The sequence below is a fragment of the Mycobacterium toneyamaense genome, from assembly GCF_055384815.1.
In genome coordinates, this window is the sequence record NZ_AP040333.1 from 5,032,036 (window position 1) to 5,145,134 (window position 113,099).

The window sequence follows — 113,099 nt, forward strand, 5'->3', positions numbered from 1 at the left end:
CCGTACTCATCGAAGAACTCGATCTGCGTTTCGGGCGCCGGTAAGCCACCCGCGATCAGCGCTAACCGCAGCCGGGTTTCCTGAGGCGACTCAGCTCCGCCGTCAGTCAGATTCAGCGCCTTCGTCAGCTGACGGATGCCGCGCATACCCGTTCGGTTGAGCGCGAGCCTCTCTACCTCGATGATGTCCAGCTTGGTCGCGTTCAGCAGCGCATCCAGAATCGGCACAGAGCGGGCCTCGGGCAACAGCCTGCCGATGTCGAACGCCGTCCGAGCCGGCGTGGTGACGCGCATGCCGCGCCTGATGCAGATGTCGTCCGAGGCCAACTGGTACGAGTGAATCGTCAGCCCGGGCGGGCCGTGTTTCTCCTGACGCACAATGACGGCCGGCGCATCGACATCCAGCCATTTGGTGCCGTGGACCGCCGCTGCCGACACCCCTGCCAACACCGCGTCGGGCCCAGCGAACAGCCAGGCCGCGCGAGCCTTGAGCTCCGCGGTCACCGCGACGTCATTGGGCACGTAGACGTTACGGAAGATCGCACGGTTCCGAGTGAGCAGTTGATGCTTGGTGAGCTCACCCGCCCGGACCGCCGCACGGCCTAAAAATGGTTCGGTCATGATTCGAGCGTTGGCGCGACCACCGACAAGCCAGGCCACGAAACCGAGGGTTATCCACAGGCCAGTGCTACCCAAATCGCACCGAAAGTGGGCAAAATGACTGCTAAATCGCCGATCGTGCGGTCATTTCGCCCGCTTTCGGCGCTGAACCCCTACTCCGGCCGCAGGTGCTCGAACGCCTTGAGGTTCTTCAGCGACTCCCCGCGGGACAGCCGCCACTTCCACTCTTTCTCGATCGACGAGCGGAACCCCAGCTCGAGCAGGGTGTTGAAGTCGAAGTCGACGGCCTCGATGACCTGGCCCATCAGCCGGTCGATCTCGTCTGGGGTCACCGCATGCAGCGCCATCCGGCCCACCAAATAGATGTCGCCGATGTTGTCCAGCGTGTAGGCCATGCCGTACAGCCGCCGATTGCGGCGCAGCAGGTACTTGTAGACGCCCTCGAAGTTCTCGTCGGGCTTGCGGCAGACGAATGCCTCCAGGCGCACGCCGTGCTCGCCCACGCTGAGCAGCGTGTTGGTGGTCAGCCGGCGCTCACCGGGCAGCGCCACGACGATGCCGGGCCGGCCGTGCACTCCCCCGTCGTGGTGGGAGAAGTCGAGTTCGTGTGCGCGCAGGGTCTCTTCGATCAACTGGGTGACGGTGGCGGCAGTCGTCATGCGCGCACGCCCCGACGAATCAGGAACCGGCGGCTGCGGCGGGCCGCCGAATCACGCCGGGGGCGACGGCCGCGGTAGTCGGCGATGGCCCGCGTGTAACCGGCCAGCAGCGCGTCCACGGTGTGGGCCCACGAGAACGTCGCAGCGTGCTGTAAAGCGCCGTCGCGCAGGGATTCCGGACCCATTTCCAGCGTCCGCCCGATGGCGTTGGCCCAGTCGACCGGATCGTGGCCTTGCACCAGCACGCCGCTCACGCCGTCGCGCACCGCGACAGGTAGCCCGCCGACAGCGGCGGCCACCACTGGCGTCCCGCAGGCCTGCGCCTCGACCGCGACGAGGCCGAACGACTCCGAATAGCTCGGCACCGCAACGAGATCCGCGGCACGGTAGACATTGACCAGCTGGTCACGGGACTGCGGCGGCAGGAATGTCACACGGTCGGTGATACCCAGCTCGTCGGCGAGGGAAACCAGGCCGTCGGGTACGGCCAGGCCACTGCCCGACGGACCGCCGGCGACCACGACGCGCACGTCGGGCAGCTTGGCCGCCGCGCGCAACAGCACGTCGGGCGCCTTCAGCGGCTGGATGCGGCCGACGAAGGCGACCACCTGTTCGTGGGGCGAAAGCCCCAGTGCCGCACGGGCTTCGGCCTTGTCGCCGGGCGTGAAGGTCGTCAGGTCGACACCCGGATAGGCCACGTCGATGCGGGCCGGGTCCGCGTGGTGCAGCGAAACCAGTTGCTGCGCTTCGTCTTCGGTGTTGACGATGAGCCGGTCGGCGGCGTCGACCACCTGCTGCTCACCGACCGCGCGCAGCGCCGGCTCCGGGGTATCGCCTTCCGCCAGCGACAGGTTCTTCACCGCGGCCCACGTGTGCGCGGTGTGCACCAAGGGCACGGCCCAGCGGTCCGAGGCCAGCCAGCCCACCTGCCCCGACAGCCAGTAGTGCGAATGCACGATGTCGTAGTAGCCCGGCTCATGGTTGGCCTCGACGCGCAGCACACCCGCCGTGAAAGCGCACAGCTGCGTCGGCAGGTCGTACTTGTCCAGGCCTTCGAACGGGCCGGCGACGATGTTGCGCACCAGGACGCCGGGGGCCACCCGGACGACCGGGGCGTCGGTCGACGACGTGGCGCGGGTGAAGATTTCCACCTCGACGCCGCGGCGCGCCAACTCGAGGGCGCTTTGCAGGACGTAGACGTTCATGCCGCCGGCATCGCCGGTGCCCGGTTGGGCCAGCGGCGAGGTATGGACCGACAGGACGGCGACACGCACGCCCTCCATCCTTACACCGTCGCTTCGGGCGCCCGCCGTCCGGTGGTCCGAGCTGGGCATTTTGGGGACGCTCGACGCCCGCGAGCGGCCGTGGAATGCACGCCTGACACGGAGTGTCGGCGTGCAGACACGGCCGCTCGCGGGAAGTACCCCAGGCCGGGACGGTGGGCACCTAGAGCATGTTGGTGGCGGTGCGGCGGGCGACGGCCATGACGGTGATCATGGGGTTCACGCCGGAACAGGTCGGCATGGCGCTGGCGTCGGCGATCCACACGCCGGGGGTGTCGTGCAGCTCGCCGGACGGCTTGGCGACCGAGGTCTGCGGGTCGGCACCCATCCGCGCGCTGCTCATCTGGTGGGCGCTGAACACCGGGGTGCCGCCGGGGCCGATCGGCAGCTCGTTGACCTTCGCGATGAACGCCTCCAGGTCCTCGCCGCGCTGCCACGGCGCGAACGGCTGGCCCGCCGCGTAAATCTGCTGCGCGCCCGCGGCCGCGTGCATCCGGATGGACGTCTCGATGCCCTCCCGGAAATGGCGGCGGTCGAGCTCGTCGGTGAACGGGTACCAGTGCACCGCCTCCCCGTCGGCGTCGATGGTGACGCTGCCGTTGCCGCGGTCCTTGACCAGGACGACCCAGTCGGCGCGGTTCTGGTACTGCCGGGCGAGTTCCTTGTGCTGTGCGCCCGACAGCCACGGGACGGTGGCGGTGAACAGCCCGGGCAGGTGCTGCACGCACTCGATGAGGTAGCCGTGCCCGTCGTGGACTTCGGCGAATTCGTTCATCACGCCGGCCATGGCGGGGCCCGACCACGGCTCCTGGCGGTCGTCGTAGATGCCGCTGACCAGGGTTGCCGGGTGCAACCGCAGGCCGGTGCCGACCGCGGGGCCGCCGATGCCCGAACGCAACAGCAGCGCCGGGGTCTCCAGGCTGCCCGCGGCCGCGACGACCTGCGGGGCGTTGATCAGCACGCGGTGCGCGGTGCCGGTGACCGGGTCGGTGTACGTCGCCTCGACACCCGCGGCCACTCCGTCGCGCGTGACGATCCGGTGGGCCCGGGTGTCGGGCAGCAACTGGGCGCCGGCGTCGGAGGCGTCCTGCAGGAACGTCTTCATGGTGCCCTGCTTGGCGCCTGTCTGGTCACCCATGCCGCTGTAGCCGACCAGCGCCGGGTCGAAGCGTTCCGGGTCGATGTTGAGCTGCGCGACGCCGTACGAATAGTCCAGTGCCGCAGCGCCTTCCGACAGGCGTTGGTGCGGTTCGTTCTGGACGGCGACCTTGTCGCAGCAGCCGATACGCTCGAACACCGCGGCCAGGTGCTCGTCGAACGACGGGCCGGTGACATCCGTCAGCCCGTACTCCTCGGCCCACGTCTTGCGGACCGTGGCCGGCGTCAGCAGCGAGTTGGACCAGTTGACGGTGCTGCCGCCACCGACCGTCGACCCGGCGGCGATCGAGACCATGCCGTCGGCGCTCGGGAAGAAGCCGCCGCGCAGGAACAGGTTGTGATAGGCGACGGGCTCGAGCTGCACGAAGTCCGATTCGTTGCGGTAGCCGCCGGCTTCCAGGACGATGACGCGCTTGCCCGCTGCGGCCAACACCGCAGCGGCAACGCCGCCACCCGACCCGGATCCGACGATGACGACGTCCGCGTCGAGCGTCGTATCCGCCGACGGGGTGATGACCGACAGCGTCTTCGGCGTCTGCGGCGGCTGTTGCGCGGGGCCGGGGTACCCCATGCCCGCCCACAACGGGTTTCCGTTCTCGCCGCCGGGCAGGCTGTAGGAGAACAGCACCGACAGCGTGTACAGGGCCGTCATGGCCGCGGTGGTCTCGGGCGAGATGCGCGACAGGTTGCCGACGATGACCTCGCGCACATTCAGCGGCTGGTTGTTGAGGCCGACCAGCTCGGCGGTGTCCAGCAGCTGCTGCAGGCCGGCGAACTTCTCGGCGGGCAGCTTGGCGATCAGGTACTGCTCGAGCACGGCGTCGGTGCCCAGGTCACTGCCTTTGGTGGCGAAGAATCCGGTGGGGTCGTCGTCGCGCCGCACCGCGGCGACGTAGGTGTCGACGATGGACTTCAGGGTCGCGCGCTGTTTGGTGGTGAATGCGTTGGCCATGGGAGTTGCTTTCGAAAGTTGTTGGGGAGAGGGAAGTTTCAGGGCAGCTGCAGGGACTTGGTCTCGAGGAATTCCTCCAGGCCCCACTTGCCGAATTCGCGCCCGTTGCCGGACTGGCCGTAGCCGCCGAACGGGGCGTGGATGTTGAAGGCACCGTCGTTGATCTGCACCTGGCCGGACCGCAGCCGGCGGGCCACGGCGATCGCGCGCTCCCGGTCCGCCGAGTACACGCCGGCGTTGAGCCCGTAGATGCTGTCGTTGGCGAGGCGGACGGCTTCCTCCTCGTCGTCGTAGGCCTGGATGACGAGCACGGGCCCGAAGATCTCCTCGCGCACGATGGCCATGTCGGGTGTGCAGTCCGAGAACACCGTCGGCCGGACGTAGAAACCGCGGTCGAGGCCGTCGGGCGGGGTCGGGCCGCCGGCCACCAGCCGCGCACCTTCGGCGATGCCCTGCTCGATGTAGCCGATGACGCGGTCGCGCTGTACCGCGGACACCAGCGGGCCCAGTTCGGTGGCCGGGTCGAAGGGATCGCCGACGCGCAGCGCCTCGGTGCCGGCGCGCGCAATCGCTTCCACCTCAGCGACTTTCGCGCGCGGGACGATCATGCGGGTCAGCGCGATGCACGTCTGACCGGAGTTGAGGAAGCACCGGGTCAACCCTTCCCGCACGGCCTCGAGGAGGTCGGCGTCGTCGAGCACCACCAGCGCGGACTTGCCGCCGAGTTCCAGGCCGACGCGCTTGACGGTCTGTGCGGCCACCGCGCCGATGCGGCGGCCCGCGGCCGTCGACCCCGTCAGCGACACCATGTCCACCTGCTCGTGCGCGACGAGCGTCTCGCCGACGCCCGGGCCGGTGCCGGTGACCAGGTTGAAGACGCCCGGCGGCAGGCCGATCGCATCGAACACCTCGGCCAGTACGTAGGCGTTGAGCGGTGCGACCTCGCTGGGTTTGAGCACGACGGTGCAGCCCGCGGCGAGCGCCGGCGCCACCTTGGCGGCGATCTGGTGCAGCGGGTAGTTCCACGGCGTGATCGCGACGACGACGCCGATCGGCTCACGGACCACCAGCGAGTTGTAGACCTGCTCCTCGAACGGAAAGCTCAGTGCCACATCGGCGATCGACACGAACGACTGCACCGGCAGCCCCGCCTGGACCACGTTGCTGTACGCGAACGGCATGCCGACTTCTTGGCTGATCAGCGTGGCGATCTCGGTCTGGCGGCGCTGCAGTTCCTCGGCGGCCAGCTTGAGGTAGCCGGCGCGCTCGGCGACCGGCGTCGCCGCCCACCCGGGAAACGCGGCGCGCGCGGCGGCCACTGCCGCCTCGGCATCGTCGGCGTCGCCCAGCGGGATGGTCGCGATGACGTCCTCGGTCGCAGCGTTGACGACCTCGAATCGCTCGGTGCCGATCGACGGCTGCCACCGGCCGTCGATGTAGTGCGAGTCGTGTTCGATCATCGGGTTGCTCCTGTCAGGGATCGTCAAAGATTTGTCACTGCGACCTATGCCATTCCCAGGGTGCGATGTGATGCCCGCCATATTCTTGGTCTGGCGGGACAACGAATCGCGCGACGTTGTTCGCGCGGACAAATGAGGAGCGAATGGATGCGGACCGATCCGGCCGTGACGGACTGGCTGGCGCAGTTCGCCGAGGCGTCGGAGCACCGGGAGACGCTCGACCACCTGGTCACCGTCGTCGATGACGAGATCACCGAGGCGTTGCCGATGTTCACGGACCCGACGCTGCGCCGCGATCTCGATGCGAGCACCCGCTCGAACTGGAAGGGTTTCCTCGCCGTCGTGACGCGCGACATCGTCGACGTGCGACCGGCACCCGAGATTTACGACCTGGCGCGGACCCTCGCCCGCCGCGGTTACGAACTGCCGGTGCTGCTGGCGGTCTACCGCATCGGGCAGCGGTCCGCGTGGCAGTTCATCACCGAGACGCGGGTCGCCGCCATCGGTGACCCGGAGCTGCGCGCCGCGGTGCTGATGCAGCTCTGGCCGCGGCTGGCGGGCTGGCTGGACACCATGGTCGAGGCGCTCATCGTCACCTTTTCCGACGAACGCGACCAGTGGCAGCGGGGCGCGCGGGCGAGGCGCGCCGAAACCGTCCGGACCATCCTCGCGGGCCAGGCCGTCGACATCGACGACGCCACCACCGCGCTGTCGTATCCACTTCGCCAGCGGCACACCGCATTTGCGGTGTGGGTCGACGAGCCGGTGGCCGACGCCGACGTGCAACGGCTACTCGACGCCACCCCGGTCACCGTCAGCGCGGCCCTCGGTGCCGACCGGCCGCTGACGATAACCAGCGGAGCCCGTACCGTGTGGTGCTGGTCGGCCACGAAAGGACCGTCGAAACCGCTGTCCGACAACGATATTGCCGCACTGCCCGAGTTCGTCCACGTCGCGCTCGGCACGTGCCATCCCGGTGTCGACGGATTCCGGCGCAGCCATGCCGAAGCGCTCGCCGCCCAGGCGGTGGCGCACCGCCACGGCGCCGGCGCAGTTCGTTATGACGACGTCGAATTGGCTTGTCTGGCAGCGGGTATCGCGGGCGAAGACGGCATGGCCACATTGGTGCGACGGGAACTGGGCGCGCTCGCGGCGGCCGACGACGGGGCGGCACGCCTGCGAGACACGCTCCGGCTGTATCTGGAGCACGCGGGTGACGCCCGGGCCGTCGGCGAAATCCTGAACCTGCACCCGAACACCGTCCGCTACCGCGTCCGGCAGGCCGAAGGGCTGCTCGGGCACTCCGTCGACCACCGCCGCGTCTACCTCGAACTGGCGCTGCACATCGTCAGCGCCTTCGGCGCTGTTTAGGCCGCGCGACGATCAAGCGGCGAGGAACGAGCCGCGATGAGGAGTGCGGCAAATCGGATCAGGCGGCGCGCAGGGCGCGGCGCATCGCACCGATCGGGTCGGCGTACAGCCCGCCGAGGGACACCACACCGGCGCCGGCTTCCTGCACCCGGTTGCCGAACGTGGTGACGCGAATGTCCCTGACGCCCAACACCGTTCGCTCCGCGAACGCCTGCTCGACGAGCGGCAGACCCTCGGGGTACTCGGAGAAGGCCTGGCCGCCGACGACCAGATCATCGGGGTTCAGCAGGTCGCGCAGCAGCGCCACCGCACCACCGAGCACGCGGGCCCGTTCGGCCAGCAGTTCGACGGCCGCGGCGTTGCCGGAGCGTGCGGCGCGCAGCACCGCGGCGATGGTCGACGACGGTCCGTCCGCCGGCACGATCCGCTGCTTGCGGGCGGCGGCCAGCACGGCCTCGTCGCTGACGGTGGACTCGAGCCGGCCGCTGCCGCCGAGCAGTTCTGACTGCGCCGGCAGGCCCGAGATGGTGCCGGGGCCGCTGGCCGGCGAGTGCACCTTGCCGCCGATCGACAGCGCGTAGCCGACGGTCTCGCGGGCGTACATGTACAGGCTGGTCATGGATTCAGACGAGGCCTCCGCGCCGATCTTGCCGCGGCGCGCGCCCAGCAGCAGTTCGGCGCCGGCCATCGCATCGACGTGTGACGCCAGCGACACCGGCAGACCCAGGGTCTGGGCCAGCACCGGGCCGACGGGCGCGTCGACCCAGCCGAGGCGCGGGTGGTCGACGTGACCGGTGGCGCTGTCCACCACACCACCGGCGGCGACGCCAACCCACAGCGGGCGGCGCCGGTGCCAGCGGCTCAGGTAACGCTGCGCGCTGCCGGCCAGCGATGCCAGCGCGGCGTTCTGGTCGCCGCGCGGCGTGGGCGTCTCGACCACGTCGAGGGTGCGGCCGAACAGGTCGGTCGCGACGATCGCGGTGGTGCGGGCGCCGACGTGCAGGCCCAGGGTGAGGAACGGTTCGTGGTTGACCTCGACCGGAATGCGCGGTCGGCCGATGGCGCCGGCGACGGCCAGGTCGGCCCGCTCACGCAGCATCCCGGCGTCCAGCAGGGCCGTGACCTGGCGGTTCACCGTGGCGATGCTCAGGCCGGTGGCCTGCGCGATCACGTCCCGGGCGATGGGGCCGCGCAGCCGGGCCGCGCTGAAGACCGAGCCGGCGGCGGCGTCGGCGACGCGGAGCGACGGGGCGACGATGTGGTGCCGGGCAAGGAGCGTGCGCTTGGCGTGGGCTTTGGACTGAACCGCAGAGCGGACGCCGGAGGGGGCAGAAACGGTGGAGACGGAAGCAGGCATTTGGGTGTCCTAGGGAAGAAGTCGGGCTGGTGGGTCCTGGGGCCACACCTGCCGACAGCTAGGACGAAGATATCCGTGTCGTGAGTCAGGCGCAGCGCGAAGCGCGACAACAACAACACGAACGCCGCACAGCGACGCCGGATGCCTGACTGATGATCACGGAAGGAACTTAGCACGCCCACTAAGGTCGGTCATATGCCAGCTGACGAACGCTCCGTACGCGTCGCGGTGGTCACCGGCGCCAGTTCCGGAATCGGCGCCGCCACCGCGAAAACCCTTGCCACCCTTGGCTTTCATGTCGTCTGTGCGGCCCGTCGCGCGGATCGGATCACCGCGCTCGCAGCCGAGATCGGCGGCACCGCCGTTGTGACGGACGTCACCGACCAGGCGTCGGTGGACGCGCTTGCGGCCCAGGTCGACGCCCTGGGACCGGTGCACGTACTGGTCAACAACGCCGGCGGCGCCAAGGGCCTGGCGCCGGTCGCGGAGGCCGATCTGGAGCACTGGGACTGGATGTGGCGGACCAACGTGCTGGGCACCCTGCGGGTGACGCGGGCGCTGCTGCCGGCCCTGATCGCGTCGGGCGACGGACTGGTCGTCACCGTCACGTCCATCGCGGCGCTGGAGACGTATGACAACGGCGCCGGGTACATCGCCGCCAAGCACGGCCAGGGCGCCCTGCACCGCACGCTGCGCGGTGAACTGTTGGGAAAACCGGTGCGGCTCACCGAGATTGCGCCCGGTGCCGTGGAGACGGAGTTCTCGCTCGTGCGATTCGACGGGGATGCCGAGCGTGCCGACGCGGTGTATCAGGGCATCACGCCGCTGGTCGCCGAGGACGTCGCCGAGGTCATCGGTTTCGTGGCGTCACGGCCGCCGCACGTCGATCTGGACCAGATCGTGATGCGGCCGCGCGACCAGGCGCCCTACAGCCGCTTCAGCCGCCGGCCGCAGTAGTCGTCGGGGCCGACGAGGTCGAAGTCGCGGTCGACGTTGTCGTCGATGTCGTCGTCGAGGTGGACGACGACGTCGACGGGCTGGTCGACGTGGTGGCCGGACCCGTCGGCGGCGGTGTCGTGGTGGTCGTCGGCGTGCCCGAATAGGTCGGCGCGTCGGTCGGGGTGGCCGGCGCGCTCTGCGGGATGGACGTCTCCGGCGGTGCGGCATTGGCCGGCGGCAACGCGGACATCGAGACCCAGGTGGCCCAGTCGACGGCCCAGTCCCAGATGTCGCCGTCGGCGTAGGACAGCTGGATCGACGTGCCCGTCACCTCGACCGGGTCGCCGTAGATGGCGGTCTGGAAGTACTGCTGCGCGTTGTCGGTCGACAGGTTGATACAGCCGTTGGTGACGTTGGTGTTGCCCTGTGCGCCCGAGCTGGCCGGGTTGGCGTGGATGAACTCACCGTTGTTGGAGATACGCACGGCCCAGCGTTCGTGGACATTCGAGTAGCCGGCGGCCGGGTTGGACATCCAGAAGTCCGCGTACTTCTCGGTGACGACGTGGATGCCGCTGCGCGTCACGTTGCGCGGCTTGTCGGCCTCGCCGTAGCTACACGGGAAGTCGAACAGCACGCCGCCGTCGGTGATCACCTGGATGCGGTGGCTGGTCGCGTCGGCCTTGACCACCTGGCGCCGGCCGATGTTGATCTCCAGCGTGCTGTCCTGCGCGCCGTAGGCGTCGTCGCCGAACGGGACGCCGTACAACTTCGCCGAGACGCTGACCTTGGTGCCCGGCGGGTAGTACTCGCGCGGCCGCCAGTGCATGCGCGCGCCCTCACGCTCGTCGGGCAGCCAGGCCCAACTGCCCTCGACCGGCGGGTCGGTGACGACCTTGACGTTGCGCTCGACCGAGGCCTTGTCGCTGATCGAGGAGTCGAACTGCAGGATGATCGGCGCCGCCACGCCGACGGTCTGCCCGTCGGCGAGCTGGAACTGGCCGTTGACCTGCTTGGTCGGGTTGACGGTCGTGAACGTCGCGGACACCGGCACGGACTTGCCGTCCCGGCCGACGACGGAACCGGTGAACGTGTACGTCGCGCCGAAGCCGAGCGGCTCGGCGGCATTGAACGACGTGCGGTCCTTGTTGAACACCGCGGCGACGACCTTGCCGTCGCCGTTGGTCAGCGTCAGCTTCTGGAACCAGCCGTCGGTGACATCGACACCGACGCTGCTGGTCGGCACCACATCGGTGGCGCCGTTGGCGGGCCGGTAGGTGATGACGGGCGCCGCGGTCTCTTTGGCAGGGGCCGAAGAACCAGATCCGTTCGATTTGTCGGAGCACGCGGCGAGCACGCCGGAAGTGCCGACGGCAATCGCGGTCAGCATCTGTCGCCGGTTCACACTCACAGGTTCGAATTTACCTACAGCGAACAGCCGATTAAGCACGGTTCCGGTGTGAGATCTATCCCGAAAGCGGCCTTGACGCCGTCCCGAACCGTCCTGGCCAGCGCTAATACGTCGGCGCTGCCAGCAAAGCCCCGGTTGGTCAGGGCCAGCGCGTGCTTGGTCGAGAGCCGGGCCGCAGCGCCGTCACCCGGGTATCCCTTGCCGAAACCGGCGTGTTCCACGAGCCAGCCGGCCGCCAGCTTGACCCCGTTCGGCGCGGGGTAATTGGGCACGGGACCGTCGGTGGCGGCCTGGATGCGTTCGAAAACGTCCTGTGCGACGACCGGGTTGGTGAAGAACGAGCCGGCGCTCCAGGTGTCGTGGTCGGCGGCGTCGGACACCATGCCCTTGCCGCGCCGCAACGCCAGCACCGCCTCGCGGACCTTGACCGCATCGACCCGGGTACCCGGCTCGGCGCCCAGGCGGGTCGCCAGTTCGCCGTACCGCAGCGGGGCGCTGAGCCCGTCCGGGTTCAGGGTGAACTCCACCTCCAGCACGACGGCGTGGTCGGAGTTCTTCAGCACGCTGTGCCGGTAGCCGAAATCCAGCGTCTCGGGGCTCACCCAGCTGTCGGTCCCCGTTTCGCGGTCGAACAACCGGACCCGGGTGATGACGTCGGCGACCTCGGCCCCGTAGGCGCCGACGTTCTGCACCGGTGTCGCCCCGGCCGAGCCCGGGATGCCGGACAGGCATTCCAGCCCGCCGAGCCCGTGTGCCAGCGAGGCCACGACGACGTCGTCCCACAGCGCGCCGGCCTCGGCGCGCACCACGTTGCCGTCGACGGTGATCTCGGTGTTCGCCAGCAGCACCACCGTCAAATCACGCAGATCGTCGGCCACCAGCACATTCGACCCGCCCGCCAGCACCAGCACCGGGCCCGGGTGATCCCGCAGCGCGGTGAGCGCGCCGACCACCTTGGCGGTGGTATCGCAGGTGATCAGGCGGGCTGCCACCGGTCCGACGCGGAACGAGGTCAGGGGTGCCAGCGGCACGTCGTAGTCGACCGCCGCGCCCCCGATATCCGAACTGACCACGGCCGCTAACGGTAGCGTGGCCGATTATGGCCCGCTCTTTCGACATGGTTGCCGAATACCTCGGCACCGTGGCGCAGGTGCACACCGCCTTCTGCAACAAGGACTACTGGCTGGACCGGCTGGCGGAGGGCAGCGCCGACGTCTCGGCGCTCGACTCGTTCGCCGAGGACGGCCGGGGCGGCACGGACATCACCACGACGCAGACCATGCGCGCGGCCGGCCTGCCCAGCATCGTCACGCAGTTCCACTTCGGTGACCTCAGCCTGGTGCGCGAAGAGCACTGGGGCCCGCTGACCGACGGCCGGGCCATCGGGACGGTGCGCAGCCGCGTCCCCGGCGCGCCGGCGACCATCACCGGCACGGGTGTCCTGACGGCCGCCGGTGACGGTGCGCGACTGGACTTCTCGGCGAACGTCGAGGTCCGCATCCCGCTCGTCGGCGGCAAGCTCGAGTCCATGCTGGGCCAGCAGCTGCGGTATCTGATCGAGCTGGAGCAGAAATTCACCGACGACTGGATCGCCGCCCGCTGGTGAGCCGCCCATAAACTCGGGCCATGAATTCGCCCGTGGGCCAGCCACGGAGTACACCTGTCGGCCAGCCGACGCGCGGCACCACGGGTTACAACCGGCTGCGCCGCAGCGACCGCTGGCTGGTCCACTCGCCACGGGTGCGGGCGCTGCTGCGCGCCGCGCCGGACCCCGTGGTCGTCGACCTCGGGTACGGCGCGCTTCCGGTGACCACCGTGGAACTGGCCTCACGGCTGCGCACGGTCCGGGCCGATGTGCGGGTCGTCGGTCTGGAGATCCACCCGGAGCGGGTACGGCTGGCCCGTGAACTGGCCGGCGACATCGTCGAATTCGGCCTCGGCGGCTTCGAATTGGCCGGGCACACACCGGTTTTGGTGCGCGCGTTCAACGTGCTGCGGCAGTACGACGTCGCCGACGTACCCGCCGCATGGGCGGAGATGACGGGGCGGCTGGCACCGGGCGGGCTGCTGGTCGACGGCACCTGCGACGAATTGGGACGACGCTGCTGCTGGGTCCTGCTCGACGCCGACGGGCCGGTGAGCCTGACGCTGTCGTGCGACCCGTTCGCCATCGAACGGCCCTCCGATCTGGCCGAGCGCCTACCGAAAGTGCTTATCCACCACAATGTTCCGGGCCAGCCGATCCACCGGCTGCTGCAGGCCGCCGACCGCGCCTGGGCCACCTCGGCCGGGCACGGGGTGTTCGGGCCGCGCGTCCGGTGGCGCGCGATGCTCGACCTGCTGGTGGCCGAGGGCCTGCCGCTCGAGCCGCCGCGGCGCCGGCTGCGCGACGGCGTGCTGACGGTGCCGTGGTCGGCCGTCGCGCCCACATCGTGACGACGAGCGCATAGGGTTCGCCGTATGTCGTCACCCCGCAGCCGACTGCAGTCGCCGGTCGTCCTGGCCTCGGCCGCGGCGGTGATCGTCGTCGCGCTGATCATCGCGGCCGTCATGAGCAAGCCGCGGCCCGCCCCCACACCGACCGAATCTCCTGCGACGTCGTCCCCGGCCGCCGCGGCGCCACCCCCGTGCCGGCTGGACACCGTCGTGACCGCGCTGACGCCGCGCCAGAAGCTGGCCCAGCTGCTGATGGTCGGGGTCAAGAACCTGGCCGACGCCCAGGCCGTCGTCCGGGAGCAGGAGGTCGGGGGCATCTTCATCACCAGCTGGACCGACTACTCGATGCTCGGCGCGCCCCTCGCCGCGCTAGCGCAGGAACCGCGGCCGCTGCCGCTGGCGGTCAGCGTCGACGAGGAGGGCGGCCGGGTGCAGCGGCTGAAAGGGCTCATCGGCAGCCAGCCGTCAGCGCGTGAGCTGGTTGCCGCCGGCAAGACCCCGGAGCAGGTTCGGGAGATCGCCCGACTGCGCGGCCAGGCGATGAAGGAACTCGGCATCACCATCGACTTCGCACCCGTCGTCGACATCACGAACGCGGCCGACGGCACCGTCATCGGCGACCGGTCGTGGGGCAACACCGCCGACGGCGTCACCGCCTACGCCGGCGCATACGCCGACGGCCTGCGTGACGCCGACGTACTGCCGGTACTCAAGCACTTCCCCGGCCACGGCCATGCCTCCGGCGATTCACATCAGGGCGGCGTCGTCACGCCGCCGCTGGAGCAGCTCCAGACGCTGGACCTCGTCCCCTACCAGACCTTGACGACGCAGCTGCCCGTCGCCGTGATGGTCGGCCACATGCAGGTGCCGGGCCTCACCGACACCGACCCGGCCAGCCTGTCCAAGGCCGCGTACGACCTGCTGCGGACCGGCGATTACGGCGGACGCCCGTTCCAGGGCGCCGTCTTCACCGACGACCTGTCCAGCATGGGCGCCATCACGCAGCGCTACAGCGTGCCGGAGGCGGTGCTCAAGGCCCTGCAGGCCGGCGCCGACACCGCGCTGTGGATCACCACCAAAGAGGTGCCGGCCGTCCTCGACCGGCTGCAGCAGGCCGTCGACGCCGGTGAACTGTCGCGCGAGCGCGTCGACGACGCCGTGCGGCACATGGCGGTGACCAAAGATCCGTCGCTGGCCTGCACCCGCTGATTACGCTGGGGCGCATGCGCATCGCACTGGCCCAGCTCGGCACGGGCACCGACCCCGAGGCCAACCTGGCACTGGTCGCCGATCACACGGCGCGCGCCGCCGACGCCGGAGCCGAACTGGTGCTGTTCCCCGAGGCGACGATGTGCCGGTTCGGTGTCCCGCTCGCGCCCGTGGCGCAACCACTCGACGGCCCGTGGGCCGACGCGGTCCGGGACCTCGCCGAACGTGCCGGCGTCACCGTGGTGGCGGGCATGTTCTGCCCGACCGCCGACGGCCGCGTCACCAACACGCTGCTCGCCACCGGCCCGGGCGTTGACGCGCACTACCACAAAATCCACCTCTACGACGCCTTCGGCTTCGACGAATCACGCACGGTCGCAAGAGGTTTCGAGCCCATCGTGATCGACGTGCCGACCGCCGACGGCGCCGTGCCCGTCGGCCTCACGACGTGCTACGACGTCCGCTTCCCGGAGCTGCACCTGGAACTCGCCGAACGCGGAGCGAAGCTGCTGACCGTCCACGCTTCGTGGGGGTCGGGCCCGGGCAAGCTCGAGCAGTGGACGCTGCTGGCCCGCGCCCGGGCGCTCGACACCGGCTGTTTCGTCGCCGCCGTCGACCAGCCGTACCCCGGTGATGAACTCGCGAAGAAGGGCCCGACCGGCAGCGGCGGCAGTCTGGTGGCCTCCCCCACAGCGGACATCGTGGTGCAGGCGGGGCTCGAGCCGGAACTGCTGGTCACCGACGTCGACCTGGCCGCGGTCGAGCGCGCCCGCGAGACCATCGCCGTGCTGCGCAACCGCACCACGATTCCGCGTAAGGCACAATCGCAAGGGTGACTGACCCCTGGGCCCGCCCCACCAATGAGGACGCTGCACCATCCGCCGAGCCTGCGCAGCAGGCCCCGGAGGCCCCGGGTGCCCAGCCCACCGAGGTGCTGACGAACGACGCACAACCGGCACCGGCAGCCGACGTCCCGCCCGCCTACGGCGCCGATACTCCGGCACCGCCCGCCTACGGCGGCGACGTCCCGCCGACCTCCTACCCGGCGCCCCAGCAGGTGCCCGCCACCGACCCGCCCAAGAAGCGCCGCGGTGTCATGGACCTGCTGCGCGACCCGATGTCGCTGATCCTGATCATCGTCATCGCGCTCGCGCTGTCGGCGGCCGGTGTGGTCGGCGGCGAGTTCTACGCGCGCAGCCGCGGCAACAGCGTCGTCTCGCAGTCCGTCCAGTGCGTCGTCCAGGACAAGGTCGACGTCCAGTTCGGCGCGACCCCGTTCCTGTGGCAGGTCGCCAACCAGCACTACGACCACATCACGGTGACCACGGCCGGCAATCAGCTGCGGTTCGCCAAGGGCATGAAGGCCCAGATCCAGATCGACGACGTCAAGCTCGAGAAGACCGCGAAGTCGGCCGGCACCATCGGTGCGCTCGACGCGACCGTCACCTGGTCGGCCGACGGCATCAAGCAGACCATCGCCGACACCGTCCCGGTGCTCGGTGGCCTGGTCTCCGACGTCACCACCGACCCGTCGTCGGGCACCATCGTGCTGGATGCGCCGATGACCCAGATCGTGGCCAAGCCGACGCTGTCGGACGGCACCATCTCGCTCAAGGTGGAGCAGCTCACCGGCTTGGGCTTCCTGCTGCCCCGCGAGTCGATTCAGCCGGCGCTGGACTTGTTCGCCTCGCAGCTGACGAAGGATTACCCGATGGGCATCAAGCCGGAAGCCCTGCAGGTGACCGGTACCGGTGTGACCGCGAAGTTCGGCACCAAGAACGCGACGATCCCGCTGGGCCAGCAGGACAGCTGCTTCTCCGGCCTCTGATCCCCCCGCTGACCCCAGGGATTTGTGCACGATTTTCCGCGGTGACCGCGGAAAATCGTGCACAAATCCCTAGTTGAGGCCGTCGAGGACGGCGCGGGTACCGGACAGGCCGAGCCGGGTGGCGCCGGCGTCCAGCAGGGCCACGGCGTCGGCGGCTTGCCGGATGCCGCCGCTGGCCTTGATACCCAGCGCCGGGACCGTCTGCGCCATGATCTCCACGGCCTGCACCGACGCACCGCCCGCCGGGTGGAATCCGGTGGAGGTCTTCACGAAATCGGCGCCGGCATCGGCGGCCGCGCGGCAGACGTCGGCCAGCGTCGGCGCACCGGCCATGGTCAGCAGTGCCGCGGACTCGACGATCACCTTCAGCACCGCCGTCGGGGCGGCCCCGCGGACCGCGGCGATGTCGGCGAACACCGCCGAGATGTCGCCGGCGATGGCGGCGCCCACGTCGATCACCATGTCGACCTCGTCGGCACCGCGCCGGCCGTCGGATCCGACGACCGACAACGCCGCCTCGCGGGCCTTGATCTGCGAGTCATGCTTGCCCGACGGGAATCCGACGACGGTCGCGATCTTGACGCGCTCGGGTACCTCGACCGCGCCGAGCATCGACGGCGACACACAGACCGCGCACACCCCCAGATCGGCGGCCTCCCAGCACAGGCTCGCCACGTCGGCGGCGGTCGCCTCGGGCTTGAGCAGCGTGTGGTCGACCAGTGCGGCCACCTGCTGGCGGGTCCAACTCATCAGAACGGCTCCTCTGTGCCACCGGGATTGCAACGTGCTCTCACCATCTGGTTGTCGTCGACCACCGGGCGCCACGGCTCGAGATTCCAGCTGGTTTTGCCGGGCGCGCCCGCCTCGGCGAAATACCAGTGGCACATGAACTGGGCGCGCATTCCCGGGGTGTCGGCGTCAGGTGCCAGGGTCAGGACCTCGGCCCAGGCCTCGTCCCCCGACTGCGTGGCGCCCAGGCCGGAGGCGCGCCGGCCGGCCGACGTCGGGTACACCCGCAGGCTCGTCGCACCGTCCCACTGCGTCCACCGGGTGTGGTCGACGTAGGGCGGCGACGGAACGGGTTGTGGAACGGGTTCGGTGGGATCAGCGGCGGACGGCGGAGCCAGCGTCAACGCCGCGGCGGCCAGCACGCCGCACAGGATCGAACGCACCGATTACCGGGATTTCCCTTGGACCTCAAGGAGTTTGGGCTTCACATCGACGAGGTAGACACCCGTGGCGCAGGCGGCGATCGCCGCGCCCACCGGCGGGCCGATGATCCAGCCCAGGACGGCACCACCGCCCAGGATCGCCAGCCACACCGGCTTGGTCAGCTTGTCGACCGCCGTGTAGGCGTCCGGCCGCTGCATGGCGGCATGCACGAACGCATAGACGGTCGTGGCCAGCACCGCGATCTGCAATGCGAAAAGGACGTAACCCACCAGGCTTCCGAGGTACACGCCCTCAGCCTATGTGGGTTACGTCCCTGACGTCGAACCTGATTACTTCTGAGTGACCTTCTTGGCCGGAGCAGCCTTCTTGGCCGGAGCCTTGGCGGCAGCCTTGGCCGGGGCGGCCTTGGTCGCAGCAGCCTTGGCCGGGGCCTTCTTGGCGGCCGGCGCCTTCTTGGCCGGGGCAGCCTTCTTGGCCGGGGCCTCTTCCTTCTCGGGCAGCTCGACGCCGACCAGCTTGGCGGCGCGCTCACCGACGGCGCGGGTCTGGCTGGCGACGTTGCCCAGGGCGTCCTGGGTCAGCTCGGTGACCTGCTCGGTGTAGTTCTCGACGCGGCCACGGACGTCCTCGACGCGCTCGCGCACGCTCTCGATCGACGACTGGGTGCGCAGGCGCTCCAGCGCGGCCTCGCCACGCTCGACCAGCTTGTTGTAGGTGGCCTGCGCGTTCTCGGCGTAGGTCTCGGCGGCCTTGCGCAGCTCTTCGGTGCTGAACTTCTCGCGCAGCTCCTCAACCTGGCCCGGCAGTTCTTCCTGCAGTTTGGTCAGGCGGGCGCGGCCCTCTTCGACACGCGCGTTGGCATCGGTGCGGGCCTCTTCGGCACGCTCACGCAGGCTCGCGACGATCTCGTTGACGGTGGCCAGGGCGAGGTCCGCGGCGCCGACGGCGGCGAACAGGGGGGCCTTCAAGTCTTCGATGGTGGGCTGGCTGGTCTCTTTGTTCTCTGCCATGTTCGTTGTTTCCTTTCTCGGGTACTGCGTTGGTCAGTTCGCTACTTGGTGAGTGTCAGTCGTCGTTGTCTGCTCCTCACTCGCGGCTTCCAATTCAGGCTGATCAGGAAGCGATTTGGACTCGGCATCGTTCTGCTGCCGGAAGGACGTGTAGATGTCGAGCAGCACCTGCTTCTGCCGCTCGGTGATCGAGAGGTCCGCGATGATGGCGTCACGCACCTCGCCGGCAGCGCTGGGCTCCAGAATTCCGGCCCGCACGTAGAGCACCTCGGCCGAAACCCTGAGCGCCTTGGCGATCTGGTTCAGCACATCGGCCGACGGCTTGCGCAGGCCACGCTCGATCTGGCTCAGGTAGGGGTTGCTGACGCCCGCCTTCTCCGCGAGTTGGCGGACCGAGACCTGCGCAGCCTCCCGCTGGGTGCGGATGAAGCTGCCGATGTCCTGGGCTGCATTCGACATGACGGCGGCGATATCTGCATCCTGCGCCATGTCGTACCCCTGTCTTCGTCGACCGCTTTTGGTTGGCGGTCCGTACCAAAACAACGGTACGAGGGGGTGCTAACTATTGCAAGCGCTAGCAAGCGCCAGCTAGCACTGTCAGACGAAAAGCTCGGCGATGGTGTAGATGACCAGGCCCGCCAGCGATCCGACGACGGTGCCGTTGATACGGATGAACTGCAGGTCACGACCCACATGGAGCTCGATTCGCCGGCTCGCCTCGTCGGCGTCCCAGCGCTCGATGGTCTCCGTGATGATGGCTGTGATCTCCGTCCCATATTGCGCCACAAGGTGTTTTGCGCCCCTGACGAGCCAGTTGTCGACCTTGTCGCGGAGCTCCGCGTCGTCCCGCAGGGACTCCCCGATGCGCACCACCGAGTCTGCAATCCGGGTGCGCAAAACTGACGACGGGTCGTCCACCGATTCGAGGATGATGCGCTTGGCGGTACTCCACGCCGTCTCCGCCGCGCGGGCCACCTCGTCGCGCGCCAGGATCTGCTCCTTGATCCGCTCCGCCCGCGCGATGGTGTCCTCGTCGTTCTGCAGATCGTCGGCGAAATCGAAGAGGAACTTGGTCGCCGACATCCGCAGCTCGTGCTCGGGGTTGCGCCGCACCTTGTCGGTGAAGTCCATCAGCTCGCGGTGGATCCGGTCGCCGACGAGGTGGTCGACCCAGCGCGGCGACCACGTCGGCGAATCCCGCTCGATGACCCGCTCGATGATCTCGCCGGCGTTGAGCGACCACTGGAACGCCCGGTCGGCCAGCAGCTGCAGCAGGGCCTCCTGCCGCCGCTCCGCCAGCAGGCTCTCCAGCACCCGGCCGACCGGCGGACCCCACTGCGGTTCGGCGATCCGCTTGACGATCATCCGGTCCAGCACATGCTGGACGTCTTCGTCGCGCAGCAGTTCCACCAGTACGCGCAGCACCGTCGACGCCTCGGCGGCCACCCGGGCCGCATGCACCGGCTCCGACAGCCACTTGCCCAGCCGGCTGGCGACCTGGGCGTCGCGCAGCTTGGTCTCCACCACTTCCTGCGACATGAAGTTCTCGCGGACGAAGGTGCCGAGCCCCTCGCCGAGCTGGTCCTTCTTGCGCGGAATGATCGCGGTGTGCGGGATCGGGATGCCCAGCGGATGCCGGAACAGCGCCGTGACGGCGAACCAGTCGGCCAGCGCGCCGACCATGCCGGCCTCCGCGGCGGCCCGCACATAGCCCACCCACGGCCCGGTCCAGCTGTACGCGCCGCCGCGGGACTGCAACCACGTGCACACCGCAAACAGCACCGTCGCACCGAGCAGGAAGCTCAGCGCGACCGCTTTCATCCGGCGCAGGTTGCGGCGTCGCTCTTCGTCGGCCGTCCGGTCCGCGCCGGCAAACGACTCCGCGAGGCTGACGTGCGGTTCGAGGGATGCCTGGTGCTTCGGATGAGCTCCAGTTCCCGGCCTGGGTCGGTGTGCCACGCTTCCATCATCCTGTATGCCAGGCATGGTCGCCCCGTATTATTAAGCGGACCTAGCGGAATGGACGTACTGCGACCGTGGCACAGCAAAACGCACCCTCGTCGGCAAAAGCCGACGGGCGTAAACGACGCTGGCACCAACACAAGGTCGATCGCCGCAACGAACTGGTAGACGGCACCCTCGAAGCCGTCCGGCGCCGTGGCAGCAACGTCAGCATGGACGAGATCGCGGCCGAGATCGGCGTGTCGAAGACCGTGCTCTACCGCTACTTCGTCGACAAGAACGATCTGACGACCGCCGTGATGATGCGGTTCGCGCAAACCACGCTGATCCCCAACATGGCGTCGGCGCTGTCGTCCAACCTCGACGGCTTCGAACTCACCCGCGAGATCATCCGGGTGTACGTCGACACCGTCGCCGCCGAGCCGGAGATCTACCCCTTCGTCTTCGCCAACAGCTCGGCGAGCAAGAGCAAGGCCATCGCCGACTCCGAGCAGATCATCGCGCGGATGCTCGCCGTCGTGCTGCGCCGGCGCATGGCGCATGCCGGCATGAACACCGGCGGCGTCGAGGCCTGGGCGTTCCACACCGTCGGCGGCGTCCAGCTGGCCACCCACTCGTGGATGTCGAATCCCCGCATGACGGCCAAGGAGCTCATCGACTACCTGACCATGCTGTCGTGGAGCGCGCTGCGCGGCATCGTCGAGGTCGGCGGGTCACTCGAGGTGTTCAACTCGCAGCCCCATCCATCCCCGACACTGCCGAGTCATCTGCTTCACTGATCGCGTGACCTCCGATCTGCCGTCGTTGTGGACCCACGAACCGCACAAGCACCTGGAGTTCAAACCCGGTCTGCGCATGAGCGACATCGATCCGGACGCGACTCCCGGATTCCGCGGCAAGAAGGCCGACGCCCCCGACCTGCAGGCCGAACGCAACGCGCGGTTCGCCGAACTGCAGGAGATGCTGTACGCCAACAGCCGCTCCGGCGACACCCGCTCGATCCTGCTGGTGTTGCAGGGCATGGACACCGCAGGCAAGGGCGGCATCGTCAAACATGTTGTGGGAGCCGGTAATCCGCAGGGAATTCGCTACTCCAGCTTCGGCAAGCCCACCGCGGAAGAGCTGTCGCACCACTACCTGTGGCGAATCCGCAACGCGCTGCCCACCGCCGGGCACATCGGGGTCTTCGACCGGTCGCACTATGAGGACGTGCTGATCGTGCGGGTGCACAACCTGGTACCGCCGCCGGTGTGGGAAGCCCGGTACGACGAGATCAACGCCTTCGAGCGCGAGCTCGTCGACGCCGGGACGACGATCATCAAGGTGGCGATGTTCGTCTCGCTCGACGAGCAGAAGAAGCGGCTGGCCGAGCGCCTCGACCGGCCCGACAAGTACTGGAAGTTCAACCCGGGCGACATCGACGAGCGGCTGCTGTGGCCCAAGTACCAGGAGGCGTACCAGGCGGTGCTGGACCGCACCTCCACCGACTACGCGCCGTGGCACGTCGTGCCCTGCAACCGCAAGTGGTACTCGCGGCTGGCCATCACCGAGCTGTTGATCGAGGCGCTCGAACAACTCGAGTTGTCTTGGCCACCAGCGGATTTCGATGTCGAGGCGGAGAAGAAGCGGCTGGCGGAGGCCTAGGGCCCGGCGCGGCCAAGAGAGAGCCGAAACGAAAGCCGCCCCCGACGGCGTCGGGGGCGGCTTTTCGGAAAAGCTACTTGACCAGCGTGAACTGACCGATGTTGGTGATGCCGCGACGGAAGAAGTCGGCGCAACCGGTCAGGTACTTCATGTAGCGGTCGTAGACCTCCTGGCCCTGCAGGGCGATGGCCTCGTCCTTGGCCGCCTCCAGGTTGGCCGCCCACATGTCCAGCGTGCGCGCGTAGTGCGGGCGCAGCAGGTGGGTGCGCTCCAGCGTGAAGCCCGAGCCCGCGGCGAGCTGCTCGATGTCCTCGACGGCCGGCAGCTGCCCGCCGGGGAAGATCTCGTCGCCGATGAACTTCATGAACTTCAGGTCGCTGATGGTCAGCTTGATGCCGTTCTCGCGGAAGAACTGCTGGGTGTGCGCAAGGATCGTGTGCAGCAGCATCCGGCCGCCGTTCTCCGGCAGGATGTTGTACGCCCGCTCGAAGAAGATCGGGTAGCGCTCCTGCTTGAAGGCCTCGAACGCGCCGATCGAGACGATGCGGTCGACGGGCTCGTCGAACTCTTCCCAACCCTGCATGCGGATTTCGATGCTGCGGTTGGTGTCGATCTTGGCGAGCCGCTCGCGGGCGTACTCGGACTGCGCCTTGCTGAGTGTGATGCCGATGACGTTCACGTCGAACTGGGTGATGGCCCGCTCCAGCGCGCCGCCCCAGCCACAGCCGATGTCGAGCAGGGTCATGCCCGGCTTCAGGTCGAGCTTGCCGAGCGCCAGGTCGAACTTGGCGTTCTGCGACTCCTCGAGAGTCATGTCCTCGCGCTCGTAGTAACCGCACGTGTAACCCATGGTCGGGCCGAGCCAGAGGGCGAAGAACTCATTCGAGATGTCGTAGATCGACTGCGACTCCTCGTAATGGGGGGTCAAATCGATGTCGGCTTGTGACATGTCGGTATCTATCCTTTGCGTTTACGTTCGCCGGGACGGGCGGCGCGACCGCATGCTGCGGCCAGCTGACATACCCGTACGTGCGCGCCCTGACGGGCCCAGCGAAAAACAACCCGCACGCAAGGTTAACGAAAATTACTGTCAGGCTCCAACCCGGCGTCTGTCAGTAGGTGTAGAAGCCCTTGCCGGACTTCTTGCCCAGCTGGCCGGCCTCGACCATGCGCAGCAGCAACGGCGGGGCCGCGTACAGCGGCTCCTTGTACTCGTCGTACATGGAATCGGCGATCAGCTTCATGGTGTCCAGGCCCACCAGGTCAGCGAGCTTCAGCGGGCCCATCGGGTGCGACAGCCCGGCGACGACGGCGGTGTCGATGTCCTCGACGGTGGCGAAGCCGGACTCGGCCATCCGGATGGCGGCCAGCAGGTAGGGAACCAGCAGGAAGTTGACAACGAAGCCCGAGCGATCCGACGCCCGCACGACCTTCTTGCCCAGCACCTCGCCGGCGAAAGTCTCGACGCGCGCGGCGGCTTCGGGGGCGGTCGTCACCGAGGAGATGAGCTCGACCAGGGGCAGCACCGGCACCGGGTTGAAGAAGTGCAGACCGAGCACCCGGCTCGGGTTCTTGGTCGCGGCGGCGATGCGCATGATCGGGATGGACGACGTGTTCGACGCCAGTACCGCGTCGGGGTCGGTGATGATCTCGTCAAGCTGAGAAAAAACCTTCGTCTTGACGTTGACGTCTTCGACGATGGCCTCGATGACGAGCTGACGGTCGGCCATGTCGGCCAGGTCGTTGGTAAAGCTCAGTCGACCCAGCGCGGCGTCGCGGTCGGCCTCGGACAGCTTGCCCTTCTTGACGGCGTTGTCCAGCGACTTGGTGATCCGCTCCCGGCCGGCGGTGGTCAGCGCCTCGGTCGGCTCGAACGCCAGGACCTGTGCGCCTGCCTTGATACAGACCTCGGCGATGCCGCCGCCCATCTGCCCGGCTCCGATGACCCCGACTCGTTCGATTGCGTTGCTCACCGCTGTCCTCTCCTCGTGATTACTTCTGAAGATATGCGACAGGCCCCGCCCAGTTTCTGAGCGGGGCCTGCCGTAAAAGCCAGAGGACTCAGTGACTCAAGCCCTCGGTTCCACTTCGCAAACTCAGTGGAACTGTCCCTCTTCGGTCGAGCCCTTCAGAGCCGCGGTCGAGGTGTTCGGGTCCACGGTGGTGGCGATCTTGTCGAAGTAACCGGCGCCGACCTCACGCTGGTGCTTGGTGGCGGTGTAGCCACGGGCCTCAGACGCGAACTCGCGCTCCTGCAGGTCGACGTAGGCGGTCATGCCCTCGCGGGCGTAGCCGTAGGCCAGGTCGAACATCGAGTAGTTGAGGGCGTGGAAGCCGGCCAGCGTGATGAACTGGAACTTGAAGCCCATGGCGCCGAGCTCACGCTGGAACTTGGCGATGGTGGCGTCGTCCAGGTGCTGCTTCCAGTTGAAGGACGGGCTGCAGTTGTAGGACAGCAGCTGGTCCGGGAAGTCGGCCTTGACGGCCTCGGCGAACTTGCGGGCGACCTCGAGGTCCGGCACGCCGGTCTCCATCCAGATCATGTCGGCGTACGGGGCGTAGGCCTTGGCACGCGCGATGCAGGGCTCGATGCCCTTCTGGACGTTGTAGAAGCCCTCGGCGGTGCGCTCACCGGTGACGAACGGCTTGTCGCGGTCGTCCACGTCCGAGGTGATCAGGGTGGCGGCCTCGGCGTCGGTACGCGCGATGACGACGGTGGGGGTGTTGGCGACGTCGGCGGCCAGGCGAGCCGAGGTCAGGGTGCGGATGTGCTGCTGGGTCGGGATCAGCACCTTGCCACCGAGGTGGCCACACTTCTTCTCCGAGGCCAGCTGGTCCTCCCAGTGGGTACCGGCGGCACCCGCGGCGATCATGGCCTTCTGCAGCTCGTAGACGTTCAGGGCGCCACCGAAGCCGGCCTCACCGTCGGCGACGATCGGGACGAGCCAGTTGTCGACGCTCTTGTCGCCCTCGACGCGGGCGATCTCGTCGGCACGCAGCAGCGCGTTGTTGATGCGACGGACGACGGCCGGCACCGAGTTGGCCGGGTAGAGGCTCTGGTCCGGGTAGGTGTGGCCCGAGAGGTTCGCGTCACCGGCGACCTGCCAACCCGAGAGGTAGATGGCCTTCAGGCCGGCGCGCACCTGCTGCACGGCCATGTTGCCGGTCAGTGCACCCAGCGCGTTGATGTAGGAGTCGTCGTCCTTGGTGACGCCTTCCCACAGGATCTCGGCGCCACGGCGGGCGAGGGTGTGCTCCTCGACGACGCTGCCCTGCAGCTCCTCAACCTGGGCTGCGGTGTAGTCGCGGGTGATGCCCTTCCAGCGGGGGTTGGTGTCCCAGTCCTGCTGAATCTCAGCGGCGGTACGTGGCTTTCCGACGTTGGACATTGTGCTCCTTCGTATTGGGCAGGTAAGCCGCGTCGCCGTGGGCGCCAGGATTCAAGCTGATTGTTAACGCTTCGGCGACTTCGCTTGTGTGCTGTTAACGACGATGACACAGCACATACCCGCAGGTCCAGCGGTTACAAGTGCCAATTTTCGCCAACACTTGTAGCGAAGTTGCGAAGATTGCGAAGTTGCTGAGGTGCTTGACCGGTTCAGAAGCTACCGGACGGTAACCGATATGCGCTGGTCAGTACGCTCGTACTGTTAAATCGGCGCACTCAGAGCGCGAACAGGCAGGCGACCGCTTTGACCTCGTCACCGACCACATATGTGAGCGTTGTAACACTGCGGTCACACAGCTCGGGACCAAATTTTTCGGTCGATCCGGCCGGGTACTCGTGCGTGATGATCTCCAGCCGGTCCCCGAGTGCCACCGCGGCGTCGTGCTCGATGGTCACCCGCAGCGGCGCCTGGAGCAGCTCGGGACGGTAGGTCTGCAGGTAGTCCTCGACCACCGACCAGTAGACGGAGTTGTTCATGTGGTCGAACAGGTCGATGTCGGTGACCCGGACCGGGAAGTCCACGATTCGGAGTGCGTCGTCGCGAGCGCCGGCCTTGAGGTAGCCCTTCCAGCGCAGCCGGTCCGTGGTCGCGGTCCGCTTCAAACCCGCCAGGAAGTCGTCCGAGATGCGGGCCGGTCCCTGGGTCTCGAGGTTCATGTTGATCCAGAAGGCCTCGGACTCCATGAGTCCGCCCTTGCGGCCGTCGATCCGCACGCGCATCTCGCACCACCGGTTCGACGTGCCCGAACACCAGCGCCGCAGCCGCAGGATGTCGCCGCGCTCGATGGGACGGATCAGATCCACCATGGTGCGCCGGACAACCCAGGCGGGATGGACGTCCTCGTAGCCCATCTGGCGCAGCTGGTCCTGGCCGATGTCCTGGATGTGGCGGCAGGCGCCGTCGAACCGGAGCCGGCCGTCGCGATCGACGTCGGCCATCCGCAGCGGCCAGCTGGTGTCGAAGACGTCGGGATGCCCCTCCGGGACCGGCGCGAGCGCCTTGGCCAGGCCCGTTACGGCCTTCGCGTCAGTCTTTTCGGCGATTTCGATCGTGCTCATGGCGTCCCTTCGACGCGGGTCCCCTCGGCTGGATCACCCATTTCACCCGCGGCCCGATCCTGCCACAGGGCATTTTTGCCAATTATGCGAAGACGGTATTCACACCATTGCTAGCCTGGTTTCATGGCGAAGACTTTCGTTGGCTCACGGGTGCGTCAGCTCCGCGGCGAACGCGGCTTCAGCCAGGCCGCGCTGGCGCAGATGCTCGACATCTCCCCCAGTTATCTCAACCAGATCGAGCACGACGTCCGGCCGCTGAGCGTCGCCGTGCTGCTGCGCATCACCGAGGTGTTCGGGGTCGACGCGACGTTCTTCGCCTCGCAGGACGACACCCGTCTGGTCGCCGAGTTGCGCGAGGCGCTGATGGATCGCGACCTGGGCGTCGACGTCGACATCCCGGAGATCGCCGACCTGGTGAGCACGCATCCGACGATGGCCCGCGCGATGGTCGACCTGCACCGCCGCTACCGGTTGTCCACCGCGCAGCTGGCCGCCGCCACGGAAGACCGGTTCTCCGACGGCAGTGGCAGCGGGGCCATCACCATGCCGCACGAGGAGGTGCGCGACTACTTCTACACGCGCCAGAACTACCTTCACGAACTCGACACCGCGGCCGAGGAATTCATCCTCCGCATGCACATGCGCCGATCCGAACTGTCCCGCGAGCTGGCCGAGCGGCTGAGCCGCGTCCATCACGTGCGCATCGTGCAGCGGCTCGAACTCGGCGACAACGTGCTGCACCGGTACGACCCCGAAACCCGGACGCTGGAGATCGGCGGCCACCTGTCGTCGGGACAGTACGTGTTCAAACTGGCCGCCGAGCTCGCCTACCTGGAATTCGGCGACCTGCTGGAAAGCCTGGTGGCCGAAGGCAATTTCACCAGCGAGGAGTCGGTGAAGCTGGCCCGCATGGGGCTGGCCAACTACTTCGCGGCGGCCGCGGTGCTGCCCTATGGCCAATTCCATGCTGTCGCCGAGGAATTCCGCTACGACGTCGAGCGGCTGTCGGCGTATCACTCGGTGAGTTACGAGACCATCGCGCACCGGCTGTCGACGCTGCAGCGGCCGTCGATGCGCGGCGTACCGCTGTCGTTCGTCCGCGTCGACCGCGCCGGAAACATGTCGAAACGCCAGTCCGCCACCGGTTTTCATTTCTCGTCGTCGGGCGGCACCTGTCCCCTGTGGAACGTCTACGAGACGTTCGCCAACCCCGGCAAGATGCTGGTGCAGATCGCCCAGATGCCCGACGGCCGCAACTACATGTGGGTGGCGCGCACCGTGGAACGACGCGCCGCGCGCTACGGCCAGCCGGGCAAGACGTTCGCCATCGGGCTGGGTTGCGAACTGCGCCATGCCAATCGGCTGGTCTACTCCGAGGGACTGGACCTGTCCGGCGGCGCCGCGACGCCCATCGGCTCGGGCTGCCGGGTGTGCGAGCGGGACAACTGTCCGCAGCGGGCATTCCCTGCACTCGGCCGCGAACTGGACCTCGACGAACACCGCAGCACCGTGACGCCGTACGTGGTGAAGCGGGCGAATCAGTGACGGGCAGCATGCAAGCGCGGGCATAGGCTTGATGCGTGGCTCTCTCGAACCTGAAGGTCGATCCCGCACGTCTGCGGTCACTCGCCGGAGAATTCAGCGAGATTGCCGTCGGGTTGAAGGCGGCGCCCTCGCCCGCCGGGTCGGGCCCATCGTGGCAACCAAGCGCTGCGGCGGTGAGTGCTGTGTCTGCCGGGATTGATCATCTCGATGGTGAATGCGCGACGGCCCTGACCGAATTCGGTGCCAACCTGACCAAGGCCGCCACAGCCTACGAAGCCGCTGACGCCGCGGGCGGCGCAGGCATATCGCGGGCGATGCCGGGTCGGTAGGAGTCTTGACCGCACCGATCTCGATGCCGACGAAGTCACAGGTCCAGTCTTGGAACACCGAGTTGCTGGACGCTGCGGCAAAGGACTGGGGCCAGCGCGCCACGAAACTGAAGGACGCCTACGACAAAGCCCAGCACGGACTCGAGAACGCCGACTGGAGCGGCACCGCGGGTGAACAGGCCAAGGCACGCATGCAGGCTGATGTAGCTAAGGTCCATTCGGTTCTGGAACGGATCGAGCACGCTCAAACGACGGCTACCAAGGGTGCCCAGACGATCGGCGCCGCGAAGCGAGACGCAGTCAAGGCGATCGACGACGCCGAGGATGAAATGTTCTCGGTCAGCGAGGACCTAACGGTCACCGATCGTCTGCCGAAGATTCTCGTCGCCCCGATGCTGCTTGTGCGCGAGCTCGCACGGCACGCATATCAGGCAGCCATCCGCGGTCGGTCGATGAAATTGGCCACCGTCGACGCAGAGGTCGCCGCGGCATTGAAGCTGATCGGCACCCAATTGACCGGATTCAAGCTGGGCCCTGGCGGCGGTCCGGGGCCTGACGGTTCGGTGCCTCCGGGCGGGGTGAAGAACCTCGGCCCCATTGCCGGCACGGGGGCGCAGCCCGGCATCCCGGGCATCGGTGCCGCCGACCTCGGGGAGATCGTCGAGCTCCCGGACGGCCGGTTAGTGGCTGTCTTCGGAGACTCGTTCAAGGGCGACAAGGTCGGCGGCCCTGACAACGAGCACTACCGCTCAGTCGCCGTGCCGATCGTCGGCTGGGACAAGGACGGCAGGCCCATCTTCGGCCAGCCGCTCAACAGCCCGGGCGGCCCCGGCACCCCAGGTGTCCTGTTCCCGCCCCCACCGGAAGCATTGGCGATCGACCCGAACACCAATCCCCTGCCTGCCGGCTCATTTCAGGCCAACGGCAAGACCTACATGATGGTCAGCGGAACCTCCGGCCTGAAGCCGACAGCTGGCTCATGGCTCGTCGAGGTCTCCAACGATCCGTCCAAAGGTTGGCAACCCGTGCCCGGCTCGTGGCGTCCCTCCGCTCCTGGCTTACCCGGAAACCCGCCTACACAGGTCAGCGGCTACCAGGGCAAGGACGGAATGGTGTACATAGCGGGAGACTCGTTCGACCGCAGCCAGGGCGTCACGATGTACCGAGTCGATCCGGCGCACGCCGCGGATCGCAATGCATGGCAGCCGTGGACCGGCAACGACTGGGGAAATCCGGGACAGGTGCCCGTGGTCGTCAGCCAACAAGGCGCGCACTACGGCGAACTGAGTTTCCGAGAAATCGACGGACGCCCGGTGCTTTCCGCTTTCAACAGCACCCCCAACGTCAATCAGGTTCAAGTCCTCGTAGGCGACTCACCGACCGACATTTTCAAGGGTGGCCCGCCGATCATTGCGGCCCAGCAGAGCTCGCCTGCAGCACCGGGCTACGTCTTCCAGCCGTACGGCGGCTACATCATGCCAGGATCATCGCTCAATGACCTGAATATCCTTGTCAGTCAATGGAATACCCAGAATGGTCCGGACGGTCAGGCTCTGGGAGCGCCCTACGACACTCAGCAGGTGCAGGTCAATGCATCCAAGTAACACAAACCGGACGGGACACGATTACCGATCAGCTGATTCTGGAAGGATCTGACATGAGAGCACTCCGCAGAGCTCCTTTCATCGTCACGGTGATGACCCTGCTCAGCATCGCCTTCGAATCCAGCGCCTGGGCAGACCCACCGTCGTTTCCCGACATGAGCCACTACACCCCGGCCAACGTCACCGACTATGAAATCGACGCGTCCACGCCAGGCATCCATGCCACCCAGGTCGTCTTCCTCACACCGGACAGCATCAGGTGCTCGTTCAACCCGCCTGTGGCGGGCTGCACAGGCAACAACTTTCCTGCGGTGCCCCCAGCGGTGAACGGCGTAAACAACATTGGAACCGACCAAGGCATCTACTCGGCGTTCGACGGAATCCCGTATCCGAGCAACATCAAAACCCTCCCGCCATTTCACACTCTCACTGTCAATGGCGTGACCTGCGGCGTCGACGACAAGCGCACCACCGCGTGCAAGGACTCCCAAGGGCACGGATTCGTCTTGTCCCCCTACGGATCTGGCTGGCTGCCGCGGGTCTGAGTCGAGGGCATCTGCCATCCGTTGGAGAAGCGACTTCCATACGGCCTTCGTCGTCCAGCCGTCACGCCGCCGGACTTTCTGACTCTTCGCCCGTCAATCGCTCGATCGCCGGCGCAGGTGCGCCCGGACGCGCGAAGAACGTGCCGTAGAAGCCGTAGGCCAGCGTCGCAAGGGCCCCGATGATCAGCAGCCCGAACATGATCGGATACTGCGCCATCCACCCGGACAGGTAGCGAACGCACAGCATCACGCCGACGATGACGGCGGTACCACCGGCAATCAGCCGTAGCCGGGCATGAGGAGTGGGCCGAATCGGCTCCCGCAGAGCCGATTCCACCGTCAGGCACAATGCCGCACCGACGACCAGGTCGACACCGTAGTGGAAGCCGAAGCCCAGCGTCGCGGCCAAAGTGCCCACCAGCCAACAAGTGCCACCGACACGCAGCCACCGCGGGCCGGACCTCGAATGGATGAACACGGCCAGCGCCCACGCCGTGTGCAGCGACGGCATGCAGTTGCGCGGGGTCGACGTGTCGAACGCGAGGGGCACCGCCGGCCCGTCGACGGGCGGCAGCAGCGCCGGCCAGAAGTCGCCGACCTGAAAGCCGCCACCGGCCGCGCCGAAGGCATAGGTGGGCCCCACCAACGGGAACATCAGATAGATCAACGGGCCGACCAGGCCCAGCACCAGGAAGGTCCGCACGACGAAGTGCCGCGGCCACAGTCCACCCGTGGTCACGTTGCGCAGCTGGTAGATCGCGACGACGGTCGCGGCGGCAGACAGTTCGAGATAGACCCAATGCAGCAGGAAGTAGAGCACCGAGTGGTGCTGCACCAGCTGGCCCAGCACCCATGACGGCTGGCCGAGCGCGACGTCGGCCCGCGCGGCGAACTCGTCGAGAACGGTAGGACGCGTCAGGGACGTGATGGTCAGCCAGGCGTCTCCGGCCTTGGTGGCGAGAACGAGCAGCAGGCCGGTGGCGACGCCCTTGAGCACGGTGTCGCGCCGCGGACCGGTCCACCGCGCCAGCGCAAACACACCGAGCCCGGTCAGCACGACCAGCGCGCCGCTACCCATCGCCGCCGGAAGACCGACGTACTCCCGGCCGACGACAAAGACCACATCGAGCCCCAGTGCGGCGCCCGCGATCGGCAAACGGTATTCGCGTGGCACCGCGACCAGCGCCACCACCAACGCCGCCCACGGCACCGTGAACCCCGCCGGAGTTCCGACGTAATCGCTGATCAGGCGCTCGAGCGGACCCCGGAATCCACACAGCATGGCCGTAACCTGCAGCGCACACATGAACGTCGCGACCAGCGCAATGCCGATCGCGACCTTCGTCCGGGGCGGTACACCCTCCTTAAGGAAGGGTGAATGTTCGGTGAACACGCATAGACGATAGGCCGTCGGCCGTCGCTACCAGCAATTTGCGACCAATTTGGAACTTGGCGACGTCACGCCGGCGCTCGACCCTACGACCGCCCTGCCTGTGCCAGACTCGGGAATTGTGAACAGCATCGAGCCGGCCCGCATCGAACCCGGCGGAATCCGTGAACTGGGCCCGCTCAACTGGGTCATCGCCAAGATCGGCGCCAAGACCATCCGGGCCCCGAGGTTTGCGCTCTTCAACGTCCTCGGCCAGCACCACCTGCTGTTCCTGACGTTCCTGCCCTACTCCGGCATGCTGCTGGGCCGCAGCAAGCTGGGGCTCAAGGACGCCGAGCTGGTGATCCTGCGCGTCGCCCATCTGCGCGGCAGCGAGTACGAGCTGCAGCAGCACCGCCGCCTGGCCCGCAGCCGCGGCGTCGACGCCGAGACGCAGGCCCGCATTTTCGAGGGGCCGGACGCCGAGGGTCTCACCGACCGGCAGCGCGTGCTGATCACCGCGACGGACGAGTTCGTCATCACGCGGTCGGTGTCCGACCAGACATGGAAGTCGCTGGCGTCGTACCTCGATCGCAAGCAGCTCATCGACTTCTGCCTGCTGGCAGCGCAATACGACGGGCTGGCGGCGACCATTGCCACCCTGCGCGTGCCGCTGGACTTCCCGGACTAGAGCGCTCGAACCTGAGCTTGTGCGCGAAATTTCAAGAGAATTTGGCACACAAGCTCAGGCTCGACCGCCTAGAGGTAGGTGACCCCGAGTACCGCCAGCGTCATCAACACCGGCGCGACGGGTAGGCACCAGAGGAACGCGGACTTCGCAAAAGCCTTGCGCTCCTGAAACTTTCGAGCGAAGAACACCGCGACGCCGGCCACCACGAAGACCACGGCGGACACCACCAGCACCCAGAAACTGATGCTGGTGGTGTCCATCGCGAGCGAGATGGCCAGCAGCCACAGCATGTGACCGACGACCAAACCGCCTATCGCGGCAACGACATTCGCGCGCAAAACCGACTCAGAAGTTGATCATGTGGCCGGTCAGGCCGTGGAAGCATTCCTGCAGCGCCTCCGACAGCGTCGGGTGGGTGTGCACGTTGCGGGCCAGCTCGTTGGCGGTCAGGTCCCACTTCTGGGCCAGGGTCAGCTCGGGCAGCAGCTCGGAGACGTCCGGACCGATCAGGTGACCACCGAGCAGCTCGAGGTGCTTCTTGTCGGCGATCAGCTTCACGAAGCCCGTCGGGTCGGCGAGGCCGTGCGCCTTGCCGTTGGCGGTGAACGGGAACTTGGCAACGACGACGTCGTAACCCTCGGCCTTGGCCTGCTCCTCGGTGAGGCCGAAGCTGGCGACCTGCGGCTGGCAGAAGGTGGCGCGCGGCATCATGCGGTAGTCGCCGAGCGTCAGGGTCTCGGCACCGGCGATGGTCTCGGCCGCGACGACGCCCTGGGCCTCGGCGACGTGCGCGAGCTGCAGCTTGGCCGTCACGTCACCGATGGCGTAGATGTGCGGCACGTTGGTGCGCATGTTGTCGTCGATCGCGATGGCACCGCGCTCGGTGAGCGCGACACCGGCGGTCTCCAGTCCGTAGCCGTCGACGTTGGGGCCGAAACCGATGGCCTGCAACACCTTCTCGGCCTTGAGCTCCTGCGTGGCGCCGTCCTTGCTGACGACGACGGTCACCTCGCTGCCGGAATCCTCGATCGACTCGACCTTGGTGCCGGTGAGGATCTTGACGCCCAGTTTCTTGTACTGCTTCTCGATCTCCTTGGAGACCTCGGCGTCCTCGTTGGGCAGCGCGCGCGGCAGGAACTCGACGATGGTGACGTCGACGCCGTAGTTCTTCAGGACGTACGCGAACTCCATGCCGATGGCGCCCGCGCCGGCGATGATGATCGAGCCCGGCAGGTCCCGCGTCATGATCTGGGTCTCGTAGGTGACGACGTTGTCGCTCAGCGAGGTGCCGGGCACCAGCCGCACCGAGGAGCCGGTGGCGATGATCGCGTTGTCGAAGGTGACGTCCTCGGTACCACCGGCGTTGAGCGCGACGCGCATCGAGTTGGGGCCGGTGAAGGTGCCGTAGCCCTCCAGCTCGGTGATCTTGTTCTTCTTCATCAGGAAGTGCACGCCCGCGACGCGGCCCTCGGCGACCTTGCGGCTGCGGTCGAACGCCGCGCCGAAGTCGAAGCTGGCCTCGCCACTGATGCCGAAGGTCTTGGCTTCCTTGTTGAAGATGTGCGCCAGCTCCGCGTTGCGCAGCAGGGCCTTGGATGGGATGCATCCCACGTTGAGACACACGCCGCCCCAGTACTTCGGTTCGACGATGGCGGTGGTCAGCCCCAGCTGGGCTGCGCGAATGGCGGCGACATAGCCGCCGGGACCGGCTCCGAGAACGACGACGTCATAGTGAGTCACATGCACACCTTATAGGCGCGGCGACGCCGAGAGTTGGGAGACCGATTCAACTGCGAGAAACCGGGTATTCGGCGGGGACCTTCGTCAGAAAGGGTCGACGCCCCATGTCCAATTCCTTGATGCCGCACTTCAATGATGTGCAGGCACACTACGACCTCTCCGACGAGTTCTTCCGCCTGTTTCTCGATCCGACGCAGACCTACAGCTGCGCCTATTTCGTGCGCGACGACATGACACTGCAGGAAGCGCAGCTGGCGAAGATCGACCTGGCGCTGAGCAAGCTCGGCCTGCTGCCGGGGATGAAATTGCTGGACATCGGCTGCGGATGGGGCTCGACGATGCTGCGCGCCGTCGAACGGTACGACGTCGATGTGGTCGGTTTGACGCTGTCGAGGAACCAGGCGGCCCATGTCCAGCGCACCTTCGACCGGATGGACACCGCCCGCCGCCGCGAGGTGCGGCTGCAGGGCTGGGAGCAGTTCGACGAACCCGTCGACCGGATCGTGTCGATCGGCGCCTTCGAGCATTTCGGGCCCGACCGCTATCCGGAGTTCTTCCGGCGGACGTATGCGGCCATGCCACCCGACGGCGTGATGCTGCTGCACACCATCTGTGGTTTCGACTTCCGGGATGCCAAGGAACTGGGGATACCGCTGACCTTCGAGTTCGCCCGCTTCGTCAAGTTCTTGATGACGGACATCTTCCCGGGCGGCCGGCTGCCGATCATCCCCGTGGTGGAGGAACTCGCGACCGCGGCGGGATACCACGTCACCCGGAAACACTCACTGCAGCCGCACTACGCCACGACCCTCGACATCTGGGCCGAGAACTTGGCGGCACACCGGGACGAGGCCATCAAGATCCAGTCGCAAGAGGTCTATGACCGCTACCAGAAGTATCTGACCGGTTGCGCGGAGTTGTTCCGCAACAAGCAGGCCGACGTCGTCCAGTTCACGTTGCAGAAGTAGTCACCACGAACGAAACCGCCTGCACCGCAATCTGGTGACCTACGCCAAGCCCGGACGCGCACCGGGCACCGGGCACGCCTCCTCGGCGTGCTCGACGATCAACGTGCCGTCCCGCGCCGGCCGGACGCCCTGCGCATACTGGGCGCCGGTGACGGGCGGTTGCGCATTGAGCTCGGCGTTCTCCGCTTCGGTGAACACCCGACCGCGCGACAGGAAGCGCTTGCCTTCGGGCGCCTCGAGGCTGAACCCGCTGCCCCGGCCCGCGACCACGTCGATGATGAGCTGGGTGTGCTGCCAGGCCTCGAACTGCGGCCCGGAGATCCACACCGGGACGCCGTCGGGCCCGACGTCGAGCACCGCCAGCAGCACGTCGCGGTCGCCGACGATGAAGTCGCCGTCGGGATAACACATCGGCGACGAGCCGTCGCAGCATCCACCCGACTGGTGAAACATCAAGGGGCCGTGCTGGTTCTGCAGCGCGCGTAGCAGGTCCGCGGCCTCGGCGGTGATCAGTGCCCGAGATGGCATACGGCCACCCTACGCCGGGGAGTAAGAATGACCAGGTGAGTTCTGAATCGGTCGCCCCGGAAGATCCCGTCGCTCCGCTCGCCCCAGGAGAAGATCCCTACCTCTGGCTCGAGGACGTCACCGGTGACGACGCCCTCGCCTGGGTGCGCGCCCATAACGAGCCGACGATCGCCGAGTTCGGTGGCGAGCGCTTCGAGCAGATGCGCGCCGACGCCCTCGAGGTGATGGACACCGACGCCCGCATCCCGTACGTCCGGCGGCGCGGCGAGTTCCTCTACAACTACTGGCGCGATGCGGAGAACCCGCGCGGGCTGTGGCGGCGCACCACGCTGGACAGCTACCGCACCGACGCCCCCGAGTGGGACGTGCTGATCGACCTCGACAAGCTGGCGGCCGACGAGGACGAGAACTGGGTCTGGGCCGGCGCCGACGTCATCGAACCGGGCCTGCACCTCGCGCTGATCGCGTTGTCGCGCGGCGGGGCCGACGCCACCGTCGTGCGCGAGTTCGACATGGAGACAAGGAAGTTCGTCGAAGACGGGTTCAACCTGCCGGAAGCCAAGTCCAGCGTGTCCTGGGAGACCCCCGACACGGTGTTGGTGGGCACCGATTTCGGGCCGGGCGCCATGACCGAGTCGGGGTACCCCCGGATCGTCAAGCGGTGGCGCCGCGGGCAGCCGCTGGCCGAGGCCGTGACGATCTTCGAAGGCGCGGCATCCGACGTCAGCGTCGGCGCCGGATACGACAGCACACCGGGTTTCGAGCGGCTGTTGGTGTCGCAGTCCACCGACTTCTTCAACCGCGAACGCTTCGAGGTCCGCGGCGACGAACTGGTCCGCATCGACGTCCCGACCGATGCCGCCATCTCCATTCACCGGGACTGGCTGCTGATCCGGCCGCGCGTCGAATGGACCGTCGGCGAGACGACGTACGCGGCGGGAACGCTGCTGGCCGCCCGCTATGACGACTACCTCGCCGGAAACCGTGATCTGAGTGTGGTTTTCGAGCCCGACGACCACAGCAGCATGCAGAACTTCGCGTGGACCCGCGACCGACTGCTGCTGCAGACGCTGGTCGACGTCATCGGCCACATCGAGCTGGTCACCCCCGGCACGTGGGAGCGCGCGGACATCCCGGGCGTGCCGGAGCACGCCACCACGGTCATCGTCGACGTCGACGAGTACGGCGACGAAATTTTCCTGGACTCAAGCGGATTCGACAGCCCGTCGCGCCTGCTGTGGGGCCACGCCGGCGGCGCGGTCACCGAGATCAAGCGCGCGCCCGCATTCTTCGACGCGTCCGAGGTCGAGGTGTCGCAGCACTTCGCGACGTCGACCGACGGCACGCGCATCCCGTACTTCGTTGTGGGACAACGCGGCGTCACCGAGCCACGCAAGACACTGCTGAGCGGATACGGCGGCTTCGAGTCGTCGATGCTGCCCGGCTACGCCGGAGTGCTCGGCCGGTTGTGGCTGACGCAGGGCGGTACCTACGTCGAGGCCAACATCCGCGGCGGCGGCGAGTACGGGCCACGCTGGCACACCCAGGCCATGCGCGAGGGCCGTCACCTGGTGTACGAGGACTTCGCCGCCGTCGCAGCCGATCTGGTGCGCCGCGGCATCACCACCGTCGAACAACTCGCCGCCGAGGGCGGCAGCAACGGCGGGCTCCTCATGGGCGTCATGCTCACGCGGTATCCGGAACTGTTCGGCGCCTTGGTGTGCAGCGTGCCGCTGCTCGACATGAAGCGGTATCACCTGTTGCTCGCCGGCGCGTCGTGGGTGGCCGAGTACGGCGACCCGGACAACCCCGACGACTGGGAATTCATCTCGAAGTACTCGCCGTACCAGAACATCTCGGCCGACCGGAAGTACCCGGCGCTGCTGATGACCACCTCGACGCGCGACGACCGGGTGCACCCCGGCCACGCGCGGAAGATGACGGCGGCGCTCGAAGCCGCCGGCCACCGCGTCAGCTACTACGAGAACATCGAGGGTGGACACGGCGGGGCCGCGGACAATTCGCAGGCCGCGTTCAAGGCCGCGCTGGTCTACTCGTTCCTGGAGCGCACCGTCGGCTCGTGATTTGTGCACGATTTTCCGCGCCGGCCGCGGATTTTCGTGCACAAATCACTGTCAGGCGGCGGGAGCTGCCGCGGGCTTGGGCTTGCGGACGACGCGTCGGCCCAGGTTGCCCAGCAGCGTGAGGAGCACGCCCAGCACCACCAGCCCGCCGCCGATCGCGAGGGTGATGTTGAGCCACTGGTGGGCGTTGGCGATGGCCGTGTCGACCATGACGTCGGCCACCTGGCGGACGTTGCCGGTGGTGCGGTTCAGCCCGTCGTTGATGTAGCGCCGCCCCGCCTCAATGCCGGCCCAGCCCGCGGCGCCGACGATCATGGTCGAGATACCCAGGGCGGCAACCGTTTTGCCGCGCGACCGGGTCACCGCCAGTGTCAGCAGGGCGAACACGCCCGTCAGCACGCAGATGCCGACCCGAGCCCACGGTCCCCACGTCGTCGCGGCGCGGAACTGGCCCGGCCGCAACGATTGGGCCGAATCGGTGATCGGTACCTCGATCTTCGACGGGACGCGGACCCCGAACGCCGCCAAGGTTGCCTTGAACGACCGGTCCGACAACATCGGCGACAGGTCGATGGTCCACCGGCCGGACGAGTCCGAGTGGGCCATGGTGTCGGTGAACAGCCAGTCGTGCGCGTAGCCGTTCGCGGCGCCGAACTGGCCCGGGAAGGCCGAGCTGGACGTGTAGATGCCGGCGGCTTTCGACACGGTGCCGGTGCTCAGGTCGTATCCCGCGCTGGTGGCCAGCCTGTTGACCTGGATGCCCAGCTCGCTGGCCGTGGCCTTCTGCAGCTCATGGTTCTTGGCTGCCGTGGTGGCCAGGGCGACGTAGCCGCCCCGGTCGACAAGTGTGTGCTGCGCCCAGCAGACCGGCACAGCCACCGCCACAGCGACGGTGGTGACCAGCCACAACAGCAATGTCGCGACGAATCGCAAGCGCCCTCCTACGTTGGTGGGCGCTGCTCAGTCGGACAGCGCCCGTCCCACGATCAGCGGATCGGCGTGTCCGACCACCTCATGGTCCTTGTTGTCGTAATCGAACTTACCGAGAACATGCCGCATGGCGTTGATCCGGGCGCGCTTCTTGTCGTTGCTCTTCACCACGGTCCACGGCGCGACCTCGGTGTCCGTCCAGGCGAACATCTCTTCCTTGGCCGCGGTGTAGGCGTCCCACTTGTCCAGCGAGGCCAGATCCGTCGGCGAGAGTTTCCACTGCCGCACCGGGTCGACCTGACGGATCGTGAAGCGGGTGCGCTGCTCGGCCTGGGTCACCGAGAACCACAGCTTGGTGAGGCTGATGCCGTCGTTGGCCAGCATCTGCTCGAAAAGCGGTGCCTGGCGGACGAATTCCGCGTGCTGCTTGGGCGTGCAGTAACCCATCACGCGTTCGACACCGGCCCGGTTGTACCAGGAGCGGTCGAACAGCACGATCTCGCCGGCGGCCGGCAGATGCGTGACGTACCGCTGGAAGTACCACTGGGTGCGTTCCTTCTCGGTCGGCTTCTCCAGTGCGACGACGCGGGCGCCGCGCGGGTTGAGGTGCTCCATGAACCGCTTGATGGTGCCGCCCTTGCCGGCGGCGTCGCGGCCTTCGAAGACGATGACGTGCCGCAGCCCGTTGGCCTGGCTCCACTTCTGCAGCTTCAGCAGCTCGATCTGCAGCAGGCGCTTCTGCTGTTCGTAGTCGTGCCGGTTCATCCGCTCGTCATACGGGTAACCCTCGCGCCAGGTGTCGACCACTTCCCCACTGGGCAGCAGCACCAGTTCAGGGTCGTCGTCGTCATCGTCGCGGACGGTGTAGGTGTCGGCGGCAGAGGCGTCCAGGATCACCGGCTGAACGTAACCGCCGGGCCGAACCTGGCGGTGACGTCACGGTGAACAACTGGTGGCGCTACTTGGCGGTGCGCTTGGACCGGATCAACGACACCTTGGTCAGGACGCTGTTCATGCGAGCCAGCGCCTTCATCGAGTTGTGGTAGTAGTTGCCGCCCGCACCCTTGCTCGTGCGCGGCTCGACGACCGTCTCCTGGCGACAGAACTTGCGGATGCCGTCGGCCCCGCCGAACCGCGCGCCGATGCCCGACGTCTTCCAGCCACCCATCGGGGCGGTGGTGCACATCAGGTTGGCCAGCACGTCGTTGATGTTCACCGCGCCGCAGTCGAGCTGCAGCGCAACGTCTTTGGCCCGCTGCACGTCACCCGAGAAAACGGTCGCGCTCAACCCGTACGGGCTGTCATTGGCCAGCCGGACCGCCTCGCCGACGGTGGCGACCTTCATGATCGGCAAGGTCGGGCCGAACGTCTCCTCCGTCATGCACGCCATCGTGTGGTCGACGTCGACCAGGACCGTCGGCGGGTAGAAGCTGCCCGGACCGTCGGGGCGCTTGCCGCCGGTCAGCGCGCGGGCGCCGGCCGCCACGGCCTCGTTGACGTGCCGCTCGGTGATGTCCACCTGGCCGGCGTCGATCTGCGCGCCCAGGTGGTAGCCCTCGCCGGCGCCGACCTTGAGGTTCTGCACCGCCTTGACGACGGCATCGACGAACGCGTCGTAGGCCGGTTCCAGCACGTAGACGCGCTCGACGGACACGCATGTCTGCCCGGCGTTGAACATCGCGCCCCAGACCGCAGCGTTGGCGGCGAGCTCCACGTCGGCGTCCTCGAGGACGATCATCGGGTCCTTGCCGCCGAGTTCGAGGCTGACCGGCGTGAGACGACGGGCCGCGCGCTCCATGACCTTGCGGCCAGTGGCCGTCGACCCGGTGAACTGGACGAAATCCGAGTTGTCGATGACGGCCTCGGACACCTCACGGGCGCCCTGTGCCAGGGCCAGCACCTCGGGCGCGCCGGAATCGGTCCAACCGCGCAGCAGCAACTCGGCCGTCAGCGGGGTGCGCTCGGACGGCTTGAGCAGCACCGCGCAGCCGGCCGCGAGCGCGCCGATGGCGTCCATCAGGGCGTTGGCCACCGGGTAGTTCCACGGCGCGATGATGCCGACCACCGGGCGCGGCCGGTAATGCACCGTGATCTTCTTGATCGACAGCATCGGCATGGGGGCCGGCCGGGTGTCGGGCGCCAGCGCCTTCTCCATGGTCTTGACCACGTACGAGATGATCAGGATGACCAGGGGGATTTCGACCTTCGCGTCGACCGTCGACTTGCCGGTCTCGCGGATCAGCAGGGCCTCGACCTCGTCGCGGTGATCGTTGAGCCACACCGCGAACCGGGCCAGCACCTTCGCCCGGCCCTGGGGCCCGCGGGCCTCCCACTCGCGCTGCGCGGCGCGCAGGCCGGCGGCGATGCGAGGCACGTCGGCCGGGTCGGTCCAGCTCACGGTTCCTGCGATGGCACCCGTGGCGGGGTCGTAAATGGTGCCGGAACCGGGCGATTGGACGTCAGACGTAGCGGTCATACCGCCATCGTAACGACCGGGTGTGACGCGGGTCGCACCCGGCTTGACGCGTGTCAAAAATGGCCCGCCCGGACACGGCTCCGGCGGATCAGCCACCGGCTTCCCGGCGCGCCGGCACCGCGAGCAGCCGTGCCGCCAGGCACACCAGGCTGGACCCGAACAGCAGCGCGCCGACGGTGTCCGTGAAGTAGTGGTAGGTGAAGGCCTGACCGAGCATGCCCAGTGGCACGAAGACACCGGCCAGCACGCGGGCCCACAGCACCGCCCCGGCGGCGACGACGATGACGCCCAGCACCGTCACCATCAGCACGGTGTGCCCACTCGGATACGCCAGCGCCCCACCCTTGTGCCGGCCGAACAGCTCCTTGAGCCCGCGCTCGATGACCACCGCCAACTGGGGCGTCAACGCGATGACCGCGGCCAGCCGCCAGCGCTTGTGCCACAACGCGATTCCCACCGCGATCACGAGCATCACCAGGAGCACACGCGGATCGGTGAAGAAGAGCAGCCAACCGGTATACGGCTCCCCGGCCCGGCCCGCGTACTGGAAGACGTCGTCGACCGGTGTCGAGGCCTTACCGACACCCCAGCCCAACAGGGCCATCAGCACCAGTCCGACCGGCGGCCACCAGCGGACGAACTTCTCAGTTGTCATCTGTGCGCGGCGATGCCCCGCACATACGCGGCCTGCCCCAGATGCTGCGCGCAGTCGTCGACGATGCTGACGAGTCGCACGCTCGCGGTGACGGGCGGATTCCAGCGGCGGTCGACGATCCGCTCGAGCTCTTCGGGAGTCAGGCTCGCGACATATTCGAGCGAGACCTTGTGCACCGCGCGGTAGTAGCCGACCAGCAGTTCGACCGGCGGCCGCACCTTGCCGACATCCTCGGCGGTGTGGCCGTATCCGATGTCGTAACCCGGCGCGTCATTGTGCGGCAGATCGAGCGCGAACCGCTGCTCCCAGCCTTCACTCGTCCACACCTGCTCGATGCCCGCGACATCGCACAGCTGCATGTCCTGACCTCGCGCGCTGTGCCACAGCAGCCACGCGATGCTGTTGGCCTCCGGCGTCGGCCGCCAGCACGACACCTCTTCGGTCAGGCCGTCGGTCACCTCGTCGACGTGCTCGATCAGCCGAGTGAAAGAGTCGCGCAACAGTTCCCGCGCCGCACCGGTGTCAGACATATCGCCGACGCTACCGGAGCTCGCGGCTACCCGGCCGCGCCGTGGAAAACCGCCTCGACGTTGTTGCCGTCGGGGTCGCGGACGAACGCCCCGAAGTAGCCGGGGTGGTATTCGGGCCACAACCGGGGCGCGTGCAGCGACTCGGCGCCGAGTTCGACGGCGGCGTCGTGAAACGCGGTCACCGCATCGGTGTCCGCGGCCTGGAAGGCGAAATGCACCTCACGGTTCGGACCCGAGGCCTCCCCCGCGCTGGCGTCGGCGATCCAGAAATCCGGCTTGCCGTCGCGGCCGTAACCGATGGCGACCCCGAAGTCCATCTGCCTGCTGAAGCCGAGTACGCCGAGCACGGCGTCGTAGAACTGCTGGGACTTGGCCCAGTCACTGCAGTTGATACCGAAGTGGTCGATCATGCCGCGATCGTGCCACGAGGCACCGACATTGATGATGGAAGAGCGTTACCGCGCGGGTCGTGGCTCTGGCACTGACTGACGCCCTACTGGGTTGTCTTTAACCTGATTTGCCCGGCCCGTGTGGTGCGCGTCTTGTTCACACCGGACAGGACGGACATGACTTAATCAGGAGCCTGGCCGTTCCTCATCAATGTCTTGTCTGCCCGCCCTGGCCGGTGTGTGCCCCGCCCAACGCTGGTCAGAAGGGACACCATCATCTTGACAGAATCTGCGCTCATCGTCGCCGGTGCGGACACCCACCTCGACACCATCCACGTCGCCGCGATCACCACGACCGGCGCCACCCTCGGCGACAAGGAGTTCCCCACCACCGGCGCCGGGTACGCCGCGGCGATCGCATTCCTCATGACACTGGGCCACATTGTGCGCATCGGTGTGGAAGGCACCGCCAGCTACGGCGCCGGGTTCACCCGGGCCTTAACCGCCGCGGGGATCGAGGTGGTGGAGGTGACGAGAGCGGTCAAGTCCACCCGCCGACTCAAAGGAAAATCCGACCCGCTCGACGCGTACAGCGCCGCCCGCACCGTGTTGGCCGGCGAGGGCCTGGCCACCCCCAAAGACGATGCCACCACCGGATTGCGTGCCCTGCACATCGCTCGTCGTTCGGCGGTCAAGCACCGCACCGCGGTGATCAACCAGATCAAAGCCATGCTGATATCGGCGCCGGATGCGGTGCGTGAAAAGTACCGTGGCTTAACAACATTGAAGTTGATCGAGGCCATCGCCCGCTGCCGCCCCGACACTGTGGCCGACACGTGGGCACAGTCGCTGCTCACCGCGGCCAAGATGCTCGCCCAACGCGTGCAATTCCTCGAAACCCAAGCCGAAACCCTGCAAACGCAGATCGATGCCCTTGTCGCCAAGGCCAACCCCGGCCTGCGCGCTGCCTACGGTGTCGGCCCGGACACCGCCGCCCAGCTATTGATCACCGCCGGAGCCAACCCGCACCGGCTGCACAGTGAAGCCGCGTTCGCCGCTCTGTGCGGCACCGCGCCAGTGCCGGCGTCCTCGGGTAAGACCAACCGGCACCGCCTATCGCGCGGCGGTGACCGCGCCGCCAACAACGCGCTGCACCGCATCGCCCTGGTGCGCATGTCCAGTCACCAGTCGACCAAGGACTACGTGCAACGACAGCTCGCCAAGGGCCACAACAAAATGGAGATCCTGCGCAAACTCAAACGGGCCATCGCCCGCGAAGTCTTCAAACTCCTGACCCGCCAGATCGCAGTACCTGAATACAACGACCTACGGCCAGCCCGGCAATCCAAAAACATCACCGTCACCGCCGCTGCGAACCACTTCGGCGTCTGGCCCACCGTCATCTCCCGCATCGAACGCGGACTACAACGCGACGACGCCCTGGCTGATCAATACAGATCATGGCTCCAAGCTGCTTGACACCAATAGGAGCATCAAAAAATCGGAGCGACGAACCCGGGGGTCCGCCGCTCCGATTCGGTCACCGACCGGTCAGTTGTCGGCCAAGGTGCGGTAGAGCGCCTTCTTGGCCTCGGCCACCGCGCCGGACAGGGTGGCGACCGCCGCCTTGAGATCGGCCTTCTGCGCGTCGTTGCCGGTGAACTTGATCGTGCGCGCCAGCCCGGCGAGCTCGAACAAATCCTTGCGCAGCTTGATGACATCGCCGAACTTCCCCGCCTCACCGAGGAAAGCCTGCACCGTCTCGCTGCTGACACCGCGCCAGGCGAGCAACTGCTCACCGAACTCGGTCAGCGTCGCGACGCCGTCCTCGACCGTGGCCACGCCACGCGCCGCGAGCAGTGAGACGACGAACTCGACCTTGTCCACCGGCGGCGCGAACGCGCCGTCGGTGATCTCCGAAACCCGCTGCGAGAGCTGCTCGGCGGTGGCCGGACCTTCCTGTAGTAGCGCGGCCGCCGCAATCGCGGCACGCTTGATACGACCCCGGAAGAAGTGATGTCCGGCCCCCGGCCCGAAGCCGCCGCCGAAACCACCGCCGACGCCCGGGCCGCAGGCGCCGGGACCACCCGCGCCGGGACCGAAGCCCCCGAATCCGGGACCGAAGCCCCCACCGAAACCGGGGCCGAAACCAGCTGAGAACATCGCTATTCCTTTCATTTGCTCGATGCATCTTGTACCTATCACGATACATCGGTTTCTCGATGCCTAGTCGTTCTAACTTCAACTCAAAGCCAACTCACAGATCTGATGACGGCCTGAGTCGTACGTTGTTCACATGAACGCAGCGGGCGTCGCCTACGACATCGTCATTCGCAACGGACTCATCGCCGACGGGTTGGGCGGCACCCCCTTTCGGGGCGATGTCGCAGTTCAGGACGGTTTCATCGCGGCGGTCGGCACCATCGACGGGAACGGCGCCCGCGAGATCGACGCCACCGGCCTGCTCGTCACCCCGGGCTTCGTGGACCTGCACACCCACTACGACGGACAGGCCATCTGGTCCGACCGAATGACCCCGTCTTCCGCTCACGGCGTAACGACCGCCGTCATGGGCAACTGCGGTGTCGGCTTCGCGCCCTGTCGCCCGGACGACCACGACGTACTCGTCGACGTGATGGCCGGCGTCGAGGACATCCCCGGAGTGGTGATGGTCGACGGCCTGCCGTGGACGTGGGAGACCTTCCCCGAGTTCCTCGACGCCGTTGATGCCGGACGCCGCGACATCGACGTGGCGGCATTCCTCCCGCACTCGCCGCTGCGCGTCTATGTGATGGGTCAGCGCGGCGTCGACCGCGAACCCGCCACTCCTGAGGACCTGGCCCTGATGCGCAAGCTCGCGGCCGAGGCCGTGGAGTGCGGCGCGCTGGGCTTCGCGTCGTCGCGGCTGACGCTGCACAAGACCTCGGGCGGCCAGCCCATCCCCAGCCACGACGCGGCGCAGGTCGAGATCGAGGCCATCGCACGCGGCGTCGAGGACGGCGGCGGCGGCCTGATCCAGTTCGTACCCGACCTGCTGGCCGGCGACTACGAGGTCGCGCTGAAAACTGTGTTCGACGTCGCCGCCGACGTCGGCCTGCCCGTCACGTTCACGCTCGCCGTCGGCAACGCCGGACCGGCCACATTCGAGGACGCGTTACGGATGGTCGAGAAGGCCAACAGCGATGGCGGTTCGATCTCGGCGCAGATTTTCCCGCGGCCCATCGGCCTCGTCATCGGCCTGGAGCTGTCCGGCAATCCGTTCGTGCTGTATCCGTCGTACCGCGAGATCGCCGACCTACCGCTGCCCGAGCGCGTCGCCGAGATGCGCAAACCCGAAGTCCGCCAACGCATCCTGAACGACACGGCAGCCGCCGACGGCCACCCACTCATGTTCGCGGTGCAGGCATGGGACTACATGTTCCCCCTCGGCACCCCCCCGAATTACGAACCGGCACCGTCGGATTCGATCGCCGCACGCGCTGCCGCACGCGGCGTCAGCCCGCTCGAGGAGGCCTACGACCGCGTCCTCGACGACGACGGCCACGCCATGCTGCTGGTCACGCTCGCCAACTTCCGTGACGGTTCCCTCGACACCGTCGCCGAACTGATCCAGCGCGACGACGTCATCCTCGGCCTCGGCGACGGCGGCGCGCACTACGGAATGATCTGCGACGCGTCATTTCCCACGTACCTGCTGACGCACTGGGTGCGCGACCGGGCCGCCGGCCGGCTGGAGCTGGCGCACGCCGTCAAGGAGCTGACGTCGGTACCCGCGCGCGTCGCGGGCCTGAACGACCGCGGCCGGATCGCGGTGGGCTACAAGGCCGATCTCAACGTCATCGACCAGGACGCGCTGACGCTACACAAACCGACCATCGAGCACGACTTGCCCGCCGGCGGGCGCCGCCTGGACCAGACCGCCGACGGCTATGTCGCGACGATCGTGTCCGGCGAGATCATCGCAGAGAACGGTGTACCCACGGCGGCCCGGCCGGGGCGGCTGGTGCGGGGCCGGCAACCCGCGCCGGCGTGAGCGGCGGCGACCTATCCTGACCTCATGAGCGTGAAGGTGGACCTGGAAAAACTCGGCGACACCCTGGCCGACTTCTCAGTGGGCTTTCTGATCACCGTCAGTGACGATTTCCGTCCGCACACGGTGGCCGTCGTCCCGGCGTTCGACGGCGGCGCGGTGACGATCGAGCCCGTCGGAAACACCACCCAGCGCAATATCGGCGCCCACCCTGCCGTGACGGTGCTGTGGCCGCCGAAAGAACCCACCGGCTACTCGCTGATCGTCGACGGGACCGCCGAAGCCACCGACACCGGCCTGCGCGTGGTGCCCACCCGCGCGGTGCTGCATCGCAGCCCCGAAGGCGTTCACGACTGCGTGTCACTCAAGGAGACCTGAGTTATCCACAGGCTGACGATCGGGTACTACCGTCGCCCATCGTTGTCGGCTGCTATTGAGCGATGGGGGAAATAGAACAACTGGCGGCTGCGAACGGCGGGGTGGTGTCCGCGGCGCAACTGCGCGCCGCGGGAATGCCGCGCCCAGCTGGCTGGCTGCCGGTGCGGCGCGGCTGGTATGCCGGCCCCTCCGCAAACCCGCAGGTCGTCCGCGCGGTCTCCGCCGGTGGCATTTTGAGCTGTGTCTCTGTGCTACGCCACTACGGCGTCTGGGTGCCCGATTCTGGTTTGCATGTCCGGTATTCGAGGCGGGCACGCCAATCCCGCCCAAGAGTTCGGTCCTGCCAGCCGTACCGCCTCGATCCACCCATCGTCGGAGCCATCGACCCGATCGACATTGCCGTCGCGTCGGCGGCGCACTGCCTGGACACTGAGGGGCTGATCGTCGTCCTGGACTCGATGCTGAACAAACAAATGATCGAGATGGCCGACGCGCGGGACATTGTGTCGACATCGCGCTTTGCGCATCTGAACCTGGCCGAGCGATTGGACCCGAAGAGCGAATCGGGCACGGAGACGATGATCCGATTACGCTTGCGCGCCTTGGGGATCCACCTACAAACCCAAGTGGACATTCCGGGAGTGGGCCGCGTCGACCTTTTGGTGGGCGACCGACTGATCATCGAAGCCGACAGCCGTGAGCACCATCTGTCCAAGTATCAGCCCGACCGGACGAGGGACAGGGTGGCCGTCGGCTTGGGGTTCCTGGCCATGCGACTGACCCATGAGGACGTTGTCTACCGCTGGGATCTGATCCTGGAGGACATTCTGTCGGTGGTCCGCAGGGGTGCACATCACGGCACGATCGCAATGTGACGCTGGCAGCGTCACCATCGCAAATACGACCATGGCGGCGCTGTCAGCGTCACACAAGAAAAGGCCCGGCCTCCGAAGAGACCGGGCCTTCCCGAAAGAGCTGGACTTAGAAGTCCATACCGCCCATGCCACCGGTCGGGTCGCCGGCGGGAGCCGCGGCCTTCTCCGGCTTGTCGGCGACGACGGCCTCGGTGGTGAGGAACAGCGCCGCGATGGACGCCGCGTTCTGCAGCGCCGAGCGGGTGACCTTGACCGGGTCGGCAACGCCGGCGGCCAGCAGGTCCTCGTAGACGTTGGTCGCGGCGTTCAGGCCGTGACCCGAGGGCAGGTTCGACACCTTCTCGGCGACGACGCCCGGCTCCAGACCACCGTTGAAGGCGATCTGCTTCAGCGGAGCCGACAGGGCGACACGCACGATGTTGGCACCGGTGGCCTCGTCACCCTCGAGCTTCAGCTCGTCGAGAGCCGGAGCCGACTGCAGCAGGGCCACGCCACCACCGGCGACGATGCCCTCTTCGACGGCGGCCTTCGCGTTGCGAACGGCGTCCTCGATGCGGTGCTTGCGCTCCTTGAGCTCCACCTCGGTGGCAGCGCCGGCCTTGATGACGGCAACGCCACCGGCCAGCTTGGCCAGGCGCTCCTGCAGCTTCTCGCGGTCGTAGTCGGAGTCGCTGTTCTCGATCTCGCTGCGGATCTGGGCCACGCGGCCGGCGATGGCGTCGGCGTCGCCGGCACCCTCGACGATGGTGGTCTCATCCTTGGTCACGACGACCTTGCGGGCCTTGCCCAGCAGGGTGATGTCGGCGGTCTCGAGGGACAGGCCGACCTCTTCGCTGATGACCTGGCCACCGGTGAGGATCGCCATGTCCTGCAGCATCGCCTTGCGACGGTCACCGAAGCCCGGGGCCTTGACGGCGATGGACTTGAAGGTGCCACGGATCTTGTTGACGACCAGGGTCGACAGGGCTTCGCCCTCGACGTCCTCGGCGATGATCAGCAGCGGCTTGCCCGACTGGATGACCTTCTCCAGCAGCGGCAGCAGGTCCTTGACGGTCGAGATCTTCGAGCTGACCAGCAGGATGAACGGGTCCTCGAGGACCGCTTCCTGACGCTCGGCGTCGGTCACGAAGTAACCCGAGATGTAGCCCTTGTCGAAGCGCATACCCTCGGTGAGCTCCAGCTGCAGGCCGAAGGTGTTGCTCTCCTCGACGGTGATGACACCCTCGTTGCCGACCTTGTCCATGGCCTCGGCGATCAGGTCGCCGATGGACTGGTCACCGGCCGAGATCCCGGCGGTGGCAGCGATCTGCTCCTTGGTCTCGACCTCCTTGGCGGAAGCCAGCAGGCCCTTGGTGACAGCCTCGACGGCCTTCTCGATGCCGCGCTTCAGGCCGAGCGGGTTGGCGCCGGCAGCGACGTTGCGCAGGCCTTCGCGAACCAGGGCCTGGGCCAGCACGGTGGCGGTGGTGGTGCCGTCGCCAGCGACGTCGTCCGTCTTCTTGGCAACTTCCTTGACCAGCTCAGCGCCGATCTTCTCGTACGGGTCCTCCAGCTCGATCTCCTTGGCGATGGACACACCATCGTTGGTGATCGTGGGGGCGCCCCACTTCTTCTCCAGGACGACGTTGCGACCCTTGGGGCCCAGCGTCACCTTCACGGCGTCGGCGAGGCTGTTCAGGCCCCGCTCGAGGCCACGGCGGGCCTCTTCGTCATACGCAATTGTCTTGGCCATTGCGAAGTAATTCCTCCGGTTGGGAATTGCACGTCTTTGGTCAGGCGCAGCGCCCGCGACGGACGGCCTGGGCTGTGCTCGCAGATGCGGCCCCGGCCTCACTGTCCCGACCTAGCACTCACCTATCGAGAGTGCCAACGTCTTTTTAGCACTCAGGCAGGGCGAGTGCAAGGTTGTTCGCCATCCGCGCAGGCACCGCTTCGCGGCCGGAAATCAGGACGCCGACCGGTACTGCGCCACCTGCGCCGCGTAATCGTCGAGCAGGCGCAGCGATTCGTCCTTGCCGACCGACGGCAGGAACAACCCGAGCTGGCCGAAGCCGAGGTCTTCAGCGGTACGCCAGTAGTCCGGTTTCAGGGGTGCACCGAACATCGCGAGTGGCACGTCGTAGTCCGCGCCCGAGCGCAACTGCGCCGTTCGTTCCACCAGCACGTCCCTGGGGAAAGGATTCGAAATCCAGCCCGCACGGTGACGCAGCACCCGCTTGACGGTGGCATCGGAGTTGCCGCCGACATAGATGGGGGGATGCGGTTTCCGGACCGGCTTGGGCCGGCAGTACGACGCGTCGAAGTTGACGAATTTGCCGTGATATTCGGCGGGCTCGGTGGTCCACAGCGCCGTGATGGCTTCGATGCTCTCGTCCAGCCGGGCACCCCGGGTTTTCGGATCGGTGCCGTGGTCCCGCATCTCCTCCAGATTCCAGCCGGCACCGACGCCGAAGATGAACCGGCCACCGGAGATGAGATCGATGCTGGCGGCCTCTTTGGCCGTGTGGATCGGATCCCGCTGGATGAGCAGGGCGATGCCGGTGAACAGCTCGATGGTCGACGTCACCGCCGCCGCGGCGGCAAGCGTCACGAACGGGTCGAGCGTGTTGTAGTACCAGGGCGGCAGCTCTCCACCGTTCGGATACGGCGTCTCACGGCTCGCGGGAATGTGACTGTGCTCGGCGACGATGAGCGACGCGAAGCCGCGCTCTTCGATCGCGCGGGCCAGCGAAACCGGATCAATACTGTCGTCATCGACGAAGGTCGAGATCCCGAACTTCATACGGGCGACGCTACTGACGAGGCCGGAGTCCGTCCATCATCAATTCGACGACGCGGTCGGCGGCGTCCGCGCTGTACCGCTGCGCGGCGTTCGCCGCCACGAGCAGCGTCTTCACATCCGAGGGCGTGACGTCGGCACGAACGGCGCCGGCACCTTGCGCGGCGGCCAGCAGCTGGCCCAGCAGCGCCAGGAATTCCTCTTCGACATCGGGCACCAGGGCGTTGACGTCGATCCCGAGACCGGCGAGCGCGTCGACCAGCCCCTGGTCGGTTTCGCCCCACCGCACCATCGAGCGCAGGAAGTCGAACAGCGCCTCGCCCGGCGCGTCCGACGCCAAACACGCCCGGCCGGCGCCCATGACGACTTCCAGCCGATCCTCGATCACCGCGCGGTAGAGATCGTCCTTGGTCGGGAAGTGCCGGTAGACGGTGCCGGCGCCGACGCCGGCCCGCCGGGCGATCTCGTCGATGGGCACCGAAAGGCCCTCTTCGGCGAAGGTTTGGTAGGCGACTTCCAGCACGCGAGCGCGGTTCCGGGCCGCGTCGGCCCGGAGCGGCCTCTTCGGTTTGCAGATCATCATGCTCCCGGGAACAAATAAAACGGGGCGACCGTTCCGGATAAGTGAAGCATCCGGGGCGCTCGCCCCGGTTCAAGCCCAGGCTACCGAGGAACCGTCATGACCAAGTGGACTACCGCCAACATTCCCGACCAGACCGGACGCACCGCCGTCATCACCGGCGCCAACACCGGTCTCGGCTACGAGACCGCCGCGGCGCTCGCCGCCAAGAACGCACACGTCGTGCTCGCCGTCCGCAATCTCGACAAGGGCAAGGACGCCGTCGACCGCATCCGGCAGGCCACGCCCGACGCCGACGTCGCCCCACCCGAAAACCGATATCGCAGGCGTGCCGGCAGGCGACGTCGAGCAGTGCGGTCTTGCCGGACCCGGCGGCACCGGACACCACCACGGTGCGCCCGCGCGGGGTGTCGCTGATCGCGGCCATCAACCGCGAAAGTTGTTCGCCGCGACCGACGAGTTCCGGGGGCGGCGCGGCCAACCGTTCCGGACAGGGCTCAGCGACCACACCACCTCCTGTGATCCACGTCCCACCCGATGCCGAACGTTAGGCAGGCCTCACCTCACTGTCAACTAATTAGTTAGTTAGCAAACGCCGACCCGGCAGCTAAAATCTCCGGAATGGGCCACCCGCGAGATTCCGACGCCACGCGCGCGCGGCTGCTCTGCGCGGCGACCACCGAATTCGCCCAGTACGGCATCGCCGGAGCGCGGGTTGATCGCATCGCCGCCAACGCCGGCGCCAACAAGGCGCAGATCTATCACTACTTCGGCAGCAAAGATCAGCTGTTCGACGCCGTCTGGGCCGCGATGACGCAGAAGTTCTTCGCCGACAGCCCGGTGGTCGCCGACGACCTGCCCGCGTACGCCGCCCATCTGATCGATGTCTATGCCGGCCAGCCCGAAGTCGGCCGGCTGATCTCCTGGCACCGGCTGGAGCGAGCCGACGACACCGCCGCGGGGTTTCCCGGCGAGACGATGCACGAACAGATCGCGTCCATCGCCGCCGCCCAGGCCGACGGCAAGCTCACGGGTGAGCTGCCCGCGCCGGTGCTGTTCACCCTGGTGCTCACCATCGCGTCGATGTGGCACAACCTCAGCCCCACGCTGCTCGCCGTGATCGGCATCGACGACCATGCCCAGCGCAAGGCCATCGTCTGCGACGCGGTGACGCGCCTGATCAGCACCTCGGCCGGCGACACCGACGAGCCGAGCGCCAGGACACGCCGGGCAAATGTGCATCCGCCAAACCCGTTGCCCTAGACTGCCCTTCGACCAAGGAGGAGTCTTCGGGTGCGGGCTTATGCAGCGCCCAGCACCCAGGCTTTGCGGGGCTGGCAGCGTCGGGCTTTGGTGCGGTATCTGACCGCCAAGCCACGTGATTTTCTTGCGGTCGCGACCCCGGGCGCAGGCAAAACGACCTTCGCGCTGCGGATCGCCGGCGAGCTGCTGACGGAGCGCACCGTCGACCAGGTTGTGGTCGTCGTCCCGACCGAGCACCTCAAGACCCAGTGGGCGGAAGCCGCGGCGCGCGTCGGCATGGCGCTCGATCCCAAGTTCAGCAACTCGACGGGCCAGACGTCGTCGGACTACCACGGCATCGTCGTCACCTATGCCCAGGTGGCCAGCCACCCGACGAAGCACCGGGTGCGCACCGAGAACCACAAGACCCTGGTGATCTTCGACGAGGTCCACCACGGCGGCGACTCGAAGAGCTGGGGCGAGGCCATTCGCGAGGCCTACGACGACGCGACGCGGCGCCTCTGCCTGACCGGGACCCCGTTCCGGTCCGACGACAGCCCCATCCCCTTCGTGCAGTACGAGCCCGACGGCAGCGGCCATCAGCAGTCGGTGGCCGACCACACCTACGGCTACTCCGATGCGCTCGCCGACGGCGTGGTCCGCCCGGTGGTGTTCATGGCCTACTCCGGTGAGGCCCGCTGGCGCGACAGTGCCGGCGAGGAGCACGCGGCCCGCCTCGGCGAGCCGCTCACCGCCGAGCAGACCGCCCGGGCCTGGCGGACCGCGCTGAACCCCGAGGGCGAATGGATGCCCGCCGTGATCGCCGCGGCCAACAAGCGGCTGGGCCAGTTGCGGCAGAGCATCCCCGACGCCGGCGGCATGATCATCGCCACCGACCAGACGACGGCCCGCGCCTACGCCAAGCTGCTGCACACCATCACGGGCGAGGAGGCGACGGTCATCCTGTCGGATGACCCGACGGCGTCGGCGCGCATCTCGCAGTTCTCCGAGGGCACCAGCCGCTGGCTGGTCGCGGTCCGCATGGTGTCCGAAGGTGTCGACGTGCCGCGGCTCGCGGTCGGGGTGTACGCCACGAGTGCGTCGACCCCGCTGTTCTTCGCCCAGGCCATCGGCCGGTTCGTGCGCCTGCGGCGCAAGGGCGAGACGGCCAGCATCTTCCTGCCGTCGGTGCCGAACCTGCTGGAGCTGGCCAGTGAGCTGGAGCGCGAACGCAACCACGTGCTGGGCAAGCCGCACCGCGTGTCCGACGGGCTCGACGACGAATTGCTCGAGCAGGCGCAGAAGAAGGAAGACGAGAAGTCGGAGCTGGAGAACGGCTTCGAGATGCTCGGCTCGGACGCCGAGCTGGACCAGGTGATCTTCGACGGCTCGTCATTCGGTACCGCGACGGAGACCGGCAGTGACGAGGAAGCCGACTACCTGGGTATCCCGGGTCTGCTCGACCCCAGCCAGATGCGGGATCTGCTGAGCAAGCGCCAGGACGAGCAGCTCCAGAAGCGCAGCGCCAAGGCCGCCGCCACGGGCGCACCGCCCCCACCCATGACCACGCACGGCCAGCTCCGCGAGCTGCGCAAGGAGCTGAACCTGCTGGTTGCTGCGTTCCATCACCGCACGGGCCGGCCGCACGGCTGGATTCACAACGAGTTGCGGCGCCGCCACCCCGGCCCCCCGGTCGCGGCCGCGACCCGCGAGCAGCTGCAGGACCGCATCGCCGCGATCCGGAACATGCAGCGCGAGCTGACGGCCTGACCCCTAAAGCCCGAGCAGCTCCGGCAGATCCGCGACGGAGTCCACGACGTAGTTCGGCTGCATCGCGAATTCGTCTGCGGCCCAACGGTCCAGCGTGTCCTGGCGGAATTTTCCGGTGCGCACCAGCACGCCGGTCATGCCCACGACCTGGGCCGCCAGCACATCGTTGTTGAGGTCGTCACCGACCATGTACATCTCTTCGGGTTCGACGCCCAGGCGCGCCGCCGCGGTGAAGAACCCGGCGGGTGCGGGCTTGCCGACGGCGGTGCCCTGGTACCCGGTCGTCTGCTCGAGGCCCGCCAGATACAGCCCGGTGTCGACCCGCAATCCGTCGGCGGTGTTCCACGCGTTGCTGCGGTGCATGGCGACCACGGGGACGCCGCGGGCCATCCAGTCGTAGACCCAACTCAGGGTCAGATGCGTGTATTCGGGTCCCGCGCCGCCGAGCAGCACCACGTCCGGCGTGTCGGGTTGGCTCGGGCCAGCGAAGTCGGAGGCGTACACCAGATCGACGCCCGGCATGTCCGCGCCGATCTGGCCGTTGTTCACCAGGAAACATCGGGCGCCCGGGTAGCGGTCACGTACGTAGTCGGCGGTCAGCACCGCAGCGGTGACGACCTCGTCGGCGGCAACCTCAATGCCTGCGGCACACAGCAATTCGGCGATCTGCTGGCGGGTCCGGGTGGTGGTGTTGGTCAGGAACGAGCGGGCGATCTGACGCTCGTCCAGCGCCCGCAACGTCTCGGCCGCACCGTCGATCGGACGCCACGAGGTCACCAGGACACCATCGATGTCGAAGAGCACCCCGCCGATTGCCATGCTGCCGACAGTAAACGCCCGCCGCTCCCGCGCAACTCAGGCGGTCCACCTCGGTAGTGTCTTCGCGCATGAGCACCAAATGGACCGCGGGCGATGTGCCGGACCAGACGGGGCGGGTGGCGATCGTCACCGGCTCGAACACCGGCTTGGGTTACGAGACGGCGCGCGTACTGGCGGGCAAGGGCGCTCGCGTGGTCATGGCCGTACGCGACACCGCCAAGGGCGACGACGCCGCCGCGCGGCTCCGGGCGAGCACCCCCAACGCCGACGTCGTCGTACAGAAGCTGGACCTGGGCTCGCTGACCTCGGTCCGCGCCGCGGCCGACGACCTGCGGGCGGCCTACCCCCGGATCGATCTGCTGATCAACAACGCCGGCGTGATGTATCCGCCGAAGCAGACCACCGCCGACGGCTTCGAATTGCAGTTCGGCACCAACCATCTGGGTGCCTTCGCGCTCACCGGCCTGTTGATCGAGAACCTGCTGCCCGTCGCAGGCTCGCGGGTGGTGGCGCTCGGCAGCATTGCCCACAACATCCAGGGGAAGATCGAGTTCACCGATCTGCAGTGGGAGACCCGCAAGTACAACCGCGTCGCGGCATACGGCCAGTCGAAGCTGGCGAACCTGATGTTCGCCTACGAGCTGCAGCGCCGGCTCGTCGCCACGAATGCCGAAACCATCTCGGTCGCCGCGCATCCCGGCATCTCCAACACCGAGTTGATGCGCCACATCCCTGGCTCGAACCTGCCCGGCTTCAACAAGCTCAGTGGACTGGTCGCCAACAGCCCGGAGGTCGGCGCGCTGGCCACACTGCGGGCGGCGACGGACCCGACCGTGCGGGGTGGCGAGTACTACGGGCCGTCGGGCTTCCGCCAACTGGTCGGGTACCCGGTGCTGGTCCAGTCGAGCGCGCAGTCGCATGACGCCGGCATCCAGCGTCGGCTGTGGACGGTCTCCGAAGAACTGACCGGCGTCACCTTCCCGATCTAGCGTCATGCGCACTGTCGAGGAACATCAGCAGGTCGTCGCCGGGTTGATCAGCGCCCGGCCGGCCGTCACCGTGCCGCTGGCCGATGCTCTGGGCCTGGCCCTCGCCGAGGACGTCGTGGCGCCGCTGTCGCTGCCCGGTTTCGACAACTCGGCCATGGACGGCTACGCCGTATTGGCGGCCGACGTGGCCACCGCCACTGCCGACAATCCTGTGAAACTGCCTGTCGCCGAAGACATTCCGGCGGGCCGGACTGACCTGCTGACTCTGACGCCCGGCACCGCGCACCGCATCATGACCGGCGCCATGCTGCCGGCCGGGGCCACCGCGGTGGTCCAGGTCGAGGCCACCGACGGGGCGACCGACGTCGTGTCGATCTACTCGGCGGTCCCCGAAGGCCGGAGTATCCGGCGCGCCGGCGAGGACGTCACCGCCGGGATGACGGTGCTGCCCGCCGGCGAGGTGCTGTCCCCGGCGGCACTGGGGCTGGCCGCCGCCCTGGGCCTCGCCGAACTGAAAGTGATTCCGCGGCAACGGGTTCTGGTCCTGTCCACCGGGACGGAGCTGGTCACCCCGGGCACGCCGCTGCAGCCCGGACAGATCTACGAGTCCAACGCCGTGATGCTGGCCGCCGCGCTGCGGGACGCCGGCGCCGACGTCGCGACCGCACCGGCGACGTCCGACGACGTCGCGCTGTTCCGGGAGACGCTGGCCGGCCATGCCGCGGGCGTCGACCTCATCGTCACCACGGGCGGCGTCAGCGCCGGCGCGTATGAGGTGGTGAAAGACGCGCTGGCCCGGGATGTCGAGTTCGTGAAGGTCGCCATGCAGCCCGGTATGCCGCAAGGAGCCGGCCGCTTGGGAGGCACTGCGAACGGCACCGCAATCGTGACGTTGCCGGGCAATCCGGTCTCGGCGCTGGTGTCGTTCGAGGTGTTCATCCGGCCTCCTCTGCGCGCCGCGATGGGGCTGCCGTCCGAGAGGCCGCGCCGCTCGGCGACGCTCACCGAGACGTTGACCTCCCCCGCCGGGAAACGCCAGTTCCGCCGCGGCGTGCTCGGCACCGATGAGCAGGTGAGCAGCTACGGCCCGCCGGCCTCACACCATCTCCGATGGCTGGCGACGGCAAACTGTCTGCTCGACATCGGCGAGGACGTGGTCGAATTGGCGGCCGGATCGCCCGTGCCCGTCTGGGATCTGAGTTAGAGCCCCGCAAACCGTAGAATCGAGTCCCCATGGCAAGACCTGCGCGCCCCCCAGCTGACAATCCAGAGTCCGAACTGTCACGTTTCGTCGACCTGGTCCGTTCCACCGTTCCCCCGATGCACCCGGCCGGGCTGCCGTTTGTCGGCGGTGCCCTCGGTGTCGCCGCCATCGGCCACCGCAAGCGCTGGGTCCGGGCAGCCGGTCTGGCCGCGGCCGCCGCGTGCGCCGGGTTCTTCCGGCATCCGCCGCGGACGCCACCGAGCCGGCGCGGCGTCGTCGTCGCCCCGGCCGATGGTCAGGTGACGCTCATCGACGAGGCCGTCCCGCCCGCCGAGCTGAACCTGTCCGACGAGCCGCTGCCGCGGATCAGCATCTTCCTGTCCCTGTTCGACGCGCATGTGCAGCGCGCGCCGGTGGCCGGTGAGGTGATCACGGTCAAGCACAAGCCGGGCCAGTTCCTCTCCGCTGACAAGGCCGAGGCCAGCGAGGACAACGAGCGCAACAGCGTCTGGCTGCGCACCGCCGACGGTCATGACGTCGTCGCGGTGCAGCTCGCCGGTCTGCTGGCCCGTCGCATCGTGTGCAACACGCACCCGGGTGCGCAGCTGGCGCTCGGCGAGACGTACGGCCTGATCCGGTTCGGCTCCCGCCTGGACACCTACCTGCCCAAGGGCTCGGTGATCGAAGTCGAGATCGGGCAGCGCGCCATCGGCGGCGAGACCGTGCTGGCAGAGCTGCCGACCACCGGATCGCCGGCATGAACCCCCGGATCAAGACTCCGCAGGTGAGCTTGCGGAAGCTGGTCCCCAGCGCTCTGACGGTCGCGGCCATCTGCCTGGGGCTGACGGCGGTCAAGTTCGCGCTCGACCACCGCCCCACCGAGGCCATGGCGCTGCTGGCGGGTGCCGCGATCCTCGACGCGCTCGACGGCCGCGCGGCCCGCATGCTGAACGCGACGTCCAAGATGGGCGCCGAGATCGACTCGCTGGCCGACGCGGTGAACTTCGGTGTGGCGCCGGCGTTCATCGTGTACGGCACCCTGCTCGAGCACAACAGCTCGCCGCTGGCGTGGATCGTGGTGCTGCTGTACGCGGTGTGCATCGTGCTGCGGCTGGCGCGCTTCAACGCCATGCTCGACGTGGAGGGCCCGGCGTTCGAGAAGGAGTTCTTCACCGGCATGCCGGCCCCGGCCGGCGCCATCGGCGCCATCGGCCCGCTGGCGGCCAAGATGCAGTTCCCCGGCCCGTGGTGGGATTCGCACTGGGGTCAGGTGTTCATCTGCGTCTGGCTGATCGGCGTCTCGCTGCTGACGGTCAGCACCGTGCCGATGCGCAAGGTGCACACCTTCGCCATCCCGCCGAACATGGCGCTGCCGCTGCTGGCGCTGCTCGCGATCCTGGTGGCCGCCTCGGTGATGTACGGCTACATCGTCATCCTGGTGATCATCGTCGCCTACGTGCTGCACATCCCGTTCGCCGTCCGAACCAAGAGGTGGCTGCGTGAGCACCCCGAGGTCTGGGACGACAAACCCAAGCAACAACGGCAGGCGCGCCGGGCCATCCGGCGGGCGCAGCCGCGGCGCACCGACCGCGGGCAGCGCCGTTCCACGGCCCGACTGCGGTTGCGTAGGCCGGGTCCGCGTCGATGACGCAGGGCGTGCGGGACGCGGCGTCACCTGAACCCCCACCGGGCCAATTGCGGCTCACCGCACGGCTCAACACCTCGGCACTCGACGCCCGTCGCGGCGTGGTGATGCTGCACCCGGAAGCGATTGCCGCCCTGGGTATCCGCGAGTGGGACGCGGTGTCGCTGACCGGCACGCGCACCACCTGTGCGGTGGTCGGTGTCGCCGCCGCCGGCACTCCCCCGGGCACCGCCCTGCTCGACGACGTGACGCTGTCCAATGCCGGCATCCGGGCCGACGCGCCGGTGCTGGTGTCACCCGCGACGGTGTACGGCGCCCGCTCGGTGACCGTCAGCGGTTCGCGACTGGCCAGCAGTTCGATATCGCCGGCGACGTTGCGAATGGCGTTGCTGGGCAAGGTGATGACGGTCGGCGACACGGTGTCGTTGCTGCCGCGGGACCTGGGCCCGGGCACCTCGACGTCGGCGGCCACCGCGGCGCTGGCCACCCAGGTCGGCATCACCTGGACCTCGGAGCTGCTCACCGTGACGGGCGTCGACCCCGCCGGCCCGGTCAGTGTGCAGCCGAATTCGGTGGTCACCTGGAGCGACGCGACCGTCGTCACGGCCACCGCGGCCGCGCAGCCGGTGATCTCACCGGCCGAAACCGGTACCGCCCAAACTCTTTCGATCGATGATCTCAAGGGCATGACCGCCCAGGTGACCCGCCTGACCGAGTGGCTCAAGCTGGCGCTGGACGAGCCGCAGTTGCTCGAAACATTGGGCGCCACCGCCAATCTGGGGGTCCTGGTGTCCGGGCCCGCTGGCGTCGGGAAGGCCGCCATGGTGCGGACGGTGTGCGCGTCGCGTCGCCTGGTCGAGCTCGACGGCCCGGAGGTCGGGGCGCTACGCGCGGAGGACCGGCTCGCCGGTGTCGCCGCTGCCGTGAGTTCGGTGCGCGACGGCGGTGGCGTCCTGCTCATCACCGACGTCGACGCGCTGTTGCCCGCCGTCGCCGAACCCGTGGCCACGTTGATCCTGACCGAGCTCCGCAAGGCCGTCGCCAGCCGCGGTGTGGCATTCATCGCGACGTCGGCCGTGCCCGACGGCGTGGACGCCCGCCTTCGCGCCCCCGATCTCTGCGACCGTGAGCTGGGGCTGACCCTGCCCGACGCGGCCACCCGCAAGGCCCTGCTGGAGGTGCTGCTGCGGTCGGTGCCCGCCAAGGACCTGAACCTGGACGAGATCGCCGAACGCACACCGGGATTCGTCGTCGCCGATCTGGCTGCCCTGGTGCGTGAGGCCGCGCTGCGGGCGGCCGCCCGAGCCAGCGCCGACGGCGCCGAACCCGCCCTGACGCAGGATGACCTGACCGGCGCGCTATCCGTGATCCGGCCGCTGTCGCGGTCGGCGACCGAGGAGGTCGCGGTCGGGTCGGTGACCCTCGACGACGTCGGCGACATGGTCGCGACCAAACAGGCGCTGACCGAAGCGGTGCTGTGGCCGCTGCAGCACCCGGACACCTTCGAGCGGCTGGGCGTGGAACCACCCCGCGGGGTGCTGCTGTACGGGCCACCCGGCTGCGGCAAGACATTCCTGGTGCGGGCGCTGGCCAGCTCCGGCCGGTTGTCGGTGCATGCCGTCAAGGGCGCCGAGTTGATGGACAAATGGGTCGGTTCGTCGGAGCGCGCGGTGCGCGAATTGTTCCAGCGCGCACGCGATTCCGCGCCGTCGCTGGTGTTCCTCGACGAGATGGATGCACTGGCCCCGCGCCGCGGCCAGAGCTTCGATTCCGGCGTCACCGACCGCGTGGTGGCCGCGTTGCTCACCGAGCTGGACGGCATCAACCCGCTGCGCGACGTCGTGGTGGTGGGCGCCACCAACCGGCCGGATTTGATCGACCCCGCGCTGTTGCGTCCGGGCCGGCTGGAGAAGCTGGTCTTCGTCGAGCCGCCCGACGCCGAGGCCCGCCGTGAAATCCTGCGTACCGCAAGCAAATCCATCCCTCTGGCGCCCGACGTCGACCTCGGCGAGCTGGCCGGAGACCTCGACGGTTACAGCGCTGCGGACTGCGTCGCCCTGCTGCGCGAGGCCGCGCTGACCGCGATGCGCCGGTCGATCGACGCCGCCGATGTCACCGCGGCCGATGTGGCCAAGGCCCGCGAGACGGTGCGGCCGTCGCTGGATCCGGTTCAGGTGCAATCACTTCGGGAGTTCGCCGAGGGCCGCTAGGACCCGGCCAGACCCACGACGGCGCGCATCGCGGCCCGGACGCGGCGTTCCAGCTCACCGGGGTCGGTGCTGTCGAACTTGCCGTCCAGGAACAGGAATGCCAGGCCGTGCACGAGCGCCCAGACGGCGTCGCTCAACGCGTCGGCGTCCGCGTCCGGAAACACGCGGGCGATGTTCGCGCGGAGGTAGGTCGAGATCGCCGCGACGGCGTCGGCCCGCTCGGGGCTGCCGGCATCGCCCTGCTCGCTGAACATCGCCCGGAAGAGCGCGGGACGACGCAGCGCGAATCGGACGTAGGCGATGGCGACGTCGGCGATCTCGTCGGCAGTCGAGGGGGTCTGGCTGACGGCCACGAGGTCCTGCGCCAGTTCGCGATAGCCGACGGCCGCGACGGCCGACATCAGCGCGTCGCGGTCCTGGTAGTGCCGGTACGGGGCGGCCGCGGTGACTCCGGCGTGCCGGGCGACGGCGCGCATCGACAGCGCCGCGGCGCCTTCCTCTTCCAGCAGCGCGAGCGCCGACTGCACCAGGGCGGTCCGCAGATCGCCGTGGTGGTACGTCACTTTCGCCGTCATCCTGCGTCCCGCCTCACAAATGTTGACACTGTTTACATTGCCCCATATAAATGTGAGCAGCGTTCACATCGTACGACCCGAAGGCAACCGACCACCGATGAACCAGCCCGTCCCCCACCACCACGTCGCGATCGTGGTCACCGGCCCAGGCGCGCTCGCGGCGGCGGTCCGGCTGCACCAGGCGGCGGTCGACGACGTCGTGCTGGTCGACCACGACACCGACGAGGTGCTGGCAGTGCACTGGCGGGCGGACCGGCAGCACTGGCGCATCACGACCGCGAGCGGCGAGCAGACGGCAACCCACGTCGTCGTCGACACCGACGCTCTGGCCGACCGGCTGGTCGGCACCGCGGGCGTCTCCATGGCCGAGAGCTGGGACGGCGAGCCCTTCGCCTATCTGGGGACTGCCGTCCACGGCTTCCCGAACTGCTACCTGGTGCACGGCCCGGACATCGGCCTGCGCCACAACTCGGTCGAACGGATGCGGGAGTCGCAGGCGGAGTACCTCGCCGCGGCAGTGACCTACGCCCGCGACTTCGGCTTCGCCGCGGTCGAACCGACACCGGCGGCCCAACAGAACTACTGCGACTTCCGGCCGCGGCGCACTGCCGATTTCCGCCGGCGCACCAACCGCTTCACCCCGAGGGATCATCTGGTCCAGCGACCGGTGCGCGAGCCGGTCGCCGTCAGCGCGGCGGGTCGCCCCGCCACCGAAAGCTGTTGACGTACTTGCCCATATCCGCGGCCAGCTCCAGGCTGACCCCGGTCGGCGGCCCCGAGCCCGGACCGAATTCGCTGAACGGTCCGGCCGCGGCGGCGATCAACGCGAGGTCGTCCTTGACGGCCACCATGACCAAGATGCGGGTGCGTGAGGCCACGACGTTCTGTCCGTCCGGCCAGTCGTCGGCAGCGACGCCGTAACCCGGGTGATACCCCACCAACGTGTTGGGTATCTCGTAGGCCACCCGCGAGTCGGGGAACTTGTCCAACAGCAACATCATGGTGATGTCCCTGGCGTCGCGGCCCCGCGCCGGTTCTCCCCACAGCCGCATGATCCCGCCGGTGCCGCCGGTGTATTGGGCCGTCACACCGGTGTCGTCCATGGTCACCGAATAGGCGGTACCCGGCGCCGGATAGGAGACGCTGAAGGCACCGTCGGGGGCGGTGAAGCGCGGGTTGATCACCACGGGCTTCCCCATCGGCGGGTGACCGCAATTGGGTGGGCACTGATACCGCGCCACGGGTTGGGTCGTCGCAGCGGCGACGCCGACCAGCCCGAGCGCCAGCACCACCACCACCGCGGTCCAGATCGCGACCAGCCGCGGCGCGGACAGTGCGTGCGCGGCGTGGGGTGCGGCGCCGCCAGATTCTTCGTGCCGCAACGTCAGCCGCAGGACCAGACGGAGCAGCAGCACCCCCAGCACGGCGAACGCGATGTGCCAGGCCAGCTTCGCCCACTGCGAGATGTCGGCCGAATCCTCGTCACCGAGCCACATGTGCGCCAGCACCGGCACGACCGCGATCAGCAGTACCCGCCACCAGATCCGGCTGCCGCGGGGCCGGAACCACAGTGCGGCACCGAGCATGCCGGCGGCGGCCGCCGCGGTGATGGGCATGGTGATGCCACGGATCACGGCGTCGATGAGAAAGTCCGCCAACGGCTGGTCGTGGTCGACGAGTCCCGAATCCAGCTGGGCGAACATCCGGACCGCCGTGGTCGCGGCGGTCAGGCCCAAGGCGCCGCTCGCGCCGATGACATAGCCGTACAACGCTTTTCGGTCACCGGGACTGAAGAGCCGGAGAAGCAGTGCGGGCGCGATGACCAACAGCGCCTCCACCGCCGAGAGGCCGGCCTCGACGGTCCGCAGATGCACTGCGGCAACGCCACTTTCGAGCGGGACACCGTAGGCACGCGCGACGACGGCGCCGGACCCGAGGGCGAAGGCCACGCCGAACGCGATGCCGAGGCCCGCACTCACGAGCAGCCGGGCCTGCGCCGCGCCCCGGTAGTCCAACTGCCGGATGTACAACGCGAACAGCAGCGGAATCCCCACGGCCACAAGCGAGATGAACAAACCGGGAAGGCGCAGTGCCGCGGCACCGGCGAGCCACGCGACGAAGACGGCCACGCCGATCTGGAACGCCCGGTGGGTGCGTGCCGGGAGCTGCGGGAACAGCGTGCTCACCAGTCCGATGCCGCTCATCCGGTTGTCCCCTGCGCCACCAGCAGGCTGCGCGCCAGCTTGTCGACATCCGGCGTGCCCAGACCGGTGACGGAGTCGAAGCCGGGGCCGGCCATCGCGACCGCGTTACCGCCGACGGTGACATCGTGGAACGCCGGGAGGCGGCCGGCCCGCTCCAGGCGGTACAGCAACGGGTTCAGGTCGCCGAGCAGTCGTCCGCCATGATCGAGCAGGTACTGGTCGATCACCGCGGCCATCCCGGCCCAGATCGGCGCGGACATGGACGTGCCACCGGCCAGCACCGTTTCGCCGCCGAAGACCATGCGGGCTCCGGTGAAGAAGTCCGCGACCGCCGAGATGTCCGGGACCAGCCGCTTGTTGCGGCCGCGGTCCGACGGCACACCCCGTTGCCATGCCGGGCGGTCGAAAAGGGCCGATGCCCCGCCGCCACTGCCGTGGGTGAGGGGCACGTCGAACCAGGCCAGTTCACCCAGCCACTGGCCGTGCTCGTCGGTGGACAGCGTGGTGCCGCCGACGGCCGTCATCTCGGGCACCGACGCCACCGAGTCCAGTCCGATGTCGTCGATGCTCGGCGGTGCCGACCAGTCCTGCCCGCCTTTGCATTCCAGGCCCGCCAGGTCACCACTGGCGTCGAATGCGGTGGTGCCGCTCCGGTGCGCCCGCGCCAGGGCCGAGCGCACCGGCGCCAGATCGGCAGCGGTGAGCATCTTGTCGCAGCCCCAGCCGATCGACAGGCTCCACTCGGCGCCGGGGAAGCGCCGGTCGGCGTCGGCCATCATCTCGCCGATCTTGCGGTAGGCGCCGTCGCCGGACACCGTCGGCCGGGCATTGACGTAGACGGTTCGGGCATCAGGCGCGATGGCGTGCGCCATCTGGAGATCCATCGTGGTTTCGCCGGTGCGCTCGGATGGCATGTCCCCCACCACGATCGGGGTGAAGCGCGGCAACTGGTTCAGGTCGGCGAACATGTCGAGATCGGATTGATCGAAGCCGTCGAAACCGAAGATGACGATGGTCCGTCCCTTGCCCGTGTAGCCCTGATCGGACAGCGGAAAGACGTTGTAGGCGCGGCGCAGATCCTGGGCCGTGAGACCACCGGCGGGCACGTCACGCGGCATGATCAGCGGCCGCGACTCCCGGAACGGCGTGTAGCCGAGGAGTCTGCCGAAGCCGCTCAGTTCGGGCACCAGCGACGGCGGCGGCTCAGGCTGACTGGTCGCGGCGTAGAAGGTCTGCCCGCGGCGCCCGCGGTAGTCGCGGACCTCGACGCGCAACGCCCGCGCCATGGCACGGGCGTCGCCTTCGACGGTGGCCCAGTCGTCGCCGGGCCGCCAGTGCACCGAAAGCCCTGCGGCTCTTGCCCATTGGATCAGCCCGTCGGGCCGGGTGGCACGGGTCAGCGCAGCGGTGAGTTCGACGTGCGCTGCTGCCGAGGGGCCGAGATCGACCGACGCCGAGAGGAGGTGGGCCAGTGGACCGGACAGGGACAGCCGTCCGGCCCGCTCAGCAGGCGGGCCGGCCGACGCCAGCGCCGTCAGCCCGACTGCCACCAGTACTGCGCCGATGCGCCGTACGGCGCATCGGCGACCTACTGGGATGGAGCTCCCGTCTTAGTGCGGAGCGGTGACGACGTTGCCCGGCAGCGCCGTCTGCGGTCCCGGAGCCTTCACCGTCGGGGAGAACGAGTTGCCACCCTTGGTGGGCCCGCCCTTCTCGCTCGGCGTCACCGGCGACGAGGAGGCGGGTGCCGACGTCGTGGTGGTGGTGCTCGTGGTGGTGGTCGGCTCTTCCTTGGCCTTCTCGCCGCAGGAAGACAGCAGGCCCATGGCGAGTCCGGCGGTCACGGCGAGGCCGGCCACCATCTTCTTACGGGTCGAGTGCCGAACGGTGGTCATACCGATTCTCCTTAGTCCATTCCGTTCGCCCCGACGGCCGAAGCCACGAAGAAACGGGCATCGCGATCGTAATCTGATTCGCTTCTCACAGCATACCGACAAGCGATTTCCATTGCTGGGATATCTAGCCCGATATCGGGACATCACACCATGCCAGCAAACAATGAGGCAGGCATGAGAATTCGGGCCGAGAGCGCAACTACTGGGGCCGATGAGGCGGCAGTGGCTGTCAACCCTAAACGTTTCCTCAAAGTAGTACTTGGCGTACCAGTGACCAATACGGTCGGAATGGTTCGGACTTCAATGGCGAAGTCGTTTCACTGTCGAATACATAGGGGAAGTTTCACGTGAAAAACGAATTGCTGTTCCGCCGCACCGCCGCCGCCATCGGCATCGCCGCGGTCACCGGCGCCGCCGTCGTGGCCTGCTCGCAGACCAAGGACATCGGCTCCACCGCGTCGTCGGCCGCCAGCTCCGGCGCGAGTGCGGCATCATCCGCCGCCAGCTCGGGAGCCAGCGCGGCATCGTCCGCGGCCAGCTCCGCGTCGAGCGCCGCGTCATCGGCGATGGCCGGTCCACCCTCGTCCATCAACGCACCCGGCGTCGGCGAGGTACAACTCGACGGCCCCATCGCCGACGCGTACCACAAGGCCGGCGGCGAGGCCGCTCTCGGCCTACCGACCGCTCAGCCCCAGAAGGTCGGCGACGGCACGGTGCAGGCCTTCGCCAAAGGCACCATCTTCAGCTCGCCCGCGACCGGAGCCCATCTGGTGCAGGGCGAAATTCTGCGCGAGTACACCGAAAAGGGTGGTGCCGGAGGCGAATTGGGCTTCCCCACCACTGACGAAGCCCAGACCGCCGGGGGCCCGGACGTACCCAAGGGCGGCTGGATCAGCGAGTTCCAGAAGGGCACCATCACCTGGCTGAACCAGGGTGACGGCACCTTCAAGGCCACCATCACCCCCAAGCAGTAGTCACTGCTCTTCGGCGAGCGCGGCGAGCCGGGCCAGTGAGGCCTGCAGCCAGTCTGCGGAGGTCTGCCTGGCCCGGTTCAGCCGCTTCTCGTCGGTCAGTGCCGTCCAGTCGTAGGTATGGGTGACGCGGGTGTGCCCGTCGTCGATGGGCTCGAGTTCCCAGCGCCACAGGTGCCCCGGCTGCGGCAGTCCGGGTTCGGACGGCTTCCACGCGATGCGCCGTCCCTCGTCGAATTCGACGACGTGGTTCTCCCGGACGGCGCCGACGGTCAGGCCCATGACGAACACGTCACCCACGGCGCGGACGCGTTGGCCGGCGGCCGCCTCCGCCAGGTTGTCGTTGCCGTCCCACCGCGGCTGCTGTGCGGGGTCGGCGATCAGCTCGAAGATCCGCGCCGCGGGGGCGGCGATGTCACGGCTGGCGCTGACGACCCGAGTTTCGTTGTCCACGAGTCATATTCAACCCTATGTCGGCAGTCGCCGGTTGATCACCAGCGCGGAGATCACCGCACACGTCAGGGCAAACACGCCGAGGCGCAGCCATGCCGTCCCACCGGGGCCGCGGATGATCTCGTAGCCGATCTGCTGCTGAATGGCGTCGTAGCTCTTGTTCAGGTCCTCGATCTTGGCCGCCGTGTACATCTGCCCGCCGGACAGCTCGGCGACCCGCTTCATCGTGGCGTCGTTGACCGGGACGTTGACACTCTGATTGTCGACCTTGATCTTGCCGCCCTTGGTCCCGAACGCGATGGTGGAGATCGGGGTATCCGACTCTTTGGACGTCCGCGCGGCGGTGTACGCGCCGTGCGGGCTGTCCGGGTTGCCCGGCCGGTTCTCGGCACCGTCGGACAGCAACACGATGCGTTTCGGCGGCTTGTCGGTGTTGCCACTGCCACCCAGCACGTCCGACAGGGTCGAGATCGCGCGCAGGGCCGCGAAGATGCCGTCGCCGGTCGCGGTGCCGTCGTCGACGGTGAGGTGGTCCAGCGCGGTGATGGTCGCGTTGTGGTCGGGGGTCGGCGACACCAGCAGGTTGGTGTTCCCGGAGAACGTGACCAGACCGAGGTTCACCCCGGGGGTCAGCTTCTTCGCGAACTGTTTGGCGGCGTCTTTCGCGGCGGCCAGCCGGCTCGGTGAGACGTCATCGGCCTCCATGGACCGGGAGACGTCCATCACCAGCATGATCACCGCGCGGTTGCGTGGGGTCTTGATCTCGTGGGTGGGCGCGGCCAGCGCGACGGTCAGGGACAGCAGCGCGGCCACCGAGAACACCATCGGCAGGTGCCGCCAGCGCGTCGGCTGCAGGGGCACGACGTCGGTGCGCGGCTGGTCGCCGGCATAGCTGCGAAGCCGGGCACTGCGGTTGCGCTGTGCCGCGAGATAGGCGGCGACCAACGCGATGGGTAACAGTGCGGTCAGGAACAACCAGGGGTGGGCGAAGCCCGACAATGACACCGATCCGATTCCCGGAAGACTCATCGGCGCCCCGTCGCGTTCGTCACCATAAGTGAAAAGTGTAGGAGTCGGTGCATCGTGCACCCGGTAGCGGGGCTGTGGCCTGCGACAACCGTCAGACCACGGCAGTCACAGGCGCCCCGTAAGCTGGCCGCGGACCGTCCCCGACGCCTGCCGGAGGCCCATGCTCACCGTTCTGTACGTTCACGCGATCGCCACTGTGCTCGCTCCACTGTTGGTACGACGCTGGGGACGGCGGGCTTTCTATCCGCTCGCGCTGGCGCCCGCCGGCTCCCTGGTCTGGCTGGCTTCGAACTGGCCCGGCACCGGCGAGCAGACGGTGCACATCGACTGGGTGCCGCAGCTGTCCATGGACATCACGCTGCGGCTGGATTCGCTGTCGGCGATCGTGTCGGTGCTGGTGCTGGGGGTCGGCACGCTCGTGCTCCTGTACTGCGCCGAGTACTTCCACCACGCGGACGGGCACACCGAGAACCGGCTGCCCAGCTTCGCCGCCGAACTCGTGGCGTTCTCGGGCGCCATGTTCGGACTGGTCTGCAGCGACAACACGCTGCTGCTGTATCTGTTCTGGGAGCTGACGACCATCCTGTCGTTCCTGCTCGTCGGCCACTACGCCGAACGCGTCGCCAGCCGGCGCGCGGCCACCCAGGCACTGCTGGTCACTACGTTCGGCGGCCTGGCGATGCTGACGGGCATCATCATGCTGGGCACGCTCGCCGGCACCTACCGGCTGTCGGACCTCGTCGCCAACGCGCCGACGGGCACCACGTCGTCGGTGGCCGTCGTGCTGGTGCTGATCGGCGCGCTGTCCAAGTCGGCCATCGTCCCGATGCATTTCTGGCTGCCGGGCGCCATGGCGGCGCCGACTCCCGTGAGCGCCTATCTGCACGCGGCGGCCATGGTGAAAGCGGGCGTGTACCTCATCGCCCGCATGACGCCCGGTTTCGCCGACCACCAGCCGTGGCGGCCGACGGTCGTGACGCTGGGTCTGGTCACGCTGCTGCTGGCGGGTTGGCGCGCCGTCCGCGAGTACGACCTCAAGCTGATCCTGGCCTTCGGCACGGTGAGCCAGCTCGGGTTGATCACGGTGATGGTCGGCGCCGGCGGTGGTGATCTGATGCTCGCCGGCCTCGCCATGCTGTGCGCGCATGCCATGTTCAAGGCCGCACTGTTCATGGTCGTCGGGATCATCGACCACGCCACCGGCACCCGCGACATCCGGAAACTGGCCTGGCTCGGCCAACGCAGCCCCGTGCTGCTGGGCATCGCCGTCGCCGCGGCCGCCAGCATGGCCGGGCTGCCGCCCTTCCTCGGCTTCGTCGCGAAGGAAGCCGATTTCGAAACCCTGTGGCACAGCCCGACGTTGGGGGCCTCCGCCCCGTTGGTGCTGGCGACGGTGGCGTTCGGGTCGGTGTTCACCATGATCTACAGCCTGCGGTTCCTGTACGGGGCGTTCGCACGCAAAGGCAGGGACGAGCCCACGATTCGCGTCGCCGAAATGCACCGGCCCAGCGTCGGTTTCCTGGTGCCACCGGGCTTCCTGGCCGTCGCCGGCCTCGGCTTCGGGTTGCTGCCGAACGCGCTGGACCACGCGATCGCCGACTACACCGCGACCATGCCGGGCAGTACCGGGTACCACCTGGCGCTGTGGCACGGCGTCAACATGCCGTTGCTGCTGTCGGCCGTGATCGTCGCTGCCGGTGCGGCGGCGTTCGTCCTGCGGCATCGCCTCGAGCGAATCCGGGTGCCCTACCTACCGCTGGGCAACGCCGACCGGATGTACGACGCGGCCATCCGCGGCGCGGACCGCTTCGCCGTGCGGTTGACGGCGTTCACCCAGCGCGGTTCGATCCCGACGACGCAGGCGATGATCCTGTCCACCCTGACCGTGCTGCCCATCGCGGTGCTGTTGCTGGGCCCGCGGGACCAGCCCGATCTGAAATTGTGGAATTCGCCGCTGCAGGTGGTCGTCGGCCTCATCGTGCTGGCGGCGGCAGTCAGCGCGACGGTGATGCGCAACCGGCTGGCGGCCGTGCTGGTCGTCGGCGTCACCGGTTACGGCTGCGGCACGCTCTACATCTTCTACGGGGCACCGGACCTGGCGTTGACCCAATTCCTGGTCGAGACACTGACTTTGGTGGTGTTCCTGCTGGTGCTGCGCACCCTGCCCGCCGAATCCGACGCCGCCCACATGAAGCGGCACCGGCTCCCCCGCGCGCTGCTGGCCACCGCTGTCGGCGCGTCGGTGACGGCGCTGGCGGTCTACGCCATGGCCGCCCGCCACACCCGGCCGCTGGCCGAGCTGCTGCCCGACGCCGCGTACTACCGCGGGCACGGCGCCAACACCGTCAACGTGCTACTCGTGGACATCCGGGCCTGGGACACCCTCGGCGAAATCTCGGTGCTGCTGGTCGCCGCGACCGGCGTGGCATCAATGGTGTTCCGGCACAGGCGTTTCGGTTCGGCGCCCCGGGTACCGAAGGATCACCGGCCGACACCCGACATCACCTGGCTGCGCGGCAGCGACCTGCGCGATCCGCGGCACCGGTCCCTGGTGCTCGAAGTCGCGACCCGCATGATCTTCCCACTCATCATGGTGCTGTCGGTGTACTTCTTCTTCGCCGGGCACAACACGCCCGGCGGCGGTTTCGCCGGCGGGCTCACGGCCGGTCTGGCGCTGGTGCTGCGGTACCTCGCCGGCGGCCGTTACGAATTGGGCGAGACGCTACCGCTGGACGCCGGGAAGATTCTGGGCGCCGGTCTGACCCTGTCCGCCGGGACGGCGACGGCCTCGCTGCTGCTCGGTGCGCCGGTGCTGTCCAGCGCGGTCGTGAAATTCACGCTGCCCCTGCTGGGTTCGGTGAAGGTGGTGACGGCGCTGTTCTTCGACCTCGGCGTGTACCTGATCGTCGTGGGCCTGGTGCTGGACATCCTGCGCAGCCTGGGAGCGAAAGTCGACGAAGAGTTGTACGCACCACGTGAGGCGGCCGCCCGATGACGACCTATCTCGTACCGCTCGTACTCATCGGCAGTCTCACCGGCACCGGTGTGTACCTGCTGCTGGAGCGCAACCTGACCCGAATGCTGTTGGGCCTGTTGCTGATCGGCAACGCGGTGAACCTGCTGATCCTGGTGATGGGTGGCGACTCCGGTAATCCGCCGGTGCGCGGCCGCACCAGCCACGGTCGGACGGGGATCGCCGATCCGCTGGCGCAGGGCATGGTGCTGACTTCCATCGTCATCACGATGGGCGTCGCCGCGTTCGTGCTGGCGCTCATCTATCGGGCCTACCGCCTGACCACGGTCGAAGAGGTGGGCAACGACCCCGAGGACAGCCGCGTGGTGCAGCTGTCGTCCACCGACACTCCGGCGGTCGAGGAGGACCGCGGCAAGCCCGCCGTCGTCACCGACGCCGACGCACCCGCGGAACTCGACGCGCTGCCCGCCGACCCGGTGGAGCAGGCGTGACGGCGGGTGCGGTGCTGGCGCCGCTGCCCGTGCTGATCCCGATCCTCGGTGCCGCCACGACGTTGTTCGCGGGTCGCCGGCCGCGGCTGCAGCAGGTCATCGCGGTCGTGGCGCTCGCCGCGGTGACGGCGGTCTGCGCGGCGCTGGTCTACGTCGTCGACCACAGCGGCACCGTCGCGGTCCACGTCGGCGGCTGGGGCCAGACCGAACCCGGCATGGGACCGCTCGGCATCGTGCTTGTCGTCGACCGGCTTTCGGCCCTGATGCTGGTGGTGTCCTCGATCGTGCTGCTGGCGGTGGTCTGGTACGCCATCGGGCAGGGCATCCGCGACGGCGGTGACGAGCAGCCGGTGTCGATCTTCCTGCCGACCTACCTGGTGCTGTCGGCCGGCGTCTGCATCGCGTTCCTCGCGGGCGATCTGTTCAACCTGTTCGTCGGCTTCGAGGTGCTGCTGGCCGCGAGCTTCGTACTGCTGACCGTCGGCGCCAGTGAGGAGCGGGTCCGCGCCGGCATCGGCTACGTCATGGTGTCCATGGTGTCGTCGGTGATCTTCCTGATCGGCATCGCGCTCACCTACGCGGCCACCGGCACCCTGAACCTCGCCGAGCTGGCGAACCGGCTCGACGGCATCACCCCGGGTACCCGGGCGGCGCTGTTCGCGGTACTGCTCGTGGCGTTCGGCATCAAGGCGGCGGTGTTCCCGCTGTCGGCATGGCTGCCCGACTCCTACCCCACCGCCCCGGCACCGGTCACCGCGGTGTTCGCCGGCCTGCTCACCAAAGTCGGTGTGTACGCCATCATTCGGGCCCATACGCTGCTGTTCCCGGGCGGCTCGCTCGACGGCGTGCTCATGGTCGCGGCGCTGCTCACCATGTTGATCGGCATCTTCGGCGCCATGGCCCAGAGCGACATCAAGCGACTGCTGTCCTTCACCCTGGTCAGCCACATCGGCTACCTGGTGTTCGGTATCGCGGTGTCCAACCGGATCGGCATGGCCGGCGCCATCTACTACGTGGCCCACCACATCGTCGTGCAGACCACGCTCTTCCTGGTGGTGGGGCTGATCGAGCGGCAGGCCGGGGCCTCGACACTGCAGCGCCTCGGTGGACTCGCGGCGGCCAGCCCGCTGCTGGCGTTCGTGTTCATCATCCCGGCGCTGAACCTCGGTGGCATTCCACCGTTCTCGGGTTTCATCGGCAAGGTGGCGCTGCTGCAGGCCGGCACCGAGAGCGCGTCGGTGCTCGCGTGGGCACTGGTCGCCGGCTCGGTCATCACCAGCTTGCTGACGCTGTACGTCATGGCGCGGGTGTGGACGCTCGCGTTCTGGCGCGCCCGCGCCGACGCGCCGGAGGGCATGCTGTCCACGGCGGCCCCGGCCGGCCTGCTCGAGCCGGTGGCGAACGTCGCCGTCGACGACCGGCCCGACGTCGGCCGGATGCCCGTCAGCATGCTGGCGCCGACCGCGGTGCTCATCGCGGTGGGGCTCGCCCTGACGGTGTTCGCGGGGCCCATCTTCGGGTTCGCGGAGCGGGCCGCCGACGAGGTCGCCGACCGCGGCCAGTACATCTCGGTGGTGTTGACGCCATGAGGCAGTGGTTACCGCGCGTGGGCATCCTGGTCTGGCTGATGGCGGTGTGGATTCTGTTGTGGGGCAACATCTCCGCTGCCAACATCCTCGGCGGCCTCGCCGTCGCCGTGCTGATCACGGTGCTGCTGCCGTTGCCGCAGGTGCCGGTGGCGGGCCGGCTGCATCCACTCTCACTGGCGTGGCTCGTGCTCAAGGTCGCCTACTACCTGGTGCAGTCCTCGTTGCAACTCGCCTGGCTGGCGGTCAGACCCGGACCCCCACCGCTGACCGCGGTGCTCCGGGCCCGGCTCGCCCTCAAATCCGACCTGGTGCTGGCAGTGGCGGTCAACGTCATCAACCTCATCCCCGGCTCGATCGTGCTGGAGGTCGATCAGGCGCGCCGGATGATCTATGTCCACGTCCTCGACGTCGGATCCGAGCGCGCGGTGCAGCAGTTCCACCGCCAGATCGCCGAGGTGGAGCGGTTGATGATCGCCTCGTTCGAACGTGAATCCCATTGGCAGCCTTTGGAAGCGGACCCTGCATGAACACCATCTGGACCATCGCCGCTGTGATGCTGATCGCGGCCGCGGCCATCACGGTGTTCCGGCTGCTGGCCGGCCCCGGCACCCTGGACCGCCTGGTCGCGCTGGACACGTTCGTCGCCGTCACCATGTGCGGCATCGGCACGTGGGCGGCCTACAGCCTCGACACCACGGCGACGTACAGCTTGACGGCGCTGGCCCTGATCACCTTCGTCGGCTCTGTCAGCGTGGCCCGGTTCCGTGTCCGCGACACCGATCAGGAGCCGCCGCGATGAACGTATTCGACATTGTCGCAGGCGTTTTGGTGCTCGCCGGATCGGTGCTGGCACTGACGGCGGCCATCGGCGTCGTGCGTTTCCCGGACACGCTGTCACGGCTACAGGCCGCCAGTAAGCCCCAGGTGCTGGGGCTGCTGCTGGTGCTGACCGGGGCCGGGCTGCGCCTGCGCGGGCACGCCGACGTCGGCATGCTGATCCTGGCCGGCTTGTTCACCCTGATCACCGCCCCGGTGGTGGCCAACCGCGTCGGCCAGCTCGCCTATCGTGAACAGAGTTTCCGCGACGACCTGCTGATCCGCGACGAATTGGACGACTATGGCGCGAACTGACGACGATTCCTGGGACATCACCGAAAGCGTGGGCGCCACCGCGTTGGGGGTGGCGATGGCCCGGGCCGCCGAATCCGCCTCGGACAAGCCGTTGTTCGAGGATCCGTGCGCACAGATCTTCGTGGACGCGGCGGTCGCGCGCGGCTGGTCGTCGCCGTTCGCCGGCGGCGCTGCCGGTTCGGCACAGACGCAACGCATGCGCATGGTGTGGGCATACGCGGCAGCGCGCACCAAGTGGTTCGACGAGTTCTTCGCGTCGACCAGCGCCGACGGCATCCGCCAGGTGGTCATCCTGGCCGCGGGACTGGACGCGCGGGCCTGGCGACTCCCCTGGCCGGACGGCACCGTGGTTTTCGAGATCGACCAGCCGAAAGTGCTGGCGTTCAAGGAGGAAACCCTGGCGACCCATGACATTCAGCCGGTCGCCCGGCACGTCGGCGTACCCATCGACCTCCGTCACGACTGGCCGGAAGCCTTGCGGCGAAGCGGTTTCGACCCCGCTCAGCCGACGGCCTGGCTCGCCGAGGGGCTGCTGCCCTACCTGCCCGCCGAGGCCCAGGATCTGTTGTTCGACCGTATCCACGAACTCAGTGCGCCCGGTAGCCGCGTCGCTGTCGAGGGCTTCGGCGCCAACTATTTCAGCGAGGAGAACCAGCGCATCCGCAAAGCCCGGATGGATGCGATCCGTGAGGAAGCCGCCAAAGCCGGTCAGCAGGTGACCGACGTCGCCGAGCTCTTCTACCCAGAGCCGCGCGAAGACGTCGCCGAGTGGCTGACGCGCCACGGCTGGCAGGCTGGGGTCGAGACCTCCGCCGAAGTCACCGCCCGGTACAAGCCGGAAGTCGCCGGCGAGGTGCCGGACATCGGCAGCGAGTTCGTCGACGCCAAGTTGGTCTGAGCCGATCAGCGGTACCCGTCGATGTACGTTCCGCTGTCGTCCGTACGTACAGCGAGGACGACACCCGGCGCTGCAACAATCTCCTCCGCGTCAGCCGTGGGTGCGGTCCCGGTGGGAACGCAATCCTGGCGGTTGAAGACCGTCAATTGTCTTCTGGCGAACACCACCTCAGCACCGAGAATCACCGCTCGCGCATCCAACAGATCGGTCATCGGGTAGTCCGCGAAGGTACATCGCGCTTGCCCCTCTCGGCCCCTCAACATGAAGTCGTCCGCTGGCTCAGGTCCGGTGGCGAGAAAATCCGCCGACTCGTCACGAGTCCGATAGACAAGCACTTGCCCGTGAAAATCCAGAACGCGCCGATCGGCCGTACTCACGAAAGCACCCACGCCACCAGTGGATTCGACGTCGGCGCCCATCACATATCCATCTCGGCCCGCCCGGCTGATGCCCGGACGGATGGCGTTGAGGTCGTGGCCCGAATATGGCAGGCCCGCTAAAAGCGTTGTTTTCCAGCGAATTTGGCCGTTCGATGGGTCGACGTAGACGAAGCGAATATCGGCTTTGTCACCAGACACACACCGATATGCGGAACCCGGCAGGCTGGGGTTTCCGCCGTACCAACCGCGGCATTCGGTGGACGGCGCCGGAATTGACCACAGCAGCTTCCCGGTCCGGGTGTCGTAGCGGGTCCACTCGCTGCCGTCCTTGTTGGTCGCTACCAGGAACGGCGGCGTTCTGCGGTTGTGGTCCAGATAGCCAAATGCTTTCGTCAGGCCAAGGTCGGACGACCACCAAAGTTGTTGACCGGTCATGGCGTCCAGTCCGATCAACATGTCCGGACGGCCGCCCAGCCTGACCACGACTGTGCTTCCTTGATCGAAAACAGCCACATCCGCGACAGTCTGAGTACTAGGTCCGCTGCGGCGATAATGCCAACGTTCGACGCCGTCGGACCCGTACGCGGTTACGCCGTCCTTGCCATAGGTCACGAATCCGGCCCCGCCTGACTCAACGCGCCAATTCCGACGACGCGACGTGCCGTTGTCGTCGGCAATGCGGATCGTAAAAGCTCTTTGCCCCAGACGATTTGGACTTGGGGGCACAGCTGTCTGCGTCGCAGTGGTGGCCTCGACAAACCGACCGTCGTCACCGGCTCGCAGCGCCGACATTGTCATGGCACCGGCGACCACCACGGCCATCACCAATCCGATACCGACGAGCCAGCGACCACCCCGTGTCCACCGAGCGACGGTGGGCGCGGCGAGGGCGGCAGCCACGGTGCCCGCCACAGCCAGCTGCCAACTGCTCACCGCGGTAGGCAGCTTGGGTGTCACCGGGAGGCGTTGCATCCAATCGAAAAACTGCCCCATCCCAGAGCCAGCCAACAGTAAGTACGCCAACGCGATACCGGCCGCCAGCACACTCCATCCCCAGTACCGCGACACCCGTTTGAACCGTACGAGCAGCAGCGCGGCAACAAGAATGACTGCGACGGCGCATACCGATGACGCAACTGCTTTGGGGGACATGCTCGCCCAATACGAGGAGTTGTCACCCTGTCGCACAGACTCTGACCACGCCGCGTAACCAGGCGAGGGGTCCGGCACCAGCCAGCTCCACAGCGATAGCCCAGCCGCCCAAACCAACAGGCCCACGGCCACGCCGAGGCAGACTGTCGACAAGCCCATCAGCACACGCCTCAGCATGCTGCCCCCGCCCCTCCCCTGACGTTGACCATCTGAACTACCGCCGGTTGTCAGGCGAAGTTCACCACCAAGCTCAGTTGAACTTGATCTTCACCTGCTCGCCGCTGACGTCGGCGGTGGTCCCGGTGACGTACGAGGTCAACGTGCCGCGCTTGGTCCCGCCATTGCGGCCCTGCCCGCTCACGTCGTAGTGCACCTCACCGCTGATCCGGACCTCCATGCGGTACTCGTCCAGATCGCCGACCTTGACGGCACTCATGTCGGGCGGGCTCCACGTCACGGTGCCGTCGACCAGATCGCGGTCGCTGATCTTCACGGGGCACGGCGCCGGCGGCACCAGTGAGCGCGACGACGAGCAGCTGCCGTACGCCGCGTCCAGCAGCTTGGCGATGGTCTTGGTGCCCGAATCGTTGAGCGCGAACTTCGGCTGCAGGTAGGCGCTCGACGAATACCCTTCGACGGCGTCGAGCAGCAGCGGCTTGGCGGCGGTGACCGACACGTACGGGCTGGTGCTGCCGAGCTCGAGGAAGCCCGGGAACACGTAGATCGCCGATTCCTCGGCGATCTCCTTGCCGAACACCGTCATGGACTTGCGGGCGGCGTTCTCGGTGCTGCTCAACGACGACAGATCGAGCTTGACGGCGGCGTGGGCCAGCTGCCACTTGCCGCCTTCCTTCTTGACGTGGATCGTGGCGTCGGAGTTCTTGTCGCCGAACTTGGCCGCCACGTGGACGTCGGCGCGGCCGATCGACTCCATGGTCTTGTCTTCGTTCAGGATGCGGATGTCGCTGATCGGCCATTCGGCGATCTGCTTCTTCAGCACGTCGCTCGAGAGGAATTCCTTCGATGCCGGCTGGTCATTGCTGAACGACAGCGCCGTGTCGGCGTTGCCGTTCGACAGCGCTTCCAGATAGCCCTTCACCACCTCGCTGGCGGAGCTTGAGCCGCCGCTGTCGCCCGAACCGAACGAGTCGTAGACGTAGTAGATGCCACCACCCAGCACGACGAGCACCACGACAATGGCCGCGATGATAAGCGGCACCTTGTTCTTCTTCTGCGGGGTGACGAACGGCTGTGCGCCGTAGCCGCCGGCCGGCGCTCCCGGCCACCCCTGGCCGGCACCTGGTGCCGCCGGCGGGGTCCCCCATCCCTGCGGTGCCCCGGTGGGTGCGCTCGGCGCCTGGCCCCAGCCGCCGGTCTGCGGCGCGGCCGGCTGGCCCCAGGCCGGTGTCTGCGGCGCACCTGCCGGCGGCTGGCTCAACGGCGGCGGCGTCTGCGGGGGCCATCCGGGCGCGGCCGGCGGCGTGGTCTGGTGAATCGCCGTCTCTTCTTCGTCCGACGATCTACCCGCGCCGCCACCTGGGTTGGGACCGTTGTAACCGCTCCCCTGCCAACCCGTCATCGTGAACCCTCCCCGTAGCACAACATGCTGTGTCCAGGATAGGCGGTGCCACACCACCCCGCCTGCACGGAACTGCCCGTACTAGTCCTCGGACAGCTGGAATTCCACCATCGCGGTGAGGCTCTCGACCGCTTCTTCGAGCGCGCCCAGCCGGGCCGCAGCATTCGGCGCGGCCAGCACCGAATACTTGTCGGCCTGGCCGATCGGCAGTAGCGCGGCCAGTGCGTACAGCCGTTGTCCCACATCGGGTTTGACGGTTCGCGCCAGGATCGAGTCCCGATCCCGCAGGCGCGCGCCCTGGGCCGACGCGATGCGTTCGAACACGGCGATGATCCGGTCCTCGACCGCCACGATGGACGCCTCGGGAACCACCGGCCCCGGCTCGTCGGGCCACCTCTCGATTTCGGCCCGCGGGTACGGATCGTCGTTGTGCCACTGCATGATTCGGATGCGGTCGGTCACGCTGCAGCTCAACATGTACCGGCCGACGCCCTGCGGCTGGCACCGGTCGATGCGGGCGAGCGCGCCGACCGAGCAGCGGGCGTCGCCGCCGCCGACCTCACGGCCGGCCGAGATCAGCACCACGCCGAACACCTGCTCCGCGGCCGCCATACAGTCCCGCACCAGCTCGCCGTACCGCGGCTCGAAGATGCGCAGCGGCAGTTCCTCGCCGGGCAGCAGCGCGGATTCCAGCGGGAACATCGGCGTGATCGGCACGGCTACAACTCCAGCTCCGACACCAGCGCGTCGACGACCTCCAGCAGGTCCCCGTCGGTTTCCTCGGCGACCCGGCGCTGCCGTTGATAGGAGCCGCCCAGGGTGTAGATGTCGGCGACCCGAGCCAGTTCGTCGGTGCAATGCAGCGATGCCGCAACCGGTTCCAGCCGGTTCAGCAGGTCGTCAAGGTCTTCGGTGACCAGCCGCTCGTTGCTGTCCGCGTCCAGGATGATCTCCGCGTCCAGCCCGTAACGCGCTGCGCGCCACTTGTTTTCCTGCACATGCCAGGGCGGCATGGTCGGCAGCTGCTCACCGGCGTCCAACCGGCGGTCCAGGTCGACGATCAGGCAGTGCGTCAGTGCGACCAGCGCACCGAGTTCGGCGATGTTGGACACGCCGTCGAAAATCCGGACCTCGATGGTGCCGAGATGCGGCGACGGCCTGATGTCCCAACGGATTTCGTTCATGTGGTCGATGATGCCGGTCTTGCGCTGGTCGTAGACGAAGCGCTCGAAGTGCGACCACTTCTGGAAGTGGAACGGCAGGCCCGCGGTCGGCAACTGCTGGAACATCATGGCCCGGTTGCTGGCGTAGCCGGTGTCCTCACCCTCCCAGTACGGCGACGACGCCGACAGCGCCAGCAGATGCGGGTACTGGTTGAGCAGCGACGTGATGATCGGCATCACCTTGTGCGCCGACGAAATCCCGACGTGCACGTGCACGCCCCAGATCAGCATCTGCCGGCCCCACCACTGGGTCCGTTTGATCAGCTCGGCGTAGCGCTGACCTTCGGTGAGCTGCTGGCTCTCCCACTCCGCGAACGGGTGGGTGCCGGCACAGAACAGCTCCATGCCGCGGTCGCGCACGATCCGGCGGACCGGGCCGAGCGTGGACCGCAGGTCGTCCATGGCCTCGCCGACGGTGTCGCACACGCCGGTGACCACCTCGACGGTGTTGCGCAGCAATTCCTTGTGCACATGCGGGGTCTCGCCGATCTCGGCGATGACCGCGGCGGCCTCGTTGCTGAGGTCACGCGTGCGGGCATCGACGAGGGCGAACTCCCATTCGACGCCGAGGGTCGGCCGAGGCGACCCGGCGAAATCGATTCGCGGTGGGGTGTGGCTGTCCGCGCTACCCGGCAGCGATGACACCGCACGCCACGCGCTTACCGGAGTCACCGGTGTTCATCGAAGCTTCGTCCGCACCGGGAGCGGCGCCCTGGATCTGCTGGTACCGGTCAGCCGGGATGTTGCCGAAGTTGTCGGCCTTCTCGTGGATGATCAGCGCGGTCTTGTTACCGGCGAGCAGCTGCTCGGCGGTGAAGGCGTCGGTGGTGGTCACCAGAGAGCCGGTGCCGTCGCCCTTGATCTGCAGCGAGGCGAGGTCACCACTCATCGGGTAGCCGGTGTGGCCCGGAGCCTGGAAGTGTCCGCCGGCGGACAGGAAGTCACCGGGCGCGCCACCGGTAGGGGCAACCGAGTTCGGCTCACACTTGCCGGCCGAGTGGATGTGCAGGCCGTGGAAGCCGGGGGCCAGCACGCCGCCTGCGGTGGTCTTGACCGTCAGCGTGGCGAACCCGCCGTTGAAGAGGAACTCGGCGGTCGCGACCGTCGTGCCCTCGGGGGTCTTCAGCTCGGTGACCAGCTTCTCGCCGATCGGGGCAGCCTGCGGGGCGGCTTTTTCGCCGGCCTTCTCACCGTGGCCCTGCGGGGCGTGCTCGACGCCGGTCCAGATCGCCGGGGTGGTGCCGGGGGTGGTTGCGGGGACCTGTCCGGGAGGGGCACACGCAGCGACGACAGGAGCGATGACCGCAGCGGCGGCAAGGAAGCGAATCGGGGCTGAGATCGGCATGCCGGAGAGCCTAACCGGTCACCAGAACGATCACGCCTGGTCCCTTGTCATTGAGGGCCGGGATGCGCGGTTCGACGGGTGCGTCGAGGATTTTGCCGACCGCTTCGGCGGCTTCCTTCTCCCCTGCGGCGTCACCGAAATACACGGTCGTGGCGGGCGGCGGCGCGTCCACGCTGAGGTTGTCGGTCTCGGTCACGTTCCACTGCTGCTCGTGCAGCTTGTTGGCGACGGTCTGCGCGGCGCCGGCGACCTCAGAGATGTTGAACACCTTGACGTCGGCCTTGGCGGGCGCCGGCGTCGTCGACGTCGTGGTGGCAGTGGCGGACGTCGCACTGGAGGAGCTGCTCGACGAGCTCGAGTCGGAGCTGCTGTCTGAACTCAGCGACTGGAACGCCACCAGCAGGAACACGACACCGAGGAACAACAGCACCATGACCATGGCGCGCAGGGGCAGTCCGGAAGACTCTCGCTGATTCATTGCTCCCCACCTTATCGAGGCGGACCCTCAGGGCAGAAAAGCTAGGTGATTTCGAAACCGAGACGACGCGCGGCCTTGGCCTTCTGTCGGCTGGCGCGCTGCCGGCGCAGTCGCTTGACCAGCATCGGGTCCGCGGCCAGCGCCTCAGGCCGGTCGACCAGGGCGTTGAGCACCTGGTAGTACCGGGTCGCCGACATCGAGAACAGTTCCTTGATGGCGTCCTCTTTGGAACCCGCGAATTTCCACCACTGACGTTCGAAACCAAGAATGTCGTGTTCGCGACGGGTCAACCCGTCAGCGAGCTCAGAGTCGTCCCCGGATCGCTCAGTACGCGCCATAGCGCCGTCCATTTCGCCCCTGGACCCTTTCTCTGATCTCGGTATATGCCAGCCTGTTTCGTGCGTCACAACGGATCTGGGACGCTGCAAGTGGTTCGGCGAACATTCAACCACGGCCGACGGTATTGAGCCGTGATCGTTACCCGCGAGTCGGATCATTAAGATTGCTCGTCATGGCTGTCCGTCCAATCTGCATCGTCGGTGACCCTGTTCTGCACACCGCGACCACTCCGGTGGCCGTCGGCGCCGACGGCTCCCTCCCTTCCGATCTCGCCGCGCTGATCGATGACATGTACGAAACGATGGACAAGGCCAACGGCGTGGGCCTGGCCGCCAATCAGATCGGTGTCGGGCTTCGGCTGTTCGTCTACGACTGCGCCGACGACCGCGGCCAGACCGCGCGGCGCCGCGGCGTCGTGATCAACCCGGTGCTGGAGACGTCGGAGATCCCCGAGACCATGCCCGACCCGGACTACGATGACGAGGGCTGCCTGTCGGTTCCCGGCGAATCGTTCCCGACCGGCCGCGCCTCGTGGGCCAAGGTCACCGGTCTGGACGCCGACGGCAAGCCCGTCGAGCTGGAGGGCACCGGTCTGTTCGCCCGGATGCTGCAGCACGAGACCGGTCACCTCGATGGCTTCCTGTACCTCGACTGCCTGATCGGCCGCAACGCGCGGGCCGCCAAGCGGATGGTCAAGTCGAACAAGTGGGGCGTGCCGGGGCTGAGCTGGATGCCGGGCGAGGTCGACGACCCGTTCGGGCACTGATGCCTTCGGTCGGTAGCCGCGTCTCGTTACGCTACCGGTTGCCCGAGGCCGGCCCCGAATCCCAGGCCTTCACCGACGTCGTCGGGCACCTCGAGGCGCTCACCCCGGTCGTGGTGGTGCGCACCAAATCGGGTGAGCGCGTCGAGATCGGCCCGGCCGCGGTGATGTCGGTGCGCGAGCTGTCGCACGCCCCGGTGCGCAATTCAGAGATACGTGCGGTCGAGCACGCGGCCGCCCTGGCCTGGCCGGGTACCGAACGGCACTGGGCCGGCGGCTGGTTGCTGCGCGCCGGCGGGACGGACAAGCGCACCAACTCGGCTGCGCCGCTGCTCTTTTCGTCGGACTTGACGACCCTGCCGACAATTGCCGACTGGTACGCCGAACACGGACTGCAACCGTGGGTGGCGCTGCCGGAGCGGCTGCTGCCGGTCCGTTCCGAAGGCGTCGAGCCGAATCGCGTGCTCACCATGGAACTGTCGGGCACCACCCATGCCGAATTGCCCTCGCATCCGGATGCCCGATGGTTGGAGATTCACGCACAGGACGTGCCCGTCGAGCTGCTCAGCACCGTCGTCGACGGAGACGTGGCATTCGCCACGGTGGCCGACGCGGCGGTCGGGCGGGTCGCCGTGACCACGGCGCCCGGCGGCAGGGTGTGGGCCGGGCTGTCGGACGTCGCGGTGCTCGAGCCGCAACGCCGGCGTGGACTCGGCCGGGCCGTCTGTGCCGAGCTGGTGGCCTGGGCCGCCGGCCGCGGCGCGACGCACGCCTACGTCCGGGTTCCCGACGACAACGCGCCGGCGATCGCGCTGGCCGAGTCGATGGGTTTCCGGCTGCATCACCGGTCGCGGTACGTGCTCCTGTAACGCCGCGGCCACGGTTTCCCGCGCGACATCGTCGGCGCCCGGGAAACCGTGGCCTCGGCAGGTACCAGCTAGTGCGCGTCGGCTCCACTGTGGGCCGAACCACCCTGAGCTGCAGTGGATTTCGCCGGTGCCGACTTCTTCACAGGCTTCGGCTTCTCGGCCTTCTCCGACTTCTGCTTGCCCGGCTTCTTCGACTCGGACTTCTTGGTCTCCGACTTGGTGGTCTCGGACTTCGTTGTGTCGGACTTGGTCTCGGACGTCTTCGTCTCCGACTTGGTGGTATCCGGCTTGGTGTCATCCGACTTCTGGTTGTCGGCCTTCGTCGGGGTCGCCGGGGTGGCGGGCGTCGCCGGGGTCGCCGGCGTGGCCGGGGTAGCCGGCGTCTCCGAGGTGGCGGGGGTGGCCGGAGTTGCCGGGGTCGCCGGAGTTGCGGGCGTGGCCGGGGTCGCCGGGGTCTCCGCCTTGGCCGGAGCAGCAGGCTTCGCGGGCGCCTCCGGAGCCTCCGCTGCGGTCGCCTTCACCTGCGTCACCGCCAACGTGGACTGCGGGATCGAGGTGATCGAGTTGTCCGTCGCCGCCTTGGTCACCGACACCTGCGTGGCGGCAGCCGGATCGGCGGCGGTCTTGGGCGCCAGCGGATTACCCGTGCCGCTCCAGCCGATGGCCTTGGCGAGGATGCGGCCGAGCGACACCATGGCGCCGATGGGCCCGATGCCCAGACCGTCGATCTGCAGGTCCGTCCCGATGATGTCGGCGTAGACGGTCTGTCCGAGTGAGTTCAGGATCGAGCCACCGAGGCTCATCTGGTCCCAGCCCGTCGATCCGGCGGTGAACAGTCCGCCGAACTGGATGTTGAGCGCCTTGACGACGGCATTGTCGCTGAGGGGAATGGTCTTGTTGATCAGCTTGGCCACGAGGTCCAAGTTGAGGTTGGCGCCGTTGAGGACGCCGTCCACCATGGCAGCCGGGATGTTGATGGCGGTCTGCAGCGCTTTCGCCGCGTCGCCTTGCGACAGGGACGCACCGATGCTGGTGAGACTGTTCGCCAGCGCCACCGCCGGGCTGATCGCCGGTCCTGCCAGGCCGATCAGGACCCCGCTCAGCGGCGATGCCAGGAAGTTGAACACTTCCTGCACGACCCGGTTGGCCATGGCGTTCGAGGCCGTCGGAAGCAGCTTCGGAATCACCTGAAGCAGGATGAAGTGGAAGCCATCGTTCGATTCGACGGACTGCGAGTTGTTGCCGGGGTCGGTGCCCAGCAACGTCGCGGCGGTGATCGCCGACTGCACGTTGTGCCCGATCTCGCCCAAAACCGTGCCGATGTTGCCGGGATTCTGCAGGATGGCCCCGACGTGGTCGATCTGGTTCGCCAGGAACTGCTGCAGCAGCACCGCCGGCGCCTCGGAGAAGGCCTCGCCGATGCGCCCGGCATTCGCCGCGGCGGTCTTGAACGCGTCCTGCCACGGCTGCAGCGGGTTGTACGCCGCAGTCAGTTGCACGGCGGCGGTGCTGACCGACGGCAGCGCCGGAAGCTTGACGGAGGCGGGTGCCGACGTGAGCAGTGGGCCGGCCACGATGGCCGCCGTGGTCGCTGCGCAGATACCCGCCTTGGTATGGCGACGGACCGCTGAATCCATGAGAACGACTCCTCTTGACGAGTTGATTGGGCTGATTTGGGCAGGACAAAAGAGCTCGGTTGATCGGACGGAAGGTCCGACGGGAATCAGTGGGCCTCCCCCGAGCAGGGAGGCCCACTGACTGCGACTACTTGCTGCTGACTACTTGCTCGAGGCGGCCGAAGCGTGCTAGCCGTCGGCGCCGTTGGCCGAACCACCTTGGCCAGCAGCGGATTTCGCCGGCTTCTTCGCGGGCTTCGGCTTCTCCGACTTCTGCTTGCTCGGCTTCTTCGCATCGGACTTCTTGGTCTCGGACTTGGTGGTGTCCGACTTCGTGTCCGACTTGGTCGAGTCCGCCTTCTGGTCATCCGACTTCTGGTTGTCGGACTTCGCCGGAGAGGCAGGCGTCGCCGGGGTGGCGGGCGTGGCCGGAGTTGCCGGGTTTGCGGGCGTCTCCGAAGTTGCCGAAGTTGCCGGGGTGGCGGGGGTCGCCGGGGTCGCTGGCGTGGCCGGAGTGGCCGGGGTCGCCGGCGTCTCCGCCTTGGCCGGCGCGGCAGGCTTCTCGGCCGGGGCCTGTGCCGCCGTGGCCTTCACCGGCGTCACGGCCAACGCAGGCTGCGGGATCGAGGTGATCGAGTTGTCCGTGCTCGCCTTCGTCACCGACACCTGGGTGGCGGCGGCCGGATCGGCAGCAGCCTTGGGGGCCAACGGATTACCGGTACCGCTCCAACCGATGGCCTTGGCCAGCAGGTGGCTGAGATTCACGAGCGCACCGATCGGCCCGATGCCCTGGCCGGCGATCTCCAACGGGAATCCCGGGGCGAGCACCGTTTCGGCCGTGAGGCCCAGGGAGTTCAGGATCGACCCACCGATGCCGGTCATGTCCATGCCCGTCACACCGGCGGTGAACAACCCACCGAACTGGATGTTCAGCTTCTGCAGCTCGTTGCCGGCCGGCATGGTCTTGGTGATCAGCGGCGCCAGCACATCCAGGTTCAGGTTGGCTCCGTTGAGGAAGCCGTTCACCATGGCCGCGGGGATGTTGATGGCGGCTTGGGCCGCGGTCATCGCGTCACCCGCGGCGAGCGAGGTCGCGATCTTGGTGATGCTGTTGACGAGCGCCACCACGGGGCTGATGCCGGGACCCACCAAACCCATCAGCACACCGCTGAGCGGCGAGGCCAACACGTTGACCACCTGCGTGACGATCGCGGACGCCTGCGGGTTGCCCGCCGTCGGGAGCATGTTGGGGAGCATCTGCGCGACCAGGCCGTGCCACACGTCGTTCGAGCCGGCGATGGTCCAGTCCTCTGGCTTGGTCCCCAGCAGCGTGGCGGCGGTGATCGCCGACTTCACGTTCTGCCCGACGTCCTGGATCACCGCGCCGATGTTGCCGGGATTCTGCAGGATGGCCCCGACATGGCTGATCTGGTTCGCCAGGAACTGCTGCAACAACACGGCCGGCGCCTCGGAGAAGGCCTCGCCGATGCGCCCCGCGTTGGCCGATGCGGTGTTGAACGCGTCGAGCCACGGCTGCAGCGGGTTGTACGCCGCAGTCAGCTGCACCGCGGCGGTGCTGACCGACGGCAGCGACGGCAGATGCGCGGCGGCGGGCACTGACGGCAACAGCGGGCTGACCACGATGGCCGCCGTGGTCGCTGCGCAGATACCCGCCTTGGTATGGCGACGAACCGCAACATTCATGAAGTGACTCCTCGGGGGTCGGCTTGCTTACTGGCGGGTAATTTACCGACGAGTAACCGAGTTAATCCAGAGTTTTTGACGAAGTCGTAACGAATCGATAGCGACGGCATGCGGTTCACAGGCCACACCAAGCTGGTTTGCGTATTAGCCGGTAAAGCGCCGTTCATAGCCCCGCTAACCTTCCCGGCAAATGGCCAGTCGGCAAACCCATTTACGCCGCCGAGCGAGCCTGCTGAGCCACCCCGGAACACCAGACGAACCAGCCAGATATATTCCGATTAGTCATGCTCAGGCGTGATTTTCGTATCGTGACCGAGACCACATCGCATGATGATCGTGATCGGCATCTCACATCGGCGAAGGCGTTCCTGTGAACTCGGCCGGGACGCCCCGCAACCCCGCCCGGGGCAAATCAAGCACGAGCCCGAGCGCCGCGCCAACGCGATTGCTGCGGCTGCCCCCACAACAGCCGGCCGCGACGCCGACTGGTGTCCACATGGTGAGACGACATATGGGACCCGTCGTCCCGGGCAATGCCGGCAGCCGTCCCTGCGGGCGCTGCGGAGCACGACCGCCGATGCCCGCCGTCGCTTCGCCAAGTATCTTGGACCGGCGGTGGAACGCACCGAAGTGTCAGGCTGGTCAGGGGTTGCGGGTGCAAGAGAATGCGGCGCTGTCGGCCGCCGAGTTGCTCGAACTCAACCGTGACGTTCAGGGCTCGCGCGCGGTGCGGCTGTTGGCCACCAACAATCTCGGCGTCTACGCCACATTGATGGAGCGGCACCTCAGTGACGGCATGATCGCCGAGACCGATCTGGTGGTCCGGCTCGAACGCGACCTGGCGACGCTCGGCGAGACCGACGACCAGCTCGGACAGTCCGGCCTGGCCCTGATCAAGTCGTGGGCCAGCCAGGGCTGGGTGCACCGGGTGACCGAGACGCGCGCCGGCGCGGAACGCAACGTCTGCTATCTGACGCAGGACGCCCGTCGCGCCCTCGACTTCGTGCGCGGCATGCGCCGCGGCGACAGCATCGCCACCGGCGGCTCGATCGCCGGCATCGCGTCCCGTATGCGCCAGATCGCCACCCGTGCCGGCAATGACCCCGACCGCATCCGGGCCGGCATCGAAGCCGAGATCGCCGCGCTGCACCGCGAGCTCGACGAGCTGGAGGCCGGCCTGCGCCCCGAGCCCGACGTCACCGACATGTACGACGAAGCCCGCGCGATCGCGCTGCAGATGGAACGGCTGATCACCGACATCGGCCTCTACGGCACCATGATCGAACAGGCCACGCAGGCGCTGGACGATCCGATCGACACCAACATCGAGTACCGCGACCGGCAGCGCCAGATGTACGCCGACTACCAGGCGGCATGGGATTCGGCGGGCCGCGATTCGCATCGGGCGTTCCTTCGGATGATCAATGACCCCGACCAGCGCGCCGAATTCGAGACCGATATCGCCACCGTGGCGTCCGCGCTCCCGGAGCTGGACCCGGCACTGCGCAAGGTGATGGCCGGGTTCTTCGAGTTGATCGGCCACCAGATCGACGAGGTCGAACGCATTCAGCAGCGCTGCGCGCAGCGGGTCAAGCGGTTCACCGCGTTCGGCACCATGGAGTCCAGCCGAGGAGTGGCCCGTCAGCTCAACGAGGCCATCGGCGCCGCCCGGACGCTGCTGAAGTCGTCCCTCACCGACTCCCGGCTGGACATCGAGGTCCCCCTGGCCCGGCACGCGATCAGCTCGATCGGCGCGCTGAGTTTCAAGATCGGCGACCTGTCGGCACCCAAGCCCGCCGAAGCGGCGCAGGGTGACGTCGACCTGTCCACCTTCGCGGCACTGACCACCCAGGTCGATGCGCCCGCGATGTCCGAGATGCTCAACGCCGCGGTCGCGCGACGGCCGGTGTCACTCGCCGAGGCCGTCTCCTTGCTCGATTCGGCATACCTGGGCCACGTCATCGTGTTGTGGTCCTGGGCCCTCAAACAGCCTGGCGGGCAGGGCGGCCCGAGCGACGACACCATGTCGGTGCGCTTCCGGTCGCTCGACGGCCGGGACCGCGAGATCGAGGTGCCCTATCTGATGTTCACCGAGCCTGTTGCCGTGGCGGGAGCCCTTCATGACTGACTCACCCATCGATTTCGCGTCGCTGCCCGAGGTCGACAGCACCAGCCGGGCGGTGCAGCAGCGTCGTCCACGCTTCGACGGCGACGTCAGCGCCATGCCGGACCGGGCCTGCTGGGCATTGCAACACCTGCTGACCCGCCGCTACATCAGCAGCGAGTCCGATCGCGACATCTACAGCTGGATCCTGGAGTACCGCAACGAATTGTCGGTGCGGCTATCCGAACTCGACCTGCAGTTGCGCATCTCCGAGGGCGTCGACATCGCGTTCATCGAGCAGGCCCGTTACGAGTCGGCCAAGGGCATCAAGCTGTTGCGCCGCGAGCCCCTGGGCACCTATGACTCGATCCTGGCGCTGCACCTGGCGCAGCTGATGCGCGCCGGCGGCGACCAGAGCTTCCTGATCACCCGCGACGAGATGCACGGCATGTTCAGCGGCGTGCTGAACGAAACCGACCGTGACGCAGTCACGTTCACGGCCCGGATCGACGCGGCCATCGCGCGCCTCACCGGTCTCGACATCCTGCGCCGTAGCCGTGACGACGAGGACAGCTACACCGTGAGCCCCGTCATCACGGCGGTGATGACGGCCTCGGTGATCACCGAGCTGCAGCAGCAGTTCGAACAACTCACCGGCGGAGGTACTGAAGCCGATGTCTGAGCAGTTCCATCTGTCCCGGCTCCAGATCATCAACTGGGGCGTGTTCGACGGTTATCACAGCATCCCGTTCAGCGCCGGCGGCTCACTGGTCGCGGGCGGCTCCGGCAGCGGTAAATCGTCACTGCTGGACGCGATTTCGCTCGGCTTCCTGCCGTTCAACCGGCGCAACTTCAACGCGTCCGGCGACAACACCGCGGCCGGCTCGAGCGCGGGCCGACGCACCGTCGACAAGTACGTCCGCGGCGCCTGGGGCCAGCGCAGCGAAGCCGGCACCAGCCAGGTCATGTACCTGCGCGGCGAAGGCACCACCTGGTCCGCCGTCGCGGTGACCTACACCAGCAACACGGGCCGCACCATCACGGGCCTGGTGCTCAAATGGCTGACCGGAGAATCGCGTTCGGATTCGTCGAGCCGGTTCGTCATCGGCGACGGCGACCTGGACATCGAGGACGTCTGCAACCGGTGGGCCGCGGGCCGGTTCGATGCCGGCGTGTTCAAGGGTGACGGCTGGCGGTTCACGACCAAGGTCGAGTCGCAGTACCTGGCGCAGCTGTATGCCTCGATCGGTATCCGCGCGTCGGACGCCGCACAGCAGCTGCTCGGCAAGGCCAAGTCCCTGAAAAGCGTTGGTGGGCTTGAGCAGTTCGTCCGCGAGTTCATGCTGGACGAACCGGACAGCCTGGCCCGGCTGCCTGAGGCGCTCAAGCAGATCGATCCGCTGGTCGAGGCCCGGGAACTGCTCGCGGTGGCTCAGCGCAAGCGCAAGATCCTCGGTGACATCGAGGCCATCCAGGTGCGTTACGCCTCCGAGTCGACCGACCTCGGCATCATCGACCTGGTCGACCTGCCGATGGTGCGGGCCTATACCGATCATGTGCGGCTCCGGCACTGCCCCGCGGAGATCGAGACGCTCGATGCGACCATCGACCAGCTGGAGAACGAGAACGCCGACCTGACGCGGCAGCTGAATCTGGCCAAGGCCGAAGGTGATTCGCTCAACGCCCAGATCAACGGCGCATCGGCGAACGTCGGCCCGCTGCAGGCCCAGGTCAATGCCGCCGAAGCGCAGGCCGACGACGTGGCCCGGCGGCGCGCGGCCTACGAGGAGATGGTCGCGGCCCTCGGCGTCGAAGTGCCCGATACGGCCGACGAATTCTGGAACCTGCGCGAGGAACTCACCCGGCAGGCCACCGAGATGCTGGGCAAGCTCGAGTGGGGGCGCGATGCGTCCACCGACGCGGAGTACGCACAGAAGTCGGCGCGGATCCTGCGCGACAACGCGGCCAAGGAACTCAAGCGCGTCGAGCACGTGGGCTCGGCGCTTCCCGAGTCCGCCGTGACGATGCGCGACCACATCTGCGCGGGCGTCGGTATCGACCCCGCCGAACTGCCCTATGTCGCCGAACTTTTCGACTTGCCGCCCGAGCACTCCCGCTGGCGGCTCGCGGTCGAGAAGGTGCTGCGCGGGGTGGGCCTGCGGCTACTGGTGCCGGATCAGCACTACGCCAAGGTGCTGCGGTTCGTCAACGAGACCAACATGCGCGGGCGGCTGGCGCTGCACCATGTTCGGGCCGGCGCCTCGGGACGCGAGGCCGAGCCGAACACGTTGGCGGGCAAGCTGTTCCTGGTCAAGCCGAAGCATCCCTGCGCCGCCGAGGCCGCCGATGTGATCGCCGCGGCCGGTGACCACATCTGTGTGGACACCCCCGACGTGTTCGTGCGCTTCCGCCGCGCCGTCACGGACACGGGTCTCTACAAGGACTCCGATCGGCTGGCCATCAAGGACGACCGGCGTCCGATCAAGCCGTCCGAGTACATCTATCAGGGTGACATCGGCGCCAAACTGGAGGCGCTCCACGCCGAACTCACCGAGGCCGAGGAGGCCTTCAACACCGCCCGGCGGGCCGCGGATGAGATTGCCGCGCAACGGCAACGCTGGCGCGACCGCGCGGCGGCATGCAAGGCCGTCTACGAGCAGTTCCCGCAGTGGAGCCAGATCGACACCGACACCGCCGAGGGCCACGCCGATCGGCTGCGCGAGCAGTACGAGCTGCTGCTGGCCGACCATCCCGACATCGAGGCACTGTCGGCGCGTGCCGAGGAGTGCTGGGTCGACATCCAGACCCTGATGACCCGGCGCGGTGCGATCCAGACGCGGCGCGACGATCTCGACGCCCGCCGGACCAAGCTGATGGATCTGCAGGATCGGCTCTCCCCCGCCGCGGTGTCGGAGCAGGCCACAGAATCTGTTGCGCCGCTATGCCGCTGAGGTCCCGGTGCCGCTGGAACTGCTCAACCCCGAGCCGCACCGCGAGGCGCTGTTCGCGGCCATCCGCCGCGAACGCGACCAGCTCACCGAGAGCCGCCGGCGCTCCTACGAGGAGCTGTCGCGCATCGTCGCGACGTTCGACGCCTCGTTCCCGGATGCGATTCCGAACGACTCGGACGATTTCGACGAGCGCATCTACGACTACGTCGCGGTCTGCCGTCACATCGACGAGCGCGAGTTGCCCGACGCCTACGACCGCATGATGCGACTGATCACCGAGCAGGCGCCCGACGCGATCCTGACGCTGCACCGCGTCGCCGAGCAGGAGACCCGGCGGATCAGCGAGCAGATCGAGCGCGTCAACACCGGTCTGGGGGCGGTGGAATTCAACCGCGGCACCCGGCTGACGCTGCGCGCCAACCCGCGCAGCATGGCGGCGGTGTCCGAGCTGACCGACATCGTCAAGGCCATCTCCCGGCGCATCGCCGAGGTCGGCCTGGGCGACAAGAAGGCGATCCTCGAGCAGTACGCCGACATCCTGCGGTTGCGAAACCGCCTGGCGGGCAACAACCCCGAGGACCGCGCCTGGACCCGCGATGCGCTCGACGTGCGGAACCGGTTCACATTCGACTGCGCCGAGTGGGACGTCGCCAGCGGCGAACTGATCCGCACGCACAGCAACGCCGGTGACAACTCCGGTGGCGAGCAGGAGAAGCTGATGGCCTTCTGCCTGGCCGGAGCGCTCAGCTTCAACCTGGCCAATCCCGAAAGCGGCGACAACAAGCCGGTTTTCGCGCAGCTGATGCTCGATGAGGCGTTCTCCAAGTCCGACCCGCAGTTCGCCTCGCAGGCGTTGCAGGCGTTCCGGAAGTTCGGCTTCCAACTGGTGATCGTCGCGACTGTGCAGAACGCCACCACCATTCAGCCCTACATCGACGGCGTGGTGATGGTGTCCAAGTCCGAGGCCACCGGCCGCAATGCCCGACCGGTCGCGAACGTCGCCACCAAGACCATCACCGACTTCACCGCCCTACGTCGGGAACTGAAAGTCCCCGAGCCTGTCTGATCGGAGCGTCATGCGTATCGCCACCTGGAACGTCAACTCCATCCGCACCCGGGTCGACCGGGTCACGGACTGGCTGTCCCGCGCGGACGTGGACGTGCTCGCCATGCAGGAGACCAAGTGCAAGGACGAGCAGTTCCCGACGATGCCGTTCGCGGCACTCGGCTATGAAGTCGCGCACGTCGGGCACAGCCAGTGGAACGGCGTGGCGATCGCGTCCCGCGTCGGAATCGAGGACGTGCAGGTCGGCTTCGACGGCCAACCGCAGTGGCAGGACGCCGACGAGGCGCGTGCCATCGGCGCCACCTGCGGCGGGGTCCGGTTGTGGAGTCTGTACGTGCCCAATGGCCGGACGCTGGAAGACCCGCACCTGCCCTACAAGCTGAAATGGCTTTCCGCCCTGCGGGATACCGCGACCGGCTGGCTGGCCGACGATCCGTCGTTGCCGTTGGCCCTGATGGGCGACTGGAACATCGCGCCGACCGATGAGGACGTCTGGGACATGGCGGTGTTCGCGAACTCGACGCACGTCTCCGAGCCGGAGCGCGCGGCGTTCCGCGCCATCAACGACGCCGGCTTCGCGGACGTGGTCCGCCCGTTCACCCCGGGTCCGGGCGTCTACACCTACTGGGACTACACGCAGCTGCGGTTCCCCAAGAAGCAGGGCATGCGCATCGACTTCGTGCTCGGCTCACCGGAATTCGCGGCGCGCGTCACGCACGGCGAGATCGTTCGCGAGGAACGAAAAGGCAAGCAGCCCAGTGATCACGCGCCGGTGCTGGTGGAGTTGGCGCCGTGAGCGCGGTCATTCACGCCACCGAGCCGGCCAGCCTACGCGCGCGCATCATTCACTTCTTCGCGTCATTGCTGTTGGCCCGCATCCTGATTCGCGCGCTGACCACGGCGGAGTACGAGGCGACGTCACAGCGGATCGTGCGGGTGGGACGCAACGTCAACAAGTTGGCCAGCCTGCAGCGTCGTCGGCCACCGCGCGGCTTCCGATTGGTCGCCGAGAACTGGAGCGGCCTGCCGGTCGAGTGGGTTTCGCCGTCCGACCTCGACGCGCCCATCACCGACGGGGTCATCCTGTATTTCCACGGCGGCGGGTTCGTCCTCGGCGATCTGAACACCCACCTGCGCGCCGTCGCGGCGCTCTCGCGCATCACGCGATTGCCGTTGGTACACATCGAATATCGGCAGTACCCCGAGGTGGACCTGGAGACGACCGTCCAGGACTGTCTGGGCGCTTACCGCCACCTGCTGAGTCTGGGCGTCGATCCGGCCAAGGTGGTCCTCGCCGGTGACTCGGCCGGCGGATTCCTGGCGTTCGCGACCGCGCAGCAGGCCCCGAAGCACGGGCTCCCGAGTCCCGCAGGGGTGGTCGGCATTTCGCCTCTACTGGAATTGGACAACGCCGCACGCACTGCGCATTCGACCGCGGCGACGGACGTCTTCGGGATCGCCGCCGGCTTCCCGGTCATCACCGAACGCATCTGTCCCGCCGGCAATCTCGACGAATTGGAGCCGGTTTCCGGTCCGATGGATTCGATGCCGCCGTCGCTGATCGTCGCCTCCGAGACGGAGTCACTGCTGTGCGACGCCGAGCGGATGCAGGACAAACTGCACGAGGCCGGGCGCAAGTGCGATGTCGCGGCGTGGCCCAGTCAGGTCCACGCGTTCCCGGCCATATTCCCCGGGCTGCCGGAGAGCCGCCGGGCCTACGCTCGCATGGCCAGTTTCATCGCCGACTGCCTGTCCGGCACAGCCCCGGCAAAGTCCGCCTAATTCAGGTACTGCTCCACCGACTCGACAAGCGCCGCCTCCACACGGCGTAGCGGCACGTCCGACTTGGTCGCCTGCGCCATGACGATGGCGCCCTCCACCGCGGCGACCGTCAGCGTCGCCTGGCGAGCGGCGTCATCGGCTGACAACCCCGCGGTTTCGAGCCCGGCGGCAATTCGACGCTCCCAGTCCAGGAAGACCTCACCGGCGGCGTCGGCGGCCGCCGGCGCCTCGCTGCGGCCGAGTGCAGCAGCGACGATCGGGCAGCCCACTTCGAAGTCGCCGCCGGCCAGGTTCGCAATCCACATCTCGATGAACGCCCGGACCGCCCCTACCGGCCCTCGTTCTCCGATCAGTCGGTCGATGCCGTCGGCCAGCGTGTTGCCGGCCGTCACGGTCGCATCGGCGACGAGTTCCGCCTTGCCGCCCGGGAAATTCAGGTAGAGCGAACGGCGCGCGGCACCACTGCGTTCGAGTAACTGGCTGAGCCCCGTCGCCGCGACGCCTTGGCGCCGAATCAGATCGATGGCTGTGACGACGAGCCGATCGCGGGCACTCATGTGACGTAACTCCCTGTCTTTCAGCATTTTTTGTACACCAGTCGGTCTACTACCGTCTGCCTCCAATAGTAGACCGAACGGTGTAGTTCTGGTCTCGAATCGGAGGGGATCCGGGTGGGACACAACAGCAGGTTTTTCGCCGCCACCAGCCGTTTCTGTGCCAAATGGGCATGGCTCGTCATCGGCTTCTGGGTAGCGCTCGCCGGAATCCTCAACGTCGCCATCCCCCAGCTCGAGCAGACCGTCTCCGAGCATTCCGCGCCGTTCATGCCGGCGAACATCAAGGCCGCGCAGACGCTGCGCGAGATGTCGGACGCCTTCGGTGTCCCGCGGTCCTCGGCCGTCGGCAGCGTCGTGCTGGTCGACGAGAAGGGCATCAATGCGGCCGACGAAGCCCTCTACCGCGACATCGTCGCCACCTTGCAGCGCGACACCACCAACGTCGCCTACGTGCTCGACACCTACGACAATCCGCAACTGCGCGACATCGCGCTGAGCCCCGACCACAAGGCGATCAACCTCGTCCTGGCCGGCACCGGCGACGTCGGGTCCACCAAGGCGCACAAGAACACCATCGCGATCCGCGACCAGCTGCACGCCCTGCCCAAACCGCCCGGAGTCGGGGTTTACCTCACCGGGCCGTCACCAACATTGGCCGATCTTTTCAGCGCCATGGACTTTTCGCTGCTGATCATCACCGCGGTGTCTGTCCTGCTGATCACCTTGGTGCTGCTGATGGTCTATCGGTCGCTGGCCACTGCCATGGTGCCGTTGCTGACCATCGGCATCGCACTCGGCGTGGCCCGCCCGATCGTGTCCCTGCTGGGTATGGCTGGGGTACTTACCGTTTCGAACTTCACCATCTCGCTGATGACCGCGATGCTGCTCGGCGCCGCCACCGACTACGCGATCTTCATCCTGGCCGGCTATCACGAAGCCCGGCGTAGCCAGGTGCCCGTCATCGACGCGATAGCGCAAGCCGGACAGCGGGTTTCGGGCATCCTGATCGCCTCGATGCTGACCATCGCGGCGGCCGCCACAGCCATGGGATTCACCGAACTCGGCATGTTCAAGGCCGCCGGCCCACCGATCGCCATCGCGATCGTCGTCGGACTAGCCGTCTCGATGTCCCTGCCCTACGCCCTGCTGTCGCTCCTCGGCAAGCGCGGACTGGCCGAACCGCGCCCCCTCAACGACCGCCGCTGGCGCCGCATCGGATCCACCATGATCCGCCGGTCGGGTGTACTGGTTGCCGCGTCGCTGGTGCTGTTGCTCAGTGCCGCAATGGTTCTGACCACGTTCCGGGTGAACTTCGACGAGAACGCCATGCAGCTCGACGACACCGAGAGCTCCCTCGGTTACGAGAAGACCTACGCCCACTGGGGTGTCAACGAGGCGGCACCGGAATACCTGATCGTCTCGGCCGACCATGACATGCGGAACACCGACGATCTGGCCGCGCTCGACCGTGTCGCGGGCCGCCTCGCCGGGATGGCCGAGATCGCCTACGTCCGATCGATGACCCGGCCGGCCGGAAAGCAGTTGCCGCAGACCACCATCGGCTACCAGGCCGGGATTGTGGCCGACCGGCTCGGCGATGCCAAGAACCAGGTCAACAAGGCGGTTCCCGACATTCACCGGCTGGACTCCGGTGCGGCCCAGCTGCGCGACGGCGCCGCCTCCGCGGTGACCCAGATTCCCCAATTGGTTTCGGGTATCAGGCAGGTGACCGGGCTGGCCCATCAGGTGCTCGACGGGTACCAGGCCGCCGGCGCCGGGCTGTCCACGCTCACCGACGGCACGGTGGACGTCCGTTCGGCGTTGGCCGATCTGAGTTCCTCCACCGGCTTGCTCGACGCAGCATTGCAGGCCATCGACGGCAACGCGCAGGTCGCCGATGCCGGCCGGCTGGTGAGTTCGGCGCTCGGCTCCGCGCTGGATCCGCAACCCGGCCCCGACTGCCTCATGAACCCGGTGTGCAGCCGAGCCCGCGCGGACATCGCCGACCTCGACGCCATCTCCAACGGCGCGGTCAGCCGCGCGCTGCTGCAGGCCCAGCGACTCTCCGCGGTCCCGCAGGTGACCGTCGAGAAGGTGCGGGCCGCCGAGCCGGCCATCCGAAATGCGTTGGCCACGTTGCAGAAGATGGTGTCGAACCTGCCCGGTGGTTCGCCGGCCCAGGCCCGCACCCAGTTGGCCGAACTCGTGCGCGGCGCGGACCAGCTCAGCGCCGGGATGAACCGGCTCGCTGTCGGGCTCGACCAGGTCAAGGGCGGCGTGGACCAGGTGGTCACCATGTCAGGGCGCCTCACCGACGGGCTCGGCCAGGCGACGGATTACCTGACGACCTTGAGCACGCACACCGGCGACGGCCCGGCATCGGGCTTCTACCTTCCGCCGCAAGGCTTTTCCGATCCGGCCTTCCGGGCCGCACAGGACCTGCTGTTCTCGCCCGATGGCAAGACCGCGCGGATGCTCGTCATCTGGAAGATCAACCCGTACAGTGCCCAGGCCCTCGACGCCTCCCGCGCGCTGGCGCCGGCGGCGACCGAGGCCGCAGCCGGAACCTCTTTGCAGACAGCACGTTTCGCCAGCACCGGCCTGGCGTCGCTGTCGGCAGACATGCGCGACCAGGTGTGGCATGACTTCGCCGTCTACGGCATCGTCGCGATCCTCGGTGTGCTGCTGGTGTTGATCGCGCTGTTGCGCAGCATCGCCGCGCCGGTGTTCATGGTCGCGGTCGTGACGTTGTCGTTCGCCGCCGCTTCCGGATTCAGCGTCTTGGTGTGGCAGCACATCATCGGGGTCGACATCGACTGGTCGGTGTTCCCGGTGTCCTTCATGGCGCTCATCGCCGTCGGCGCGGACTACAGCATGCTGTTCGCCGCCCGCATCCGCGAAGAGTCGGGTGACGGCATGATCCGCGGCATCATGCGCAGCTTCGGCAGCACCGGCAGCGTCATCACCACTGCCGGCATCGTCTTCGCGCTCACCATGTTCGCGCTGATGACCGGGCGGGTGATCAACCTGCTGCAGATCGGGTTCACCATCGGCATCGGCCTGCTGATCGACATCACGCTGGTCCGCACCGTGCTGGTGCCCGCCGCGATGGCCATGATCGGCAACCGCATCTGGTGGCCGAGCAAGCCGGCCGCGCACCCGTAGGGAATCGTCGACGATTAGATGGGCTCGGCGGTTCCGGCCGTGCCCATCCCGACTCGGGCTGCCGGGGTCTCTGTCGGCGCTGCGATCCTCGACGGTTAGTTGGACTTGGTAGCGCTTGCCGATCGGCACCTGACACCCGCAGTCCGCGCGGCGATCGTCAACGGTTAGGTCGCCTAACCACTGTCGGTCGCCTGACTAGCGCGGGTCCGGGATGGTCGGCGGCGCGTCCCGTCGGCGCCGTCTGCGTGTGTCGGGTGGCTAGTCGATCTAACCGTCGACGATCCCCTTCCCGTCGTTCCCACGGCGCCCGGCCGGATCCAATCTGGCTGCGGCCCTTCTATTTAGCTGCCCTAACCGTCGCCGATGGGTCGCGTCCGCGGCCTCTAATTCGTGTCGGTGGGCAGGTATACATTCGAACGTATGAGCGAATCAAATGGTGATCCCCACGCCGCGGCCGCGGCGGTCGACGCGATCACCCTGGCCACCCGGCAAGAGAACGCCGCCGGCGCCCGCCGCCTGGGGGCGATCGGTGACCTGTGGGCGCTGCGGGCCCCCGACGACGACATCGAGAAACGGTATTGGGCGATCGACGGCTATGCCGGGCTGGTCGTCGAGGTCGCCGCCGCATTGGGGATATCCCGTAAGCGGGCCCAAGCCCAGGTGGATCGGGCGGTGACGCTCCGCACCCGCCTGCCGAAGGTGGCGGCCATCTACGCCAACGGCCTGATCGATGCGGTGATGGTCGCCATGATCGTCGCCCGCACCGACCTGATCATCGACGACGACGTCGCCGGGCAGGTCGATGCCGACCTGGCCGCCAAGATCGTGGCCTGGGGCCGGTTGTCGAAACCGAAAATGGAACAACGCATCGACGCCATCATCGCCGCGTCCGACCAGGCCGGGGTCCACCAACCCAAACCCCCGTCGCAGGCCCGCTACCTCGACATCCGCGCCTGCGGCCCCGGCGCGGCCAGCATCTGCGGCACGATAGACGCGGCGACCGCCGCCGTGCTCGACGCCGCCATCGACGACCTCGCCAAGAGTGTGTGCCGCAACGATCCGCGCTCCCATGATCAGCGCCGCGCCGCCGCCATCGACGCCCTCGCCCGCGGGCAGCGGCTGGCCTGCCAATGCGACAACCCGGACTGCCCCGCCGCCGCGGCCGCCATGGGGGAACCGCCGGCCGCGACCGTCGGCACCCGCGCCGTCATCTACGTGATCGCCGGCCCCAAAACCCTCGCCGGCCAAGCCCCGGGGTTCCTGCCCGGATACGGGCAGATCCCCGCCGAGCAGGTCGCCCGGCTCGCCGAGGGGGCGACCATCCGCGAGGTCGAGATTCCGCCGGATGCGGCCGAGCCCCGCTACCGTCCGTCGGCCAAGCTGGCGGAGTTCGTGCGCTGCCGAGACCTGACCTGCCGATTCCCCGGCTGCGACCGGCCCGCGCAAGCCTGCGACCTCGACCACACCGTCCCGTACCCGGCCGGGCCGACGCACCCGTCAGACCTCAAATGCCTGTGCCGGTTCCACCACCTACTCAAAACGTTCCACGGCTGGACCGACCACCAATACCCCGACGGCACCGTCGTCTGGGTCGCCCCCACCGGACACACCTACATCACCAAACCCGAAGGCGCCCACTGGTACCCACAACTGGCCACACCCACCGGAACACCCACAATCACCGAACAACCACCACGCACCCCCGGGCGCGGGCACTGCATGCCCAAACGCAAACGCACCCGCGCCCAAGAACGCCAACAACTCATCAACGAAGCCCGCATGATCAACGAAGAACGCATCGCCAGCGAAGAATGGCACCGATACCGCGAACTCGAAATGGCCCACGCCGCAGAGGAATGGGATGAACCCGCACCATTCTGAGCACCGAAAGGCAGCCGCTCACAATGGGTTTCACTGTCGTCTACTACGCCGAGTGCTACGGGCACCCCAGGAACTGGCATGTCGCGTTGGTGTTCTCGCCCGCGACGGTGCGGTAGTGGGGGTGGCCGCCGTACCAGCCGTCTTCGGCGGTCATACCGACGACCTGGGGCGGCATTCCACGGTGTACCAAGTTGTACTTATGGCAGGTCGTCCAGTCCCAGTCGACCTCGGTGAAGCCTCCGGGGACCGGCTGGCCCGGACACCAGGTGCCCGAGGAGGGCTCTGCCTGGGCAGTGCCGGCGCTCAATCCGAAAGCGGCCAGACTCATCCCGCCGGACAACAGTGCCGCCGCGGCCAGTCGTGCGATTCGTCGCGTCATGTGAACTCACCTGTCTCTGCTGCTGATTGGTGAAGGAAGCATGCAGCCCGACGCTTGGCAGATTCTTGGCTTGCACCCGCGAGCAGCCGAACACGACCCGGCACCGGTCCAGTCCCGGGTCGGTTCGGCTCCTGTGCCTAAACCTCGATCCGTGGACTGACTGATTCTGTGAGGACTTTTCGGTTCTGGTCGGGATCATTTTGCTGTGGGCGGCAGTTAGCTGGTCTGCCCAGCTTTTCCTGTGGTGTCCTCGGGTTGGGCCTTGCGGCGGTGGTCAGGATGTCACGGTTTGTGGGGGTGGGCGTCCGATCGTGTTGTGCCACAGTGCAAGCCAGTGTCGGGCCCAGGGCCAGTGGGCGGGTAGGTGCAGGACTGCTCGGCGTTGTGGTCGGGCCAGTCGGGCCGCGATGTTGACGATGCGCCGTCGCAGGGTGGCACCGCGGGCAACGGCGTGAGAGCCTCCGGCCAGGACGCCGGTGGCGCGCAGCAGGTTGTGGGCGATGGCCGCGCAGAGGATCCAGGCGGAGTTGGCGCCGAACCGCCCCGAGGGCATGTGGGCCAGGGGTCCGTCGATCAGGTCGGCGAACACGGTTTCGATGATCGCGTGGCGACGGTGGGTGATGTCGGCTTGATCGACCGGTAGGTCGATGTCGGTGAAGAACGGGTGATACCGCCACACCGGAAACAGCCCATCGGCCATGCGCGCATCTTTGACCCGGCGTACCACCAGTCGTGCGGTGATCGGGGTCTTCGTGGAAGTGAAAGCGGTGTAGGTAGTTTCGGCGACTTCAGCATCAGAAATCCACGCGCCGGTATCGGGATCGCGCACTGCACCGGGATAGTTCACCGGTACCCACGCGTCCTGGTCGATCTGCTCGATCGCGGCGGTCAGCGCCGCGGTCTTGGTCAACACGAGCGAGAACCGGGCCCCGGCACGGCGGCACGCGGACACCACCGCGCTGTTGCCATAGGCCGAGTCGCCGCGCACCAGGATCTGACCAGTGACGCCGGCGGCACGGGCGGTAGCCACCGCTTGCGCGATCATCCGGGCCGCTCCCTTGCCGGAGTTGGCCTTGCCCGAGCGCAACCGCGCTCCGGCGATCACCGGGGCGCTGTGTTCGGTGCTGATCGTGGTCACCAGCGGCGAGAGACCTTTGCGCAGGATCTGGCGGCCGGCGATCTTGGTGTGCCCGTAGCTCGCGCCCTGTTTGGCGTGTCCGTAGACCGGGCGCAGCAGCGAATCGATATCGATGAACGCACGCTGATCGGCGCCGGGCAGCAACAGCACGCGTTCACACAGGGCACCCAGATGTGCACCCAGAACTGACTCCAGTTGACGGGCATGCCCGAAGGTGAACTCCCGCAACAGGGTTCCGATCGTCGAAGGCGCATACACCCCGTCGAAGAGTGTTTTCATTCCACCGCTGCGGACCACGTCGAGGTCATCGATACTGTCCGCGCCGACGCACATGCCGGCGATCACCGTCGCCAGCTTCGGTGACGGGTTGGCCGCCCCGGACTTGATCCGCTCGCTGGTGAAACGAATCTTGTGCTCCAACAACGCCGAAAGGCGACTCTGTTCTGCCAACGTCATCACCGGCACCAGGCCCGCGCACGACACGAGATGCTCATCATCAAAGACCGCCGACGACGCGGTGAACCTGTGGGACACTTGCACTGGAAGTGCCTTTCCGAGTTGTGCCGATAAGTGCGTAGAGAACACTCATCATCCCAGCTCAGAAGGCACTTTCCTCGTTACGACACCCGACCAAACAGTCAGTTCATCGGTGGATCGAGGCTAAACCAGTTCCGGCACCCGCAGGTGAGCGAAGGCCACATCGAATTCGGCCTCGTCCAGTTCGGCCGCGCCGGTTTCCTTCATGCGCATCTGCTTCATCGTGCGCGCGCCATCCCGGTTGCGCTCCATGGCTTCTCGGCTGTCGAACGTCGTGCAGGCCACGCCGCGTCCGGTGTTCCGATTGACAAGCAGGCTGGTGCTGCAGAAGCCCTCGAGCGCCTCACTGTCGGGGACGATGTTCATCTTGAAATGCTCGATGGCGGCGTCGGCGTGGGCCGGGTCGACATGTCCCCACGTAACCCGCGCGCACGCGCCCTCGGGCATCTGGCGAGCGCGGTGCAATATCGCGATGTCCCACTCGTCAACGGTCGGGGCGCCGCCACTGAACATCTGGGTCGCCTTTTCGCGAATCGGCCGAACCTGCTCGGCGACGGCGTTCATCGCGTCCTGGGACTCCCACGCGGTCACCACGATGCACCGGCCGGACTCCCGGTCGGTGAGCAGCGACATGCCGACGAACCCGTCGAGACCTTGGAGTTGGGGCATCACTTCATCGCGGAGGTGAGCCACTCCCGAGTCGATAGCCGAGGGTTGTGCGTTGATAGTGGTAGAGCGTGCGTACACGGCCCACCCCCTCTATATCGGGGCAGCGCCCCAGCGGCGCCGCCGGTCCACCGATATACGTTCCTCCGATGTTCGGCGGGTGGCAATAGCCGATCGACACGGGTCTCGATATTGACGAGTGAGGACGAATTCCGTTCTGCGAGAACAGGAATTGACGACTAGCTTCGTTTTACGCCGGGAAGCCGGTCGACGAGCCAGCCCAGCCGGGCCACCGTGGTATCGAGCGGCTCCACGACTTCGGCGAGCCGCTTCAGGCTCGGCAGGGTCGCCGCGATGGAGTTGGCACCGTGGGCGATCTTCTCGGCAGACGTGTCGATGCCGGCCGCGGCCTCGGTCAACGTGGTGATCTGGCTGGCGATCAGTTCGGCGTGCCTGTCGATGCCCGCTGCGCTCTCGCTCAGGGCGGCGATGTTGTCGGCGATGAACTGCGCGGATTTCCGGAGTTCGGCGACATCGTCCATCAATGCGAACACCGCTTGGACGAGGGTCTTCGGCCCGCGCTTCCGTTTGCCGGAGGAAGCCTCAGCTCCGTCTGCCTGCGCCATGACTCACGCCTTCCGTTCGACAGGAGCCCCCTTGTCCTTGGCCTCCTGCTGGTACTGCCGCAGCTCGGCTCGCACCGCTTCATCTAACGCGCGGTCAAGGCTAGCGTGGGCAGAACGGCGGGATACACGGCGCATGGCATCGATCAGATCGGCGGCCCAGGCAAGTTCGACGTCGTTGCTGGGGTACCAGCCCGTCCCCCGCTGCCGGACCACCTCGGTGTGCCCGGCCCGCGTCATGGCCCGGGCCGCTTCGTCGAGCTTCTTGTCCACCGCCGTGGTGGTCTTGAGGATCGCCGCCAACGGCATCCCGCGGGAGATGAGCCTGGCGAAGTCGTCGATAACCCGCCGGTCAGGCACCAGATAGGCATCCTTGTCGTCCGTCGGCTCGATGATCCGGCCGGCGACGAGCCGTCGCAGCGTCGCGCCGTCGAGCCGGCCGAGCTGCATCTCGAGCTCCTGGCGCGTCATGGTCTGCGCCTCGGGGTTCGACCACGGCGAGATCACCAGCTCCTCGAGCTCGGCGAGGTCCAGCACCTCGACGAGCCCCTCACCGCGCTGCAGGCCGGTGAGGAACTTCAGGATGTGCTTGACGGTGAAGCCCTCGCTGAGCAGCCGGACGATCGCCTGCAACTGGCTCAGGTGCCGATCGGTGTAGATCGCGACCCGGCCCCGGCGCTGGGGCCGGGGCAGCAGGCCGTTCTCCTGGTAGACGCGGACGTTCCGGGTTGTCGTCCCCGCTTCGCGCGCGAGGTCGTCGATCCGGTACTCAGCCACCAGCGGATTCTATGCGGTCAGGACCGACGCACCGCTGGTCTGTTCAGCAGTGATCTTGAAGTCGTGCAGATTGACCGCCTTCAGCTGGTTGACGTACTGGGTGGCGAACCCGGGGAACATCGTCGCGTTGAAGCCGTCCTCGGTGAGGTACCAGCTCTGGCAGCCCGAGTTCCACGTGGTGGACTGCAGCCGCTGCTGGATGTCCTCGTTGTAGCGGGCCTGCACCTCGGGCCGCACGTCGAGCGACTTCCACCCGAACTGCAGCAGTTTGGAGATCGCCTCGACGATGTAGTCGATCTGCGCCTCCATGTAGACCAGCGCCGAGCTGTGGCCCGGGCCCGAGTTGGGTCCGAAGGTGAAATACAGGTTGGGGTAACCGGATACCGCGACACTGCGGTAGGCGTACGCGCCCCGGCTCCATTCCGCGGCGAGTTCGCGGCCATCGATACCGATGACGGGGAACGGGGTGCCGGCCTTGGACACCTCGAAACCGGTGGCGAACACGATGGCGTCGAACTGGTGCTCGATGCCTTCGACAGTCCGGATTCCCTTGGGCGACAACCGGGCAATGGGCCAGGTGACGAGCTTGCAGTTGTCGGCCTGCAGCGCCGGGTAGTAGTCGGCGGTCATCAGCAGCCGCTTGCACCCGGCGGAGAAGTCCGGGGTCAGCTGGCGGCGCAGCCACGGGTCCTTCACCTGCCGGCGCAGGTTCGCCAGGCTCAGGGCTTCGACGACCCGCGTGAACGGGCTGTCCCACACCACGCCGAGCGCCACCGACTCATGGCCCCAGAACCACGCTGAACGCATCAGCTTCTCGGCGAGCGGCACGTCCTTGTAGATCCGCTTCATCCAGCCGCTGGTGGCTCCGTTGATGCGGGGGATCACCCAGCCCGGCGTGCGCTGGAACACCTTGACCGACTTGGCGACCTTGATCAGTTCCGGGACGATCTGCACGCCGCTGGCGCCGGTACCGATGACGGCGACCTTCTTGCCGGTGAAGTCGTAGTCGTGATCCCAACGGGCGCTGTGGATCTTGTGGCCTTCGTAGGTCTCGATGCCCTCGATCTTGGGGAAGCTGGCGTTCGCCAGCGGCCCCGAGGCGACGATGACGGTACGTGCCTGCACCGGTTCACGACCCTCGAAGTTGACGGTCCACTCCCCCGCCACCTCGTCGTACTCCACACCGGTGACGTTGTGGCCGAACCGGATATGCGGGGCGATACCGAACGACTCGACCATGCTGTCGATGTACCCGAGGATCTCGTCGCTACCGGAGTAGGTGTGCGACCAGTCCGGGTTGGGCGCGAAGCTGTAGGAGTACAGGCGCGACGGAATGTCGCACGCCGCACCGGGATACGTGTTGTCACGCCAGGTGCCGCCGACGCGGGTGCCGCGTTCGAAGATCTCGAAATCGGTGATGCCCTGGTCTTTGAGCCGGATGGCGGCGCCGATGCCGGCGAAGCCGGCACCGATGATGGCTGTTGAGATGGTCATTCGTGAGTTCCTTTACGCGACCGGCTCATAGGTCAGCTCGTCCGACCACGTCGGCGTGTACTTCACCAGCGGCATCGGGATGGCGCCGGTGACCACCACCAGCGAATCGGCGAGCCAGTGGTACTTCGAGGTCCGGTCGATCACCTTTTTGGCATGCCACGAGATGAACCGGTACATGGGTACCCGGCGGGCGAAAGCGCTTCGCTCACCGACACTTTGGAACCGGCGCATCGCCTGGTACAGACGCTCCTCGTTGACACCCATGGCCACGATGTTGTCGCGCATCTTGTTGAGCAGGGGGAAGTAGCTCAGCGTGCCGACGATCAGCGCCGGGTTCATCCAGCTGCCGACGAAGTCGACGACCAGCTTGCGCATGTCGGCGTGGCCGAGGATGTCCATGACCTCGAAGTCGACCGCGAGGTGCCGCGACTCGTCGGAGTTGATGCGCTTGAAAACCTCCTGCGCCACCGGATCTTTGACCTCATCGGTGATGAATTTGATGAGTGCGCCGTCGAGAGCCACCTCCAGCATGGGGATGACGGTGCCGAGGATCGACAGCGACATGCCGTCGGAGAACTTGTCGAGCCAGGTGATCACCAGCTGCACATTGACGCTCGGCGGCGGGACCTCGTCGTTCTCGAGCATGCCCCAGCGCCGCATGAGGGCCAGCTCGGCATTGGCGTGCTTCTGCTCCTCGGCGTGGAAGTGCTCATAGATGCTCTTGAGCGTCGGGGTCGGGGCCTTCCGCGCCAGCGCGGCGAAGCCACGGGCGCCGACGTTCTCGATCCACATCAGATCGGTCATGAACGGCTTGAGCTTGGCCCACAGCTCGGGCTCGATCAGCTCGGCACCCGGTGCGTCCCAGTCGATGTCGGCCAGGGCCCACTGCTTGTCCTTGATGCGCTGCAGCATCTCGTCGAGATCCATTGCCATGATGGGTTCCTTTCAGTCCTTGGGAAGTACGCGTCCGAGTAGTCCGGCGCCGCGGACATACAGGGCGGGGAAGTGTCGTTTGAGGTGCCATATGACGGTGGCGTCGAGTTGCGGCACCACGTAGAGCCGGCCGCCGTCGTGCGCGTCCAGGGTGCGCGCGGCGACGTTGTCGGCGGACAAGCCGGTCCAGCGGGCCAGCTGCTGACTCAGGCTCATCGAGCTCGGGGTGATGCGGCCGTCGGTGAACACGTTGGTCTTCACGAAGGTCGGGCACAGCACGGTGACGGCGATGTCGGTGCCGTCGAGTTCGGCGGCGAGGGTTTCCGACAGTGACATCACGCCGGCCTTCGACACGTTGTAGGCCGCCATCGATGGCGCGGCGGCGAACCCGGCCGCCGAGGCCACGTTGATGATGCCGCCCCGGCCGGCTTCGCGCAGCAGCGGCGTGAAGACCTCACAGCCGTACACCACGCCCCACAGGTTGATGCCGAGCGCCCAGTCCCAGTCCTCGAAGCCGATGTCGCCCACCGGTTTTCCACCGATGCCGACGCCTGCGTTGTTGATCACCAGTGTCGGTGCGCCACCGAAGATGTCCTGCGCCTGCTTGGCCAGCAGCTCGATGGCGGTGCGATCGGCGACGTCGCACTGCACGGCGTGACCCTTGCCCGTCGGCAGCTGGTCGATCAGCGCCACGGTCTCCTTCGCCCGCTCCAGGCTGATGTCCGCGCAGATGATCTCGCCACCCCGCCGGGCGAGCTCGAGCGCGAACGACCGGCCGATGCCGCTGCCGGCGCCGGTGACCACCGCCTTCGCCTTGTCCGAGCGACGTTGCCCGCGAAAGACATTCAGGATCGTGTCGATGCCGATCATCAGCACACCTCTTCGAGCTCGTTGGATCGCTTGTAGGCATCGGCGATGAAGGCCGCGGCGCGGCGCAGTGCCGGGCCGGCTTCGGGCGCCAGATGCGGCAGGGCCTGGAACACGTGAACCATGCCGGGCCAGACCTCGAGCGTGCTGGCGCCACCGCCACGGCGGAGTTCGGCGTCGAGGTAGCGGGCGTCGGCGCGCAGCATCTCGAAACCACCGACCTGAATCAGCATGGGCGGCAACTGCTCTGCCTTGGCGAAGTCGAGCCGCAGGCGCGGATCGGCCAGGTTCTGGCCTTGCGTGTACAGCCCGACCATGCGCGCGGCCGCGGTGGCCGACATCGCTGGATCACGGTACGTCGCCTTCTCCTGTTCGAGCGCGAGCCCGAGCGTCACGTCGATCAACGGCGAGAACAGCACCACGCCCGCGGGCCGGAAGTCCGGGTCGCCGGCGTGCGCCAGCAGCATGTCGCAGGTCAGGTGACCGCCGGCGGAGTCGGCGCCCATCACGATGTCCGAGGCCGCATAGCCTTCCGCCAACAGCCACCGGTACCCGGCTTCGACGTCTTCGGCCGCCGTCGGGAAGCGGTGCTCGGGTGCCAGCCGGTAGTCCACCACGAACATCGGCAGTCCGGTCGCCTCCGACAACCGGGCCACCAGCTTGCGGTGGGTGCGTGCCGAGCAGATGACGTACGCGCTGCCGTGCACGTAGTAGCCGGCGCGGCGGCCGAACTCGACGCCCGGGCCGAGAACCCACTCGCCCCGCAGGTTCGGCGTGCGGACCGGGACGATCCTGGTGCCATCGGGCATCGAACCGAAGGTCTCCATGATGGTGGCGATCAGCCCGCGGCCGAACCAGACACCTGGGGTGTTCATCGGGATGACGCTGGTCAGATTGCCCAGGGTCCAGCGGGTCACCGTGGCCGAGAGCGCGGCGCGCAACGTTGCGCGCGTGGGTACTTCGGGCAACGTTGCCCGATCAGTTTCCGTCACGGCAACTAGATCATCATTAACTGTGCCATTTGTCAATGGCACAGTTAACGACGACAATCTGACCTGGTCCCACGACGGAAGGCATTTCCCATGACCGCATCGACAGCGTCCAGGTCGCACGAGTTGACCGTGGTCGAGGTGATCACCGAGACCCCCGACGCCGTGTCGCTGGTCCTGACGGCCGCGCACGACGCGCGTGACCAGTTCACCTACCAGGCCGGCCAGTTCCTGACCCTGCGCATCCCGGCACACGGCGGCGCGGTCTCGCGGTGCTATTCACTGTCGAGCAGTCCGGCCGCCGACGAGCACCTGAAGGTGACCGTCAAGCGCACCGCGGGCGGCCTCGCATCCAACTGGCTGTGCGACCATGCCGAGGCCGGTATGACACTGGAATCCCTCACGCCCGCAGGCGCTTTCACGGTCCGTCCGGCAGACAGCGAGCTGGTCTTCGTCGCCGCCGGCAGTGGCATCACCCCGGTCATCTCGATGATCCGCGCCGAACTGCTGCAGTCCGGCCGCCGGGTGACACTCGTCTACGCCAACCGCGACCGCGAGTCGGTCATCTTCGACGCCGAGTTGGCGGAACTGCTTGCGGCACATGCCGACCGGCTGACGGTCGCACACTGGCTCGAGTCGGAGTCCAGCCTGCCCACTCCGGCCGGCCTGCGCTCCTTGCTGCCCTCGACACCCGCAGCCGATACCGCCGCCTACCTGTGCGGCCCAGCCGCATTCATGGACGTGGCCGCGGCCGCCCTGCACGACGCCGGCGTCGCCTGTGAGCACGTGCACCGCGAGGTCTTCGTCTCACTGACCACGGATGCTTTCGCCGCGCCGGAGCCGGCGACCCGTTCGGCCGCAGCCTCCGACGCGGTGACCGCGACCGTCGAGATCGACGGCGATACCCACGAGATCAGCTGGCCCAAGAGCGAAGTGCTGCTCGACACCCTGCTGAGCCGAGGTATCGACGCACCCTACGCCTGCCGCGAAGGCAACTGCGGCGCCTGCGCGTACACGCTGCGCGAAGGCCAGGTGAGCATGCGGATCAACGACACCCTCGACGACTACGAACTCGGCATCGGCGTCCGGCTGGCGTGCCAGTCGATACCCGAATCCGACTATCTGACAGCTGTTTTCGACCGCTGACCGGCCGTCACGCCGCGTTGTCGGCGCCGGGCTCGGTGGCGTAGGTACCGGGGTTGAACATCGACGCCACCGCACCCAGCAGCATCATGACCGCCGCCGCGCCGAACACCACGACCAGGCCGGAGTGGAACGGCTCGGTGATGAGCTGCGGGAAGAAGCTCTGACCCGTCAGGGTGGCGGCATCGACGCCCGGCTGTTGCAGCGTGTGGAACGGAGCCAGCAGCTCGCCCACCGGGTTGTAGCCGAGGAAGGCCGCGAACAGGCTGCCCACCGGCGGCAGTTCGGCGACCTGCTGCGCGACGTCGGCCGAAACCCCTTGCTGCTGCAGGCCACTGGACAACGCGGTCGGCAAGGTGCCGGCCAGCCCGACGACCATGAGCGAGAAGAAGATACCGATCGACAGCGAGCTGCCGGCGTTGAAGAACGTCGACCGCACACCCGACGCCGCGCCGCGCTGCGCCGCCGGCACGCTGGACATGATGGCCGCGGTGTTCGGCGCGGTGAAGATACCGCCGCCGACGCCGTTGAGGAACACCAGCAGGGCGAATTCCCAGTACGCGAAATTGACCGGAATCAGCAGCAGCGCAACGAAGGTCACCGCCATCAGCAGCATGCCGCCGACCGCCAGTGGCCGCGCGCCGAAGCGGTCGGACAGGCTGCCGGCGACGGGTGCCGCAACCAGGAAGCCGATGGTCGCCGGCAGCAGGTAGATGCCCGCCCACAGCGGCGTCGATTCGAAGTCGTAGCCGTGCAACAGCAGCCAGATGCCCTGCAGCCAGATGATGAGCATGAATTGGAGGCCACCGCGGCCCACCGACGACAGCAGCCCGGCCAGGTTGCCCATGCCGAAGGTCGCCGACTTGAACAGCCGCATGTCGACCATCGGCGACTCGACCTTGAGCTCGATGATGCAGAACACGACCAGCAGCAGCAGACCCACACCGATCGAGCCGAGGACGGCGGGGCTGCCCCAGCCCGTCGGCGAATCACCGTACGGCTGAATGCCATACGTGATGCCGAGCAGCAGCACCGTCAGGCCCAGGCCGAATGTCACGGTGCCGGCCCAGTCCAGCTTGCCGGGCGACCGGGCGCCCAGCTCACGCAGCGAGCGGTAGCTCCAGATGGCGCCGATCACGCCGATCGGGATGCCGACCCAGAACACGGCCTTCCACTCCCATTCCGAGAGGAACCCGCCGATGAGCAGACCGAGGAACGATCCGGCCACCGCGGCCACCATGTTCACGCCGAGTGCCATGCCGCGCTGGTTGGCCGGGAAGGCGTCGGTCAGGATCGCCGACGACGACGCCATCAGCATCGCGCCGCCGATGCCCTGGATCACCCGCCAGGCGATGAGCCAGATCGCACCGCCACCGAGGTGGAACGGATCGAACGACAGCGCGACGGCCGCCAGCGTGAAGATGACGAAACCCAGGTTGTAGATGCGGACCCGGCCGTACATGTCCCCGAGCCGGCCGAACGGCACCACGAGCACGGCCGTCACCACGAGGTAGCCCATCAGCATCCACAGCAGGTAGCTGACGTTGCTCGGCGCCAGCGGGTTCAGCCCGATGCCCCGGAAGATCGCCGGCAGTGAGATCAGCACGATCGACGCGTTGATCGTGGCCAGCAGTGTGCCCAGCGTGGTGTTGGCCAGCACGACCCACTTGTAGCGCGGATGGTCGTGGTCCATCTGGACGCGTCGGCGCGCGGTTGCCGCGAGTGCGGTGTCGCGCGGCCCGGTGAGCTCGGTGTCAGTCGTCATCAGTCGGTCTTCGCTCCAATATCAGAAAAACATATGTTAGCTATACAAACGACCTCATGACAATTCGATTCCCGGTCACCGAACGCCCGAAACGGGTTCGCACGCACCCTTGCCTTCCCACGGCGATCGACTACGGTGAACAACGTCCGCGCGGGAGCGCACACCTTGGTGCGCTGAGAGGACGGCTGAATGGCGCCGTCGACCGTATGAACCTGACCGGGTAATGCCGGCGTAGGGAGTAAGCAGATGACTGCAATTGCTGTATTCAACGACCTTTCCTGCGGCCCGATCCAGGGCAGCACCAAGGTTTACCGGGAGCTTCCCGACGGTGGAAAGGTCCCGTTCCGGCGGGTCAACCTGACCACCGGCGACCACCTCGACCTGTACGACACCTCGGGTCCGTACACCGACGAGACCGCCACCATCGACCTCGAGAAGGGCCTGCCCGCCCGCCCCGGCGTCGTCAAGGACCGCGGCACCCAGCTGCAGCGCGCCCGGGGCGGCGAGATCACCGCAGAGATGGCGTTCATCGCCGAGCGCGAGGGCGTCCCCGCCGAGCTGGTCCGCGACGAGGTCGCCATCGGTCGCGCCATCATTCCGGCCAACCACAATCACCCCGAGCTCGAGCCGATGATCATCGGCAAGGCGTTCGCGGTGAAGGTCAACGCCAACATCGGCAATAGCGCCGTGACGTCGTCCATTTCCGAAGAGGTCGACAAGATGGTGTGGGCCACCCGCTGGGGC

At 67.6% G+C, this 113,099-nt stretch carries 105 protein-coding genes, 3 pseudogenes and 1 riboswitch (2 of these 109 only partly in view); of the genes and pseudogenes, 48 read left to right on the plus strand and 60 right to left on the minus strand.

Going from position 1 to position 113,099, the window contains the following annotated elements; all coding sequences use genetic code 11:
* The 5 genes from ACZ5IQ_RS24355 to ACZ5IQ_RS24375 form a co-directional block, all read right to left on the minus strand.
* Nucleotides 1–620: the 5' portion of a DUF559 domain-containing protein gene (locus tag ACZ5IQ_RS24355; protein ID WP_212807063.1), read on the minus strand. Its footprint begins 235 nt before the window's first position; only the first 620 of its 855 coding nucleotides appear in the window; the start codon lies at nt 618–620; its stop codon lies off the left edge, out of view.
* Between the two features lie 152 nt (nt 621–772).
* Nucleotides 773–1,279, minus strand: a complete 507-nt coding sequence (locus tag ACZ5IQ_RS24360) for a type III secretion system chaperone family protein (RefSeq protein ID WP_318986614.1) — start codon at nt 1,277–1,279, stop codon at nt 773–775.
* Nucleotides 1,276–2,562 carry a D-inositol-3-phosphate glycosyltransferase gene (mshA, locus tag ACZ5IQ_RS24365; RefSeq protein WP_318986615.1) on the minus strand — a complete coding sequence of 429 codons (1,287 nt, stop codon included), beginning with the start codon at nt 2,560–2,562 and terminating at the stop codon, nt 1,276–1,278. Before mshA ends, ACZ5IQ_RS24360 begins: the two co-directional genes overlap by 4 nt.
* A gap of 163 nt (nt 2,563–2,725) precedes the next feature.
* Nucleotides 2,726–4,672, minus strand: coding sequence for a GMC family oxidoreductase (locus ACZ5IQ_RS24370; RefSeq protein ID WP_212814600.1), 1,947 nt, complete (start codon nt 4,670–4,672; stop codon nt 2,726–2,728).
* 38 nt (nt 4,673–4,710) lie between these two features.
* Nucleotides 4,711–6,132 carry an aldehyde dehydrogenase family protein gene (locus ACZ5IQ_RS24375; protein ID WP_406801526.1) on the minus strand — a complete coding sequence of 474 codons (1,422 nt, stop codon included), beginning with the start codon at nt 6,130–6,132 and terminating at the stop codon, nt 4,711–4,713.
* A gap of 147 nt (nt 6,133–6,279) precedes the next feature.
* Between ACZ5IQ_RS24375 and ACZ5IQ_RS24380 the strand changes: the two genes are divergently transcribed.
* A complete protein-coding gene (locus tag ACZ5IQ_RS24380; RefSeq protein ID WP_212807065.1) occupies nt 6,280–7,503 on the plus strand; it encodes a PucR family transcriptional regulator in 1,224 nt (407 codons plus the stop codon).
* 58 nt (nt 7,504–7,561) lie between these two features.
* Here the strand turns inward: ACZ5IQ_RS24380 and ACZ5IQ_RS24385 are convergent, their stop codons facing one another.
* Nucleotides 7,562–8,860 carry an ROK family transcriptional regulator gene (locus ACZ5IQ_RS24385; RefSeq protein WP_464480399.1) on the minus strand — a complete coding sequence of 433 codons (1,299 nt, stop codon included), beginning with the start codon at nt 8,858–8,860 and terminating at the stop codon, nt 7,562–7,564.
* Between the two features lie 195 nt (nt 8,861–9,055).
* Here ACZ5IQ_RS24385 and ACZ5IQ_RS24390 point away from each other — a divergent pair, with 195 nt between their 5' ends.
* Nucleotides 9,056–9,817 (plus strand): SDR family oxidoreductase, encoded by a 762-nt coding sequence (locus ACZ5IQ_RS24390; protein ID WP_464480400.1) that lies wholly within the window; start codon nt 9,056–9,058, stop codon nt 9,815–9,817.
* Here ACZ5IQ_RS24390 and ACZ5IQ_RS24395 read toward each other — a convergent pair.
* Together ACZ5IQ_RS24395 and ACZ5IQ_RS24400 are read right to left on the minus strand one after the other, a co-directional pair.
* Nucleotides 9,798–11,186: a L,D-transpeptidase gene (locus ACZ5IQ_RS24395; protein WP_464481505.1), complete on the minus strand. Its 1,389-nt coding sequence runs from the start codon at nt 11,184–11,186 to the stop codon at nt 9,798–9,800. The two genes, ACZ5IQ_RS24390 and ACZ5IQ_RS24395, sit on opposite strands and share 20 nt — an antisense overlap.
* A gap of 35 nt (nt 11,187–11,221) precedes the next feature.
* A complete protein-coding gene (locus ACZ5IQ_RS24400; protein WP_464480401.1) occupies nt 11,222–12,280 on the minus strand; it encodes a UDP-N-acetylmuramate dehydrogenase in 1,059 nt (352 codons plus the stop codon).
* 26 nt (nt 12,281–12,306) lie between these two features.
* Between ACZ5IQ_RS24400 and ACZ5IQ_RS24405 the strand changes: the two genes are divergently transcribed.
* The 5 genes from ACZ5IQ_RS24405 to ACZ5IQ_RS24425 are packed head-to-tail and all read left to right on the plus strand — an operon-like array spanning nt 12,307 to nt 16,680.
* Complete coding sequence (locus ACZ5IQ_RS24405; RefSeq protein WP_212807069.1) at nt 12,307–12,813, plus strand: DUF2505 domain-containing protein; 507 nt, start codon at nt 12,307–12,309, stop codon at nt 12,811–12,813.
* A gap of 20 nt (nt 12,814–12,833) precedes the next feature.
* Complete coding sequence (locus tag ACZ5IQ_RS24410; protein WP_212807070.1) at nt 12,834–13,643, plus strand: methyltransferase domain-containing protein; 810 nt, start codon at nt 12,834–12,836, stop codon at nt 13,641–13,643.
* A 24-nt stretch (nt 13,644–13,667) separates the two neighbouring features.
* Complete coding sequence (locus ACZ5IQ_RS24415) at nt 13,668–14,852, plus strand: glycoside hydrolase family 3 N-terminal domain-containing protein (RefSeq protein WP_212807071.1); 1,185 nt, start codon at nt 13,668–13,670, stop codon at nt 14,850–14,852.
* 14 nt (nt 14,853–14,866) lie between these two features.
* The gene (locus ACZ5IQ_RS24420) at nt 14,867–15,688 is read left to right on the plus strand and encodes a carbon-nitrogen hydrolase family protein (protein WP_212807072.1); all 822 of its coding nucleotides are present in this window, start codon (nt 14,867–14,869) and stop codon (nt 15,686–15,688) included.
* Nucleotides 15,685–16,680 carry an LmeA family phospholipid-binding protein gene (locus ACZ5IQ_RS24425; RefSeq protein ID WP_212807073.1) on the plus strand — a complete coding sequence of 332 codons (996 nt, stop codon included), beginning with the start codon at nt 15,685–15,687 and terminating at the stop codon, nt 16,678–16,680. Before ACZ5IQ_RS24420 ends, ACZ5IQ_RS24425 begins: the two co-directional genes overlap by 4 nt.
* A gap of 69 nt (nt 16,681–16,749) precedes the next feature.
* On the opposite strand, the gene deoC is transcribed toward ACZ5IQ_RS24425, so the two are convergent.
* The 6 genes from deoC to ACZ5IQ_RS24455 form a co-directional block, all read right to left on the minus strand.
* Complete coding sequence (gene deoC / locus ACZ5IQ_RS24430; RefSeq protein WP_212807074.1) at nt 16,750–17,430, minus strand: deoxyribose-phosphate aldolase; 681 nt, start codon at nt 17,428–17,430, stop codon at nt 16,750–16,752.
* Nucleotides 17,430–17,831 carry a DUF2599 domain-containing protein gene (locus ACZ5IQ_RS24435; RefSeq protein ID WP_371824583.1) on the minus strand — a complete coding sequence of 134 codons (402 nt, stop codon included), beginning with the start codon at nt 17,829–17,831 and terminating at the stop codon, nt 17,430–17,432. The genes deoC and ACZ5IQ_RS24435 overlap by 1 nt, the downstream gene beginning before the upstream one ends.
* Nucleotides 17,832–17,855: 24 nt before the next feature.
* The gene (locus ACZ5IQ_RS24440) at nt 17,856–18,140 is read right to left on the minus strand and encodes a DUF2516 family protein (protein WP_020101171.1); all 285 of its coding nucleotides are present in this window, start codon (nt 18,138–18,140) and stop codon (nt 17,856–17,858) included.
* A gap of 42 nt (nt 18,141–18,182) precedes the next feature.
* Nucleotides 18,183–18,863 carry a heparin-binding hemagglutinin gene (locus ACZ5IQ_RS24445; RefSeq protein ID WP_212807076.1) on the minus strand — a complete coding sequence of 227 codons (681 nt, stop codon included), beginning with the start codon at nt 18,861–18,863 and terminating at the stop codon, nt 18,183–18,185.
* A 33-nt stretch (nt 18,864–18,896) separates the two neighbouring features.
* On the minus strand, nt 18,897–19,352 hold the full coding sequence (locus ACZ5IQ_RS24450; protein ID WP_135356103.1) for a helix-turn-helix domain-containing protein: 456 nt from the start codon (nt 19,350–19,352) through the stop codon (nt 18,897–18,899).
* A 108-nt stretch (nt 19,353–19,460) separates the two neighbouring features.
* A complete protein-coding gene (locus tag ACZ5IQ_RS24455; protein ID WP_212807077.1) occupies nt 19,461–20,849 on the minus strand; it encodes a DUF445 domain-containing protein in 1,389 nt (462 codons plus the stop codon).
* Nucleotides 20,850–20,899: 50 nt separating this feature from the next.
* On the opposite strand from ACZ5IQ_RS24455, the gene ACZ5IQ_RS24460 reads away from it, so the two are divergent.
* Both ACZ5IQ_RS24460 and ACZ5IQ_RS24465 read left to right on the plus strand, forming a co-directional pair.
* Nucleotides 20,900–21,604, plus strand: coding sequence for a TetR/AcrR family transcriptional regulator (locus ACZ5IQ_RS24460; protein WP_212807078.1), 705 nt, complete (start codon nt 20,900–20,902; stop codon nt 21,602–21,604).
* A gap of 4 nt (nt 21,605–21,608) precedes the next feature.
* Nucleotides 21,609–22,469 (plus strand): polyphosphate kinase 2 family protein, encoded by an 861-nt coding sequence (locus ACZ5IQ_RS24465; RefSeq protein WP_244872769.1) that lies wholly within the window; start codon nt 21,609–21,611, stop codon nt 22,467–22,469.
* 73 nt (nt 22,470–22,542) lie between these two features.
* On the opposite strand, the gene ACZ5IQ_RS24470 is transcribed toward ACZ5IQ_RS24465, so the two are convergent.
* The 4 genes from ACZ5IQ_RS24470 to ACZ5IQ_RS24485 form a co-directional block, all read right to left on the minus strand.
* Nucleotides 22,543–23,418, minus strand: coding sequence for a cyclopropane mycolic acid synthase family methyltransferase (locus tag ACZ5IQ_RS24470; protein WP_020101165.1), 876 nt, complete (start codon nt 23,416–23,418; stop codon nt 22,543–22,545).
* Nucleotides 23,419–23,581: 163 nt separating this feature from the next.
* A complete protein-coding gene (locus ACZ5IQ_RS24475) occupies nt 23,582–24,442 on the minus strand; it encodes a 3-hydroxybutyryl-CoA dehydrogenase (RefSeq protein ID WP_212807079.1) in 861 nt (286 codons plus the stop codon).
* Nucleotides 24,443–24,565: 123 nt separating this feature from the next.
* On the minus strand, nt 24,566–25,858 hold the full coding sequence (gene aceA, locus ACZ5IQ_RS24480) for an isocitrate lyase (RefSeq protein ID WP_212807080.1): 1,293 nt from the start codon (nt 25,856–25,858) through the stop codon (nt 24,566–24,568).
* Nucleotides 25,859–26,133: 275 nt separating this feature from the next.
* Nucleotides 26,134–26,976, minus strand: a complete 843-nt coding sequence (locus ACZ5IQ_RS24485) for an acyl-[acyl-carrier-protein] thioesterase (RefSeq protein WP_212807081.1) — start codon at nt 26,974–26,976, stop codon at nt 26,134–26,136.
* Between the two features lie 123 nt (nt 26,977–27,099).
* Here ACZ5IQ_RS24485 and ramB point away from each other — a divergent pair, with 123 nt between their 5' ends.
* The 4 genes from ramB to ACZ5IQ_RS24505 all read left to right on the plus strand — a co-directional run bounded on the left by ramB (nt 27,100) and on the right by ACZ5IQ_RS24505 (nt 30,999).
* The gene (gene ramB / locus ACZ5IQ_RS24490) at nt 27,100–28,521 is read left to right on the plus strand and encodes an acetate metabolism transcriptional regulator RamB (RefSeq protein WP_212807082.1); all 1,422 of its coding nucleotides are present in this window, start codon (nt 27,100–27,102) and stop codon (nt 28,519–28,521) included.
* Between the two features lie 35 nt (nt 28,522–28,556).
* Nucleotides 28,557–28,850: a type VII secretion target gene (locus ACZ5IQ_RS24495; protein ID WP_406803769.1), complete on the plus strand. Its 294-nt coding sequence runs from the start codon at nt 28,557–28,559 to the stop codon at nt 28,848–28,850.
* A gap of 5 nt (nt 28,851–28,855) precedes the next feature.
* Complete coding sequence (locus tag ACZ5IQ_RS24500) at nt 28,856–30,454, plus strand: DUF4185 domain-containing protein (protein WP_406803768.1); 1,599 nt, start codon at nt 28,856–28,858, stop codon at nt 30,452–30,454.
* A 92-nt stretch (nt 30,455–30,546) separates the two neighbouring features.
* Nucleotides 30,547–30,999 carry a hypothetical protein gene (locus ACZ5IQ_RS24505; protein ID WP_318986620.1) on the plus strand — a complete coding sequence of 151 codons (453 nt, stop codon included), beginning with the start codon at nt 30,547–30,549 and terminating at the stop codon, nt 30,997–30,999.
* Between the two features lie 61 nt (nt 31,000–31,060).
* Here the strand turns inward: ACZ5IQ_RS24505 and ACZ5IQ_RS24510 are convergent, their stop codons facing one another.
* Nucleotides 31,061–32,392, minus strand: a complete 1,332-nt coding sequence (locus ACZ5IQ_RS24510) for a phosphatase PAP2 family protein (RefSeq protein WP_406803767.1) — start codon at nt 32,390–32,392, stop codon at nt 31,061–31,063.
* 118 nt (nt 32,393–32,510) lie between these two features.
* Between ACZ5IQ_RS24510 and ACZ5IQ_RS24515 the strand changes: the two genes are divergently transcribed.
* The gene (locus ACZ5IQ_RS24515; protein ID WP_212807084.1) at nt 32,511–33,059 is read left to right on the plus strand and encodes a carboxymuconolactone decarboxylase family protein; all 549 of its coding nucleotides are present in this window, start codon (nt 32,511–32,513) and stop codon (nt 33,057–33,059) included.
* 68 nt (nt 33,060–33,127) lie between these two features.
* On the opposite strand, the gene ACZ5IQ_RS24520 is transcribed toward ACZ5IQ_RS24515, so the two are convergent.
* Together ACZ5IQ_RS24520 and lpdA are read right to left on the minus strand one after the other, a co-directional pair.
* Nucleotides 33,128–33,349 carry a hypothetical protein gene (locus ACZ5IQ_RS24520; protein ID WP_464480402.1) on the minus strand — a complete coding sequence of 74 codons (222 nt, stop codon included), beginning with the start codon at nt 33,347–33,349 and terminating at the stop codon, nt 33,128–33,130.
* Between the two features lie 55 nt (nt 33,350–33,404).
* The gene (lpdA, locus tag ACZ5IQ_RS24525) at nt 33,405–34,799 is read right to left on the minus strand and encodes a dihydrolipoyl dehydrogenase (protein WP_464480403.1); all 1,395 of its coding nucleotides are present in this window, start codon (nt 34,797–34,799) and stop codon (nt 33,405–33,407) included.
* A 104-nt stretch (nt 34,800–34,903) separates the two neighbouring features.
* On the opposite strand from lpdA, the gene ACZ5IQ_RS24530 reads away from it, so the two are divergent.
* A complete protein-coding gene (locus ACZ5IQ_RS24530; protein WP_464480404.1) occupies nt 34,904–35,767 on the plus strand; it encodes a cyclopropane mycolic acid synthase family methyltransferase in 864 nt (287 codons plus the stop codon).
* 39 nt (nt 35,768–35,806) lie between these two features.
* Here ACZ5IQ_RS24530 and ACZ5IQ_RS24535 read toward each other — a convergent pair whose 3' ends face one another.
* Nucleotides 35,807–36,295 carry a DUF779 domain-containing protein gene (locus ACZ5IQ_RS24535; protein ID WP_226519680.1) on the minus strand — a complete coding sequence of 163 codons (489 nt, stop codon included), beginning with the start codon at nt 36,293–36,295 and terminating at the stop codon, nt 35,807–35,809.
* A 35-nt stretch (nt 36,296–36,330) separates the two neighbouring features.
* Between ACZ5IQ_RS24535 and ACZ5IQ_RS24540 the strand changes: the two genes are divergently transcribed.
* On the plus strand, nt 36,331–38,379 hold the full coding sequence (locus ACZ5IQ_RS24540; RefSeq protein ID WP_464480405.1) for a prolyl oligopeptidase family serine peptidase: 2,049 nt from the start codon (nt 36,331–36,333) through the stop codon (nt 38,377–38,379).
* A 51-nt stretch (nt 38,380–38,430) separates the two neighbouring features.
* Here ACZ5IQ_RS24540 and ACZ5IQ_RS24545 read toward each other — a convergent pair whose 3' ends face one another.
* The 6 genes from ACZ5IQ_RS24545 to ACZ5IQ_RS24570 all read right to left on the minus strand — a co-directional run bounded on the left by ACZ5IQ_RS24545 (nt 38,431) and on the right by ACZ5IQ_RS24570 (nt 43,380).
* The gene (locus tag ACZ5IQ_RS24545; protein WP_061000323.1) at nt 38,431–39,312 is read right to left on the minus strand and encodes a hypothetical protein; all 882 of its coding nucleotides are present in this window, start codon (nt 39,310–39,312) and stop codon (nt 38,431–38,433) included.
* Nucleotides 39,313–39,339: 27 nt separating this feature from the next.
* Nucleotides 39,340–40,206, minus strand: a complete 867-nt coding sequence (ppk2, locus tag ACZ5IQ_RS24550; protein WP_174557738.1) for a polyphosphate kinase 2 — start codon at nt 40,204–40,206, stop codon at nt 39,340–39,342.
* Between the two features lie 61 nt (nt 40,207–40,267).
* Complete coding sequence (locus ACZ5IQ_RS24555) at nt 40,268–41,785, minus strand: aldehyde dehydrogenase family protein (RefSeq protein WP_138250658.1); 1,518 nt, start codon at nt 41,783–41,785, stop codon at nt 40,268–40,270.
* Nucleotides 41,786–41,873: 88 nt separating this feature from the next.
* Complete coding sequence (locus ACZ5IQ_RS24560) at nt 41,874–42,440, minus strand: phosphatase PAP2 family protein (protein WP_464480406.1); 567 nt, start codon at nt 42,438–42,440, stop codon at nt 41,874–41,876.
* Complete coding sequence (locus tag ACZ5IQ_RS24565) at nt 42,437–42,970, minus strand: mycothiol transferase (RefSeq protein WP_464480407.1); 534 nt, start codon at nt 42,968–42,970, stop codon at nt 42,437–42,439. The genes ACZ5IQ_RS24560 and ACZ5IQ_RS24565 overlap by 4 nt, the downstream gene beginning before the upstream one ends.
* 26 nt (nt 42,971–42,996) lie before the next feature.
* The gene (locus ACZ5IQ_RS24570; protein WP_061000329.1) at nt 42,997–43,380 is read right to left on the minus strand and encodes a VOC family protein; all 384 of its coding nucleotides are present in this window, start codon (nt 43,378–43,380) and stop codon (nt 42,997–42,999) included.
* A 258-nt stretch (nt 43,381–43,638) separates the two neighbouring features.
* On the opposite strand from ACZ5IQ_RS24570, the gene ACZ5IQ_RS24575 reads away from it, so the two are divergent.
* Nucleotides 43,639–44,838 (plus strand): IS110 family RNA-guided transposase, encoded by a 1,200-nt coding sequence (locus ACZ5IQ_RS24575; protein ID WP_133426027.1) that lies wholly within the window; start codon nt 43,639–43,641, stop codon nt 44,836–44,838.
* Nucleotides 44,839–44,910: 72 nt separating this feature from the next.
* On the opposite strand, the gene ACZ5IQ_RS24580 is transcribed toward ACZ5IQ_RS24575, so the two are convergent.
* Nucleotides 44,911–45,522, minus strand: a complete 612-nt coding sequence (locus ACZ5IQ_RS24580) for a hypothetical protein (protein ID WP_464480408.1) — start codon at nt 45,520–45,522, stop codon at nt 44,911–44,913.
* A 133-nt stretch (nt 45,523–45,655) separates the two neighbouring features.
* Between ACZ5IQ_RS24580 and ACZ5IQ_RS24585 the strand changes: the two genes are divergently transcribed.
* The 3 genes from ACZ5IQ_RS24585 (at nt 45,656) to ACZ5IQ_RS24595 (ending at nt 48,642) form a co-directional block, all read left to right on the plus strand.
* Nucleotides 45,656–47,392: an N-acyl-D-amino-acid deacylase family protein gene (locus ACZ5IQ_RS24585; RefSeq protein ID WP_464480409.1), complete on the plus strand. Its 1,737-nt coding sequence runs from the start codon at nt 45,656–45,658 to the stop codon at nt 47,390–47,392.
* Between the two features lie 24 nt (nt 47,393–47,416).
* A complete protein-coding gene (locus ACZ5IQ_RS24590; RefSeq protein ID WP_464480410.1) occupies nt 47,417–47,767 on the plus strand; it encodes a pyridoxamine 5'-phosphate oxidase family protein in 351 nt (116 codons plus the stop codon).
* A gap of 62 nt (nt 47,768–47,829) precedes the next feature.
* Complete coding sequence (locus ACZ5IQ_RS24595; protein ID WP_212807098.1) at nt 47,830–48,642, plus strand: endonuclease domain-containing protein; 813 nt, start codon at nt 47,830–47,832, stop codon at nt 48,640–48,642.
* A gap of 106 nt (nt 48,643–48,748) precedes the next feature.
* Here ACZ5IQ_RS24595 and groL read toward each other — a convergent pair whose 3' ends face one another.
* The 3 genes from groL to ACZ5IQ_RS24610 form a co-directional block, all read right to left on the minus strand.
* Complete coding sequence (groL, locus tag ACZ5IQ_RS24600) at nt 48,749–50,374, minus strand: chaperonin GroEL (protein WP_061000336.1); 1,626 nt, start codon at nt 50,372–50,374, stop codon at nt 48,749–48,751.
* 213 nt (nt 50,375–50,587) lie between these two features.
* Nucleotides 50,588–51,424: an LLM class F420-dependent oxidoreductase gene (locus ACZ5IQ_RS24605; RefSeq protein WP_212807099.1), complete on the minus strand. Its 837-nt coding sequence runs from the start codon at nt 51,422–51,424 to the stop codon at nt 50,588–50,590.
* A 10-nt stretch (nt 51,425–51,434) separates the two neighbouring features.
* On the minus strand, nt 51,435–51,998 hold the full coding sequence (locus tag ACZ5IQ_RS24610) for a TetR/AcrR family transcriptional regulator (protein WP_212814588.1): 564 nt from the start codon (nt 51,996–51,998) through the stop codon (nt 51,435–51,437).
* A 102-nt stretch (nt 51,999–52,100) separates the two neighbouring features.
* Between ACZ5IQ_RS24610 and ACZ5IQ_RS24615 the strand changes: the two are divergent.
* Nucleotides 52,101–52,301 (plus strand): annotated as a pseudogene (locus ACZ5IQ_RS24615) (SDR family NAD(P)-dependent oxidoreductase); the annotation flags it as partial.
* A gap of 79 nt (nt 52,302–52,380) precedes the next feature.
* Here ACZ5IQ_RS24615 and ACZ5IQ_RS24620 read toward each other — a convergent pair.
* A pseudogene (locus ACZ5IQ_RS24620) lies at nt 52,381–52,428 on the minus strand (hypothetical protein); the annotation flags it as partial.
* Nucleotides 52,429–52,622: 194 nt separating this feature from the next.
* Here ACZ5IQ_RS24620 and ACZ5IQ_RS24625 point away from each other — a divergent pair.
* Together ACZ5IQ_RS24625 and ACZ5IQ_RS24630 are read left to right on the plus strand one after the other, a co-directional pair.
* Complete coding sequence (locus ACZ5IQ_RS24625; RefSeq protein ID WP_318986628.1) at nt 52,623–53,264, plus strand: TetR/AcrR family transcriptional regulator; 642 nt, start codon at nt 52,623–52,625, stop codon at nt 53,262–53,264.
* 30 nt (nt 53,265–53,294) lie between these two features.
* Nucleotides 53,295–55,013, plus strand: coding sequence for a DEAD/DEAH box helicase (locus tag ACZ5IQ_RS24630; protein WP_464480411.1), 1,719 nt, complete (start codon nt 53,295–53,297; stop codon nt 55,011–55,013).
* 3 nt (nt 55,014–55,016) lie between these two features.
* On the opposite strand, the gene ACZ5IQ_RS24635 is transcribed toward ACZ5IQ_RS24630, so the two are convergent.
* A complete protein-coding gene (locus ACZ5IQ_RS24635) occupies nt 55,017–55,832 on the minus strand; it encodes an HAD-IIA family hydrolase (RefSeq protein ID WP_464480412.1) in 816 nt (271 codons plus the stop codon).
* A gap of 68 nt (nt 55,833–55,900) precedes the next feature.
* Between ACZ5IQ_RS24635 and ACZ5IQ_RS24640 the strand changes: the two genes are divergently transcribed.
* The 5 genes from ACZ5IQ_RS24640 to ACZ5IQ_RS24660 are packed head-to-tail and all read left to right on the plus strand — an operon-like array spanning nt 55,901 to nt 61,880.
* Nucleotides 55,901–56,821 carry an SDR family NAD(P)-dependent oxidoreductase gene (locus ACZ5IQ_RS24640; RefSeq protein ID WP_464480413.1) on the plus strand — a complete coding sequence of 307 codons (921 nt, stop codon included), beginning with the start codon at nt 55,901–55,903 and terminating at the stop codon, nt 56,819–56,821.
* A 4-nt stretch (nt 56,822–56,825) separates the two neighbouring features.
* The gene (gene moeA / locus ACZ5IQ_RS24645; protein WP_464480414.1) at nt 56,826–58,025 is read left to right on the plus strand and encodes a molybdopterin molybdotransferase MoeA; all 1,200 of its coding nucleotides are present in this window, start codon (nt 56,826–56,828) and stop codon (nt 58,023–58,025) included.
* A gap of 29 nt (nt 58,026–58,054) precedes the next feature.
* Nucleotides 58,055–58,786, plus strand: coding sequence for a phosphatidylserine decarboxylase (locus tag ACZ5IQ_RS24650; protein WP_464480415.1), 732 nt, complete (start codon nt 58,055–58,057; stop codon nt 58,784–58,786).
* Complete coding sequence (locus ACZ5IQ_RS24655) at nt 58,783–59,673, plus strand: CDP-alcohol phosphatidyltransferase family protein (RefSeq protein ID WP_464480416.1); 891 nt, start codon at nt 58,783–58,785, stop codon at nt 59,671–59,673. Before ACZ5IQ_RS24650 ends, ACZ5IQ_RS24655 begins: the two co-directional genes overlap by 4 nt.
* Nucleotides 59,670–61,880 (plus strand): AAA family ATPase, encoded by a 2,211-nt coding sequence (locus ACZ5IQ_RS24660; RefSeq protein WP_464480417.1) that lies wholly within the window; start codon nt 59,670–59,672, stop codon nt 61,878–61,880. The genes ACZ5IQ_RS24655 and ACZ5IQ_RS24660 overlap by 4 nt, the downstream gene beginning before the upstream one ends.
* On the opposite strand, the gene ACZ5IQ_RS24665 is transcribed toward ACZ5IQ_RS24660, so the two are convergent.
* Nucleotides 61,877–62,455, minus strand: coding sequence for a TetR/AcrR family transcriptional regulator (locus tag ACZ5IQ_RS24665; RefSeq protein ID WP_318986636.1), 579 nt, complete (start codon nt 62,453–62,455; stop codon nt 61,877–61,879). The two genes, ACZ5IQ_RS24660 and ACZ5IQ_RS24665, sit on opposite strands and share 4 nt — an antisense overlap.
* Nucleotides 62,456–62,552: 97 nt before the next feature.
* On the opposite strand from ACZ5IQ_RS24665, the gene ACZ5IQ_RS24670 reads away from it, so the two are divergent.
* Nucleotides 62,553–63,179: a hypothetical protein gene (locus ACZ5IQ_RS24670; protein WP_464480418.1), complete on the plus strand. Its 627-nt coding sequence runs from the start codon at nt 62,553–62,555 to the stop codon at nt 63,177–63,179.
* Here the strand turns inward: ACZ5IQ_RS24670 and ACZ5IQ_RS24675 are convergent.
* The 3 genes from ACZ5IQ_RS24675 to ACZ5IQ_RS24685 are packed head-to-tail and all read right to left on the minus strand — an operon-like array spanning nt 63,142 to nt 66,554.
* Nucleotides 63,142–64,659 (minus strand): zinc ribbon domain-containing protein, encoded by a 1,518-nt coding sequence (locus ACZ5IQ_RS24675; protein WP_464480419.1) that lies wholly within the window; start codon nt 64,657–64,659, stop codon nt 63,142–63,144. The two genes, ACZ5IQ_RS24670 and ACZ5IQ_RS24675, sit on opposite strands and share 38 nt — an antisense overlap.
* Nucleotides 64,656–66,209 (minus strand): S53 family peptidase, encoded by a 1,554-nt coding sequence (locus ACZ5IQ_RS24680; protein WP_406801545.1) that lies wholly within the window; start codon nt 66,207–66,209, stop codon nt 64,656–64,658. The genes ACZ5IQ_RS24675 and ACZ5IQ_RS24680 overlap by 4 nt, the downstream gene beginning before the upstream one ends.
* 60 nt (nt 66,210–66,269) lie before the next feature.
* The gene (locus ACZ5IQ_RS24685) at nt 66,270–66,554 is read right to left on the minus strand and encodes a hypothetical protein (RefSeq protein ID WP_167526427.1); all 285 of its coding nucleotides are present in this window, start codon (nt 66,552–66,554) and stop codon (nt 66,270–66,272) included.
* 347 nt (nt 66,555–66,901) lie between these two features.
* Between ACZ5IQ_RS24685 and ACZ5IQ_RS24690 the strand changes: the two genes are divergently transcribed.
* Nucleotides 66,902–67,528, plus strand: a complete 627-nt coding sequence (locus ACZ5IQ_RS24690; protein ID WP_406774292.1) for an LGFP repeat-containing protein — start codon at nt 66,902–66,904, stop codon at nt 67,526–67,528.
* Here the strand turns inward: ACZ5IQ_RS24690 and ACZ5IQ_RS24695 are convergent, their stop codons facing one another.
* A complete protein-coding gene (locus tag ACZ5IQ_RS24695) occupies nt 67,529–67,978 on the minus strand; it encodes an SRPBCC family protein (RefSeq protein WP_406774291.1) in 450 nt (149 codons plus the stop codon).
* A gap of 15 nt (nt 67,979–67,993) precedes the next feature.
* Entirely contained in the window at nt 67,994–69,007 is a 1,014-nt protein-coding gene (locus tag ACZ5IQ_RS24700) for a VWA domain-containing protein (protein WP_406774290.1), read from the minus strand.
* A 160-nt stretch (nt 69,008–69,167) separates the two neighbouring features.
* Between ACZ5IQ_RS24700 and ACZ5IQ_RS24705 the strand changes: the two genes are divergently transcribed.
* The 7 genes from ACZ5IQ_RS24705 to ACZ5IQ_RS24735 are packed head-to-tail and all read left to right on the plus strand — an operon-like array spanning nt 69,168 to nt 76,090.
* Nucleotides 69,168–72,002, plus strand: a complete 2,835-nt coding sequence (locus ACZ5IQ_RS24705) for a Na+/H+ antiporter subunit A (RefSeq protein WP_464480420.1) — start codon at nt 69,168–69,170, stop codon at nt 72,000–72,002.
* Entirely contained in the window at nt 71,999–72,472 is a 474-nt protein-coding gene (locus ACZ5IQ_RS24710; protein WP_464480421.1) for a Na(+)/H(+) antiporter subunit C, read from the plus strand. The genes ACZ5IQ_RS24705 and ACZ5IQ_RS24710 overlap by 4 nt, the downstream gene beginning before the upstream one ends.
* Complete coding sequence (locus tag ACZ5IQ_RS24715; RefSeq protein WP_464480422.1) at nt 72,469–74,061, plus strand: Na+/H+ antiporter subunit D; 1,593 nt, start codon at nt 72,469–72,471, stop codon at nt 74,059–74,061. Before ACZ5IQ_RS24710 ends, ACZ5IQ_RS24715 begins: the two co-directional genes overlap by 4 nt.
* Nucleotides 74,058–74,588 (plus strand): Na+/H+ antiporter subunit E, encoded by a 531-nt coding sequence (locus tag ACZ5IQ_RS24720; RefSeq protein ID WP_406774288.1) that lies wholly within the window; start codon nt 74,058–74,060, stop codon nt 74,586–74,588. Before ACZ5IQ_RS24715 ends, ACZ5IQ_RS24720 begins: the two co-directional genes overlap by 4 nt.
* Nucleotides 74,585–74,860 carry a monovalent cation/H+ antiporter complex subunit F gene (locus ACZ5IQ_RS24725; protein ID WP_138250687.1) on the plus strand — a complete coding sequence of 92 codons (276 nt, stop codon included), beginning with the start codon at nt 74,585–74,587 and terminating at the stop codon, nt 74,858–74,860. Before ACZ5IQ_RS24720 ends, ACZ5IQ_RS24725 begins: the two co-directional genes overlap by 4 nt.
* Nucleotides 74,857–75,192 carry a monovalent cation/H(+) antiporter subunit G gene (gene mnhG, locus ACZ5IQ_RS24730; protein ID WP_406774287.1) on the plus strand — a complete coding sequence of 112 codons (336 nt, stop codon included), beginning with the start codon at nt 74,857–74,859 and terminating at the stop codon, nt 75,190–75,192. Before ACZ5IQ_RS24725 ends, mnhG begins: the two co-directional genes overlap by 4 nt.
* Nucleotides 75,179–76,090: a class I SAM-dependent methyltransferase gene (locus tag ACZ5IQ_RS24735; RefSeq protein ID WP_464480423.1), complete on the plus strand. Its 912-nt coding sequence runs from the start codon at nt 75,179–75,181 to the stop codon at nt 76,088–76,090. Before mnhG ends, ACZ5IQ_RS24735 begins: the two co-directional genes overlap by 14 nt.
* 5 nt (nt 76,091–76,095) lie before the next feature.
* Here ACZ5IQ_RS24735 and ACZ5IQ_RS24740 read toward each other — a convergent pair whose 3' ends face one another.
* The 7 genes from ACZ5IQ_RS24740 to ACZ5IQ_RS24770 all read right to left on the minus strand — a co-directional run bounded on the left by ACZ5IQ_RS24740 (nt 76,096) and on the right by ACZ5IQ_RS24770 (nt 82,597).
* Nucleotides 76,096–77,622: a PQQ-binding-like beta-propeller repeat protein gene (locus ACZ5IQ_RS24740; protein ID WP_406801549.1), complete on the minus strand. Its 1,527-nt coding sequence runs from the start codon at nt 77,620–77,622 to the stop codon at nt 76,096–76,098.
* Between the two features lie 250 nt (nt 77,623–77,872).
* The gene (locus ACZ5IQ_RS24745) at nt 77,873–79,201 is read right to left on the minus strand and encodes a proline-rich domain-containing protein (protein ID WP_318986650.1); all 1,329 of its coding nucleotides are present in this window, start codon (nt 79,199–79,201) and stop codon (nt 77,873–77,875) included.
* 81 nt (nt 79,202–79,282) lie between these two features.
* Complete coding sequence (locus tag ACZ5IQ_RS24750) at nt 79,283–79,918, minus strand: LON peptidase substrate-binding domain-containing protein (protein WP_406801550.1); 636 nt, start codon at nt 79,916–79,918, stop codon at nt 79,283–79,285.
* A gap of 2 nt (nt 79,919–79,920) precedes the next feature.
* Complete coding sequence (locus tag ACZ5IQ_RS24755; protein ID WP_406801566.1) at nt 79,921–81,069, minus strand: glutamate--cysteine ligase; 1,149 nt, start codon at nt 81,067–81,069, stop codon at nt 79,921–79,923.
* Nucleotides 81,050–81,769, minus strand: coding sequence for a superoxide dismutase[Cu-Zn] (sodC, locus tag ACZ5IQ_RS24760; protein WP_464480424.1), 720 nt, complete (start codon nt 81,767–81,769; stop codon nt 81,050–81,052). Before sodC ends, ACZ5IQ_RS24755 begins: the two co-directional genes overlap by 20 nt.
* A 10-nt stretch (nt 81,770–81,779) precedes the next feature.
* Nucleotides 81,780–82,247, minus strand: a complete 468-nt coding sequence (locus tag ACZ5IQ_RS24765; protein ID WP_464480425.1) for a LytR C-terminal domain-containing protein — start codon at nt 82,245–82,247, stop codon at nt 81,780–81,782.
* Nucleotides 82,248–82,288: 41 nt separating this feature from the next.
* Nucleotides 82,289–82,597, minus strand: coding sequence for a DUF3263 domain-containing protein (locus ACZ5IQ_RS24770; RefSeq protein WP_029105136.1), 309 nt, complete (start codon nt 82,595–82,597; stop codon nt 82,289–82,291).
* Between the two features lie 161 nt (nt 82,598–82,758).
* On the opposite strand from ACZ5IQ_RS24770, the gene ACZ5IQ_RS24775 reads away from it, so the two are divergent.
* Together ACZ5IQ_RS24775 and ACZ5IQ_RS24780 are read left to right on the plus strand one after the other, a co-directional pair.
* Entirely contained in the window at nt 82,759–83,352 is a 594-nt protein-coding gene (locus tag ACZ5IQ_RS24775) for a peptide deformylase (protein WP_061001370.1), read from the plus strand.
* Nucleotides 83,352–84,218 (plus strand): N-acetylglutamate synthase, CG3035 family, encoded by an 867-nt coding sequence (locus ACZ5IQ_RS24780; RefSeq protein ID WP_212807113.1) that lies wholly within the window; start codon nt 83,352–83,354, stop codon nt 84,216–84,218. Before ACZ5IQ_RS24775 ends, ACZ5IQ_RS24780 begins: the two co-directional genes overlap by 1 nt.
* A 68-nt stretch (nt 84,219–84,286) precedes the next feature.
* Here the strand turns inward: ACZ5IQ_RS24780 and gjpA (ACZ5IQ_RS24785) are convergent, their stop codons facing one another.
* A complete protein-coding gene (gene gjpA / locus ACZ5IQ_RS24785) occupies nt 84,287–85,855 on the minus strand; it encodes an outer membrane porin GjpA (RefSeq protein WP_212807114.1) in 1,569 nt (522 codons plus the stop codon).
* Nucleotides 85,856–86,023: 168 nt separating this feature from the next.
* On the minus strand, nt 86,024–87,538 hold the full coding sequence (gene gjpA / locus ACZ5IQ_RS24790) for an outer membrane porin GjpA (RefSeq protein WP_464480426.1): 1,515 nt from the start codon (nt 87,536–87,538) through the stop codon (nt 86,024–86,026).
* Between the two features lie 655 nt (nt 87,539–88,193).
* Between gjpA (ACZ5IQ_RS24790) and ACZ5IQ_RS24795 the strand changes: the two genes are divergently transcribed.
* From ACZ5IQ_RS24795 to ACZ5IQ_RS24815, 5 genes and pseudogenes are all read left to right on the plus strand, one after another.
* On the plus strand, nt 88,194–89,666 hold the full coding sequence (locus tag ACZ5IQ_RS24795) for a DUF3375 domain-containing protein (protein ID WP_212807115.1): 1,473 nt from the start codon (nt 88,194–88,196) through the stop codon (nt 89,664–89,666).
* The gene (locus tag ACZ5IQ_RS24800) at nt 89,659–90,324 is read left to right on the plus strand and encodes a DUF4194 domain-containing protein (protein WP_061001375.1); all 666 of its coding nucleotides are present in this window, start codon (nt 89,659–89,661) and stop codon (nt 90,322–90,324) included. Before ACZ5IQ_RS24795 ends, ACZ5IQ_RS24800 begins: the two co-directional genes overlap by 8 nt.
* Nucleotides 90,317–93,659 (plus strand): annotated as a pseudogene (locus ACZ5IQ_RS24805) (ATP-binding protein). Before ACZ5IQ_RS24800 ends, ACZ5IQ_RS24805 begins: the two are co-directional and overlap by 8 nt.
* A 10-nt stretch (nt 93,660–93,669) precedes the next feature.
* On the plus strand, nt 93,670–94,455 hold the full coding sequence (locus tag ACZ5IQ_RS24810; RefSeq protein ID WP_061001377.1) for an exodeoxyribonuclease III: 786 nt from the start codon (nt 93,670–93,672) through the stop codon (nt 94,453–94,455).
* Nucleotides 94,452–95,441 (plus strand): alpha/beta hydrolase, encoded by a 990-nt coding sequence (locus ACZ5IQ_RS24815; RefSeq protein WP_244872764.1) that lies wholly within the window; start codon nt 94,452–94,454, stop codon nt 95,439–95,441. The genes ACZ5IQ_RS24810 and ACZ5IQ_RS24815 overlap by 4 nt, the downstream gene beginning before the upstream one ends.
* Here the strand turns inward: ACZ5IQ_RS24815 and ACZ5IQ_RS24820 are convergent.
* Entirely contained in the window at nt 95,438–95,998 is a 561-nt protein-coding gene (locus ACZ5IQ_RS24820; RefSeq protein ID WP_212807118.1) for a TetR/AcrR family transcriptional regulator, read from the minus strand. The two genes, ACZ5IQ_RS24815 and ACZ5IQ_RS24820, sit on opposite strands and share 4 nt — an antisense overlap.
* A gap of 114 nt (nt 95,999–96,112) precedes the next feature.
* Here ACZ5IQ_RS24820 and ACZ5IQ_RS24825 point away from each other — a divergent pair, with 114 nt between their 5' ends.
* Together ACZ5IQ_RS24825 and ACZ5IQ_RS24830 are read left to right on the plus strand one after the other, a co-directional pair.
* The gene (locus tag ACZ5IQ_RS24825; protein WP_212807119.1) at nt 96,113–99,163 is read left to right on the plus strand and encodes an MMPL family transporter; all 3,051 of its coding nucleotides are present in this window, start codon (nt 96,113–96,115) and stop codon (nt 99,161–99,163) included.
* A 420-nt stretch (nt 99,164–99,583) separates the two neighbouring features.
* Nucleotides 99,584–101,044 carry an HNH endonuclease signature motif containing protein gene (locus ACZ5IQ_RS24830; protein ID WP_073694754.1) on the plus strand — a complete coding sequence of 487 codons (1,461 nt, stop codon included), beginning with the start codon at nt 99,584–99,586 and terminating at the stop codon, nt 101,042–101,044.
* Between the two features lie 55 nt (nt 101,045–101,099).
* Here the strand turns inward: ACZ5IQ_RS24830 and ACZ5IQ_RS24835 are convergent, their stop codons facing one another.
* The 9 genes from ACZ5IQ_RS24835 to ACZ5IQ_RS24875 all read right to left on the minus strand — a co-directional run bounded on the left by ACZ5IQ_RS24835 (nt 101,100) and on the right by ACZ5IQ_RS24875 (nt 109,450).
* Nucleotides 101,100–101,423: a hypothetical protein gene (locus ACZ5IQ_RS24835; RefSeq protein ID WP_073694755.1), complete on the minus strand. Its 324-nt coding sequence runs from the start codon at nt 101,421–101,423 to the stop codon at nt 101,100–101,102.
* Between the two features lie 274 nt (nt 101,424–101,697).
* Nucleotides 101,698–103,101: an IS1380 family transposase gene (locus ACZ5IQ_RS24840; RefSeq protein ID WP_138247968.1), complete on the minus strand. Its 1,404-nt coding sequence runs from the start codon at nt 103,099–103,101 to the stop codon at nt 101,698–101,700.
* Between the two features lie 120 nt (nt 103,102–103,221).
* Complete coding sequence (locus ACZ5IQ_RS24845) at nt 103,222–103,845, minus strand: hypothetical protein (RefSeq protein WP_061004476.1); 624 nt, start codon at nt 103,843–103,845, stop codon at nt 103,222–103,224.
* A 158-nt stretch (nt 103,846–104,003) separates the two neighbouring features.
* Nucleotides 104,004–104,390 carry a hypothetical protein gene (locus tag ACZ5IQ_RS24850; protein ID WP_061004475.1) on the minus strand — a complete coding sequence of 129 codons (387 nt, stop codon included), beginning with the start codon at nt 104,388–104,390 and terminating at the stop codon, nt 104,004–104,006.
* A gap of 3 nt (nt 104,391–104,393) precedes the next feature.
* Nucleotides 104,394–105,164 (minus strand): MerR family transcriptional regulator, encoded by a 771-nt coding sequence (locus tag ACZ5IQ_RS24855; protein WP_073694756.1) that lies wholly within the window; start codon nt 105,162–105,164, stop codon nt 104,394–104,396.
* Nucleotides 105,165–105,173: 9 nt separating this feature from the next.
* Nucleotides 105,174–106,658: a flavin-containing monooxygenase gene (locus tag ACZ5IQ_RS24860; protein WP_073694757.1), complete on the minus strand. Its 1,485-nt coding sequence runs from the start codon at nt 106,656–106,658 to the stop codon at nt 105,174–105,176.
* A gap of 12 nt (nt 106,659–106,670) precedes the next feature.
* Nucleotides 106,671–107,591 (minus strand): hypothetical protein, encoded by a 921-nt coding sequence (locus ACZ5IQ_RS24865; protein ID WP_064860947.1) that lies wholly within the window; start codon nt 107,589–107,591, stop codon nt 106,671–106,673.
* A 12-nt stretch (nt 107,592–107,603) separates the two neighbouring features.
* Nucleotides 107,604–108,461 (minus strand): SDR family NAD(P)-dependent oxidoreductase, encoded by an 858-nt coding sequence (locus ACZ5IQ_RS24870; RefSeq protein ID WP_133427845.1) that lies wholly within the window; start codon nt 108,459–108,461, stop codon nt 107,604–107,606.
* On the minus strand, nt 108,461–109,450 hold the full coding sequence (locus ACZ5IQ_RS24875; protein WP_073694758.1) for an alpha/beta hydrolase: 990 nt from the start codon (nt 109,448–109,450) through the stop codon (nt 108,461–108,463). Before ACZ5IQ_RS24875 ends, ACZ5IQ_RS24870 begins: the two co-directional genes overlap by 1 nt.
* Before the next feature lie 90 nt (nt 109,451–109,540).
* Between ACZ5IQ_RS24875 and ACZ5IQ_RS24880 the strand changes: the two genes are divergently transcribed.
* Complete coding sequence (locus ACZ5IQ_RS24880) at nt 109,541–110,593, plus strand: ferredoxin--NADP reductase (RefSeq protein WP_073694759.1); 1,053 nt, start codon at nt 109,541–109,543, stop codon at nt 110,591–110,593.
* Between the two features lie 7 nt (nt 110,594–110,600).
* Here ACZ5IQ_RS24880 and ACZ5IQ_RS24885 read toward each other — a convergent pair whose 3' ends face one another.
* Nucleotides 110,601–112,355, minus strand: a complete 1,755-nt coding sequence (locus ACZ5IQ_RS24885) for an MFS transporter (RefSeq protein WP_464480427.1) — start codon at nt 112,353–112,355, stop codon at nt 110,601–110,603.
* Between the two features lie 140 nt (nt 112,356–112,495).
* A riboswitch (TPP riboswitch) is annotated at nt 112,496–112,610 on the plus strand.
* Here ACZ5IQ_RS24885 and thiC point away from each other — a divergent pair.
* Nucleotides 112,602–113,099, plus strand: partial view of a phosphomethylpyrimidine synthase ThiC gene (thiC, locus tag ACZ5IQ_RS24890; RefSeq protein ID WP_133427847.1) — the 5' portion only. Its footprint extends 1,125 nt past the window's final position; only the first 498 of its 1,623 coding nucleotides appear in the window; the start codon lies at nt 112,602–112,604; its stop codon lies off the right edge, out of view. Its footprint overlaps the riboswitch before it by 9 nt.

Excerpts from the sequence above, each read along its gene's own strand:
- ACZ5IQ_RS24390 (WP_464480400.1), top strand. The coding sequence starts at position 9,056 with ATGCCAGCTGACGAACGCTCCGTACGCGTCGCGGTGGTCACCGGCGCC.
- ACZ5IQ_RS24770 (WP_029105136.1), bottom strand. The coding sequence starts at position 82,597 with ATGGACGGCGCTATGGCGCGTACTGAGCGATCCGGGGACGACTCTGAG.
- aceA (WP_212807080.1), bottom strand. The coding sequence starts at position 25,858 with ATGTCCAACGTCGGAAAGCCACGTACCGCCGCTGAGATTCAGCAGGAC.
- ACZ5IQ_RS24860 (WP_073694757.1), bottom strand. The coding sequence starts at position 106,658 with ATGACCATCTCAACAGCCATCATCGGTGCCGGCTTCGCCGGCATCGGC.
- ACZ5IQ_RS24555 (WP_138250658.1), bottom strand. The coding sequence starts at position 41,785 with ATGACCGCTACGTCTGACGTCCAATCGCCCGGTTCCGGCACCATTTAC.
- ACZ5IQ_RS24720 (WP_406774288.1), top strand. The coding sequence starts at position 74,058 with ATGAGGCAGTGGTTACCGCGCGTGGGCATCCTGGTCTGGCTGATGGCG.
- sodC (WP_464480424.1), bottom strand. The coding sequence starts at position 81,769 with ATGCCGATCTCAGCCCCGATTCGCTTCCTTGCCGCCGCTGCGGTCATC.
- ACZ5IQ_RS24775 (WP_061001370.1), top strand. The coding sequence starts at position 82,759 with ATGGCTGTCCGTCCAATCTGCATCGTCGGTGACCCTGTTCTGCACACC.
- ACZ5IQ_RS24375 (WP_406801526.1), bottom strand. The coding sequence starts at position 6,132 with ATGATCGAACACGACTCGCACTACATCGACGGCCGGTGGCAGCCGTCG.
- ACZ5IQ_RS24850 (WP_061004475.1), bottom strand. The coding sequence starts at position 104,390 with ATGGCGCAGGCAGACGGAGCTGAGGCTTCCTCCGGCAAACGGAAGCGC.
- ACZ5IQ_RS24710 (WP_464480421.1), top strand. The coding sequence starts at position 71,999 with ATGACGACCTATCTCGTACCGCTCGTACTCATCGGCAGTCTCACCGGC.
- mshA (WP_318986615.1), bottom strand. The coding sequence starts at position 2,562 with ATGGAGGGCGTGCGTGTCGCCGTCCTGTCGGTCCATACCTCGCCGCTG.
- deoC (WP_212807074.1), bottom strand. The coding sequence starts at position 17,430 with ATGAGTTGGACCCGCCAGCAGGTGGCCGCACTGGTCGACCACACGCTG.
- moeA (WP_464480414.1), top strand. The coding sequence starts at position 56,826 with ATGCGCACTGTCGAGGAACATCAGCAGGTCGTCGCCGGGTTGATCAGC.
- ramB (WP_212807082.1), top strand. The coding sequence starts at position 27,100 with ATGGCGAAGACTTTCGTTGGCTCACGGGTGCGTCAGCTCCGCGGCGAA.
- ACZ5IQ_RS24865 (WP_064860947.1), bottom strand. The coding sequence starts at position 107,591 with ATGGCAATGGATCTCGACGAGATGCTGCAGCGCATCAAGGACAAGCAG.
- ACZ5IQ_RS24740 (WP_406801549.1), bottom strand. The coding sequence starts at position 77,622 with ATGTCCCCCAAAGCAGTTGCGTCATCGGTATGCGCCGTCGCAGTCATT.
- ACZ5IQ_RS24455 (WP_212807077.1), bottom strand. The coding sequence starts at position 20,849 with ATGCCTGGCATACAGGATGATGGAAGCGTGGCACACCGACCCAGGCCG.
- ACZ5IQ_RS24370 (WP_212814600.1), bottom strand. The coding sequence starts at position 4,672 with ATGGCCAACGCATTCACCACCAAACAGCGCGCGACCCTGAAGTCCATC.
- ACZ5IQ_RS24725 (WP_138250687.1), top strand. The coding sequence starts at position 74,585 with ATGAACACCATCTGGACCATCGCCGCTGTGATGCTGATCGCGGCCGCG.
- gjpA (WP_212807114.1), bottom strand. The coding sequence starts at position 85,855 with ATGGATTCAGCGGTCCGTCGCCATACCAAGGCGGGTATCTGCGCAGCG.
- ACZ5IQ_RS24635 (WP_464480412.1), bottom strand. The coding sequence starts at position 55,832 with ATGGCAATCGGCGGGGTGCTCTTCGACATCGATGGTGTCCTGGTGACC.
- ACZ5IQ_RS24485 (WP_212807081.1), bottom strand. The coding sequence starts at position 26,976 with ATGAGCACGATCGAAATCGCCGAAAAGACTGACGCGAAGGCCGTAACG.
- ACZ5IQ_RS24800 (WP_061001375.1), top strand. The coding sequence starts at position 89,659 with ATGACTGACTCACCCATCGATTTCGCGTCGCTGCCCGAGGTCGACAGC.
- ACZ5IQ_RS24595 (WP_212807098.1), top strand. The coding sequence starts at position 47,830 with ATGGGGGAAATAGAACAACTGGCGGCTGCGAACGGCGGGGTGGTGTCC.
- ACZ5IQ_RS24650 (WP_464480415.1), top strand. The coding sequence starts at position 58,055 with ATGGCAAGACCTGCGCGCCCCCCAGCTGACAATCCAGAGTCCGAACTG.
- ACZ5IQ_RS24885 (WP_464480427.1), bottom strand. The coding sequence starts at position 112,355 with ATGACGACTGACACCGAGCTCACCGGGCCGCGCGACACCGCACTCGCG.
- ACZ5IQ_RS24665 (WP_318986636.1), bottom strand. The coding sequence starts at position 62,455 with ATGACGGCGAAAGTGACGTACCACCACGGCGATCTGCGGACCGCCCTG.
- gjpA (WP_464480426.1), bottom strand. The coding sequence starts at position 87,538 with ATGAATGTTGCGGTTCGTCGCCATACCAAGGCGGGTATCTGCGCAGCG.
- ACZ5IQ_RS24625 (WP_318986628.1), top strand. The coding sequence starts at position 52,623 with ATGGGCCACCCGCGAGATTCCGACGCCACGCGCGCGCGGCTGCTCTGC.
- ACZ5IQ_RS24745 (WP_318986650.1), bottom strand. The coding sequence starts at position 79,201 with ATGACGGGTTGGCAGGGGAGCGGTTACAACGGTCCCAACCCAGGTGGC.
- ACZ5IQ_RS24590 (WP_464480410.1), top strand. The coding sequence starts at position 47,417 with ATGAGCGTGAAGGTGGACCTGGAAAAACTCGGCGACACCCTGGCCGAC.
- ACZ5IQ_RS24470 (WP_020101165.1), bottom strand. The coding sequence starts at position 23,418 with ATGTCACAAGCCGACATCGATTTGACCCCCCATTACGAGGAGTCGCAG.
- ACZ5IQ_RS24675 (WP_464480419.1), bottom strand. The coding sequence starts at position 64,659 with ATGAGCGGCATCGGACTGGTGAGCACGCTGTTCCCGCAGCTCCCGGCA.
- ACZ5IQ_RS24445 (WP_212807076.1), bottom strand. The coding sequence starts at position 18,863 with ATGGCAGAGAACAAAGAGACCAGCCAGCCCACCATCGAAGACTTGAAG.
- ACZ5IQ_RS24450 (WP_135356103.1), bottom strand. The coding sequence starts at position 19,352 with ATGGCGCAGGATGCAGATATCGCCGCCGTCATGTCGAATGCAGCCCAG.
- ACZ5IQ_RS24780 (WP_212807113.1), top strand. The coding sequence starts at position 83,352 with ATGCCTTCGGTCGGTAGCCGCGTCTCGTTACGCTACCGGTTGCCCGAG.
- ACZ5IQ_RS24410 (WP_212807070.1), top strand. The coding sequence starts at position 12,834 with ATGAATTCGCCCGTGGGCCAGCCACGGAGTACACCTGTCGGCCAGCCG.
- ACZ5IQ_RS24605 (WP_212807099.1), bottom strand. The coding sequence starts at position 51,424 with ATGAAGTTCGGGATCTCGACCTTCGTCGATGACGACAGTATTGATCCG.
- ACZ5IQ_RS24385 (WP_464480399.1), bottom strand. The coding sequence starts at position 8,860 with ATGCCTGCTTCCGTCTCCACCGTTTCTGCCCCCTCCGGCGTCCGCTCT.
- ACZ5IQ_RS24685 (WP_167526427.1), bottom strand. The coding sequence starts at position 66,554 with ATGACCACCGTTCGGCACTCGACCCGTAAGAAGATGGTGGCCGGCCTC.
- ACZ5IQ_RS24700 (WP_406774290.1), bottom strand. The coding sequence starts at position 69,007 with ATGAGTCTTCCGGGAATCGGATCGGTGTCATTGTCGGGCTTCGCCCAC.
- mnhG (WP_406774287.1), top strand. The coding sequence starts at position 74,857 with ATGAACGTATTCGACATTGTCGCAGGCGTTTTGGTGCTCGCCGGATCG.
- ACZ5IQ_RS24880 (WP_073694759.1), top strand. The coding sequence starts at position 109,541 with ATGACCGCATCGACAGCGTCCAGGTCGCACGAGTTGACCGTGGTCGAG.
- ACZ5IQ_RS24580 (WP_464480408.1), bottom strand. The coding sequence starts at position 45,522 with ATGTTCTCAGCTGGTTTCGGCCCCGGTTTCGGTGGGGGCTTCGGTCCC.
- ACZ5IQ_RS24660 (WP_464480417.1), top strand. The coding sequence starts at position 59,670 with ATGACGCAGGGCGTGCGGGACGCGGCGTCACCTGAACCCCCACCGGGC.
- ACZ5IQ_RS24830 (WP_073694754.1), top strand. The coding sequence starts at position 99,584 with ATGAGCGAATCAAATGGTGATCCCCACGCCGCGGCCGCGGCGGTCGAC.
- ACZ5IQ_RS24380 (WP_212807065.1), top strand. The coding sequence starts at position 6,280 with ATGCGGACCGATCCGGCCGTGACGGACTGGCTGGCGCAGTTCGCCGAG.
- ACZ5IQ_RS24520 (WP_464480402.1), bottom strand. The coding sequence starts at position 33,349 with ATGCTGTGGCTGCTGGCCATCTCGCTCGCGATGGACACCACCAGCATC.
- ACZ5IQ_RS24640 (WP_464480413.1), top strand. The coding sequence starts at position 55,901 with ATGAGCACCAAATGGACCGCGGGCGATGTGCCGGACCAGACGGGGCGG.
- ACZ5IQ_RS24655 (WP_464480416.1), top strand. The coding sequence starts at position 58,783 with ATGAACCCCCGGATCAAGACTCCGCAGGTGAGCTTGCGGAAGCTGGTC.
- ACZ5IQ_RS24585 (WP_464480409.1), top strand. The coding sequence starts at position 45,656 with ATGAACGCAGCGGGCGTCGCCTACGACATCGTCATTCGCAACGGACTC.
- ACZ5IQ_RS24765 (WP_464480425.1), bottom strand. The coding sequence starts at position 82,247 with ATGAATCAGCGAGAGTCTTCCGGACTGCCCCTGCGCGCCATGGTCATG.
- ACZ5IQ_RS24670 (WP_464480418.1), top strand. The coding sequence starts at position 62,553 with ATGAACCAGCCCGTCCCCCACCACCACGTCGCGATCGTGGTCACCGGC.
- ACZ5IQ_RS24810 (WP_061001377.1), top strand. The coding sequence starts at position 93,670 with ATGCGTATCGCCACCTGGAACGTCAACTCCATCCGCACCCGGGTCGAC.
- ACZ5IQ_RS24360 (WP_318986614.1), bottom strand. The coding sequence starts at position 1,279 with ATGACGACTGCCGCCACCGTCACCCAGTTGATCGAAGAGACCCTGCGC.
- ACZ5IQ_RS24505 (WP_318986620.1), top strand. The coding sequence starts at position 30,547 with ATGACCCTGCTCAGCATCGCCTTCGAATCCAGCGCCTGGGCAGACCCA.
- ACZ5IQ_RS24565 (WP_464480407.1), bottom strand. The coding sequence starts at position 42,970 with ATGTCTGACACCGGTGCGGCGCGGGAACTGTTGCGCGACTCTTTCACT.
- ACZ5IQ_RS24415 (WP_212807071.1), top strand. The coding sequence starts at position 13,668 with ATGTCGTCACCCCGCAGCCGACTGCAGTCGCCGGTCGTCCTGGCCTCG.
- groL (WP_061000336.1), bottom strand. The coding sequence starts at position 50,374 with ATGGCCAAGACAATTGCGTATGACGAAGAGGCCCGCCGTGGCCTCGAG.
- ACZ5IQ_RS24530 (WP_464480404.1), top strand. The coding sequence starts at position 34,904 with ATGTCCAATTCCTTGATGCCGCACTTCAATGATGTGCAGGCACACTAC.
- ACZ5IQ_RS24560 (WP_464480406.1), bottom strand. The coding sequence starts at position 42,440 with ATGACAACTGAGAAGTTCGTCCGCTGGTGGCCGCCGGTCGGACTGGTG.
- ACZ5IQ_RS24570 (WP_061000329.1), bottom strand. The coding sequence starts at position 43,380 with ATGATCGACCACTTCGGTATCAACTGCAGTGACTGGGCCAAGTCCCAG.
- ACZ5IQ_RS24735 (WP_464480423.1), top strand. The coding sequence starts at position 75,179 with ATGGCGCGAACTGACGACGATTCCTGGGACATCACCGAAAGCGTGGGC.
- ACZ5IQ_RS24395 (WP_464481505.1), bottom strand. The coding sequence starts at position 11,186 with ATGCTGACCGCGATTGCCGTCGGCACTTCCGGCGTGCTCGCCGCGTGC.
- ACZ5IQ_RS24870 (WP_133427845.1), bottom strand. The coding sequence starts at position 108,461 with ATGATCGGCATCGACACGATCCTGAATGTCTTTCGCGGGCAACGTCGC.
- ACZ5IQ_RS24405 (WP_212807069.1), top strand. The coding sequence starts at position 12,307 with ATGGCCCGCTCTTTCGACATGGTTGCCGAATACCTCGGCACCGTGGCG.
- ACZ5IQ_RS24835 (WP_073694755.1), bottom strand. The coding sequence starts at position 101,423 with ATGACGCGACGAATCGCACGACTGGCCGCGGCGGCACTGTTGTCCGGC.
- ACZ5IQ_RS24420 (WP_212807072.1), top strand. The coding sequence starts at position 14,867 with ATGCGCATCGCACTGGCCCAGCTCGGCACGGGCACCGACCCCGAGGCC.
- ACZ5IQ_RS24535 (WP_226519680.1), bottom strand. The coding sequence starts at position 36,295 with ATGCCATCTCGGGCACTGATCACCGCCGAGGCCGCGGACCTGCTACGC.
- ACZ5IQ_RS24705 (WP_464480420.1), top strand. The coding sequence starts at position 69,168 with ATGCTCACCGTTCTGTACGTTCACGCGATCGCCACTGTGCTCGCTCCA.
- ACZ5IQ_RS24820 (WP_212807118.1), bottom strand. The coding sequence starts at position 95,998 with ATGAGTGCCCGCGATCGGCTCGTCGTCACAGCCATCGATCTGATTCGG.